Raw genomic sequence first — 107,916 nt, forward strand, 5'->3', positions numbered from 1 at the left:
ATTAAAAATAAATATTAATATTTCAGTATAATTACAAATAAGATTTTGTATTAAAAATTCAAAAATTCACGACTCATTTTTGATCACTTATTATATGAATAATCATTTTATGATTATTTTTTAATCGATTTATAAGTAATTTTTTGCCATTTTAAATTTTTAAATTCTAGAAAAATGAAGAAAAGTTACATAAATCCATACAAATAATAAAATAAAACAATATTTTCCAATAACTTAATTCACAGTCTTTTGTCTATCCCTGAAAGTTGGCATTTGCCTTGCACTCCCTCAGCACAGCAATACCGCTAAATATAGAAAAAGAAGGGTTGAATTTACGATGCAAAAAAACAAACTTGTTCGATCTATGGGGACCCCAACCATCAGCAAATCACTACTTAAACTAAGTACCCTGACTTTAAGTATGATGTGTTTGTCTTTAGCTCATGCAGAAGAAACAGAAAGCTCAGTCTCAGCAGAACCAACTAAAAAAGTTGCTAAAGTGACTGTCACAGGCTCCTCTATCAAAGGAGTTGCAGCTCAAAGTTCTTCACCCATTACCGTCATTAAAGTTGAAGAGCTTGCGCAACAAGGCGTCACAACTGCCGAAGAAGCTTTAACCAAAATCAGTGCCAACCAAGCGGGTTACACAACCGCGCAAAACGTGGGGGCAAGTAATACCTCTGGTTCAACAGCTAACTTGCGTGGCCTAGGCCCAGACAAAACCTTAGTATTATTAAACGGTCGCCGTTTGGCTTATAGCCCTTTTAGTACCTCTGAAACCAACCTCAATACGATTCCTCTAGCAATGGTTGAACGAATTGAAGTCCTTCGAGATGGTGCATCCGCGATATATGGTGCGGATGCCATTGCTGGGGTGATCAACTTCATCACAAAAAAACAATATGAAGGTTTCGGTATCAGCAGTGGTGTACTTAAACCCGAAGAAAAAGGGGGGGAAGAATACGATGTCTCTATCTTTGGTGGCTATGGCGACTTAGACGAACAAGGTTTTAACGTATATGGCGCAATCAGCTACCAAAAGTCTAAAGAAATTATGGCCAAAGACCGCAAAGTTAGCCGTCGTGGTGGGCTTTTACCTGAATTAGGGATCAATGCTGGCTCTACGAATGGTTTTCCTGCTAACTTCTATGACCCAACCAGTGGTGTATTAGCCAATCCTTACGGTAATGCCAACTGTAATAACACTCCTAATGTCGTTGCGGAAGATGGTCTGTGTTTTTTAAACACTCAAGCCTTGATTGGTATTCAACCCGAAACAGAAGACTTATCGGCACTAGGGCGTGCAACTTTCAAACTCAGTGACCAATTCAACGCCATTGCTGAATATGTATATGCAAAAAATGAAGTCACTACCTCAATCGCACCCGATGTCTATAGCCGATCTGTGACAATTCCCAAAGGAAGCCAATATTATCCTGGGGAAGGTATTACTCCTGCTGTTCCCGGTTTAAGTGGTGATCCTTTACAACTCTACCTACGCTCACAAGCGGGTAACCGTGTTTCTAAGACAACCAATGAATCACATCGTATTTTTGCAGGGATTGAAGGTGAAGCATATGGCTGGAACATCGACAGCGGCGTGACCTATGCAAAAGGTAAAGCAAAGGACAGTTTCGTTAGTGGCTATTTAAATCGTAGTCAACTGCAAGAAGGGCTAGATAACGGTACCATTAACCCCTTTGGTCCTTCAGCGGATTCAAGTGTTTGGAATTCATTAGAAGTCAGCGGTACGACCAATGATGCGACCTTAGACTCCACCACCTTTGACTTTACGATCAGCCGTCCAATTTTCACCCTTCCTGCGGGTGACGTGGGTTTTGCCTTCGGCGGTAGCTTTACCACGCAAGACTGGGAAGCAAAAGTAAACTCAGACCTTGTTCGACTTGTCCCAGGCAGTGGCATTGACCCTGACAAACCCATCAGTAAGGGTGACCGTGACATTACAGCCGTTTTCTCAGAGCTACAAATTCCTATTACCTCCACTTTAGAAGCGCAACTTGCAGCACGTTATGATGACTACAGTGACTTTGGCGACACCTTCAACCCGAAAGTGGGTTTACGCTGGGAACCTTTAAAACAACTAATGTTCCGAAGTACTTACAGTACAGGTTTCCGTGCACCAAGCTTATATGAAATTAATGCGCCGCAAAGCCAAACTTACACGGGGGCAAAATACGATGACCCTGTGCTCTGTCCAGGTGGCGTAGCAACTTCACCGCAATATCAAACAGAATGTAATACTCAGTTTAAGCGTATGCAAGGTGGTAACTCTGAGCTTCAGCCCGAAGAATCAACAACATTTACAGCAGGCTTTGTTTTTGAGCCCCTTAAGAACCTGGTCTTAGCAGTCGATTACTACAATATCGAAATCGAAAATCTTATTGGCTTAACGGGTGAAACCTCCATTTTCGAAGATCCAACCAAATATGCAGATCGCTTTGTGCGAGATGCAGACGGCCGTATCCAATACATCAATACCACTTTAATGAATACAGGTGGCATCAAAACCGAAGGGATCGACATTAGCTTAGATTACCTCACTCCTATGACATCAACAGGTCGGTTTGGCTTTGGAATTAATGGAACTTATGTCATCAAAAATGACTACCAAGAAGAAAAAGATGGAGACTGGGAGGGCTTAGTGGGCGTTTATGATGACCCTGCTGTACTGCGCTGGAAACATACCGCAAACATCAACTGGAGCTATGAAGACTGGAAACTGGTCTTTGAACAGCAATTTTTCCGAGGTTATCACGACCAAAATGCAACAGGTGAAGAAGGCTTTGATAACCACAAAGTCCCCGACTATACCATCTACAACATTGCAGGCACCTATAAAGGTTTCAAAAACTTAACCCTAACGGGTGGTATCAAAAACCTATTTGATGAAGAACCTGCTGCATCGAATGTTCTCGATAACTTCCAATACGGCTATGACCCACGTTACAGCGACCCAACAGGACGTACTTTCTACGTAAGAGGTACATATACGTTCTAAGCGGATCTGAGCCACAGATTGAAGTATTCAATCTGCGGTGATGTTTATACATGCTCAACTTTAACCAGATATATATGGATTTTCCCAAGTGCAATCCAATGCTTTTAAAAAGTAGATTTGGCTTAAATTTTAGGAGTAATTATGGGCACTACATTTGAAGATTTAGAAAAAAACTCCGCCAAAAAACTCACAGGTATTGGCGTTGTGATTTTCTTACATGTTCTTGTTGGCTTGGTGCTAATGGCAGGCTTGGCAAAAGATATTGTCAAACCCTCAACCGAACCTGTGGAATTGGTCATTCTGCAAGATATCAAGCCACCTGAGCCTGAACCACCTAAAGAAGTTCCACCAGAGCCACCAAAAATGGTGGAAAAAGTAGCGCAGCAACCTGACCCCAAACCTGTAGAAAAAGTAGTCCCAGTGCAAAAAACAGTTGCTACACCCGTCACTAAACCGACGATAAGCACGCCGACGCCAGTTGCATCATCGCCTTCTCCAAGCCCATCTCCAACCCCAACACCGACTGCCGCTGCTCCATCACCTGCACCCAAACCCACAGGTGTTACACGAGGAGTATCGGAAGGTGAAGCTGGATGTAAAGCACCAAGCTATCCACGCGAAGCAGAGATGAGTGGTATTTCAGGCACCGTACTGATTTCGGTCTTTGTAGATACCAATGGTAAGGCGCAAGAAGTCAAAGTGAAGCGTTCAACAGGTGACCGTACTTTAGACCGTGCTGCAACGAAAGCGTATAGCTTGTGCACATTTAAACCTGCAATGAAAGATGGCGTAGCTCAAAGCGCTTGGTTCGACATCCCATACGAATTTGTTCTCGAATAATTGAAAAAGATCAGCCGACATTAGGAATTACACAATGCAAAAATTAAAAAACTTTACCGCAGCAAGCCTAGTAGGAATCAGCACATTACTTCCTCTACAAGCTGTTTTCGCAGAGGAAACAGCTGCGCCCACTACAGCACTGACTACACCAGTCACTACGACTGAGAAAGCAGCAACACCTGTTCCCCCACCCTTAGCTGAGAAAGCACCTACTGCTTCAGAAAAAGTACATAACCCTTATGGCTTAGAAGCAATGTGGAAAGAAGGTGATCTGGTGTCTAAAGTGACGCTGTTTATTTTGGTGATTATGTCGATTGGGACATGGTACATCATCATCACCAAGTGCTTACAGCAAGGCAAAATTCGCAAACAAGGCCAACATGCCGATAAAAACTTTTGGGAAGCAACCTCTCTCGATACCGCAACTGAAGGTTTAGACGATGCAAGTGTGTATCGCTTTATTGCAGAGAAAGGTATTAAGTCGACAAAAAACCATGGTGGAACATTATTAGAGCGTATCGACTTTAATACTTGGGTCACTATCTCGATTCAACGCGCTATTGACAAAATTCACAGCCATTTAAGTGGTGGGCTAGCTTTTCTAGCAACTGTAGGTTCAACCGCACCTTTCGTGGGTTTATTCGGTACCGTTTGGGGGATTTACCATGCGTTAACGGCAATTGGAGTATCGGGTCAAGCATCTATTGATAAAGTCGCAGGCCCTGTCGGTGAAGCCTTAATTATGACTGCAATTGGTTTAGCCGTGGCTGTTCCAGCAGTGCTTGGTTACAACTGGTTAACCCGTCGGAATAAAGCCGTGATGGAAGAGGTTCGTACCTTCGGTTCAGACCTGCATGCTGTGCTGTTAAGTGGTGAAATCAGCACCAATAATCCTGTTAACCGTGACATGAAATAAGAACATGAGGAATCAGCCATGGGAATGACGGTAAATTCAAATGACAGCGATGATGATGTAATCGGAACCATTAATACCACACCATTGGTTGATATTATGTTGGTTTTACTGATTATTTTTCTCATTACAGTGCCTGTTGCGATTCATACCGTGCCAGTCAATTTGCCTGAAGAAAGGAATGTGCCTTATGAAACCAAACCTAAAAATATTCAACTTGCAGTCAATAAAAATGGCGATATTTTTTGGAATGAAAGTTACATTGCCGATAAAGCAACATTACTCTCTCGGTTACAGACAGAGGCACAAAAGAGACCTCAGCCCGATGTCCACATTCGTGGTGACCAACTTACGCCATACGATGCGATTGACCAAGTCATTACCACCACGCAGCAAGCGGGGATTGGCAAAATTGCCTTTGTCACCACACCGCCCTCTTCACCTTAATCAAAGAAGGATTCAGCTATGGGTATGAATGTTGGTTCCAACCAAGATGATGAAGATGTGATGCTTGATGTCAACATGACGCCTTTGATTGATGTCATGTTGGTATTACTGATTATGTTCATTATCACGATTCCATTGCCAAACAACGCCATTAATATCAGCCTCCCGAATGGCACACCACCACCAGTTCAGGAAAAACCACCTGAAATCGTGGAACTACGCTTAGATGCTCAAGGCAAAATGTTTTGGAATGAACAAGCTGTGGAGTCCAAACAAGCGCTCGAAGCCTTGTTTCAAACCGTTGCTCAAAAAGCAGATCAAGACCAAATTAAACTCAAAGCTGACCGCGCAACGGAATATAAATACATTGCGATGGTCATGGCCGCAGCGCAACGCCTTGATGTGAAAAAAATTGGAGTCGTGAGTAATCAGTAAATAAAACCGTCAAAAAAACCGCTGACAACTTTTGCTGTTAGCGGTTTTTTTTATGACTCTACAAATTACTTCAACACGGGAATATCGATCCACAATGCTTGCGGAAAATGTGCCGCCAAATAAGCTTTTAAATAGTTCGCAGTATCTTTAGAAATGAGTTCATCTTGTGACTCATCATTTAAGTTATAGGCTAAAGCATAAAGCTCTAAACCACGACTTTTCAGTGCTTCTAAACTTAAAATGGTATGGTTAATACTGCCCAAACGCCCCGAACTCACCAAAATTACAGGCAGTTGCTTGGTTGCAATATAGTCAATACTGAGCAAATCTGTGGTTAAAGGCACCATCAAACCACCTGCACCTTCTAACAACACCACCTCATATTTTTCAGCCAGCTGCTGAGTAGCATGTTCGATTTTTGCAAAATCAATCTCACGACCATCAATTTTAGTCGCTAAATGTGGCGATGCAGGATAACTAAAAATTTCAGGCATGGTCAGCTTACTGTCATCTTCTGGAAACCAGCCCATACCCATAATTTTACGATGCTGTTCAATGTCTTCAGAAACATCAACATTGCCCGTTTGCACTAACTTTTGGGTAATGGTTTTTTGGCCTTGTTCATTCCAAAGCTTGGCTAAGTAACCCGTGGTATAGGTTTTCCCAATGCCTGTATCGATTCCACTGATAAAGTAAACTGATCCAGTCATGGCATTCTCCGTGCAATACAATAAATAGGGTGATAACTTAGGCGATAATAAATCTGCCCAGAGGTATCGAGTTGTGAAAACTGTTGATAATCTTGATAAAAGCGTTCGAGCGAGTGCTTGGTCCAACGGAAGCTTGATGCAGTTGCCGTAACCCCTGTAGCTTTTAAGTGTTGCAGTACCTGTTTCGGTGTCGCAAAGTCTAAGTACTCAATCTGTTCAGACAAATGCAGAACTTCAAAACCTTGGTTTTGCAATTTTTCCCGTAGTTGATCGAGGTTTATATAATCTAAACCTTGCCCCGTTAAGGTCTTTATCTCTTGTAAATTCCGCTCACCAAAGGTGGAAAAACAAAACAGCCCTTGTGGAAGCAGACTGTCATTCGCTTTCTGAAAAACAGCATCAAGATTCGTCATCCACTGCAGTGCAGAGCTCGACACAATCAACTCTAAATCACTAGGAAAATTGAGCTGTTCAATGTCGCCCAATAACCAGTCTATATTTGAATAACCCTGAAAGTGCTGCTGCACCTCAGCATATAAGTCATTCAGTAAATAGTGCTGAATTTGGAAAATATTCAGCAATAGATGGCTTAAATTGCCCGAACCACAACCAATTTCAAACACCCGATCAAATTGCGTTTTAGTAGCATGACGTTGGATTAAATTAAAAAGCTGGCGTGCAATTTGCTTTTGCACAACCGCATGCTCACTATAGCTTTGCCCTGCCTGAGCAAAGCGCAATGCGACTTGTGCTTTATCAATCTATAAATTCTTCACGACTCACTCACAACAACTGAATCAACTGATCTAAATCAGTATGGCGAACTTGAGCGGTCAAGGAAATACGTAGTCTAGAACTATGCTGCGGCACAGTCGGTGGTCGCACAGGCATAATATAAAAACCTGCTTGTTGCAAAGCTTTCGCCTTCTCTACCGTTTTGCTCGAATCACCGATGATCACAGGGACAATTTGAGACGTTGATGGACAATCAAAACCTTTGGCCTGAACCGCTTGCTGCAAGGTCTGACTGATACTGTGTAAATGCTGTCTTGAGGTCTTTAACTGCAAGACTTTTTGCAAGATAAAGTTGCTCCACGCCATGCAGATCGGCGGTTGTGCCGTACTAAAAATCAATGGGCGCATAGTATTGATGAGATAGTCTCGAATCACAGGATGACAAATCAGATAGCCGCCGATTGAAGCCATAGCCTTACCCAAAGCACCAACCAAAAAGTCGATCTCATCAATCACTTGATATTGCTCGGCACAGCCCAAACCTTGCTCACCACGTACACCTATGCCATGAGCTTCGTCGACATAGAGCATGACTTTTTCAAACTGTTTTTTGATGCGGACCAATTCAGCCAAATCGGTTTCGTCACCATCCATACTAAAAATGGACTCCGTCACCACAATGATTCGCTCAAAAGTATCATCGGTATGATACTTCTGTAAAAGTTGAGTCAAATGTGCCAAGTCATTATGGCGATAACGTACCAACTTTGCAGTCGATAAACGAATACCATCAATCATGCTGGCATGGATTAATTTATCAGCCAGAATTAGAGTTTTACTGTCCGCTAGCGCAGGTAAAATACCAATATTCATGTGATAGCCGCTGTTGAATACCAAAGCCGCTCGACCATGAAAAGCCTGACTTAGGCTGGCCTCGAACTGTTCATATTCAGGAAAATTACCCGTCAATAAACGTGAAGAAGCTGAACTCATCCAGCGCTTCGCATTCGGTGTTTCATCGAAAAACTGTTCACGTAATTCAATATTTGCAGCCAATCCTAGGTAATCATTAGATGCCAAATTCAACATCTCATGATCATGGATTCGAATCATCCGCCCTTGCTGCACATTGGACGTAAACTGGCGCAAATTGCCTTGCTGTTTAAGCACATCCAACTGCGCAGCAAAATGCTCTACATGCTTCATACAGCAGGCTCCTGCATCTGTACGACCACTTCAACCAATTGCTCAAGCAAGGTCTTCAGTTCCTGTGTGGTAATCACATAAGGGGGCATCACATAGACCAGTTTTCCAAAGGGTCGCACCCAAATACCACGGCGGACAAACTCCTGTTGTAAGGTCTTCATATCCACATTAAACGTCAGCTCAACCACACCGATGGCCCCCAATACACGAACTTCATGGACATATTCAAGTGACTGCAACGGGGTCAAGGCGGTACGAAGTTGTGTTTCAATGCGTTGAATATTGCTTTGCCAATCTTGTGAAATGAGGAGTTCTGTACTTTTCGCCGCTACTGCACACGCCAAGGGATTGGCCATAAAAGTTGGGCCGTGCATAAATACGCCCGCTTCGCCTCGACTGATGGTTTCAGCAATATGCTTTGTGGTTAAGGTTGCTGACAAAGTCATATAGCCGCCTGTTAAACCTTTACCCATACACATAATGTCAGGTTCGACCTGTGCATGCTCCCAAGCAAAAAGTTTCCCCGTACGCCCAAAACCTGTCGCAATTTCATCAAAAATCAGTAAAACACCGTATTTTTCACAGAGCAATTTGGCCTGTCGTAAGTACTCAGGATGATAAAAATGCATCCCTCCTGCACCTTGAACAATCGGCTCAATAATCAGCGCGGCGATACTTTCATGCTGTGCAGCTAAGGTGTTTTCAAGCTCACGAATGTCCTTCTGATCCCATGCTGCATCAAAGGCAACTTGCGGTGCAGGAACAAAAATACGATTGGGTAAACTTGAGCCAAAAATTTGATGCATGCCTGTGACAGGGTCACAGACCGACATCGCATTCCATGTATCACCATGGTAGCCCGAACGCGGGGTGACAAAATTGGTTTTGTCTTGTTTCCCAAGCGAAGTCCAATACTGAACTGCCATCTTTAACGCCACTTCAACTGCAACAGAACCTGAGTCTGCATAGAAAATTTTATCTAAACTTGGCGGGGTGATTTGCAACAGTAATTTGCCCAATTGAATGGCGGGATCATGGCTAAAGCCACCAAACATAATATGTGACATGTTTTGCAGTTGGTCTGTCACGGCCTGATTCAGTTCAGGATGGTTATAGCCGTGTATGGTGCACCACCACGAAGACATTCCATCAATCAGCTGACGACCATCATCTAACTCAATGGTTGAGCCAAAGGCTTTTTTAACTTTAAAGGTGGGGAGCGGATTAGTCATCGAGGTATAAGGATGCCAAATATGTTCTCGATCAAATGCTAAGTCATCCAACTCACCATCCAATTTGGCATTGATCTCAGTCATCCTTAACTCCATATCGACTACAGTTACAGCAAAATTTCAATTTGACTGATCTTAAACCTGCGCGCATCAAAAAGAAATTGCGATATTCACCACTCAGCGAATTGTTTAATCCATTTTTTGTAAATATTGGCAGATTTTGTCAGTTACTTCATCGACATGAAAAACTGGAAGTCCATGTGAACCACTTAAAAGCATCGCATCTAAAAAATTTGCACCTAAAGCTTTTAAATTATCCAAGACTTTGTAGCTAACTAAAAAATCTTGTTTAGCCAGCAGATGGAGTTGATGCCCCGTATAATTGTGTAAGATCTCAACCGTATTTAAATACTCTAAGCAATTGAGTCCCTGTTTTAACAGATCTAAAGATTGAGGCTGAAGCAAACTTTGCAACTGCAAAAAATCTTGCTTGGTGGTTGCCGTCCCTTGGCATACCATAAATCCAAATTTCTTTAAGGTTGCAATCGCATCTTCTTCGAAGGATTGTTTAAAGTTTTGAAATGTCGCTGGACTCATCGCGGTTGGCCAGTTTTCATGCGCCACAAAGCACGGATTTGAAGCCAGAGTAATTAATACTTTTTGCTGTTGATACTGCTGTTCAACAGCATCGACCAATAAAGTCGCCAGTTGCCCCCCCAAAGACCAACCGATAATGACATCAAAATCTTTGGCTTGTTCAGCATGTTGCTGCAACGCCTGTGTATCCAATCCATTAAAAATATTGATCAGCTCAACCGAATGGCCTTTATGCTGCAAAGCATGAGCCAAAGGTTGCAGTAACTTGGTCCCACCACCCCAGCCCGTGATGAGTAAAATACGTTGATTCAATGCAGACTCTAAAACTGTAAATTTCAAACAGTATAAAACCTCAGACTCCGTTGCAAAGCAAGCCCTTTGAATGAACAGTAAATTTAAATAAATAATTCAGATTTAGACACCAGAATCTCAGCACTTTAGTGCCTTAAAATTTGCTAAGATCAATGAAATACATTTCTGGACAGCCTACACAATGAAAATAATGCAAATGGCAACGATTAGCTTAATTTCGCTAGGTAGTTTCTGTGCCATCAGCAGCGCCACTTATGCCGCACCGGCTTTTTCAAGCGCTTCATCAGACCAAAAACAATGGGTCGGCAAGCCCGCACCGAGTTTTAAGTTAAAAGATCAAAATGCCAAATGGCATGAGCTCAAACAATATCAAGGCAAATGGGTCGTTCTCTATTTTTATCCGAAAGATGACTCACCGGGCTGCATCCAAGAAGCCAATCAGTTCAAATCACTCTACCCACAATTTAGCAAAAATAATGCAGTGGTCTTAGGCGTGAGTTTGGACGATGTACAGTCACATCAAAAATTTTCTAAAAAGTTAGGACTGAATTTCCCTATTTTGGCTGATAACAATCATCAACTGGCAAATCAACTCGGCATCGTGCGCAACTTAGGCATCGCGAAAATTGCGAAACGTGAAACCTTTCTGATTGACCCACAAGGTACGGTGGTCTATCACTACAGCAGTGTAAATACCCAAACCCATGCGGGACAAGTATTGGCAGATATTCAAAAATTCTCTAAAAAATAACCCATACAAAAAAGCCTTCGGACATTGATTCGAAGGCTTTTTGATTACTCAGTATGTAAATACACATGCCACCTTTACATAAAACTGGTAGCTGACATCTCTTACATTTGAGACTGAATGTAGTTTTGCAGACCAATCAACTCAATTAAACGTAATTGTTTTTCTAACCAATAAGTATGGTCTTCTTCGGTATCTGACATTTGCTGACGTAACATGTCACGGGTAATGTAATCACCCTTTTCTTCACACAATTTTACGCCTTGCGCTAATTTTTCACGTACATGATATTCAAGCTTTAAATCAGCTTTTAAGCATGAAACCACATCTTCACCAATTTCAACGTCATCACGTTGCATATTCGGTGTGCCTTCCAAAAACAAAACACGGCGAATAATCGCATCTGCATGTTGTGCTTCTTCTTGCATTTCATGATCAATACGTTCAAAGATTTTGCTCAAACCCCAATCTTCATACATACGTGAATGAATGAGATATTGATCGCGTGCAGCCAATTCTCCACCGATCAACATATTTAAGTAGTCTACGACTTCAGGATTGCCACGCATTTCAAAATCTCCATTCTCTAATGCAACTATTATGGACACATTTAATTCACTTTGCAAAAGATAAATTATGTAAGTTTATGATTTTTATAAAATTAAAATGAGAAACATACGCATTTGCAGTATGAATCATCAAAATAATAGTTATAAAATAAGCCTTTGCAAAACTTCATCGCTTTTACAAATGCTTTTTAGGCTTGAACAGCCCTGTGCTTCATTTTGTAACCATTAAAAATGCTTCTTATTTCAGCCTTAGAACGGTATTCCTTCTTTCACTTGTTCTGAGCAACGGACCAAAGAGAACCCACTTCTGCAGACTGGACTCGAGCCTGAGCTTGGCGATAAAAACGGAAAAATAATCCAGCAAAAAGAATAGCAAAGACGTCAACCCACCATAAAGAGGAAGAAGATGACCATAGTCCAATCTCAGGTAAGAGCAGTGCTATAGCAAAAGTCAAAGGCATAAGCAGTAAAACAATCACAATCGACAGCAATAACGTTGGTAATGCTCGCGCCGCGCCCAATACAAAGCTAAGCATTAAACTGAAGATAAAAATCGCATAATAGATATACATAAACCATGTGTTGATGCTGTGTAGTTCAGGACTAAGGACATAGGCACAGCGCCCGATCAACATACTCATAACAATGCCAAAGACCGTTCCCAAACATGCGCCTATGGTTAAGTTTGCGATGAATTGCACATCTTTACGCTGTGCAAGTGGTGCTAAATTTGGATTTTTTTGTCGCTTTACACGCGATTCAATCCATAGAATATTGCCTGAGTAAAATAAAAATGCTCCGCCCAGACCCAAGGCCAAATACAACCAACGGGTAAAATCTCCGCCATAGTTACCAAAGTGCAAACTGAACATCGATCGAATCAGTTGATCTAGACCAGAACTTTGGGTATTTAAATTGGCTGTACTATAAGGTGCGGGCTGATAAGGATTGAAAAACATCACGTCGAAGTTATCACCACGTAACATCTGATCTGGGCTGTATAAACTGACGCGTGCCGATGCCTTGGCAGGTTGGTCTAGATTGTTAAAGCTTACAGACGAGACCTCATAGCCCTGTGCTTGTTGCTGTACCTGTAAGAGTATTTTTTCAACATCCAGTTGAGGAACTGGATCTGCAATCTGCACCTTAGCGGGACGTTCAAACAATGGTTTGCCTTTGGACACCAACTGCCCCAAGCCATCATAAAAGAGATCATGAAATGCAAAAACAATCACCGTCACACTAATCAAAATATGAAACGGTAAACTGGTAATGCCAATCACATTATGCGCATCGAGCCAAAAACGTTTTTTGTTCTTACCTTGCCGTATCGCAAAATAGTCTTTGACCAACGTCGGCAAGAGGATGATCAAACCTGTCATTAGCGCCAAAAAATATAAGACCGATACCACACCCATCACATAAACACCGAGTGTATGATGCCCAAGCATCCCTGGAATGCCTGCCGTTTCGTGCAGTTGTTCAATCAACCAACCCAGTTTAGATAAGTTTTCTTGTTCAACCTGTAAAGTCCCATCTGGTTTCAGTGTTGCTAACATCGCGCTTTGATCGGTATCAAAGGCATGATCATCATGTGCTTGACTTTGCGCAGGTTGCCACTGAATCGGGGCATAATGAAACTCTTTGGAGTTTAAATTGATCTGAAAGCTTTTTTGCGCTGCAGGATAGTGCTGCTGTACCTGTGACACCAAATCGTTGTACTGATGGAATTCAACCGTATTTAAACTTTGTTGCGGTGGCGTTGCCCACTTACTCAAATCATGCTGAAACATACTCAGCCCACCTGCAAAAAAGCAAATGAACAAGAGAATGCCTGCACAAATCCCCACCCACGTATGTAACTCTTTGGCCAGTCGGAGAATATCTGTACGTACCTTCATGCCCTATTCCCCTCTGAGCCAAAATATGAGTGTGTAAGCCACAACATTGAAAAACAGATAAATCACAATGGACTGCCATCCGCGTGGAATAAAATAGGCCACAAAAAATAACGGTAGCCAAATCCAAGGAATCGACCACATCCCTAACTGTGGAGCAAGACTACGATACTCAGATTGCAGTCCCCACATCGTGATTAATGCAGCTAAAGCGAAAGCGAAAGCGAAAGCGAAAGCGAAAGCGAAAGCGAAAGCGAAAGCTAGACTAAGTCCAAGAACTGCACCCGCAAAGCTTTTCGTCCACCAGTCAGGTTGTATCTTTTGATCGCGTAGCAACGTCATGCGTCAAAGCCCCATGTAATAAAGGAAGAAATGGTAGTGCTGACCACAACACCAATGGCATCAGTAACCACATCAACACCGCTACCAGTTTTGGTAATACCGTCAGTAAAAGGACCAATGCCAAAACAAAACCAATCCACCCGACCCAACGATACTTTTTCGCCACAGTCTGTTTAAGAACCGTTTGGTTAGGATGGGTCAAATACAGCAGCACACAACTACCACAGCACAGGAGTAAACCGAGAAATTTCATCATTGCGTTCAACTTAAATGAGGCAGCATTCAGACATAAAAAAAGCCCACTGCATCGCAATGGGCTGTTCAGTAAAATTAGAAATCGAAAGTGACGCCGAATTTATAGGTACGTGCACCACCAACCGTTGCATAGTAAGAGTTGAACACACCTTCCCAATATTTTTTATTTGTCACGTTATCGACATTGGCTAAGAAAGTCGTGTTTACACCACCCAGTTTTGTTTTATAGCGCGCACCAACATCAAGAATAGTATAGTCAGGAAGTTTATAGGTATTCAAACTATCTAAATATTGTTCACTAACATAGTTAGCCCGAGCATTAACATTTAAACCATCTACCACAGGTACGGCATAATCCAAACCTAATGAGGCAGTAAAGTCTGGTACACCATAAATCGTATTGCCTGAAATATCAGTGGTGCTTGTAGAACCTTTTGTATATTCAGCATCAATATAAGCCATGCTTCCCAGTAGACTTAAGTCCTTAGTCAAATTCCCTGAGAAGGACCATTCAATACCACGTGATCGACTTTCTCCACCATCTTCAGTGATCTGTGTATTACCATTAACCGCTGTCGCCAAAGCTGTTGTGATCAGAGTCGGTTTTTGAATTTGATAAAGTGCCAAGCTATTTAACCAAGAACCAGCTTGATACTTCGTCCCCACTTCATATTGCTTCGTTTCGTAAGGCTTAAACAGTTTTCCTTCATTCACATCCGCGGTAGAAGTTACTGAGTCTGCTTTTGATAAACCTTCAACATAACTTGCATAAAAAGATAAATTTTCTCCAAATGGTTTGATTACGATGCCTAAACTTGGTGAAAGCTTATTTTCATCGTATTTCACATCTGTAGTGAGACTTTCTAACTGCATATCTTGATAACGAGCACCCAAAATCAACTGCAATTTGTCATCCAACATTGAAATTTGATCCGTCAAGGTATAACTCATGAATTTATCATCCTCATAAGGTACAACTGTTGGATAGGTCGTTGGCATTGTCCCGTTCGAGTTCGGATTATAAAGATTCGTTGTAAATGATGAACTGGTCGCACGAGAGTGTTGATCGTATTCGCGATGTACATAATCTGCACGTAACCCAAGGGTATGTTTAATGGCGCCTGTATTGAATTTAGTTTCAATACCCGTATTACCACTTAGGTTATTTTCTTTAGATGCGACTCGATAGTACTGCGAAGTTGCATCACCTGCACTGTTCTGCAAGATCATACGCGTACCAAAAATATGCCCCGAATAACCTTTTTCAACATAACCCACACCTGCAAAAACCTTGGTATAAGGAGTGAATTTATATTCACCATTTAAGCCCGCATAACGGCTATAGGTTTCCCCATGAATTTGATCAAAGTAATTATTATCACCCTTTGGTGCAGCAACTACGCCTGTTTTTTGCATAGAGACCATTGCAGGTGAACCATTATCACGGTTTTCACGAATGGCATAAGCATCAAAGTTTAGTTTTAATTTATCGGTCGTATAGCCCGCTGCAATCGAACCAAGCGCTAAACGGTCATCCATACCTTCAATAAGATGCTCACCGTCTCCATATGTGCCGTTTACACGAACTCCGAATTGTTTTTGGTCACCAAAACGACGAGAAACATCTACATTGGTTTTATAATAACTCTCATCTTCTAATGACGTCGAAATACGTGTTAGATCTTGGTCGGCACGTTTAGAATTCGCAATCACTACTCCGCCAACGCTTCCTGCTGGTGCCATACCTGCAACCAAAGCATTCGGTCCTTTCAATACTGTTACCGATTCTAGTAAATCTGTTGGTATACGTCCCATAGGAGCTACAGCGTATAACCCGTTATAAGCCATATCGTCATAGCCGACACTAAAACCACGAATTTGGAAGTTTTCGTTTAAATGACCTTGATTGGTCGTCGCACGAATACTGGCATCATTTTCTAAAACTTCCCCCACTGTAGATGCTTGTTGATCACGAATCAGTTGCTCTGTATAAGTAGAAACCGTAAATGGTGTATCAATCGCTGACTTATTCCCTAAAGCACCCAAGTTAGCCGCCTTCGCCAATTTACCATCGGCATAGCCTTGTTGTGATTGCGCTTCTGATTTTAAGGCAGGTAAAACTGAAACCTCCTCTGCAAAAGCAAGCTGTAAACAGCCTCCACCCATCATCAAAAGCCCAACAGAGCTTGCAAGAATTTTCTTAGAGAAGGATTTCATTTTAAACAACACTTATTTTTAATGAGAATCATTATTATATGTAAAATAATTATCATTATTTATTGTATTTTATCATTTGACTTATCTATATGATCTAAAATACAAATTTAAGCTTACTGCGAAAAAATACGTTTTACTCGCTCATTTTCAATACAGTGTGGTGCAATATTATAAAATGACGCATAAGTCAGGCACCTACTCACCCCATAGGCAAAGACTTTCATGGCTTTCACGTTTACACTAAGCCAATACTTAAAACAACAATGGGTAATCTATGACAAACTTAGCAACACAAGCACCGGTACTGGTTACAGGTGCATCAGGTTATATTGCCAGTTGGGTGATTCAAAAATTATTAACCCAAGGGTATACCGTTCATGCCACTGTCCGTGACTTGAACAAAACCCAAAGCTTCGCGCATTTATCTAAAATTGCAGACAGCAGTGCTGGAACACTGAAACTCTTTAAAGCCAATTTGCTCGAGCCCAATTCCTTTAAAGAAGCGATGCAGGGCTGTGAAATTGTGTTTCATATGGCTTCTCCTTTCGTCGTTACTAACTATAAAGATGCAGTGAAAGACATCATTGAACCTGCTGTTTTGGGTACAGAAAATGTCTTAAACACCGTGAATGAAACCGAATCCGTTAAACGCGTCATTGTCACTTCGAGTATTGCATCGACCTATGGCGATGCCATTGATATTTTAAAAACAGATCATAATACTTTTGATGAAAGTCACTGGAACACCAGCAGTTCTGAGACCCATCAGCCTTATCCATATTCTAAAGTGATGGCTGAGCGTAAAGCTTGGGAAATGGCTGAGGCACAAGATCGTTGGCAGTTGGTATGCATTAACCCTGCATTGGTCTTTGGGCGTTCATTGACACCAAATACACAGTCAGGCTCAATTGAGGTCTTACAACAGTTTACCAATGGTTTGACTTTAGCGGGTGTCCCACCCATGTGGAATGGTGTGGTCGATGTTCAAGATGTTGCTGAAGCGCACTTACAAGCAGCATTCACCCCAGAAGCAACAGGTCGTTACATTGTAAGTGGTGGAACTTTAAGTCTGCTTGAAATCGGTCAATTGCTTAAAGCACATTTTGGTTGGAAGTTTCCATTTCCACGAAATGAACTTCCCAAAGCAGCTTTTAAGGTGATTGGCCCATTCATTGGTTTTAGCCGCGAGTTTGTTGAATTGAATATGGGTTATCCGATTTATTTTGATGCGAACAAGAGCCAAAAAGAATTGGGTTTAGAGTATCGAGATGTCAAAGAAAGCCTCGTTGAGCACTTCCAACAATTGCTCGATGACGGTGTCATCAAGCAATATATTCCTTAAAAATAAATAAAAAGCATAGTACAAGTCAATTTCATAACTGACGAGCATTATGCTTTTTCTAAATTTATGAAGGTATGGGATACACGAAATGTCATCAGCAACTGTTCGAAACAACACTACATTAGAAAAAAATTGTTTCTGCGACAATTTTATTCATTGATGGCAATGAACGAGTTTTGCTGATGACTAATGCCTTTGGTTACTTTGGGCTAATCCAAAGTAACATACGAACTTCAAGCATTTGATGCGAATACGTAAGACTCCGCTGTAACCCTCATCATTAAAATTCGTTTTAGTCATGTGCTTTAACTGAACGCTATTATCTGAACAGTATATTTTTGATCCAAATCAAAAATCTAAGCCTCTAACTGACCATAATCTTGCATCAGTTGAATAAACTCAGCTTCATTGATCACAGCAATCCCAAGTTTCTCCGCTTTATCCAGCTTTGAACCTGCTTTTTCACCTGCAACAACACACTTAGTTTTACTCGACACACTACCACTGACACGTGCGCCCAGTGCTTGCAAGAGTTGTGTTGCTTCATCACGCCCCATCGTACTGAGTGTACCCGTCACGACCCAACTTTCGCCATTTAGAGGTTGACGACTTGGTGCCACAGGCGCATCCCAATGAATACCTGCCGCCAATAATCGGTCTAAAACTTCAAGGTTATGCGGCGCTTGGAAAAAGTCGACAATCCACTCTGCCGTGATATCCCCCACATCTGGGGTTTTCTTTAAAGCTTCAATGTCTGCGAAACGTAGCGCATCTAAAGTTTGGAAGGTATTGGCCAACATACGCGCTGTGGTTTCACCCACCCCACGAATCCCCAATGCATAAATAAATGCAGCCAAAGTAGTTTTCTTGCTATTTTCAATCGAATCAATCAAGTTCTGAACGGACTTCTCACCCATTTTTTCAATGGTTAATAGCTTTTCTCGGTGCTCATGTAGGTGATAAATATCAGCCACATCTTTAAGCAGATCAAGATGTAACAATGATTCGACCCAACGATCCCCCAAACCTTCAATATCAAGCGCTTTACGTGATACGAAGTGGCGAATTGCCTCAATACGCTGTGCAGCACAATACAAACCACCAGAGCAACGTGCTAAAGCTTCACCTTCGGGCATCACCACAGGCGATTCACACACGGGGCATTGGCTCGGGAGTTCAACTTCAGTGGCATCGACAGGACGGAACTCAGGCCATACTTTTTCCACTTTGGGAATCACATCACCACTACGGTAAACACTGACAGTATCGCCAATTCGCACATCTAAACGGTGAATTTCTCCAATATTATGCAAGGTCACATTTGAAACGGTCACGCCGCCCACAGCGACAGGATTCAACCGCGCCACAGGTGTGAGTGTACCTGTACGTCCCACTTGCCAGTCAATATTTTCAACCGTGGTAAGCGCAGCCACTGCAGGGAATTTATAAGCCGTTGCCCAACGTGGTTCTCGGCTTAAAAAGCCGAGCTGTTGCTGTTGTTTGAGGCTGTTGACCTTAATCACCATGCCGTCAATTTCCACACTCAATTGTGGTCGTTCCGCATTGATTTGCTCATAAACCGCTTGAACTTCTTGAATACTATCGCAGACAAAATGACGCTCGCCAACCGCAAAACCAAACTGTTGCAACCACTCTAGACTTTCCGACATGGTACTTTGACCATGGTTCGGTTCACACTGCGCAATACCATAAGCATAAAATGCGAGTGGACGTGAAGCCGCAATATTCGGGTCTAACTGACGTAGACTTCCCGCTGCGGCGTTACGTGGGTTAGCAAAAGTCTTCTCACCTTTGGCTTCATTTTCGGCATTGAGCTTTTCAAAACCTGCTTTAGGCATCAAAACTTCGCCACGAACTTCCAGTAGCGTAGGTACTTCGCCCTGATTTGTGGTCAACACCTTCGGCAAGTTACGAATGGTTTTGACGTTTTGAGTAATGTCTTCCCCTGTTTCACCATCACCACGCGTCACCCCACGCACCAGCACACCCTGTTCATACCACAGTGAAATGGCAAGACCATCAAACTTCAGTTCGACATCATATTGAATCGTTTGATTCGGCAACCGTTCTTCTGCACGGCGTGCAAAAGCAAAGAGTTCTTCTTGATTAAACACATTGCCTAAAGACAGCATCGGTACCACATGGGTCACGCTCGTAAACTTCGCCAAAGGTTTAGCACCGACTTTATTGATCGGGCTATCTGGCTGAATACACTCAGGGTATTGTTCTTCTAAAACTTTCAACTGATGAAAAAGCTGATCATATTCACTGTCTAAAATAGTCGGCTGATCCATCACATAATAAGCATGATTATGCTGTGCCAAAATTTGGATCAGTTGACGCATTTGCGCAACGACAGTCGAAGGTTGAGTCATAATTTCACCATAAAAAAGGGCGGTCTTTGTTCCGCCCTAAAAATTGTATTTCTACTGTCTATTATAGAAATCGTTACCACTGCTTTCAATCAGATTAAGCATCGATTGCTTGTCCAGCACGGTAATCAATCGCCAAATGGCGCCAATGCTCACGCAGTTGTGGCGTGAACTCTTGGTTGTTTTGGTCATAAACCGTGCCATCGATTTCACGAGCAATCAAACGTGAAATACTGTCCATGGTGTCAAAGGCATTTTGGACATCGCGGTGTGGTAAAGCCAAGAAAAATGCCAAGCCTTTAATTGGATCAGTCGACAGATTTTCCAAGTCAAAACCATCCATGCCTGTATCAGTAATTTGCAACACAGAGAACAGTAACTTCGTTCCATCTTCGTTATAGCGATGGAAACAAGACATTTCGCCAAAACGTAAACCATACTTCATTAAAACTTTTAAGGTTTTCTCACCAGACAACGCACGACGTTCAGGATAAACATTCAGGGCAATAAACGACTCTGCTGTGGCTAAGGCACTTTCATCATCGACAATTTTTTGCTCATACAGATGTGCATCTAAAATGCTGCTTTCATCGTCAAACTCTGAAATTTCAGCTTTTTCGACGTTGGCATTTAAACTAAATTCAGCTTTATCCGCTTTTGCTTGGTCATCAACAAGCGAGGAGCTTGCGCTTTCAGTCGTTAATTCCGTTGCATCTGCTACAGCATTTTCAGGAGCGACTGAGTCTACTGCTTTATTTTCTACCTCAGCTGATGCATCCAAACTTGGTTCAGTACTGCTGCTTTCGAGCACACTGTCTGCATCCAAAGCTTTCGGTTCGGCTTTTTCAGATAGTGTCTCTTCTACAGAGCTTTCGTTTAAAGTCGGCTCTTGACGCTCAGCCTCTTCAACTGATGCCGTTTGCAGTTGATCACGTACGTGACGCGGGATAATCGGTTTTTGACTGTCAGCATCGATATGCAATGCGGACTCAAGTGAAGGCGCTGCATCTGCCGGCTTTCGAAAAATCATTCGAACCCCAAACAGCATAATGATCACTGCTATGACGATACCAATAATTGTTGTGTATTCCATCTTATTAGGCCTCCGCGACTAAACCGTATTCTTTTGCCTGTTCTAAATTTACAGTCACTAACTTTGATGTTCCCGGTTCAGGCATCGTAATACCTAACAAGTCGGTCGCCATCGTCATTGCGAGTTTATTATGGGTAATGTAAATGAATTGCACCTGTTCAGAAAGCTCTTTTACAAGATTACAAAATCTTCCCACGTTCGCATCATCCAAAGGCGCATCAACTTCATCCAAAACACAAAATGGTGATGGATTGAGACGGAAAATCGCAAACACTAAAGCCAATGCCGTCAGGGCTTTTTCTCCCCCTGAAAGTAGCGCCAATGAACTATTGCGCTTGCCTGGCGGACGAGCCATGAGTTTAACCCCAGATTGCCAGTCATCTTCCAAAGTCAGACTCGCTTCTCCACCATTGAAAACTTTCGGGAACAGATCTTGTAGTTCTGTATTGACCCGATCAAAAGTGCTCATGAACAGTTTACGCGTTTCTTGGTCAATACTTTTCATTGCAGCACGCAACTGCTCAACGGTATTTTCCAAATCTTGAATTTGATGACTCAACTCTTCAAAACGTTTTGATACTTCTTCATATTCTTCTGAAGCCGCCAAATTGACGGCGCCCAATTTCTCAAACTGCTGCTGCGCTTTTTCCAGAGTCTGTTGATGACTGCTGATCTCAATGCTCAAACCCTCAACAGGTTCAACATTCATTTCTTTCAGCTGTTCAGAATAATGTTGTAAGTCTGACTTTGCGGCTTGCCACGCCAAACGTTTCTCTTCTAACTGGGTTCTCAGCTTTTCATCTTGTTGTTGCTGTTGATGACGGTGTTCGGTCAAACTTTGCTGACGCTCTTGCACCGCATTCAGTTCAACTTGCCATTCAGACCATGTTTTTTGCAGCTTTTCAGTGATCTGTGCTTGTTCGCTGAACTGGCTTTCTAAGGCAGGCAGCTCAAGTTGTACAGGGTCAATAAACTTTTTGGCCTGCTCCATCTGCGACAAAATTTGCTGATACTGCGCTTTTAAGAAAGTACTGTCTTTTTCTAACAGTTCAATCTGCTGTGTGGTTTGCACCGCCTGACTACGCACCATTTCAAGCGCCTGCCAAACCTGCTGTGCCTGCTGCTGGCTATCATCCAGTTGCTCAGTCAATGACTCCACTTGGAACTGCATGGTTTTGTAGTTTGGCAAATTTTGCTCTAGCTTAATATTCAATGCATGCAGATCAATCTCTAGATCATCTTTTTGCATGGCATCTTCTTCAAGCTGACTGTTTAGCTGCGCCAGTTGATTGGCCAATTGTTGCTTTTGCACTTCAAAGGCTTGGTTGGTACTTTGCACTTTGGCAATATTTAAATCAATCTGCTGCGTCGCTTGAACTTCTTTTTTCAACAGTTGTTGATCGGCTTTTAACTGTTCATCCACCGCTTGGACTTGAGTACGAAGCTCGGTAGTTTTCGTTTCAAGCTGAGTCAGAAGTCCCGTCTTTTCAGCAAGACTCTGTTCAATTTCATCTAAACGAATCCGATGACTTAACGCACCCTGTCCAGCTTGGCTTGCTTCGTCATAATCCAAACCAATCACCCAGTCCACGCCGACATGGTAACCGTCTAAACTCAGAAGAGACTGACCATCTTTCAATTGCTTTTGCAGCGCTAGGGCTTGTTTTAAGTTGGTGGTCACCCCCACCTGCTGCCACAAAGAGGATTGTGGCGATTCAATCCAACTGGCTAGGCTATCGCAACCTGCAATTTCGATCAGTTCAACATGCGGCTGAGGCGTTAACTGACGTGCAACGGCATCGGTGAATGCATCGCTGTTGTCCAAACAATGCGCTGAAAGCCATTTGGCTAAGAATTTTTCGACCAGCGCGGCATGGGTTTTAGCCGCATCTTTAAGCTGCAGCACATGCATCAACTGAGGATGATCACTATTTTTTAAGGCACTCACTTTGACCAAAAGCTGCTTGAGATGCTTCTGCTCGGCACTTAAGACCTGTATATCTGCTTTATGTTGATTCAGCTCAGTTTGAGCAGCTTGAAGTTGGATACGCAAATCATCCAGCTGCAACTGCACCTCAATGATACTTTGCTCACGTTGTAACTGCTGTGCCTCGGCGTCTTGCTTGGCATGTAACAACTGATCAATTGCATCCAACTGGCTTTGGTTTTGAATTTGCGCCGCTTGCTGCTCTAAAATCTGCTTTTGCTGTTCAAAGCGTAAAATGTTTTTGGCCAACTGTTCACTTTGCGCCAACATTTGCGTTTTTTGTTGCTGCTGTTTTTCAACCAAACTTTTGACTTGTTCAAACTGTTGAAGCAACTGTTGCTGCTGTGCTTTTAAGTCCGTTAAACCTTGGCTTTGCTGTTGGTTTTGACTTTCTTGCTGTTGTAACTGTTCAGTATGAAGCTCATTTTGTTCGTGCAAACTTTCCAGTTGTAACTCGATCAGCTGCATACGTTCTTTGGTTTGCGCCTTCTGCTGTTCAAGCTGTGCCAAAGTGGTGGTGTTTTGCTGGAACAGACTCTGCTTTTGTTCCAAAGTCATTTTCAGCTCAGCCAGCTTTTTCTCTGCCTGTTGCCACTCACTCTGTAGTGGCGTGGACTGCTGAATCAGACGTTGAAATAGCTCACTGGTTGACGTCAAATCATGCTCTAAAGTGGTTAACTCTGAACGCACCAGCTTGAACTGCTCACCCAAATCATTCATGTGCAGCGTATATTCTTGCTGTAAACGGCTGCTTTGTTCGCACTGAAAAGATAAAACTTCGACTTTAATGGTACGAATTTGGCTTTCCAGTGTTTTGTACTGAATCGCGGTTTCAGCCTGACGTTTTAAAGTTTTTAACTGTGATCTTAATTCAGAGGCAATATCTTCTAAACGCGATAAATTTTGCGTGGTGTGATCCAAATGCAATAAAGTTTCACGGCGACGTGCTTGATAACGCGAAACCCCTGCAGCTTCCTCAATAAAAACTCGCATTTCTTCAGGTTTTGCATCGACCAAACGGTTGATCATGCCCTGTTCAATAATCGAATAAGAACGTGGCCCTAAACCTGTGCCCAAGAATATATCGGTAATATCCCGACGACGACATTTGGTGCCATTTAAAAAGTATTCAGACTTACCATCTCGGTTGACCTGACGTTTGACCGCCAGTTCGGTATAGGCATTATAGCTACCGCCTAACTTGCCATAAGTGTTGTCAAAACGCAGTTCTACACTGGCGACACTGACAGGTTTACGCTTTGCCGTGCCTGTAAAAATGACATCCTGCATGCTACCGCCGCGCAGTTGGCGAGCACTGGATTCGCCCATGACCCAGCGAATAGCATCAATCACATTGGATTTGCCACAACCGTTCGGCCCAACCACTGCGGTGCGGTTATCTTTAAAGTGTAGTGTGGTACTGTCGGCAAAAGATTTGAAGCCGGAAAGTTTTAAACTGCTTAAACGCATAATGTCCTGACTAACGTCGTGAGCGTCTCGCCCACGCAAGTTCAATTTGTTTCATTCGGGTCAGAGATTCCAACACCAAGTTACGTAAGTGTCGACAAAAATCTTCCATAAATAAAGTAGCTTGTTGTGATTTTCTGATTAAAACAGCATCAGTCACCAGTTTAAATAAATCATAAGATTCTTGTAACTCTCTACGCGAAGTATTTAAGGTTAAAAAATAGCTCCGACGTATCGAGGGTAACAGTTCTTGGTAAAACTTCATCAAATAGGCATTGCCCACCATTTCATGCTGCCGCGCCAATCCTTCAAAAATCAAATCATAAAATTTTTCGATACTGCCCTGTTTCAGTTGATTCCCCAATTCATCCAATAACAGCTGTAAACGTTCCGCTTCATAGCTGCGCCACGTCTCCGCTATGCGTTGCACAATTTGCCCCAACAGCAGACTACTGGTGTCAAACAAGGCGCGCACTTGCTGAGCGGACATTTCAGAGACTATAGCGCCGCGACGCGGGTAGATTTCAATCAGATGTGTACGTTCAAGTAGTAACAAGGCCTCACGCACCGAGCCGCGACTCACATCCAGTTCAGCGGCAATACGTAATTCTTGTATGCGCTCACCTTCGACCAACTCACCGCGAATGATTTGCTCACTGATGTGCTTGGCAATTTGTTCGGACAAACTCTCTGTATCATGTGCTTGCATACTGTTCCTAACTTGTTTTTATAAGATGCAATCCATGGTCTTTAGTGACCTATTTTTAGGTTTTACCCGATCTTAAACGCTAAACACTATGTCATTGTCTAACAATTTTACCGTCTATAATGCCAATCAACAGCAACGCACACAACATTGTCAAAGAAATTAAGAACTAAAACCTTGATAAATAAAATATAAACCAACTACCACCAACAAACCAGCAAAACACTTTTTCAACATCGCAGGCGATAAAAGATGCGCCACTTTTGCCCCAAACTTGGCAGTGATAAAACTCATGACCGCAATCCCCAAAAAAGCATAGACATGAATATAACCAATGGTATTCGGTACATTCACTTCAGCCCGATGCCCGAACCACATAAAACCTATAGCGCCAGCCACTGCAATTGGTAAGCCACAAGCCGCAGACGTCGCCACTGCTTTTTGCATAACCACACCATGACGGTTTAAGTACGGCACCGTCAAACTTCCCCCACCAATGCCAAAGATCGCAGAAGCTACACCTATGCCTGCACCGACAAATAACTGTTTGCCTGTAGAAGGTAACTGACGCGATGGATCGACCTCAACATGTGCGCCACTAAACATTTTGTACGCCACCCATACCGCAAAAAAACCGATCAGCAGTTGTAAGCCATGTCCTGACATATAGTCTGCAATGCCTGCGCCTAAAAAAGCGCCCATAACTAAACCTGGGGCCAAATTGCGAAACACAGACCATAGCACGGCTCCACGTTTATGATGCGCACTCACGGAACTCATTGACGTGACAATAATGGTCGCCAGTGATGTGCCAACCGCCATGTGCATAATGACACTCGGTTCATAGTTCAGATGAGTAAACACCACATATAAAATCGGGATGATAATGAGTCCACCACCGACCCCAAATAGCCCCGCAGCAAAACCAGCGATTGCGCCAATCAGTAAATATATGATTAACTCCATGATCATTTTTCACTTTTCTCAGATTCATATGGATTTAGAGACACGCCAATTACAACAGCTTCTCGCTGAAGCACAGCAACTTCCTGAAGTTTTATTGCTTAAGCCAGTTACCACATCCACCAATGATGATGTGCGTGAAATTGCGCAAAAAGGGATTCAGAGCGTTTTGGTCTGCAGTACACGACAAACTCAAGGTCGTGGACAGCGCCAACGACAATGGGTTTCTCCTGAAGGAAACATCTATTTAAGCACATTGCTACAAACCAAAACACCTATAGATGGGCGCTTGGCTTTAGAAATTGCGTTAAATATCTTGCAAATGCCGAGTTTGCAAGGCCTTGCTCTGCAAGTGAAATGGCCAAATGACCTTTACAGTGCTCAAGGTAAATGGGGCGGAATTTTAGTTGAACCGCTATCGAGCCACCAAGCTATTATTGGGGTGGGCATCAATATCAACCAAGTCGAAGATACCCAGCTTGATCAAGCCACCAGCTCACTTGAACAGCTGGGTTTAGCCCAAGCAGATCGAATTCGCTTAATGGCAGAACTGTATCTGGCGATTCAACAGGCAGGCCTATGGTTCACCCATAACAGTGCAAATTTGGCTTCTCGTTTCAATCATTACGCAGCATTTATGCAGCAACAGGTCGAATTTGAACATATGAAAGGTCTGTCTCAAGGCATCTTTTTGGGCATTCAAGATGATGGTGCAGTACAAATTCAGACCGCCAATGGTGTTGAAAGCTTTTATCAAGGCCGTTTACGCCCAATGATCCCTGTTTAAATGATTGAGCATCATCATGAAAAATTTATGGTTAGATATTGGTAATACTCGTCTGAAGTATTGGATTACGCAGGAAGATCAAATTTTGGAACAAGGGGCTGAGTTACATTTACAGTCCCCTGCCGATTTGCTTTTAGGTCTGATTCAGCATTTTAAAAATTTAAACATCCAACAGATTGGTGTTTCTTCGGTTCAGGACAAAAAAAATAATGACCGAATCCGTAGACTTTTAAAAAGTTTAAATGTGCCGATCACCTTTGCTCAAGTACAGGCCAACTATGCTGGCTTACAATGTGGCTATGAACAGCCTGAACAACTCGGGATTGACCGTTGGTTGCAAGTGTTGGCCGTCGCACGTAATCCAGAGCAGAACTATTGTGTGATTAGCTGTGGCACGGCGCTGACCATCGACTTGGCGGATGGTTTGCAGCATTTGGGCGGCTATATTTTACCAAATCTCTACTTACAACGAGACTCGCTGATCCAAAACACCAAAGGCATTAAAATTCCAGATGCGGCTTTTGATGAACTCGGTCCCGGTCGTAATACCATCGACGCAGTGCATCATGGGATTTTGCTCGGCTTGGTCAGTACCATTGAAAAAGTCTTGCAACAATCTCCACGCCAACTGATTTTAACTGGCGGTGATGCGCCTGTATTTGCGCGCTATTTGGCAGAGTATGCACCATGCATTGAAAATGATTTATTACTTAAAGGGCTACAATATTATATTCAGCATCAACCCTGAGCCACCGCCTGCTGTTGTAAAAGGGGTTTTAAGGTATTGAGCAGTAGCTCAAATTCAGCATAGCCATTTTCACGCATAAAATGCCCTGCACGTTTCACCTCCAGTACCTCTGCACTCAAGAAGTGCCCAAAGGTAAGGGCCAAAGGCGGTGGAACATAAGGGTCATTATTGGAAAACATCACCACACGTGAAGCGATGTGAGAGTGGAGTATACCGCTGTCCAACTTCGCTTGCGCAATAAAGCCACTTAACTCAGGTAAGCTTTTTAAAGCCGCTTTAAAGCCCGCAATACAGAAGATCGCTTTGATTCGACGTTCACGCAGTTTACTACTGAGATAATGTAAAGTCGCCAGACACCCCAAACTATGCGCAATGATGATGGTATGTTCATCCAAAGTGGTCATTTGCAGGGCTAAAGCCTGCTGCCACTCTTCGAAATGTGGTGCATCACTATGCGGGAGTACTAAGCGTTTTACTTCAGCATGCAGATCCATTTGACTGAGTTTTTGACTTAGCCACGGAAACCAATGGTCATTGGGCGATGCTTGATAGCCATGCACAATATAGATATGTTGTTTTGATCCATTCATTTTCAACTTCTTATTATAATGTTTGAAAAGAATAAATTTTACGCAACTTTCAAGCCATAAACAGTGCGTTTTTGTTATTGATCGAGGGTATTGAAAATACACATAATATTTTCCATGACTCACAAAACAACATAAAAAAAGACGCTCAACGCGCCTTTTTCTGAAATGGTAAGAAGCAGATTACTTCTTATCGTTGCCACCAAATAATGGTCCCATTCCGCCGCCACCACCAAACTGTTTTTGCATACCGCTTAATGATTTCATCATTTTTGCCATACCTGACGGATTGGCAAACTTTTTCATCATTTTCGCCATTTGCGCATGTTGTTTAATCAATTTATTGACTTCAACGACATCCATACCACAGCCTGCTGCAATACGTTTTTTACGGCTTGGGTTCATCAGGTCTGGATTACGACGCTCTTTGATGGTCATCGATTGGATAATCGCTTCCATCTTTTTCACTTGCTTTTCAGGGTTCGCTTGCGCCAACGCATCTTGAATCCCTGCATTGCTCATGCCAGGCAACTTATCCAAGAAGCCCATCATACCGCCCATTTTATTCATTTGCTCAAACTGCATTAGCATATCTTCAAAGTTGAAGCTGCCGCCTTTTTGCAGTTTTTTCGCCATTTTTTCAGCTTTTTCTTTGTCGACTTTACGTTCAAGCTCTTCGACCAAAGAAAGTACGTCACCCATACCCAAAATACGCTGTGCAACACGTTCAGGATGGAATGGCTCTAAGGCATCGAGCTTTTCACCCATACCTAAGAATTTGATTGGCTTACCTGTGATTGCACGTACTGAAAGCGCTGCACCGCCGCGCGCATCACCATCAGTTTTGGTTAGAATCACACCAGTTAATGGCAGTGCATCATTGAAGGCTTTGGCTGTATTTGCCGCATCCTGACCGGTCATGGCATCGACCACGAACAAAGTTTCTGTTGGCTTAATGGCCGCATGAAGTTCTTTGATCTCGTCCATCATTTCATCGTCTACGTGTAGACGACCTGCTGTATCGACGATCAAGACATCCGCAAACTGAATTTTGGCTTGTTCAATTGCACGTGTTGCAATGGTAATCGGTTTTTCGTCTGCACTCGATTCAAAGAAAATCGCGCCAACTTCACCTGCAACGGTTTGTAGCTGTTTAATTGCTGCTGGACGGTAAACGTCGGCAGATACCATCGCTACTTTTTTCTTTTGGCGTTCTTGTAAGAAGCGAGCAAGTTTTGCAGCCGTTGTTGTTTTACCTGCACCTTGTAAGCCCGCGAGTAGGACTACAACAGGAGGTTTTGCTGCAAGATCAAGGCTTTCATTTGCCTCACCCATCATTTTTGTCAATTCGTCATGCACGATTTTAACAAATGCTTGGCCTGGCGATAATTGAGTCATGACTTCTTGACCCAACGCCTCTTCCTTAACTTTCGCGATAAATTCACGAGTTACAGGAAGTGCAACATCGGCTTCAAGAAGTGCCATACGTACTTCACGTAGGGTATCTTTAATATTGTCTTCGGTTAGCTGCCCAGAGCCAGTAACATTTCTTAAACTCTGCGTGAGTCGTTCCGTTAAGGTATCAAACATTGCAAAATCCGCTTAAAATTGCTAGTTGCAAAAAAATCTTTCTTAAAATAGAAAATTTATGCATAGAATGCTATAGGATACTGTAGTTCGCACCGAATTTATATAAATGAATATTCATCATCCTGAAAAAGGTTTGACATGATTAGCCTGCCCTTGGTTTACACCATCTTAGCATTAGTCGCTTATACCACCTCTTTTTGGTATTTGTTTCTCAAGTTAATGGCTAAACGTGATCCAAACCATTGGTTTATTGGCATTATTTTAGGCTTAGGCTTATTACTACATGCAACTGTTTTGTACCATGACATGCTCACGCCAATGGGAGTGAATTATGACGTTTTTGTCTTAATGTCATTTACATCTGGGCTCATGTTGTTACTCAGTCTACTCTATAGCACTTATCGTCCAATTCTAGCTTTGAACCTGATTGGAATTCCTGTGGCTGCTACAGGACTCATTTTAGGTTTTGCCTTTAGTCAGTCCACTCAATTTATTGAACAGCGCTCATTGGGTTTAGATATTCATATCATTTTATCGCTGTCGGCCTATGCGGTGCTACTCATGGCGACCATACAAGCCGTGATTTTATGGTTCCAAGATCGTGAGTTAAAGAACAAACAGAAGAAACGCTTTTGGGTTAACTTACTGCCCTCTTTTCAAGCGATGGAGTCTTTACTGTTTGACTTAATTAAAACGGGTTTTCTTTTACTGACCGTAGCGTTGGTTTTTGGTTTCTTTACCATCGATAACTTTTTTGCCCAACATCTGGCACATAAAACCGCTTTTAGTATTATTTCTTGGTTTGTGTATGGGGCTTTGCTCATCGGACATTACCGTTTTGGTTGGCGCGGTCAAAAAGCGATTCGTTTTACCTTAATTGGATTCTTCTTGTTGGCTGTCGGTTTTATCGGATCTAAGTTTGTATTGGAAATGATTTTGGGAAGATAAAGTCTTTTTTAGTTTTACTAATTAAAAACGTAGAACATTGCTCGATAAGTAGACCTAGAGCGTGATAATTCAGTAGAAAAGCCCAGCTTGAATAAACTGGGCTTTTTAGTAGACCTCAATTTTTTGATTTAGAAAAAATTATTGAGTGCATTTCGTATTATGTAAATTTTAGAAAAACTTAAATACTTTTTACTGTGTTGAATACGTTGTATGTCGCTTTTATCCGTTCTTCATTTGGGATTCTTTTATTCATTAACATGACTAGCCCAAAGCCTTTTTCAGGAATAAAAAGAACGTAAGTTCCAAAACCATTAGTAGAACCAGTTTTATGAAAAACTTTGGATTTTGACTGACTAATATCCTTTATAACTGGATTTGATTGCATAACAACGCTTTCAGAATTGCTCTCTTGCAAAATTTCTAAGGTAGTCGGATAAGAGAATGTCTCCCACCCAAGCGCCTGCGTCATATTTCCAAGCTTGAAATAGCCTTTGTGCGTTTCTAAAATGGCTGTCTTTATCTTTGAACTATTTTTTTCTACATTCAAATTTGAGTTTAAAAAATTCAGCATATCTGGAAGTGTAGATTTAAACCCATATGCTTGAGCATCTAATTCACCAGGATTAACTCGAATAAGATTATTCTTTTGATCATGCCCAAAAGCGTAATGTTCTATCTGTTCCTCTGGAACGTTCACATAAGTGTGTTTTAAATGAAGACTTGGAAAAATCACCTGTTCTAGTAATGATGGGAAAGGGACTTTCATTGATCTTGCTGTTAACTCGCCAAACAATCCAATACTTGGGTTTGAATATTGACGATATTTACCAGAAGGTTTTTTTATATGCCAATTTTGAAAATAGTCTAAAATTTGCTCATCTGTTTTGACATAATCAGGAAATTGTAAAGGTAAATTACCACTAGTATAGGTCGCTAATTCCAGCAAACTCACCTTATCAATTTCTGAATTCTTTAAAGCTGGCCAATATTGACTTGGATGATCTTTAAAAGATAATTTTCCTTGAGTCTTAGCATAAGCACCCGCGGTTGCAGTAAAAAGCTTGCTGACAGAACCCAACTCAAAGATAGTCCGACTATCTACTTTTTTATTATCATTATTAGATTGAAGACCATAATAGTGTTCGTAGTTTTCTCCCTTATAGATGACGCCTATCGCCATTCCTGCCACACCATACTGTTCCATAAGTGGTTTAAATGACTGGTTAACAGCAGTTTCAATATCTTTTTGCTTTTCCTCTATTTCATATGCATTTGAATGAACACTACATCCCACAGCTAAGGTAAAGAGACTAGTTTTAAATAGTTTTTGGGTTTTAGATAACATTCCTGCTATTAGCCTCAATAATACAAATAACAATGTTCTCACTTATCTAATATATTTTCTGTAATAAATCCTTACCCCTTCTATTTAATGAAGTGGGCGTTATGCGGAATAAGTTTAAAACTCATCTAGGCACTCACAAAAGCCTCACTAAACCAATCATGCAGGTTGTACTTACATCTACAGAAAGCTTCGACTAGTGTATGACAATATTCCCTAACCAATAGCACTGATCGATAAACCTTAAGTACATAAGAAAGACAATGAGATGGATCATTTTTTTATCCACCTGTTATACTGGCTAAATATCCCTCCTTCTTCTATTTTAGAGTAACGCCAATGAAGTAAGTCTTATTTTCCGTCAAATCTAATTTATTTGTTTTCTGACGTGCAAAATAAACTTATTTACTGCTCTATATCTCTATAAAAATTTATTTTGTATGTCCTGTATAAAGGAGTCTTCAATGACCCAACAGGCCTGTACTGTAAAAAATCTCAGTGTTCAATTTGCTCATGAACCACTTTTTCAACATTTAAACTTTGAATTGCCCGATGCCCAATGTTCAGCTCTGATTGGACGAAATGGTCAAGGCAAATCAATATTAATGTCCTTACTCACTCAGACGCACATGCCCAATTATGCGAGTGGCGAAGTGATTTGGCATATGCCATTTTCCTACTTAAGCCAGCTTGAGCGTTTAAGCAACTGTACGCTTGCGGAGGCGCTTGGCGTTTCAGACCTCTATGCCAGTTTTCAGCGTATTGAACAATCGACTGCGAGCTTTGAAGACTATGATCGCGTCGAACATGCATGGCATCAACCCACTGAATGGTTGAAATTACTGGAAAGTGCCAACTTACCTACAGATCTATCTAGCTCGGTTTCTCAACTCAGTGAAGGTCAGAAAACTAAACTGGCACTGTGTCGCCTTTTTTTACAAACTGGGCATTATTTACTTCTTGATGAACCCAGTAATCACTTAGACCATGCAAGTCGTGCGTGGTTAAGTCAAAAAATCCTTCAACATCCTGCTGGCTGTTTAGTCATTAGCCACGACCGCACATTGTTAAATCAAATCTCCAATACCTATGTTTTAAATGATTTTGGCTTGCAACACTTTCGTTGCAACTATGCCGAGTATCAGTCACACACAGAGCAACACCAGCAGGCGCTACAACACAATATCTCGCAAGAGAAACGCGAACTCAAACAATTACAAATCCAACAGCATGAGCAGCGCATGAAAGCTCAGAAAAGGCAAAAGTCTGGGCAGAAATTACGAAGCTCTGGTTCTCAAGCCAAAATCCTGCTCGACTTTAAAAAAGAACGTGCGAGTCAAACCTTATCGGGAGTCGCGCAGCAACAACTTCGCCAAAAAGAACAAGCACAAGATGAGCTCAAAAACAAACAGCAGCAACTAGAACAGATTAAGTCACAAAAGTTTGATTTCCATTTTCAACCTAAACAAACAGGTGAAATTCTTCGTTTAAAAGCAGTGGGTTTAGCAGCACTTTCTATCTCGCCTATTTCTTTCGCCTTACACAACGGAGAAAAAGTCCAATTGCGGGGCCAAAATGGTTCAGGTAAGTCGACTCTACTTCGTGCCATTCAAAATCATAGTCATGTTCAATCGGGAGACATTTTTAAGCGTGGAGCATCGTTATATTTAGATCAAAACTTTAGCCTACTGAATCCAGAACTGAATGCGGTACACAATTTACAATTATTGAATCCGTCTTTGTCCGATGAGGCGTGTCGAAATCAATTGGGGCAACTTCGAATTCGACGAGATAAAGCTCTGCTTCCCATCTCACTACTCAGTGGCGGTGAACAACTCAAAGTCGCTTTACTGTGTATCAGTCTCGCAGCACAGCCTGTGGATTTACTGTTACTGGATGAACCCGAAAATCATCTCGACATCGACTCAAGACAACTGTTGGCACAGGCTATTCGCGACTTTACAGGGGCGGTTATTTTAGTTTCACATGATGACGCCTTTGTCGAGGAGACACAGATTCAAAACTATTTCGATTTAACCCAAACGCATTAGACTAGACAGCGTGATCGGATTTGCGTATAACACCGTTTTTCTATTTGACTGGTGACACCGCTGTGAAACTCATTCTTGCACCAATGGAAGGCTTAACCGACCCAATCATGCGTGATGTGCTCACGTCTGTAGGTAGCTTCGACTGGTGTGTGACCGAGTTTATCCGTGTGACCAATTCGGTGTTACCCGATCATATTTACCACCAGTATTGCCCTGAATTACTCAATGGCGGAAAAACAGCGGCGGGAACACCCGTGCATGTGCAGTTTTTGGGTAATGACCCTGAAATGTTGGCTGCCAATGCCATCCGTGCAGTGAAACTCGGTGCGCCCGCCATTGATATGAATTTTGGCTGTCCAGCCAAAACCGTGAACCGTCACCGTGGTGGCTCGGTGCTTTTAGATGAGCCAGAAGTAGTACATGAACTGGTCAAAGCAGTACGTGATGCGGTTCCTGCACATATTCCTGTTTCTGCGAAAATGCGCTTAGGCTATATGGACCGACATTTTATGTTGGACAATGCTCATGCCATTGAAGATGCAGGTGCGGCGTGGGTTACCGTGCATGCACGTACCAAAGCCGATGGTTATACCCCACCCGCTTTTTGGGATCAGCTCCGCCCGATTCGTGAAGCTTTAAAGATCAATGTGATTGCCAATGGCGAAATTTGGAACAATACAGACGCGAAACAGTGTCGCTTAGAGTCTGGCTGTGAAGATTTGATGATTGGACGTGGTGCCGTGACCACACCCGATTTGACCCAATGTATTCGTCAAAATATCGATACACCTTTGCTGACATGGAATGAGCTACTGACCTTACAAATCCGTTTTTTAAACGGCGGCTATAAAAAAGAAATGAATATGGTCGGACGTTATAAGCAATGGCTTGGCATGATGTCTAAACACTATCCTGAAGCCAAAGCCCTCTGGGATGAAGTCAAACGTATCAAGCCGCTGGATGACATTATTCTTAAACTAAATGCAAGCGCGACTTAATCCGTTCGCGCAACGATCGCGACATAAGTGGGTAAGTTCCACGCACCACCTGCAAAGCCTTTACATTGCTGCGATTGTGCCTGATAACTGAGGACAAAAGCCTTTCCATTCCAAGCCCACTCGGAACGAATACCACAGTCAGCGATACCCCGCCCTTTTTGTTCTGAGAAAATTTGCGCCTCACTAAAACTTGAGCCTGATGTGGTGACTTGCTGCTGAATCTTTTGCAATGCTTTGTCCATAACCCAATAACCTAGACCTTCATTGTACGCCCCACGCCAACATGGCACTTGAACCACCACTTGTTCCGCATTCAGCGGATAGACTGAAACCCGATCTTCCTCAAAAAAACGTGCCTCATAGAGATTTGGACAGTCTTGTTCATCTGTTGTTGCTTTTAACTTTTTAAAGAGTTGATGCGCATTTTTACTGTCCACGGCAAAATGGTTGGCAACCGCAGGTCGATATCCCGTAATACCAATTTTAGGGATGGCTTTGGGCTGTAGAACATTTTGCTCAGACTGATTGCCTTTTTGATATACCGCGTTCGGTGTATTTACGCGTTTTTGTATATCATCCATTTTGAGCAAAACTGCATTTGCCCCAGCAGTTGAAATTTGCCACTGCTGTGCTTGGGTCGTAAGACGAATATCTTCTGCGCCCACCAAAGCCTTTAGCAACTGCGCACTTTGAGCACTGGACAGTTTCGCAGTACTTTTCTTGGCATCGATGGTTAGGTTCCCCAGAGATGTCCCTCCTACATTTAAACTGGCTTCAGTATCCTGCGTAAACTCCTCAGCCACTTGAATTTGGCTGAGCACCGCACTGCCTGCACCTGCGGGACGAGAAATCAGCAATGAAACTGGATGACCAAACTGAGCATCACTTTGATACCCCACCGCGCGGCACATACCCGTATTATCACAGGCAAGCTCCCAGTCTTTATGCATAAAATAGTTGCCCGTTTCAGCATAAGCCCACTGGCTCAAGGCACTCATCAACAACACACCAATAATGGGACTATTTCTTTTTATGATCTTATTATTCAACATATGCACTCACTCCACTTCAGAGGAATCTTAATCTTGCACTCAAAAACTTCGGCTCTGCACTACACCTGTGTAATTTAAACAATCTTCAACGCGAATCCGTTGTACTTTCGACAGTTGATCTAGATCAAACCAAGCATAGGCCGTATGTTCATCACTGAGCCTGATTTCAGCAGATGCAGCCAAATGGCATCTAAAAATAAAGGCATGCGAGGTCACTGCCGAATGAAAGTACACCCCCGATAAATAATCGATCTGAACCTGACAACCGAGTTCTTCTTGGCACTCACGCAGTAAAGCCTGATGAATGGTTTCTCCCATATCCAAGGCTCCACCGGGTAGCCCCCAAGCCTGATCAGCATAATTGGCTTTCAGTAATAAAACCTGTCCTGCGTCATTGGTCAACACCGCATGAGAGCTTAGCCGGTAAAAGTCTTGAAATGCCATAGATACCTTCTTCTTAAGTTATTCATGTTGTCATTCAAAGATAGCCCAGCAAAACAGAGGTGGCTCAACCTGTACCCAAGCTAAAGCTTTAGTCGAGCTCAGTCTGGAAAATGAATCGGCTTTGACATTTTAGTTTCAAAGTCCACAGGCACCGAAATATGCTGATGGGCAACCAACCACTCACCTGCCGTTTTTTGAAAACATAGCGTGGTTCTGCACCAAGGAATCTCAGGGGTTGCAACACCACTGGCATGATCCAATTTAGAATAACAATGTAAAAAAGCTAAACCATCACGACTAAAAATATTGATGTTACGCCTAAACACTTTGATTTCCCCCCGAAAAAATGGGGCATATCGTCTCCACAATTCTTGATAGGCTTGCACGCCTTGCAGCTCAAACCCAATATCAAACAAGCTGACATCACTCTGACAAAGACGAATGATATTTTGTACATCCATTTTACAAATGGCATCATCCCATTGTTTGAGTTTGAAGATAATTTCATGCCCTGCATGCTCATCTCCAACTAATCGAAAATCCACATCGCACTCCTACACTACAAATCAAACCGCATAAAAAAACGCGTGCGCCATCCATAGCAAACACGCGGTTTTCTTTAACTCTTAAAACAAGCAAAATATGTAATCTGATCTTAAGTCGTCAAATCCTTAATCGTGGTGCTTGAACCATTGTTTTTCACCGACTCAATGCCTTTATCTCTGGATTGCTCACTGGCATAAAACTGACTGGTACCAATAATCTGATGATTGGCAGCCTTTAAGTTAAAATAAGGTTTGCCATTTTTAGCTTCTAAGCGTTCATAACGCGTATCATCAGGACTATTTTTTTGCACCGACTCAATTCCATTATGTGCTGACGCTTTTGCTTTATACAGTTCACTGGTCAAAATGACCTCGCCATTTCCCGCTTTTAAAACAAAACGATATTGGCCATCATTTGCCTGACTTACTTCGTACCATCCTGACATAAGCTCACCTATTGTTATTTTAAAGTGATTGTAGATCCACCAAAACCGAATAAAAAATCATCCAATTTCATAAAATATAAATGACTTCTTTTATAAAAAAAAGTGCATTTACTACCAGCCCAGATTTTATTTTTTTAAAATAACAGCGCTATATGAATAACGCATGACAGCCTCAAACCGTTTAAATGACATGCAATATCGGCCCAATAAGCGGTTTGGCACTCTTCCTAATTTTATGCTTTTAATACCAATTTGCTATAACTGCTTTTTGGCATTTCAATAATTTCTACACAAATTTGTACCGTTAAATCCTGAGGCGCTATAAAGTTTTGCTGCAATGTTTTAAGTAACTGGCTCGAAATGGCACACTTGGTGGCTTCATCTCGTCCGCTTAATAAGGACACTTTGGCATGCAAATAAGCCTGTGCATCGCCATCTACCCCAATAACAAAATCGGACTGTCGAATAGCACGACTTTTGATGTCATTGCCCGATTGTACAAACTGACCATCTAGCAAAGCTTGGTTTAACGCAAATAACATCGGCTTAACTTCAAGGGTGTCGATATTGTCTGAATATTCAAGGTGGATATGTGGCATAGCGTATTCTTCAACAGGTTTTTATCTTTATAGCATGCTGTGCGGGTGTTTCAACGCTTAATATCTTTTCAAAATGGCTAAAAAACAAAAACGGAGTCTAATTGACTCCGTTTTAATCTCGAACTGCAAACTCAGCGGATTAGGCTTTTTTCACATACTCAGATTTCAGTTTCATCGCACCGACACCGTCAATCTTACAGTCAATGTCATGACCATCTGCGGCATCTGGCAGTAAACGAATATTTTTCACTTTGGTTCCGACTTTCACCACCGATGACGAACCTTTAATTTTTAAATCTTTAATCACCGTTACCGTGTCACCGTCAGCAAGTAAGTTGCCGTTGGCATCTTTAATTGCCACTACTTCTTCAGTTGCTTCTCCCTCTTTCCATTCGTTTGAACATTCAGGGCAGATCAGCAAGTCACCATCTTCATAGGTATATTCGGACTGGCATTTTGGGCAGTTGGGTAAAGACATAAAAACCTCAAAAATAAAAAAATAAGCAATTCACATTGCTCAAAACGCCAATATAGCATTTTTCAGACAAAAACGATGCGAATCACCTATTTATTTTAAGGCTTTAGCCTTGTCACGGAATGAATAAAATAAACCCTAGGAAAATATAAATTTTCCCTGTAATAGCATCAGCTCAATACTTACTTTTGTTCCAAACACTGCTTCAAAATCACCACATGGTTATGCTGTTCTTCTTTGGCTGCGGTGAGTAAAGTAATTTGCTCACGCACTGCCAGTTGGCGAAATCATTCAACTCGGCGGGATGTGCTTCCAGTTCTTTCATATAACGGACTTTAAACGCATCCCAGTGTGCCACCATGTCTTGGTGATACCATTTCCGTAGTTCATTGGATAGCGTGAGAATTTTTGGCCATTCATCTATTTTAGCCTCAAGTTTTGAGACCCCTCGTGGCCACAACCGATCGACCAAAATCCGTTTGCCATCCTCTGCTTCGACAGGCGCATAAATCCGCTTCATGCGTATTGGCATGCAAAACTCCTTTTAAATCTATGGTGCAACTTATTCTATTGTTCAACGATGACAATGCACTATTCATCAGGAATGTCTGGATTCACTAAAAAAGCCAAGAGTTGCAATGACTCTTGCCAACCCAAATAACAACCATCGACAGGAATCACATCGGGTAAACCAGACTGCGTAATATGAACCTCTGTACCGACAGATACTTCTTTAAACTCAACACGCACTTCAATTTTTCCTGCTAGTTCAGGTACATCGAACTCATCGGTATAGCGTAATAAACTGTTTTCAACGATTTCATGATAAGTGCCATGAAATGAATGCTGCATGCCTGTACTGAAGTTGGTAAAGAACATGCGATATTGACCACCTTCTCGCAAATCAAACTGATCTACATGTGCGGTAAAGCCATGTGGTGCCATCCACTTCACTAAAGCATCTGCAGTGGTAAAAGCACGATAGACGCGCTCGACGGGTGCACTAAATACGCGGTGTAATTGAACACTATTTGACATGATTTTTCTCGTTCTTTTCAAATATTCAGATTTAGTTTAGAACGCTCAAACCTACATACTGTATTTTTTTTGTGCATATTTTTAGACAAGCCAAACGCGGCCTGCTGCCTTTTTCTACCCATCAACAAAAAAGCATGTTTTTCAACATGCTTTAAATTTGACCATTTTTTAGGCCTGACCTTGCTCATAGTCCTCATCATCTTCGTCGTCATAGACATAGGCCATACAGCCCCAGCCGTCATATTCACCACCAAACTGTTCTGCAATTTTAGTAAACCATTGTTCTAAGTCAACAATGTCTGAATACTCAGGTTCCATATACACATAGATGGTAATAATCCACTCAGATACGTCGCTTTCTTCATCGACAAACAAAGTGATTTTTTGCTCTTCTTGTAATAAATACAACGCACACTTTTCTGCTTGTGACTGCTCTTGAAAGGCAATCGAATATTCTATTTCATGCGGTTCAGATAGGTCGTCGCCATCCTCAGCCATTTGCCAAAGTACATTTCCGTTATCATCATCTGGATATAATTCATAATCACGTGTCATGCGTATGTCCTTGTTATCTTTTTAGCCAATATATCGTTGGCAAGTGACAAAATAGTGACTTCAACATAGCATATTTTGCTCATTTTTATAGCAGTTACATCTGATTTTTCGAAGGTTGTTTAGACTTTATTTCACGCTGGTTTTGCCGTGTTAATGTAAAACCCGATCTTCAACTAAAATGTCCGCTTGAAACTGTAAATCACTGCTTTTTAAGTTTTCTAATAAGGCTGAAAATTTAAGTTCTTCTAAGCGTAAAGCCAAATAACTCTCTTGTATCTGAGTATGACCGAAAGCCACACCATAGTAATTGATCAGGGTAAAGTCATCCTGCAAAGCTTGAATCAAAAGGCCAATATTGTCTTTGCTCACACGTTGTAAATATAAGTCTGCTTTCGTATTAAATAACTGTGAAACCAATACCATCATCGATAATCGCCGATTCTCATCCATAAAGGCGCAGTTCACAACGTCGTTTTGCTCAACCGCACGAATCACCTGTTGCCGAACTTTCAGTAGATGACAGGCCGCATCTGTTTTCCCATAGCCTTCGATGAGTTCATCTAATAACTGCTCCGAAGGCAGTTGATAACTCTGGCTGTAGGTTTCAATTTTATGATGTAAGGCCTTTGATATTTCAGCTAGATGTTGTCGTTCTTCAGCCATGTGAAAAAAAGCACCCAGTTTTTCTCTGGCGCGCAGCATGCTCATTTCTTTGGCCTTACGCTCATACTCTGTTAAGAAGTGATGTACTTTTTCGATGCGCTGCCGACATTGTTTGAGCATCTGTTCAGCATCAAATTTGACCGTTTCAGCAAACAATTCCACTTGGTTGTGCCGTTCAATGACATAGTGTTCGACATCAATAATTTCTTGGTAAGGACTCAAAGTTTCGTTACGTTGTCTGAGTGTTCCAAGCTCAATTCTTAAACTGGTCAGCCGGTGTTGTAATTCACTTTGCTGCTGTTCATAAACTTCTAAACTGTTTCGACTGCGCTCTAAATTGCTTTCTAAGGATTCAATCTTCTTTTTTTGGGCAAGGCTGTGTATTTTTTGCCAGCATATAACCGCACACAGCAGGACAAGAATGACAGCAAATACATAAAGCATGGCCTATCTCCCTAAGGGAACGTCATTTTTCTTTTAAAGACTCCGCTCTAAGAACACATCAAACTCGAACAGTAAGCCTTGGAACAGACAAACCTATTTTCATTCAATTTCAATTAGTCGTGATCATGGCTAAAAAGCCAAACTCAAATGTTAATTTCAACAAAGATAAGCACACTGGATAAAACTGCACTTACACAACTTACGCTAACGGTTTTTTAAACGACCTGATATCCCAAATTTTAAGTATTTCTCAAAATATAGTTAAAGTGTGACACAGTTAAAATGGCACACTTCCATGAATCGCAACCGCTTTTCCACTTAAAGGCTGCTGAAAGGCGAGAAAACTGGCATGTAAAGCCATACGTTTTAATGGACTTCGTGTCGGCTCAGGGTGATATAACTTATCCCCTGTAATTGGATGCCCAATATATTGCATATGCACACGGAGCTGATGTGAACGCCCCGTAATCGGGGTCAGTAAAACTCGCGTAATATCGGTCTCCATGTCATAGCTAAGTGCTTGATAAAGTGTTTTTGCAGGTTTGCCCAACTCAAAGTGCACGATCTGCCGTGGGCGATTTTCCCAGTCAGTAATCAGTGGTACTTCAACACTGCCTGCGGCATCCAACTGGCCTTGAACTAAAGCAATATAGTGTTTGTCCACCGTGCGGGCTTGGAACATTTTGCTGACGGCGACTTCGGCATCGCGGTGCTTGGCAAACATTAGAATTCCCGAGGTCGCCATATCTAAACGATGGGTAATTTTGGCATGTGGGTACTGAGCTAAAACCCGTAAATAGGCACTGTCTTGGTGTTCTGGTAAACGCCCTGGCACAGACAACAAACCCGCAGGCTTTTCAATCACCACCAAATCATCGTCTTCATAAACGATCACCAAGTCTTCTTGGGGCGGTGTATAAATAAAGTTGTCATTTAGAGCCATGAGAATAACAGCATACAAAAGCGAGCGCGAAAAATAGCAAGCTGTGTTTCAGCTGTCAATCATTCAATAAATATAGAAAACAGCATTAATCTTAGGCGTCCATCACCCTATATAAAGCCAGCTTTTTAGCAGCGCTGATTAGATTGGAAGCTTAAAATAAAATGATGTAAGTGAAACTACAACAGCAGGATTTTTCGATTTTCGCGGGAAATATTAAAATTTATTTTTTTGATTTATATTTTATTCGAGTTCAAATTTTTTAGGGTGTCTGGGAAAACATAATGTTTACTTCAACTATCATAACTTTGTAAGTGATGATCTTATAGCCTATAAACTTTTGATTTATAGCGTCCTAAGCCGAATCAAGACCTTTTGGGTAAGTACTACTCACGCGTTTTGCGCCACTGGTAGCATGCTACTCTTTTCGATCCCGTCACACCCTTGAGATATAATTTAACAATCCAAGGGCGGGATTGTTTCCCGAAGATAAAGTCTTTTCGGCTATTTTTGGAAAAAAATCTTGGCTTTCAGGTTATCTAAAAAATATTTTCCCAAATGCAGCGTATTTATGATTTTTTTCTCACATAAAAGCACTTTTCTCAGGATTTTATTTCTTTGCTGCATCACAGATGAGAAATTCAACTTCCTGCACAGACCTGCATCAGCTGAATGAGATTCCCGCAGGTATCATCAAAGACTGCAACTTTAACTTTTCCTGCCCGCATCGGTTCACTGGTAAAGCGTACCCCTAAGTTTTTGAGTCGCTCATATTCCGCATCGAGGTCATCCACTTGAAAAGAAGTATAGGGAATCAGGTCTGCTTTAATTGCAGCTTTAAATGGCTGTGCCGCAGGATGTGCATCAGGTTCAAGTAGCAGTTCAACACCTTCAGGACTTTCGGGGGAAACCAAAGTCAGCCAACGATAATCCCCCACAGGTACATCATGTTTGACTTTAAAACCGAGTTTTTCTGTATAAAACTGACAGGCTTTTTCTTGGCTATCGACCATGATGCTGGTGACATATATTTTCATTGTTGTTCCATATTTTTTATCAGACTTTTAATGGTTATAGCAGAACTCTAAGCGTTCCAATGTTATCAAATCGCAATTTTTTTAAAGCCGTTTTCGCAAACCAAAGCGCCAATTTGTTTTGGCACAGTTAGTGCAAATATTTGGATAAATTCGGGGCAATATAGACGCTTAAAATGGAAGAAAATATTTGAATGGACGTGTCTTTTATCGTGTTGTTTTTATCATGTAGTTTCTAGGGATCAGGAGATAACTTCAACGATTAAAACTGGGTAAGTTCTAAACTTTTGCCTATAAATGGATAATCTATAACGTCCTAAGCCGAATCGAGACCTTGTGGGTAAGTACGACGCTGATCTGATAGATAACAAGTCGCAAACTACTCTTTTCGATTCCTGTGCCCTTAAACGCTATATTAAGCAAATTGGTACGGGATGAATTTCCGAAGATCGGCTAATTTCAAGCGATGATGAAAAATATTTCCATAAATTAGATTGGATAAAAACATTCATAATGACACTTGAATCATCTATTTCATCGCATAAAAATGAACTTCTATCATTTTTTACACCATCATTTCAGAACACTTAAGTCGCCATATAGCCTTGCAACCATGTTGCAATAAACCACCATAAACTGATCGCAGACATACCGCAGAGTAAATTGGCAAGCACCTTTTGCATATTGCTGAGCTGAGACAGATAGATTTTTCGGTTAATTACATACGCAACCACAGCTAAGGCTCCACCGATTGCACCACCAATCATCACTAAAAACAAAGGCCAGCCTGCCATCAAATGGGCATCTGTACTCAGCTTAGGTTTCTCTTCAACACTCAAAGCCAGTTCTTTACTTTCCATCACTTTCCCCTATACATGATCAAGCAGTCATGTGACTGATGCCTCAGACTCACGTCACTCATAAAAGTGCATTTTTGAAATATAAGTTAGCAAAAACTAAGCCAAGACTATTCAAAACTCAGAGCGTCGATGTCCTGAATTTTGCTCAAATACATTGGAGCAACATTCACTTTGCTCCATGTTTCTTTAAATTTAGGGTCGCTATCCGGGTCTTTGTTGAGATTTTCTCTGACCAGCTTCTTTGCGGTGAGAAAATTGACACTGGTTTCGCTGTTCACATAAGGGCCGAAATTATCGGAGCTGTCATAGCCAATCAGACGCATATCACGTCCCTCTAAACGAAACTGGTAGGCCCAATATCCATAACGGCCATGGGCATAATGTAGTTTTAACAGGCCTTTTTCGATAGAGGGCACCAACTCAGGCGCAAAGTACACACCGCCATCTTCATTTTCTGAAGAAAACAGTGACAGGTTCTGAACGACTTTTTGGTAGCGCCCTTTTGTATTCAACAGCACAATCACACCACGGCGGTTGCGATCTAGTTTTCCGCGGTATTCATCGGTGACCCACTGTTTCGGATCAGTAGCTTTGACGATTAAAACTACATCTTTTAAGCCATCTTTGTTTAAGTCCCCTTGCACGACCTCAAACACCGTATATTTTGCAGGAAGGTAAGCTTGGTATTTGCTGGTGGCTTTTTGTCGCTGAATGTTCTCAGTACTTAAGTTTTCAGCACAGAGATTGGTGGATATACCCAACATTGCAGCGAGCATTAGAGAAGTGAGAATGAACTGATTTTTCATAGTTTTGTTAATTTTTTAAATAAAGTAGGTAAATAGCACGCTAATGAATGCTTCATTTTGGCATCTATGCTGAAGCTTAGCATTTAACAGAAGCCTATTTATAGGATGCTCTAGAATTAAAACAGCTGACCGTATCAGTGTCATATTTTGATTGCTGCCGTTGAAAACTTTCGGCTAAAGTGACGAAAGACCATTCAAATACGCTTCATCATGAAAACCAAAACTGCCCTACTGATGCTATGCCTTGCGATTTCCCTCAGTGCATGCAAAGTGTTAAAAACACATATCGTCAAAGTCACCAGCTCAACTGAAGCACAGCCACATGAAGTGTTGTTAAAAACCACCAAAGGCTATGTGTACTTATCGACACAGAACATGACTGATAAACAAAAGCACATCCTAAAAAATCTGCGTCCTTTTCAGTGCTTAGAAATTAAAACACCTGAACAGTTTGCTATGCAAAACCGAGTGGTTCGATTTTCTGACTTTAAAATTCGTGCTTTAGTCGAAGCTGACCGAGAGTGTCGAAAAATTAAGGTCACGCCCCGAATTGAAATTCATTAATCTTGTAGTACCTAAAAAATAGAGCATCCATATCCAATAATGAAAAACTCTGCATAATTTGCAGAGCTTTTTTGTTTTTGATTATTTGAAACAACACTTGTCACAACCTTCGACTTTTTCTCTGGGCCAGTTCATTCTTGCCCGTTTATAAGCCAGCTCATAATTGGCAAAATAACCAATCAGAATTTGATCCTCCGAGCTGGGTAAGTCTGCACAGCCTAAGGATGCATTATGAATATGATGGATGCCTTTTTCACTAGGCTGTTCATTTACAATAAATTTTATCATTTACAGCTCCCCGAATAATTTTTATAAAGTTCAACCACAAATAAAACCATAAAAAAAGTATGTATTTATAAAATTAAACGGATAGCGTATGAAAATCAATCATTATTTTAAAAGTGAAACTGACCTCTAAGTCATATCAAGCTAAAAGGATTGATGTCCACATAAGGTAAAAATAAGCCACTCTATCTTTAAATTTAGAGATCCAGCAACGCCATAATAAAACGACTGAAACTATAAAGGTGTGCTGATACTTTCTTGTTTTTTGCGTTTAAACCAACGCATGGCCCAAATCGCTAAAATAATGCCCACAATCACCACTAAGACAGGAACCAGTAGTGAAAGCACGGACAATAAAACGGCACCCACCCATTCCACTGTAGACACCAGCGGGTTAGCTACACCGCCCGTCGTTGCAGTTGAAACCCCTCGAACAGCAACGGTACTCATTTGCACGGCGCCTGCTGTACCTCCCCCCACAATAATTGCCGCAGCCCAACTGGCAAACTGCGACATTTCCCCACTGCTGACTGCCATAGTGGTGAGTGTTCCTGCGACCATTGCGGCTGGCGTTGCAATGGTGTCTAAAGCGTTGTCGACCCATGGTATGTAATAGGCTGCTATTTCACAGACAGTTGCAATAGCTAAGGCGATGCATACCGATGGCATGCTTAACCATTCAAAACCTTGCATGGGTTCGAACCAACCCAGAATAGATGCAAGGCTCATGACCAAGAGTGGGACAAAGACACGAAAGCCACAGGCCGCACTTAAGCCAATACCGATACAAAGTCCTAATATGGTTTCCATGCGCTTTACCTGTGTTGCCTAAGTTGGGATGTTTTTATCTTTTTTATAACTTAGCAAAAAGCCCTATCGGGTGATAGGGCTTTTCTTTAAAACAGTGGGTAACTGTTAATTCTTTAGCTTAGGCATTCTTATTGTTAAATTGATTGCCTTGGCATTTGGTACACGGGGGTAAACGATCTGTACCAATTTCTAAGTAGACGCGGTGTCCGCATTGAACACAAAAATAGAAGCCTGTTCCAGGTTTTTCGCCAGCAGTAACCATTTTTGTTCTCCATATGTTTAGAAAATGGTCTTACTAGTATATGCATTTTATGATGGATGTCTATTGATCATTTTGACAAATGATGACGTCATAAATGTAAGAAATGATGTATTTCAAAAATAGCTAAGCTAAATAAAATTTAGTCATGAAAGTGCTGTCAGTAGCTTATATTGTTGTCTCTAGAGCGTTGAACCATAAGTGCATTCGTTTAAGCTGAGATACATTTGAGTCATGGTATCAGTGCTAACCGCTTCCAAAACCTTTCTTCCAGCAAATAAAAAGCCCTATCAAATGATAGGGCTTCCGATTAAACTTAAACATTATCTAGAAAAAATTGAAACAAACATACTTTCAATCTCTTCAAAAACTCTCATGCCTGGTTTTATTACAGGTGCTAATGTATCTTTCAGAAAAGCATCTGATCTATTCCCCACTCGTATTAATCCTAATTCTTGCTTAAGCTTAGTAAAAAAATCTCCTGAAGCCGACTTGAAATCATCATTAGGATTCCCCCTATCCACACTTGCTCGTAGCGCGTCAGCTTTAATTCGTAAAGCATCCGTCAGTTTGTCATTTTTTTCAATCGACTTTAGATACTCCTCAATTACTTCATCATCTAGAAGATAACTTTCCAAATTACGTCTTGTCGTTACATGAATATTATTTTGAAGAAGTTCTTCAACTTCTTGATCGGAACGATCATCTCTATCTAATAGTTTTATGATTTTTGTTTCTGGCATTAAATTTTTTAGGACTAATGTAGGTGCATGATCTTCTTTTTCAATATCATTACAACTTCCACCACTTATAAAAGTAATATTTTTAGAGCTTTTAGATAAAATCATTCCATAAATTGAAGCATCAAAACTCTTTCGTGCTGTACCAAGCAAGTTACCTTCACATACAACAATATTGGAAGGTAAAAATACATTTTGCATTTCTCCTAAAGCTATTGAAAGAAACTTTTCCCAAACAATCTTATCAATTGGGGCTGGATACAAAATAGTATCTTCATCAAAATCATTTATGTGAAAATCAATAAAATTAACTGTATTTGGATTTTGTATAGATATTTCTTTTGCTTTTTGCATAACCCCCAATGAATGGGTATTAACCCAAAGTTGAGAACTTTCAGGAATAATTTTATATAATTCTTCTAAAAGCTTTGCTTGAAGTGAAGTATGAATATGCAACTCAGGTTCATCAATCATAAAAATTGTATTGTTATATGCACCTATCTTTACATGTAAATCCAATATTAAATCAAAAACAGCTTTTTCACCTGCAGATAGATTTTTATAAGGATAATTCTCAACATTACCTTTTTGAAACGTAAAACAGTTATCTGCAAGAGGATCAACAATATTTCTTAATGTTAAATCAGGAAAAATATTACTAAAAGAATTACGAATATTACCTATCAACTCATCTCTCAAATCTTCTACAGTTCTTCTATTGTTAATTTCACTATACAAGGATTGAACTGTCTGTTGAACTAGTCTTTGATAATTTTCAGATACAGTTTGATCAGCATCGATAGATCTCCCAAACCTCAAATTTTCAAACGGTTGATTCATTCTAGAAAAATGATTAATTTGAAAGTCTGGCTCATGTCTATACGCTGATCGAAAATAAAGAGAATTTTTAGGTAAATAATGAATATCAGAATAGTCATGAAAATCAATTTTAACCGCATTATGATTATCAAAACCTAATAATGGATTCTTAGAAAAGTAGCTATAATCCCCTTGCCACCCCCATCCAGCTCTTTCTCTATAATAATGATATAAAGCATCAAAAAGTGAGGATTTTCCACTACCATTTGGCCCTACTATGACAACCAGCTTGTTTTGTTCAGGAATACCAGTAATCGTTAAATTGGAAAATCTTTTAAAATTATTCAGACGAATTTCTTTAACTTTCATATTTATGTTCAAATTAAAAACCCCATCAAAAGATAGGGCTTTTTTTAAACAATTTCAAATACTTTAAATTAAGCTCTTAATTGCTCTTTATCTGACTGACTTTCTAAAAAATCCTGCGCAAAGCGTTGTAATACACCACCCGCTTCATATACAGACACTTCTTCTTCGGTATCTAAACGACAAGTTACAGGCACTTCAACGATTTCACTCTTACCTTCATCTGTCGCACGTTCAATCACTAAAGTTAAAGTCGAACGCGGTGCGATATTACCAATCACGCTATACAGCTCAGTACCATCTAAACCTAAAGTTTTACGGTCAGTTCCTGCTTTAAACTCAAGCGGTAACACGCCCATACCCACCAAGTTAGTACGGTGAATACGCTCAAAACCTTCCGCCACAATCGCTTCAACACCAGCAAGACGCACACCTTTTGCAGCCCAGTCACGGCTAGAACCCTGACCATAGTCTTTACCTGCAATGATGATGAGCGGTTGCTTACGATTCATATACGTTTCAATCGCTTCCCACATACGCATCACTTCGCCTTCAGGCTCAACACGTGCTTTCGAACCTTGCTTGATCGTACCGTCCGCACGAACCACCATTTCATTAAACAATTTCGGATTCGCAAAAGTCGCACGTTGTGCCGTCAAGTGGTCACCACGGTGCGTTGCATAGGAGTTAAAGTCTTCCTCAGGTACGCCCATTTTATGTAGGTACTCACCCGCTGCCGAATCCATCATAATTGCATTCGATGGTGACAAATGATCTGTGGTGATGTTATCAGGCAAGATTGCTAGCGGACGCATATTTGCCAGTGTACGTGGTGCAGCTAACGCCCCTTCCCAGTACGGCGGACGGCGAATATAAGTACTTTGTGGACGCCAGTCATATAACGGACTTGCCGCTTTTTCCGTTACACCCAAGTCAAACATTGGAATGTACACTTTACGGAACTGTTCAGGTTTTACCGCTTCTTTGACCAAAGCATCAATTTCTTCATCTGAAGGCCAGATGTCTTTGAGGTAAATTGGGTTACCGTCTTTGTCGTTTCCTAATGCATCTTTTTCGATGTCAAAACGAATTGTTCCTGCAATCGCATACGCTACAACGAGCGGAGGAGATGCCAAGAACGCTTGTTTTGCATAAGGATGGATACGACCATCGAAGTTACGGTTACCTGAAAGTACCGCAGTTGCATACAAGTCACGATCAATAATTTCTTGTTGTAGCTTCGGATCTAAAGCACCCGACATACCGTTACAGGTGGTACATGCATACGCCACGATGCCAAAACCGAGTTTTTCTAAGTCATCCAATACGCCTGCTTCTTCAAGATATAAAGCAGCAGCTTTAGAACCCGGTGCAAAAGAAGATTTCACCCAAGGTTTACGGGTTAAGCCCAATTCATTGGCTTTACGTGCCAATAAACCTGCTGCAACCGTGTTACGTGGGTTTGATGTATTGGTACACGAAGTAATGGCAGCAATAATCACAGCACCATCAGGCATTAAGCCATCGGTACGGTTTTCAACCACACCTGCAATGCCTTTTTCTTTTAAGTCGCTGGTAGATACACGCGCATGTGGGTTTGATGGGCCTGCAATATTACGTGTTACTGTTGAAAGATCGAAGCGAAGTACACGTGGATATTCCGCTTGTTTCATATCCGATGCCCAAAGACCAATTTCTTTGGCATAGTTTTCAACAAGTGCAACTTGATCAGCTTCACGACCTGTCAGGGTTAAATAATCAATGGTATTTTGGTCGATATAGAACATTGCCGCAGTTGCGCCATATTCAGGTGTCATATTGGAAATCGTGGCACGATCACCCACAGACATGCTGTCTGCGCCTTCGCCGAAGAATTCAAGGTACGCACCAACGACACGTTCTTTACGCAAGAATTCAGTCAATGCTAAAACGATATCTGTTGCAGTGATTCCCGCTTGACGTTGTCCAACAAATTCAACACCGATAATATCTGGAAGACGCATCCAAGAAGCACGACCTAACATTACATTTTCAGCTTCTAAACCACCGACACCAATCGAAATCACACCAAGTGCATCGGTATGTGGCGTGTGTGAGTCTGTACCGACACAAGTATCTGGGAATGCCACACCTTCACGGCTTTGCACCACAGGAGACATTTTCTCCAAGTTGATTTGGTGCATGATGCCATTACCCGCAGGAATCACATCAACATTTTCAAAAGCGGTCTTGGTCCATTCGATGAAGTGAAAACGGTCTTCGTTACGACGGTCTTCAATAGCACGGTTTTTCTCAAAGGCGTCTGGGTCAAAACCACCGAATTCCACAGCAAGAGAGTGATCGACAATCAACTGAGTCGGCACAACGGGATTCACTTTAGATGGGTCACCGCCTTGGTCTGCAATCGCATCACGTAAACCAGCAAGGTCAACCAATGCCGTTTGTCCAAGAATGTCATGGCAGACGACACGTGCAGGATACCAAGGGAAATCGTGATCTTGTTTTGAAAAAATCAGTTCTTTTAGTGACTGCTCCAAAATGGCAGGATCACAACGACGCACTAACTGTTCAGCCAATACTTTTGAGGTGTATGGAAGTTTTGCATAAGCGCCTGGCTGAATCTGTTCAACGGCTTCTCGCACATCAAAGTATTCTAGCTGGGTGCCTTGCAGTGGTTTGCGGTGATTATTGTTCATAGCGTTCCTGCCTTTGGTGTTTCATTTTTCTTCACTGTCTTTACTAGACAATTCATCTTTGTCTGCTAGGCATACTACACTGTCGAAAACCCATTTCCCAAATCGTTTATATTTCATAAGCTTAGATATAAAAACAGGGGTTTTCGAAATATTTAGTTACATTAACTTTTAAATATTTACTCTAAATATGATTTTTTCTGAAAAATAGCGGAAAATAGCCCTAATTCTTTAGTATTAGATTTTAAGGTAGGCGAGCAATTCATGAGCGATCTAGCTTTCTCCTCTTTCACTTTAATTGGTGTAGATGCACTCAAATTTTTACAAGGTCAAGTGACGGTCAACGTTGAAGCTTTGGCTGAAAATACAACGCAATACACCGCCATTTGTGACTTGAAAGGTCGTATCCACTTTGGTTTGTGGCTGACAAAACGTAACCCTGAGCATTTTGAAATTGTCACCACTCAAGACCAGTCGGAAGAATTTGCTAAGCACATTAAAAAGTTTGGCGCTTTCTCTAAAATGAAACTTGAACCTACGGGTTCAGTTTTTCCAACCTTCACGCAAGACCGTACCACCTTCTCTGCTGAGCCTACCGATATTGCAGCATGGCAAGTACAAGCCATTACTCATGGTGAAGCGTATATCGACCAAGCCATTGAGCATGTGTTTCAACCTCAAGAGCTACGTTTACACCAACGTGAAGGCGTGCACTATGACAAAGGATGTTACTTGGGTCAGGAAGTAATTGCGCGTTTATGGTTTAAAGCCAAACCCAAAGCATGGTTGCATTTAATTCAGGGTACAGGCAGTGCGCCTGCGCAAGCTGAACAGTTAAACAAAGGTATTCAAGTGGTGAATAGTGCTGCGATTGATATCGGTTATGTCGCGTTGGTGGTGGCACGTCCTGAGTCTTTGACCGAACTGGATGTAACAGTTTTAGACTTACCAGAACGCTTAAATGGTGATGTGGCAAGACCACAGTAAATCTTTAAATTTTATGCTGTTATGATAAATGAGCCTCTAAAACTTATTCTTGGTTTTAGGGGCTTTTTTTAAACTTAAAGAGATGAGGACTCTTTCTTCCTCACATAATAAACCACTCCACCCTTATCATCTGAAAAATAAAATGAATTTGCATCTATACGGTAAATATCCGCAGGTCGACCATTCACCTTATTCCCCACTAAAAAACCATCCATAAAGGTTTCAAGTTTTTGCCCTTTACGCATAATCACAATTTTATAGCCATGACCAATTGTGGCATCCGTAGAACCATGAAGAGCCACTAAAAAAGAGTTTTTAATGAGGTCATCCGTATTTGGATCATCAAAATAGTCAAAGCCTAGTGCTGATGAATGTGATGGGAAATAGACATAAGGAGATGGTACATTTTTACATCCTGTTGGACGTTTAAATTTTGGGTCTGCTAAAATTTTACCATTCGACGAATAGCAAGATGGCCAACCATAATCTGCATCACGCTTGAGTGCATAAAACGTTTCATCAGGTTTATTTTTACCCAGATGATCTGCACCTTGATTGGTGGCAAATAAAAATTTACCCACCCATTTCAAACCGACTGCATTGCGTAAGCCTGAGGCATAAATCTTTTGTTCCGAACCATCGGGATTCATTTCTAAAACTGTCGCTCGAACTTTCTCTATCTCGGTACAAGCATTACAACTTGAGCCGACTGAAACATAAATTTTCCCGTTTCCACCCACTGCAATGGTTCGTGTTAGATGCCAGCCACCATATTTATAACTTAAACCATAATCAGGAAAAGTCGCTAAAACTTCAGCTTTAGCCGTGGGTTTAATTTCTCCTTGGGTAAATTTCCGTCGGGTGAGCTGATGCGTTTCAGCCAAATATAACCAATCTTGCCCGGAAGTGTCGGTATAAAACTGGACTGAATTTGGATTTTTCAAACCTGTCATATAAGGAATTATTTTGCCGAATTTTCCCGTTTCAGCATTCCATTCATCCAAAATATAAACGATGCCTTTATTATTGTCGGTCAAATCGTGCATATCTGTGACAAACATTCTCCCGTCAGGTGCTTTGCTAAAAAAACGAACACGTTTTAAGCCCTCAGCCGCAGGAATGATGTCGTAATTTTCTGGCAGATTGATAGAAAAACGCTTCCCATCTTTCAAGTTGATTTGATGAGGAACAAGATTTGGCTGCCCAGCTAAAACTGCCATTGAGCCAACTAAACATATGAATAAGATTGACAGTATTTTCTTCTTCATATTGTGATACCTCACAATTCATCTTATGAAAAGTAACTTTCTTTTTTATATGATATAACTTGAGTAGGAGTACAGAATCAAATGCTTTTGGTATAAAAGCGTATAGGCTCTTCATATACAAACTATTATTTTATATTATCTTTTAGCCTGACCACTGCAAGTATCTTTGCAGTGGGTAAAGACATTCACACTCGTTCTTCGGGTATAAACAAAACATAAAAAATTGTTGCTTTAGAACTCTATAGCAACCATCAGTACTTTGATAAAAGGTTCATCCAATGACTTAAATCCTTTTAGAGCCTTAATTTAACAGTTCACTCATTTTCAATGAATATTAAACATCAAAAATCATGAAACAGCTTATTCATGTCTTTGCAGAGATAGTCTTTAAATGAAAAATCTCGTGCATGTTTAGCATCAAATTTTGCGGTCACACCATCTTTTTCAAAGATATATACACGGTCATCTTTGCTCACTAAAAACTCACCACCCAATTTCATCAATAAGGCATCAATTTTTTCACCATCTGGAATCGACTCATCGGCCAAAACTTTTAAATAATTTCGCTTAATTGACTTAATAAACATGCTGAACTCACTACTCATTTTCAGCGCTATTTAAACAGAATCTAAGCCAGAATCCTAATAAAACCCGAAGCCATCAACTGCAAATACCAATAACCTCTTTCAGTCCTTTCCACTGTAAAGTATGCAGTTTGTATTGGAAAAATATATACCGATCAACACAATCAACGGAAATTTGTAAGACCAAGACACAATTCAGATATTTACATTCACACAATTCAACTTATGATGTGAAATGACTAAAAACAAATACACACATAGATGGACTTATGTGTATGAAAAAGGTTTATAAAACATGAAGAAACTCGTACTTGCAAGCTTAATTGCACTCTCTAGCCAGCTTGCACTTGCAGCCTCCACTCAAGATACCATCAACCCCGAATTTGCCAAGATTGAAGAAATGGTCAAAGCCAACAATATGACGGGGGCATATCAGGCTCTAGAAAAACTGGCAAAGTCTGGCAACCCACAAGCCATGTACAACTTGGCTTATTTGACTCAGACTGGCCAAGGCACAGCGAAGAATGAGAAGAAAGCCATTCAGCTCTATCAAGATGCTGCAAACAAAGGCTACCCTGTTGCGCATTATGTGCTTGCGAAAAACTATGTCACTGGTACTTTAGGCTTGCCTCAAGACATCAACAAAGCCAAACAACACTTTGAAGCCGCATCTAAATTAGGCTTTGATGATGCAACCGTTGAATATGCCGTACTGTTATTTTCCGAAAATAAACCAGAGTCTGAAAAGTTAGCCCTTAAGAAACTTGAGCCTTTGGTGAAAAAAGGTAACTATCAAGCCATTCATGCACAAGCCTTGTACGACATCAGCACAGGCTTTAAAAACAAACAGGAAGCACCCATTCAAAAAGGCCTCAACAGCATTCAAGACTTAGCCAAAAAAGGCTATATTCCTGCACTGATGGCCGTAGGCAATATGTTTGCTAATGGCAATATCATTCCGCAGAACTTGCCTGAAGCGAAGAAAATTTTCACCGCTTTAGCCAAGGAAAATGTGCCACAGGCCAAAGAGTCTTTGGCGATGGTTGATAAAATGATTGCCGATCAAGCCAAAGCCCCTGCTGCAACAGCTGCGGTCAAAAAATAAATCTCTTCTTCAAAAAATACTCTCAATTGAGAGTATTTTTTTCACCACCAAAGACCAATCAAGACACTGACCACCACAAAACTCAATAGCGTGCTGATCATCAATGGGGTGAGTGCTTTTTCATTTAAGCCATACACTTGCCCAAAAATTCCAAACAAAGACGGCATTGGTAAAGCTGCAATCAAGGTTCCTGCATAAATCATCTTTGGGTCCAATGCAGTCAAATAGGTCAGTCCTAAATAAACCAATAGTGGCATACAAATATTTTTAGATACCACCAGATAAACCGTTTGCAGGTTAAAAGACTGAATAGTGAGACCCACCATTCCCCCACCAATAATAAAGAGCGCTAAAGGTGCAGCGGTCTGGCCTAACATCGCAAACACTTGGTCGATTAAATGTGGAATTTGAATTTCAAAAATCGCACAGCTCATACCAATCATCACCGACAAAAACAGTGGATTTTTAAGTAGAGTGAGAAATGTGGTTTTTAAAATGGAGGCTAAATTGGCTTGTCTTTGTCGCCCTATTTCTGCCAGAGTGAGCATCAGCGGTACAAGAAATACACTTTCAATGATCACCACCAATGAAATATAAATCATCGCTTCGCTTCCCATCAGCAGCGTCAGAATTGCTGCTCCCAATAACCCCGTATTGGACATAGATGCACCCAGTGAAAAGACTGCAGCGTGGGTAAAGTGATTCTTAAACAACTTTTGACCTAAAATAAAAGCCGTAATAAATAAGCCAAAGGTCACAGCTGCATAAACATAAAAATATGACGGATACCAAATTTCATGCAAATCTTTTGAAGCTAAGGCATGCAACAATAAAGTAGGTAACGCAATTTTGATGACAAAAGCACTGATTGCAGTCATTTGCTCTTTAGTGAGCAACTGGATTTTGACAGAGGCAAAACCGAGAAAGAGCAGGAAAAAAACTGGAAAAATTACCGAAAAAATCATTCAAGTTGTTCCTTTTCCAGATGATGTAAGTAAAGACCTATCCTAGGATACACCTTTACTCAGTTGAAATATTTTAAAAGCCCAATGGCGAAGCAAAATGCTTATGCGATTAGAATGCAGAAAACAAATCTTTGATCCCATGTGGCTGACACCGTAAATACTGCGGTGCGATAGAGACTTTCCCACCCAGTTCTGCGGCTGCATGCCACGGCCATCGTGGGTCATACAACATGGCGCGCGCCAGACCAATTGCATCGGCTTCTTGCGCCTCCAAAATATGTTCAGCCTGCTTGGCTTCTGTAATCAAGCCCACCGCAATGACTGGAATTTTCACCGCTTGTTTCACTGCATGGGCAAAAGGCACTTGATACTTGGCCTTAATCTGAATGTCTTGTTCCACATGCAAGCCACCACTTGAAACATGAATATAAGCCGCACCGAGTTGCTCCAACGCTTTCGATAGCCCCACTGTTGAATCAATATCCCAACTTTCTGTTGCAGTCGACTCCATCCAGTCGGTCGCAGATAAACGTATACCTACGGGATAGTTTTCAGGAACAGCTTGTTTAATGGCTTGGAACACTTCTAATGTAAATCGAATGCGGTTTTCAAAACTACCGCCATATTCATCAGTCCGTCGGTTCGACAGCGGTGACATGAACTGATGCAACAAATAACCATGGGCTGCATGTAGTTCGATCAGCTCAAAACCTGCATCTACGGCGCGTACTGCAGCACTGGCAAAGTCATCGATGATGTTTTGCATCTCCGCCACACTCAAAGCATGGGGTGCATGCTCTTCGGGCTTAAAGGGCACATCACTGGCAGACACTGTTTGCCAACCATGGGGTTCATTCGGTTTGATTTGACCTTTTCCCGACCAAGGACGGTCGGTCGATGCTTTACGTCCCGCATGTGCCAGTTGGATAGCAAAAGGCATTGGAGAGAGTGTTTTGACTTTTCTGAGCAAGGCTTTCATTTGTGCACGTTGCAAATCATTCCACAGTCCTAAATCCGCAAAACTGATCCGTCCTACCGCTTGTACGGCTGTCGCTTCAACAATACACAAGCCCGCACCTGACAATGCATAATTGGCCCATTGTTGCTCATGCCAATAGCTCAACTCACCCGTATCATTGGCTGAATATTGGCACATCGGCGCAATCACGATTTTATTTGTTAAGTTTAGATCCCCAAATTGAATGGGTTGAAATAATAATGGCATCACAGCTCTCCCTGTACTCACTATGATCTATAACAAATAAAGTGCCTTGCATTCAACGCTAAAAGTGCAAATCTACTGTCAGACTTTTGCACTTTTATGGCTATCTATTTAGAAAATAATGCGGCTTCCAAGCCCCAAAACCAATGCATTATCCGCTACATGGCTTGAACCTGAGTTGATCACATATTGGATGTTGGGACGTAACATTAACCACGGCGTAACGTTATAGCTATAGTTCAGTTCAATATTGTATTCTGCGCTCGCATCATACTGTACTTTACCCGCAGCGAATCGCTCATTTAGGTGTACTCGATTCACCCCCAAACCTAAAATATCCGTTGGATGCTGCTTAAATACCCCAATATATTTCAGCCCCACTTGTTGTGAGTTGTCTACTTTATTGGTGATGCGGTCATGCCATGTAAAGTTGGCAAAACTATGCAAACCTTGGCGCCCTGCACCCGTTGAAGTCAGTTGCTGTTCGATGGCAATCCATCCTGCAAATGTCCGGTCTTCGCCAACCACACCTTTGCCATAAGCCACGTCATATTGGTTATTCGGATCATCTGCGGTGTTATAAATCCCACCAACCCGATAACTCCCCGCCAAACCATTGAACAGTGCTTTTGGTGTCCAAATCACTTCCACGGGAATAGTCACACCGTCGGCATGTTCTGTGTCTAGGCTCCAACCTTGTCCCTCGGCTTTGCCATTGCCATTATCTGGATTGAATTCATAAACACCCACTTGAGTTGTCACTTCAGGGGTCAGTTGGTACTTAATACGACCGCCCCATTGTGAAACCGGCGTATTCATCCAGATATTACCCTGCCATTTCCCCATTTGTGCGGCACAAAAGGCATTACTGACAAAATCACACGCCATCACATCAAAATCAGAACCCAAACCCAGTCGCCCAACTTTGACACTGAGTCCTTGTTCTTTAAATCGCTTTTCAATCGAAAGCTCAGATAAACGGCTGTCTTGGTTTCCACGGCCATAGGTGGCTTGCACATTGGCTAATTGCGGTGCAGAAGGATCTTGCAAATCTCGAATTGAGGTACTTTGTCCTTGACGCGCAGTCGCAACAAAACGAACAGTGACCCCTTCCCAGCCCGCTAGCTTTTCTAAATCAAACTGTGTTCCTAACCAAAACTGCGAAGCAGTACTTGGGCTTGCACCTGCATTGCGACCGCCATCCGCCAAATAGTTGGTATCTGTTAAAGCATTGGCTTCAAACTTAATGCCTTTTTGCGCCAATTCAGTTCGTTTTCCCTGCCAGTCACCAAACAAATACTGACCATGTACATCCAACATCTGCTCCGCATGACACACTGTCACCCAAGCACACATTGCTGTTGCAAATAAAGAGAAAGAAAACTGTCGCATAAAACCTAAGTCCCAAACTAAAATGAAGAACAATTCATTTCATTTAAATGAAAAATTTAATGAAAAGTACATAATTTTTAAACAAAGATCTCAGCAAAATTTTTATCATTAAGTCAAAAAAAAGTTATCAATATCACCCACAGTTATAAATAGAAGATTTGATTTGGGTGATTCATAGCAGTTTTCACTCAATTCAAGAATGCTATTTAAAGAGGATGATTCCTGATCGCAGCACACAATCCCGCACTTTTGCTTTGTACAAATGCGCTAAAAGCAAGCCTCTGACTGAAATCACTTGCAATCTCGCGTGTACACCGCAATATTAGCCTCAAGTTTTATCAGCTCATGTTGCCATGCCAGAATTACCCGAAGTTGAAACCACCAAAGCCAGTTTAGCGCCGTTATTAGATCAACAAGTACTCAGTGTTGAAGTTCGCCAGTCGAGCCTGCGCTGGCCGATTCCCGCCGATCTCGACAAACTGGTGGGACAGCGTTTAATTCAACTCAAACGCCGTTCTAAATACATTTTGGCCGTTTTTGAACAAGACACGATGCTTTGGCATTTGGGCATGTCAGGGAGTTTCCGTATTTGTGAGGTCGGTGAAACGCTGCGTAAACACGATCATTTGATTATTCGTTTTGAAGATGTCGAGCTACGCTATCATGACCCGCGCCGCTTCGGCTGTATTTTATGGCTGGATGAATATTCGCAAACCAAGTTAATCGATACCCTTGGGCCTGAACCGCTGAGTGCTGATTTTAACGCTGAATATTTAAGTCAAAAGTTGAAAAACAAACAGGTCGGCATAAAAGTTGCAGTCATGGATAATCATGTGGTGGTTGGTGTCGGAAATATCTATGCCACAGAGAGTTTGTTTAATTTGGGCATACACCCTGCGCAAGTGGCGTCTAGTTTAACGCCCAGCCAAATTGAAAAATTGGTGGTCGAGATTAAACGTATTTTGCAGCAGGCCATCAATTTAGGTGGTTCTACCCTGCGGGACTATTCCAATGCGATGGGTGAAAATGGTTACTTTCAACAAACCTTATTGGCTTATGGCCGAGCAGGTGAAATGTGTGTGAACTGCGAAACCACGCTTGAAAACATCAAACTGGGACAGCGTGCTTCTGTATTTTGTCCCGAATGCCAACCGCTGAAAAAAGTGCAACCTAAGCCCAAAGCCACAGCTCGAGGAAAAACCAAATGAAAACTGCCATTGTTCGTCATATTTTGGTCAAAGACAAAGACCTCGCTGAACAACTGAAAAAGAAAATCCACGATGGAGCCGATTTCGCCAAAATTGCCAAGCAATACTCCACCTGTAACTCTGCTAAACGCGGTGGTGAACTGGGTGAAGTCAAAAAAGGCCAACTGGTGCCTGTGATTGATAAATTGGTCTTTAGTGCAGCTGAAAAAGTACTACATGGTCCCATCAAGAGCCAATTTGGTTTTCATTTACTAGAAATTAAATTCCGTATGGATTTTTAAAAGGATGCGCGTTGTGTGATGTGTTTAAGTCTAAACACATCACGAACACTGTATTTGATTAAGCCTCTTTCATCTCATATGTCCAAGCATCAACGCGTTCGCCAGACTCCAACATCCCTTGTACCCTCACCCGTTGATACTGTATCCCTTCAAACTCATCCAACGCATCCCAATGTTCGGTTAATTTTTCACTGCTAAAAAAATATCCTTCAACTGCTGCTGCTTGCGGATCTAAAACAATGGCGAATAAGCCTTTGTCGGGTCCCCAATCCAAAATATGTACCACGCCATGCACATAGCCTTTTTGCCATGTTCCACCTATACGCTCTAAAAGATGGGCATTTTCATGATTGGGACGAAGTGTCCCATAGACAAATAATTGGTTCATTCGGCATCACCACAGCTATTCAATCAGCGCGCATCATAAAGTCAAAATTGTACAAAAACCAGTCTTTCGATAAGTCTCAGACATAAAAAACGGCACTTGATGTGCCGTTTTATTTTAACCGTTCGATTACTGACGTTTTTTCAATTCATCACGAATTTCACGTAGCAACTCGATATCTTCTGGCGTTGCTGCTGGTTCTGGCGCTGCTTCTTCTTGTTTACGGCGCATACGATTAATCATTTTCACCATTAAGAACACCACCCATGCCAAAATGATGAAGTTAATTAAAATCGTAAGGAAGTTACCATAAGTCAGGACGTTCACCCCAGCTTTGGTCAACTCATCTAAAGACTGTAAATTATTTGGGTTGTCCCCTAAAACAAAGAATTTCTGTGTAAAATCTACACCACCACCAGTCACCACCGTTATCAATGGCATGATGATGTCTTTCACCAATGAATCGACAATTTTACCAAATGCACCACCGATGATTACACCGACAGCCAAATCAATCATGTTGCCTTTTACCGCAAATTCGCGGAATTCTTGAACAATACTCATCTAAATCTCCAGTTATTTTTTGACTTTAATTTATGTGACGAAGTATACATTAATTTTATAGCTTCATTTCCACGTAATTTACTCGGAAATCATCTGCTTTTATATATTGGTTTGCTAATTTTAAACAAAAAAATGCCATCAATAAATTGATGGCATTTTTAAATGTTGCGGCCCCGCATGGGGGCAACATCATTTTTAAAACTTATTTACCAGAACGGTTACGTTTACGTTCGTTTTCAGTCAAGTAACGCTTACGGATACGGATTGACTTAGGTGTTACTTCAACCAATTCATCATCTTCAATGAATTCAAGCGCTTGCTCAAGCGTATATTCAACAGCAGGAACAAGAGTCAACGCATCATCAGTACCAGAAGCACGTACGTTTGTTAACTGTTTTGCTTTAGTTGGGTTAACTGTCATGTCATCTGAACGAGAGTTAATACCAATGATCATACCTTCGTAAACTTCTAACTGAGGTTTAGCAAATAGACGACCACGGTCTTGCAATGTGAACAATGCATAGCCAAGGCAAGTACCTTGAACCATAGAAATCAACACACCGTTTTGACGTTTCGCAACAGTACCTTGTTTCATTGGACCGTAGTGCGAGAAGCTTGAAGTCATGATTCCTGTACCAGAAGTCATGGTCAAGAATTCAGAACGGAAACCAATTAAGCCACGTGAAGGAACAGTTGCTTCAATACGGATACGGCCTTTACCGTCAACTTCCATATTCGTCATTTCACCTTTACGGTGACCCATTTGTTCCATTACAGAACCTTGGTGCTGTTCTTCAACGTCAAATGTTACATTTTCGTATGGCTCTTGTTTTTCGCCATCAACTTCTTTCAAGATTACTTGTGGACGAGATACGCCCATCTCGAAGCCTTCACGACGCATGTTTTCAATAAGAACTGAAAGGTGAAGTTCACCACGACCAGATACTTTGAAACGGTCTGGACTGTCAGTATCTTCAACACGTAACGCTACGTTATGAATCAATTCGCGGTCTAAACGCTCACGAATGTTACGTGAAGTTACGAATTTACCTTCTTTACCCGCAAACGGTGAGTTGTTTACTTGGAAAGTCATCGTTACTGTAGGTTCATCTACAGACAATGGTGGTAAAGCTTCAACATTTTTCGGATCACAAATTGTGTCAGAGATATGAAGCTCATCAATACCTGTGATACATACGATATCGCCTGCTTGAGCAGAATCAACATCAACACGTTCTAAACCGTGGTAACCCATGATTTTTAAGATACGACCGTTACGAGTCTTACCTTCTTTATCAATTACAGTAACTTGAGTGTTCAGACCAACTGAACCACGTTGAATACGACCAACACCGATAACACCTACGAAGCTGTTATAGTCAAGTGAAGAAATCTGCATTTGGAATGGACCATCAACATCAACTGCTGGTGGCTCAACAATGTCTACGATGGTTTGGAACAATGGAGTCATATCTTCAGCAAGTTCTTCTGGAGATGGACCAGCAACACCACGAAGACCTGAAGCGTAAACAACTGGGAAGTCTAACTGTTCGTCAGAACCACCAAGGTTATCAAACAAATCAAATACTTGGTCAATAACCCAATCTGGACGCGCACTTGGCTTGTCGACTTTGTTGATAATTACGATTGGCTTCAAACCACGTGCGAACGCTTTTTGCGTTACGAAACGAGTTTGTGGCATTGGGCCTTCTTGAGAGTCAACAAGAAGAAGTACACAGTCAACCATCGACATTACACGTTCAACTTCACCACCGAAGTCCGCGTGTCCTGGGGTGTCGACGATGTTAATACGGTATTCTGTATTGGTACGTGCATCTAACCATTTGATTGCAGTGTTTTTTGCAAGAATGGTAATACCACGTTCACTTTCAATCGCGCCTGAATCCATGACACGCTCAATCTCGCCTGCACGATCGCCAAGTGCACCTGATTGCTGTAAAAGTTTGTCTACTAGAGTGGTTTTACCGTGGTCAACGTGCGCAATGATGGCAATGTTGCGGAGAGTTTTGATATCTGACATGTAAATTCGATACGCCTAAAGTTTGAGGGCAAATTATACAGAAAAATAATAGAATTTAGTAGTGACAGTTTATTGACAGACTCATTTTTTTTGATAAGTGGTGTGTAATTAATTTTGTAAAGCTGTGTAAAGCGATTAGAATAGCGCCACCTTGCTAACACCCTTTGACATATGTCTGATCAAAATCTCTCTTCCAATCAAACAGATCAACTCGATTTGGTCTATGGTTTAAACGACCGCCCTCGCCCAATCATTGCTTTTCTTGCTGCCTTTCAACATCTCCTTGCAATTATTGTCCCAATTGTTACTCCGGGCTTACTTATCTGCCTAGCGCTTGGTGTGTCGAAAGAAGACACCAACATGATTTTATCCATGTCTTTGGTCATCTCAGGGATTGCAACCTTCTTACAATGTAAAAAAGTTGGACCTTTTGGTGCAGGCTTATTGATTGTTCAGGGCACCAGTTTTAACTTTATCGGGCCGATTATTGGAATTGGCTCTGCCATGGTTGCTGCAGGTACTCCTGTAGAGTCTGTCATGGCTGCAATTTTTGGTGTGGTAATCGCAGGTTCATTTATTGAAATGGGCGTGTCACGTATTCTGCCGTGGGTAAAAATGCTCATTACCCCATTGGTAACAGGCATTGTGGTGTTATTGATTGGTTTGACTCTCATTAAAGAAGGTCTGATCAGCATGGGTGGTGGCTATCAAGCCATGTCAAACAATACCTTTGCCAATGCAGACAACCTAATCATGTCGTGTACGGTTTTAGGCTTAATTATCTTGCTGAATCGCATCCGTATTACATGGGTAAAAAGTTCAGCTATCTTAATTGCCTTAATTGCAGGCTACACTCTTGCAGGCTTTATGGGGCATCTGGATTTTTCAGGTTTAAAAGATGCGCCTTTAGTACAAGTTCCGACGCCTATGCATTTTGGACTCAGCTTCTCTTGGAGCTTGTTTATTCCAATGGCCTTCATCTATTTAGTGACGTCTTTAGAAGCAATTGGTGATATTACAGCAACCTCTAAACTCTCGAACCAACCTGTCGATGATGCTACATGGATGGAGCGTATTAAAGGTGGTGTCTTGGTGAATGGTGCAAACTCTTTCCTTGCGGGTATTTTCAACACCTTCCCTAGCTCGGTCTTTGCACAAAACAATGGCGTAATTCAACTCACTGGCGTTGCGAGCCGTTATGTCGGCATCTGGATTGCCGCATTATTGGTGATTCTAGGTTTACTCCCTGCTGTTGCAGGTGTGATTCAGGCAGTGCCTCAAGCTGTTTTAGGCGGCGCTGTAATGGTGATGTTTGGAGCTGTAGCAGCTTCTGGAATTAACATTCTGTCAGGTATTCATCTTGACCGCCGCGCACTACTGATTATTGCCATTTCATTGGCACTCGGCTTAGGTGTTGCACAAGTTCCACAAATTTTGGAACACTTACCTGAATTATTCCGTAACATCTTCAGTTCAGGTGTTGCGACAGGTGGTATTGCAGCCTTGTTATTAAATATTATTCTTCCTGAAACGAAGAAATAATTGTTCATTTCAGTATGCACTTTGCCCAGCACTGTCTGGGCATCGTTTTTACAATGGAGTATATAAAATGGATCCACGAAGTGAAGTTGTTCTTCGCCAGCAAGAATTTCTCTCTGGTTCAGTTTTACTGGTCAATGCACCGTGTGACGAATTAAACACACAGTTAATTGGTACTGTAGAACCACATTTTTGGACATGGAATTTTAACGAATTACAATATTTCCAAAACCAACAAAGTGATGTGCATTTTGGTACAGATTTGCCTGATGTCGCTTTTGATCAAGCCATCGTGTTTGTTCCAAAGTCAAAAGAACTACTCAATTATGTGCTACACCAACTGGTGAGTCGTTTGGCCGTAGGCGCATCGATCTTTTTAGTTGGTGAAAAGAAAGGCGGTGTAGAACGCGCCTCTAAACAGCTGCAACCTTTTGGTAAAACCCTCAAATTAGACAGCGCTCGACATTGTCAAATGTGGCAGTTAATCACCGAAAAAACCGTAACCGCAAAACCTTTGGCCGATTGGGCTCAACTCTATACAGTGCCAACCCCGAAAGGTGAATTACAGATTTGTGCATTACCGGGTGTATTTAGTCAAAATCGTCTAGACGTGGGCACAGCAGTGTTATTGCCTCACCTTTCACAGGTCACTTCTGGAAAAATTGCAGACTTTGGCTGTGGTGCAGGCGTGATCAGTGCTTATTTGGCCAAGTTAAATCCGAAAAATCGCATTTTTGCACTGGATGTCGATGCCTTTGCACTCGCTTCAACAAAAATGACTTTTGAGAAAAATAACCTTTTACCAGAACAACTTGAGATTAAAGCGGTACACGGAATTGAGGATGCTCCTCTGTTTTTACACGCAATCGTCAGCAATCCCCCATTCCATCAAGGCATTCATACAGATTACAATGCCAGCGAAAATTTATGCAAAACATCCCGTCGCCATCTTAAATCGGATGGCGAGTTGTGGATTGTTGCCAACCGCTTTCTGAATTACCCATTACTCATTGAGCAAAGTTTTGGCCAATGTACAACCAAAGCCGATCAACAAGGCTTTATAGTGCTGTTTGCTAGCACACAAAAGAAATCTTAAGGAACAATGATGAGCGAAACGACTCAACCAGCTCAACTCAAGCGGAAGCTTGGAGCTCGCCATCTGAATATGATCGCCATTGGTGGTTCAATTGGTACAGGTTTATTCCTTGCCTCAGGTGCAACCATTGCAAATGCTGGCCCTGGCGGGGCGTTATTGGCCTACTGCTTAATTGGTGTGATGATTTACTTTCTCATGACCAGTCTGGGTGAGTTGGCAACACACAACCCAACATCGGGTGCCTTTTTCACCTATGGCACCAAGTATGTTGAGGGCGGTTTTGGTTTCGCCCTTGGCTGGAACTATTGGTATAACTGGGCCATTACGGTTGCATTTGAATTGGTTGCAGTCCAATTCATCATGAAATTCTGGTTTCCCGACCTGCCCGGTTTCTACTGGAGTGCTCTCTTCTTAGCTGTCGTCTTTGGGATCAATGCACTGACAGTCAAAGGCTTTGGTGAAAGTGAATTCTTCTTCTCCTTGGTAAAAGTCCTTGCCATCATTGTGTTTATCATCATTGGTATTTTCATGATTGCTAAAATAATGATGACGCCTGGTGTCGCAACTTTTGCCAACTGGACCAAAGGTGAAGCGCCCTTCGTTGGTGGCTTATCTGCACTGATTGGTGTAGCGATGATTGCAGGGTTCTCGTTTCAAGGTACCGAAATGGTCGGTGTTGCTGCAGGTGAATCGAAAGATCCGCAAAAGACGATTCCGATTGCCATCAAACAGATTTTTTGGCGTATTCTACTGTTTTATGTGGTGTGTATTTTCATTATCGGCACGCTCATTTCATATGATGATCCACTTCTGCTACAAGCAGCTTCATCAGAGAATATTGCACTCTCTCCATTTACCTTACTCTATGAAAAAGCTGGGTTTGCCTTTGCTGCCAGCGTGATGAATGCTGTGATTTTAACCGCTATTCTATCGGCAGGTAACTCAGGGATGTATTCATCGACGCGCATGCTGTTCAATATGGCTCAAAATGGCAGTGCACCTAAAGTTTTTGCCAAATTAGACCCTCGCGGCGTACCCATGAATGCGCTTTATGCGACAACAGCTATTGCTGCACTTTGTTTTTTAACTACTTTCATTGGTGAAGAACAAGTCTTCAACTGGCTGCTCAACATGTCAGGTATGTGTGGCTTTATTGTTTGGTTAGGGATTGCTGTTTCACACTATCGTTTCCGTAAAGGCTATGTTGCCCAAGGTCATAAGGTTGAAGACTTAGCTTATCGTGCGAAATTCTTTCCCTTTGCCCCATGGTTTGCTTTTATTCTGTGTGCGATTGTTGTTTTAGGTCAAAACTACCAAGCAGTACTTGATGGCGAATGGCTCTCGGTTTTATCGACCTATATTGGTATTTTCTTATTCTTAGCGATTTGGCTAGGCTATAAATGGAAATACAAAACCAAACTGGTTTCTTACCAAGAAATGGATGTCAGTCCAATGAATCCAGATCGCGAATAAAATCCATTCATAATAAAAGACAGCCTTCGGGCTGTTTTTTATTTTCTTCATTTCATCGCTTACTCATTCACTAAAAATATAATACATTAATTAATAAAGAAATTTTTAATAAGACAGTCCAATTATTGAAATCACATAAAATCGATACCTATAATTCGGATCTAGCCTAAAATTAGTTAATACTCTTCCATCAATATCGGCTCACTTGTTCGATGAACAATTGACATACTTAGAAAGTAAAAAGTGACATACTTAGAAAGTAAAAAGGACATACTTGATTTAGCTCCCTATTCGGACAGCCATAACTAAATGTTACGGTTCATTAAGTACTGAGCTTGATCTAATTCCTAGACCCTAAATATCAAGCCAGAAATATTATCTCGCTGACAAACAAATCTTTATAAAACTAAATAATTAGAAATATCCATTCATTCAAAAGGCAAAATTATTATCGATGTCGTGAAGCATGAGCAATGGAAATCCCCTGTTCATTCTTCTTATATTCATCCTCTAAAATTAAATATTTCTAACAGTGTCTTATATCCTATACGTAAATGACCATGACCACCGTAAGTCTTAAAGACTCTTGCATTGAGCTCGAGCTTATTTTCATCCACACGCGTTAACATATATTCCATTGTTTTAGACATAAAAAAACGACTCCGAAGAGTCGTGTTTTTTTTTTATAATCAGATTATTTAGCTTGAACTGTACGGCTGCCATAAATTGTCGCGAATACACGACGGTTCATAGCACGGCCTTCTTTAGTGTTGTTGTCAGCAATCGGTTGGTCCCAAGCGAAACCTTGAGTAGACAAACGAGCTGGGTCAACGTTGTATTCGTTTACTAGAGACGATTTAACAGAGTTAGCACGAGCTAAAGATAAACGTTCGTTCAATGCACGTGGACCAGTGTTGTCTGTGTGACCTTCGATGCGAGCAGTAGCGTTTGGATATTCAACTAACTTCTCAGCAACTTTAGCGATTTCTGGCTTGTATTGGTCTTTGATGTTTGATTTGTTTGTATCAAAGAACACACGAAGTTCCATGTTAAGGTCTTCAGTTAACTCTTGTGGTTCAACTGGAGCAACTGGCTCAACTGGAGCAACTTCTACTACTGGAGCAGCAGGTTTCAAGTGACCACCAAGAACTACGTTAAGACCAGCAAGCGCTGTGTAGTTCCAGAAATCTTCATCGATGTTGTAAGTAGCACGAGCTTCAGTACGTAGAGACAAAGCATCGTTCAAGCGCCAGAAAGCACCGAAACCAGCATTACCTAAAGTACCTTCTTCATTTTTCGCAATACCATCGATGTCATACTTGTAGTGACCAGCACCTAAAAGTACGTATGGCTTGATTTTGCTGTCGTAGTTTTTAGTGATCAAATCAGAAGTAGCATAGAAGTTACCGTTGATTTGAGTTTGCTTGTATTCAGCGCCAGCAGCAAGACCGTCTACATCACCTTTAACTTGGTTGTATTCAGCTTCGAAACCTAACCAAGGAGTCAATTCAACACCAAGTGCAGCGCCAACAAATAAATCGTCTTGAATTTCAGGACCAGAAGTTAAATGGTCAACACCGTTGTTGTGTTGACTGTCTTGCCAAGTGTAACCAAGCATTAATGGAGTAACAGTTACGCCCGCGTTTGCAGCAGCTAAAGGAGCAGCTACGAGCATTGCTAATGCAATACGACTCATTTTCATGGATTTATCCTCCAGAGATAACAATTGTTTTTCAAGCTTAAGCTTAAAATTATTTAACCATTCTGAGATAGGCTTTTTTATACCCCAGTTTTATTTTTAAGCTATTCGCAATGAATCATACAAACACTTTATTTTTTTTCCAAGTGCTTGATAACTTTAATCAAGTAAATTATTGACAAAATTACTTACAATTTCCGTTGTAATTCGGTAATTTTTTACTCAATTTTTACTTGCGAATAGCTTATTTTCACTTGTCTTACATTTTAACAGCTTTTTAAACAAGTTGAGTACTACTAATTATGTATAAAATTTGTTTGATAAACAAAGCTTTAATAAATAAAAAATAGCCCATAACAATAAAACTGGATAACCATATGTTTTTTATCAATAAAAAAGGGTTCACCTTATTTGAACTCATGATCACTATTAGCATTATTATGATCATTTGTACAATCGCGCTTCCTCACTTTCATCAGTATATGGCCTCGCAAGAGCGAATCAAAACATTGAATACATTAAGGAATAGTATTCAGGCAGCCAAAAATATGGCCAATTTACAACGTAAAAATATCACCATTTGTCCAAGTCAAGACCTCGTTCAATGTCAAAATCATCAATGGAACACAGGCTTTATTGTATTTATCGATAATAATAAAAACCGACGAGTAGATACCAGTGAAACGATTATTCAGACAGAACAACAGCAGCTCAAATATGGCAATCTTGATTGGCGCGGCACACTCAATCTTCCATCCTTAAGCTTTAAAGCTGAAAATGGCTTGCCCCTTGGCTCAAATGGAACCTTCTTTTACTGCTCTTTACAAAGTCAGGATCACTTTAAATTGGTCATGAGCAAAATGGGACAGGTCCGCCCCGAACCACTCAATACCTGTAACTAGACCCATGAGTCCATAATCACGTTTTCAGCTTTTCTCTCTAGCAAATTTGCATATACTGCTTAAGTTTCCAACAAAACGTATAAGTGATTCGGAGAAGAAAATGACAGACATCGTAATTGTGAATGGTGCTCGTACGGCAATGGGCGGTTTTCAAGGTAGTTTAGCCAGTGTAACCGCTCCTGAACTCGGTGCTGTGACGATTAAAGAAGCTATTGCTCGTGCTGGCCTACACGCAAACGATGTAGAAGAAGTAATCATGGGGTGTGTTCTACCTGCGGGATTAAAGCAAGGTCCAGCACGCCAAGCAATGCGCCAAGCAGGTTTACCTGATTCAACAGGTGCCGTGACCATTAATAAGTTATGTGGCTCTGGCATGAAAGCGGTAATGCAAGCTGCGGATATGATCAAAGCAGGTTCGGCAAATATCGTGGTTGCAGGTGGCATGGAGTCGATGACCAATGCACCTTATATTTTAACCAAAGCACGCGCCGGCTACCGTATGGGGCATGGCGATGTTAAAGACCACATGTTCCTTGACGGTTTAGAAGATGCTGAAACAGGTCGTTTGATGGGTTCTTTTGCACAAGATATGGCCAATACCCGTGGCTATACGCGTGAGCAAATGGATGCTTTCGCAATTCGCTCTTTGGAACGTGCACAAACAGCGGTCAACGAAGGTTACTTTGCCGATGAAATCGTGCCTGTGACAGTATCAACCCGTAAAGGTGATGTTGTCGTTGATAAAGATGAACAACCGTTTAACGCCAACATTGCAAAAATTCCAAGCCTCCGTCCTGCTTTTGCTAAAGACGGCACCATCACTGCGGCAAATGCAAGCTCAATCTCGGATGGTGCATCCGCACTGGTTTTAACTTCAGCAGAAAATGCATCGAACAAAGGTTTAGCACCATTAGCCAAAATTGTGGCTTATGCATCGAACTCACAACATCCATCAGAGTTCACTATTGCACCAGTCGGTGCAATTGAAAAAGTGCTTAAGAAAACAGGTTGGAATGCGCAAGACGTAGACCTTTGGGAAATCAATGAAGCTTTTGCGATGGTGACTATGTGTCCAATCGATGACTTCAAACTTGATCCTGCAAAAGTAAACATCAATGGTGGGGCTTGCGCACTAGGTCACCCTGTCGGCTCAACAGGTTCGCGTATTATCCTCACTTTAATTCATGCGCTTAAACGCACAGGTGGTAAAAAAGGGATTGCGGCACTATGCATCGGCGGTGGTGAAGCGACTGCTGTAGCGATTGAATTACTTTAAGATGCAAGTTGCCCTCTTTTATTGACATATTTTATACAATAAAAGATTGGATGATTAGCTGATATAAAAGCGACATTTATGAAAATCCCTCGACTGCGAGGGATTTTTTATTACAAGATTGTATTAGGGGCGATCTCAACGACTTGTTAAAATAACGACGAAAAAAACAACAAGGATAAAACAATGCAACTGAATCACTACCTCAACTTTGATGGTCAAACTGAAGCCGCTTTTAATTTTTACAAATCTATCTTTGGTGGAGAGTTTGCAACTTTCATGCGTTATGGAGATTTACCTTCAGATGAAAGTTCAGTCGCCCTTTCCGAAGCTGACCAACAAAAAATCATGCATGTTTCACTTCCCATCAATGCCAGCACGATTTTGATGGCTTCGGATACCAACGATCAGTTTTGTGCTCAAAGCAATACCGTCTTTACTGTAGGCAACAACCACTATATTTCGATTAACTTAGATGCCCATGAACAAGCCGATGCTAAACGCTTATTTGATGCACTTTCAGTCAATGGAAAAATAGAAATGCCTCTAGAGAAAACGTTTTGGGGTGCACTCTATGGTGCATTTACCGATCAGTTTGGAATTAAATGGATGGTGAATTGCCAATTAGAAGAGGGATAAAAGCGTCTTCTTTTAAACATCAATATTTGAAAATTGCGCAATAATGGTAAGCCCCACGGTAATAAAACCGATACCGAGCCATCCAGCCAAATCAATATTCTGTCCTAAGAATGTTTTAGCAAGGAGTGCTGTGGCAATGACACCAATGCCAGACCACAGCACATATAAAATTCCCGCTTGCATAAATTTTAAGGCATAGGCTGCACACGCAAAAGAAATCATATAAAGCACCAGTGCAATGCCTTGATCCAATTTATTGACCAAGCCATTACCTTTTGCGGAATAAAAAGTCGAAAGCACATCTGTAGCAATAGCAATAAGTAGCCAAATGACACCAGGATTATTTTTTGCAAAAAGTGCCATCATGTCCAATCTACCTGCTTCTTTTTCTTCAATTTGTTCATCAAAAATGCTGCGTATAAATACAAACAAGCTGAACCGAAGTCCAGCTTTTTATTCACTTGAAAATTTAAGCGCCCGTTTGATAACTGGCTTGTGCAACGGCTGTTGATGCTTGATAAGGATTTCTAAAATCATTTAAACCCGCAGCAGCTTCAAGAATGTCTTTACCTTCTTTAATAACAAAGGTATCAAAGCCTGAACGTTTCATGTAATTCAAGACATCTTTAAACACATCACCTGTTGCACGTAGTTCACCTTGAAAACCTTGGCGACGTAATAGCGCTGCAAATGAATAGCCACGACCATCGTTAAAGCCCGCAAAATCAATAAAGATGGCATCTAACTGATCTAAAGGGAACTCATGCGTTTCAGGAGAAGCATCGACTGTAACAAGGAGTGCTTTTTTACCTGAAACTTCAGCCAATTGATCTAAATGCTCAACCGTTAAAACCACATCACCTTGCGGTAAAACACCATCTTCACCAATCACTTGATAAGTATTGTCTGCAATCGAGCCATCTTTAGAGAGGACTTGTAGTGCTAGATTAAGCATATGCACGCTCCTTAAAGGGTTGAATGCCCACACGGCGATAAGTGTCGATGAATTCTTCACCCTCAGCACGAAGGTCAAGATAGGTATTTAAAATTTCTTCAACGATATCTGGCACAACTTCAGCTGCAAATGATGGGCCTAAGATGTCACCAATTGAAGCATCATGATCGGCATTACCACCCAAAGTGATTTGGTAGAATTCAGCGCCTTTTTTGTCCACACCTAAAATACCAATGTTGCCCACATGGTGATGACCACAGGCATTCATACAACCTGAAATATTCAGATCCAGTTTGCCAAGGTTATAAATGGTATCTAAATCATCAAAACGGCGTGAAATCGCTTCTGAAATAGGAATCGATTTCGCATTTGCCAGTGAACAGAAGTCACCGCCTGGGCAGCAAATAATGTCGGTTAAGAAACCGATGTGCGCACGTGCTAGATTGTTTTTCTCAAGAATAGTCCACAGTTCAAACAAATCTTTTTGCGGAACATCCACCAAAGAAATATTTTGCTCATGCGTGGTCCGCAGTTCACCAAAGGTGTATTTGTCTGCAAGGTCTGCAATCAAATTCATCTCTTCCGTGGTCACGTCACCTGGTGCAATACCCGTACGCTTCAACGAAATCGTTACAATACGATAGCCCTTCACTTTATGCGCATTGGTATTGATATTGAACCACTGTTTGAATTTGGGATGCGCAGAAAACTGTTCAGAAAAATCTTCATCTGCATAATCTTGATAATCAAACGGTATAAATTCTTCGTCTAATTTCTGCAAAATTTCAGGCTGAATTTTTAAAGTTTTAATGGTGTGCGCAAACTCAGCTTCAACTTTTTCAGCAAAGACTTGAGGCGTCAACGCTTTCACCAAAATCTTAATACGTGCTTTGTATTTGTTATCACGACGACCGTGTAAGTTATAAACACGTAGTACTGCTTCTAAATAGGCAATCAGGTCTTCACGTGGCAAGAAGTCACGAATGAAACTACCAATCACAGGGGTACGACCTAAGCCACCACCGACTTTAATTTTATAGCCGATCTCACCCGCTTCATTTTTAACGATATACACCCCAATATCATGGAATGAGGTCGCTGCACGATCAGTTTCTTCAAGTGCGGATACAGCAATCTTGAACTTACGTGGCAAGAAAGCAAATTCTGGGTGGAAGGTTGACCATTGACGGATCAATTCACACGTTGGACGTGGGTCAGCCACCTCACCAGCAACCACACCTGCATATTGATCTGTGGTGGTGTTACGAATACAGTTACCCGAAGTTTGGATTGCATGCATTTGTACAGAAGCTAGCTCTTGAAGCATGTCTGGAACATTTTCTAGCGCAGGCCAGTTAAACTGAATATTCTGACGGGTCGAAACGTGTGCATAACCACGGTCAAACTCAGTTGCAAGTTCTGCAACTTTGCGCAATTGCGTTGAATTCATTAAGCCATAAGGCACAGCAATACGTAACATTGGCGCATAGCGTTGTACATAGAGACCGTTTTGAAGACGTAATGGGCGGTACTCATCTTCAGTGAGTTTTCCAGCTAAATAACGTTCCGTTTGGTCACGGAACTGTGCAACACGTTCATTGATCAGTTGCTGATCGAAATCAGTATATAAATACATGGCGTACAGCTAGTAGTTTCATTATAACGGCTGACAGCATAACGAGATTTAAACTATCAACAAAATGCGTTTTTTACATATTTCATAGCTGTTTTATTGATAAGGATAAGTAGATGTACTGTTTGTCCCTAATCCTAAAGGTTTTTTCTGATTAAAGTATTTTTTATTAGATACTTATACATTATTCAGCTAACTCCGTTCAGCCGATCACATACACACTAACCCATCCATTGCTACCGCATAAATTTTAAACTCTGCTTATCTGGGCAGATCTCAATTTTTCTATTGCTTCCTCGTTCTCACTTTACCCTTTTAAACCGACTGCACATAAAAATAGCCTGACGAATCAGGCTATTTGAAAGTTTAAATGACTACAAAAGATTATTTTGCATCGGGTAAGGCATATGCCACCAAAGCATCTCCCATCTTGGTGCCAAATGAACCATGACCACCCGCCATAATGACCACATACTGTTTGCCATTGGCTTCATAGGTCATTGGTGTTGCTTGACCACCCGCAGGTAGACGACCTTTCCAAAGCTCATCACCATTGGTCACGTTGATGGCACGGATATAATTATCCTGCGTACCACCGACAAACATCACATTACCCGCAGTTGAGATTGAACCACCAAGCATAGGAACCCCCATTTTAAATGGTGGTAATTGAATCCCCGGTAAGCTATCACGGATCGTACCAATACGACGTTTCCATGCAATTTCGTGAGTATTTAAATCTACACCTGCCACAAAGCCCCAAGCTGGCTGTTTACATGGCAAACCAAATGGAGACAAGAACGCACTGATTTCTACACCGTAAGGCACACCATACATCGGTTGTACACCCGCTTCGGTGCCTGCACCTTTGGCTGTTTTCGGACGGTTTGGATCGGCTGGAATAAGCTTAGACACAAACGGCAAACCGATTGGGTTCATCACCGCAATTTGACGATCAGGGTTAACGGACATACCGCCCCATTCAAATACTCCCAAGTTGCCAGGGAAAACCAAAGTTCCATTTTCTGAAGGTGGGGTATAAATACCGTCATAATTCAGTTTGTGGAAAGACACCCGACACATCAACTGGTCAAACATGGTTGCACCCCACATTTGCTTATCTGTCAGTTTCTCTTTTGGCGCAAGGTCAAAGTCAGAGAAAGGTTGTGTCGCAGAATAACGCTCACCTTTGGTTTGCGGCCCACGTTTCACTGTTTGTGGTACAGGTTTTTCCGTAATTGGAACAATGGCTGCACCAGTACGACGGTCTAGAACAAAGGCATTGCCTGTTTTCGTTAACACGTAAATGGCAGGAACCATTTTGCCCGACTTGTCTTTAATGTCCGTCAATGTCGGTTGTGATGGTACATCCATATCCCACAAATCATGATGCGTGGTTTGGAAATTCCACACCAACTTACCTGTTGAGGCATTCAGTGCCAGCATTGAATTGGCATAACGCTCATGCAACTCAGTACGGTTACCGCCCCAAATATCTGGCGTGCCCACACCCGTTGGAATGTAAACGATATCCAAAGCTGCATCATAGGCTAATGGTGCCCATGCATTCGGTGAGTTTTGAACATACTTTTGACCCGGAGCTGGAATCGCGTTCGGATCTTCGGCACCTGTGTCAAAGACCCACAACAATGCGCCTGTATTTACATCATAACCACGAATCACACCTGAAGGTTCTTCAGTTGAATAGTTATCTGTGGTTGAACCCGCAATAATAATAGTCGTGCCTGTGACTACAGGTGGCGACGTTGGGATATAACCGCCCGGATAAGGGAATGGCATATCTTTTTGCAAATCGACTTCACCATTTTTACCAAAGTCAGTACAACGCTCACCAGTATCAGCGTTGATGGCAACCAAACGGCCATCATTCACAGGTAAAATTACTTTACGTGGACATAGCGCAGACGATGACTTCTTATTCTGCAAGCTGGCTTCAAAACCAGCCGTATTGTTCGCATCATAATAAGACACGCCACGACAGGTTAAATGCTGAAAAGTATTGTCCGCTTTGAGTTTCGGATCAAAAGTCCATTTCGCCTTACCTGTCGCTGGGTCAAGTGCAACCAATTTTTGGTGTGTGGTACAAATATACATATTGTCCCCAACTTTAATTGGGGTGACCTGATTGGTGGTTTCACCAGAGTCATTTTCTGTTTTAAAGTCGCCTGTGTTATAGGTCCAAGCGACTTTTAGATCCTTAACATTCTCAGAATTAATTTGCGTTAAAGGAGAATAGCGCAAGCCAGATTGAGTACGGCCATATGCAGGCCAGTCGCCATCAGCAACACCCGGTATGGACTGCGCGGTTGCAGGCTGCTTGCTGCTCAGCTCACCTCGAATTTCTTGAGGGTCATTAAACACAGCAAAAATCATCACGGCAATAGTCACCGCCAGTGAACCTGTTAAAACCAGTTTTGCACTTTTGACGTTGTCAAAACCACGTGTGACCGCTGGAATGAGTAGCCATAAGCCAAATAAACCAAGGATATCTAAACGTGGCGCCAAGGCAAAGAAGTCTGAACCCACTTCCCATAAGCCCCAAACCACTGTACCCAAGACCAACAACGCATAAACGATTAATGCCGTACTTTTTAATTTTTGCAGTAGAACTGCAGTCGCGATGAAGAGTAAACCTGCAATAATGTAGTACCAAGACCCACCAAGTACTGCAAGATAAACCCCTCCTATCAGCAGGACTAAACCAAAGATCACAGCAATCACAGCTGTAAAAGTTTTAAGTCCTGAACCTGAAGACGGAGTACTCATATTGACCACCTTTTTCTTAGATTCTGTTAAAAGCCCATATCGTTTCAATATCGATATGAGCACCTAGACAGTTTTTAGATTTTAAGTATCTGTCCAAACGACTTATTTCGAACAGTTTTATGCTTTGAACAACCGTAAAAAGTATTTATCAACCTTGTTGGACAAATACTTATCGATCTAGAAACTAAAATGCGGTCTGGAATTTAATTCCGCCGACCCATGCATTTTCACCATTTTTATACGCGCCTACATGGCGAATATATTGGATATTGGGACGAATGGTCAGCCAGTTAGCTGCATGTATACCGTAGTAAATCTCGGCATCATATTCTTCACTTTGTAAGCCACGAGTATCAACGCTGTTATTGGCAATATTCGCGTCATTGACATCATCATTGATATTAATACGGGCTAGGCCAATCGCGATTTCATCTTGAGGGCGAGCATCAAAAGCGCCTTTATAGACCACACCAATATTCTGCATATCGCGAACCGTATTGGTATCTGAGTCATGTAGCGTGAGATTCACAAAACCTGTTAAACCACGTGTAGCATCACCGCGATGTGCTGTGAGTTGCTGCTTGGCAACAATCCAGCCGCCTTGTTTATGTGAGGTTTGCTGTGGGTTTTGAATGTCTGTGGCATCTGCCGAACTGTAGTAATAACCCGCACGATATTCGCCGAGTAATTTTTCAGCCCCTAACTGAGGAGACCACACCACTTCAGCAGGAATAATGGCCCCATGCGAACCATCGGTACTTAAGTTCCAGCCTTTGCCACGTTCTAAGTTTTCAGGGTTATATTCATACACCCCGACTTGAGCATACAGATCTGGCAGAAGGTTATATTTGACTCGCGCAGCCCATTGGCTGACAGGCCAGTTGTACCACTGGTCACCGACCCAGTTACCAACTTGAGAGCCACAGAGCGCAAGGTTTTGGAAATCACAGTCGAAACTGTTGAAGTCTTCACCTTCACCAAAACGACCGACTTTGATGTCTAACTTTTGATCCATGAACTTTTTCTTAATCCACAAATCCGTTAAACGCCACGTCTGTCCACGCCCCCACACTTCTTGAGTGGAGCTTAAATGTCCATCTAAAGCATTGGATGTTTGAGAAAGTGAACGCCCATTGCGTTCGGTAATGGTGATTTGAGCCTCAGTATCCTGCCAACCCAAAATCTTGTCTAAATCGAAATGCGTACCAAATGCAAACTGGTCTGCATATTCGGTACCATGACTTGAAGAATGTGAGGCATCGAGCAACGTTGCCATTTCACCCGTATAGCCAAAGCTAAAGTCGTAGCCTTTTTGCTGCAATGCACTGCGCTGACCATTCCAGTCACCCAGTATCCAAGGGCTTTCTGCCTCAAAGACATTTGCAGCATACACACTTTGAAAGCAGCAACTGAGCGCTAAGAGACTGAGGTTAAAACACCAACTTATTTTACATTTATTCATAATTGGTGACCTTTCTTACAAAATTACAACTAATCGATATGATACGCTTTATTTGTATAAAAACCCATTTTATGACGTTTTGTTGTTTTAAATCTATCCAAATTATCGCTATATGATATTTACAAAGAATCAAAACCAAGTGATTTGCCTATAAATTCATATCTTATTTTTGAACGTGAAAACTTAATTGGACAAGCTAATTGTTGTTCGCTTTTTGTACTCCCCTCTTGTAAAGGTACAGAAACCACCCATGCACGATCTTTGGCCAACTGCGAATCGAGTGCTTCATCCAACTTTAATACAGGCTCAACGCAGACATCTTGCTGCTGAAAAATTGCGTTCCACGTGGCAAAATCTTGGGTTTTAATTTTGTCTTTTATTGCTTGTTTCACCACTTGGCGGTCTTCGGTTGCCAATGAGGCTCCTTTTTCAGCCACAATTGGCAATTCTAAAATTTGTGCCAGCCCATGTAAAAACTGTGGCTCTAAACTACCAATCGATAAATAACGCCCATCTTGGGTTTCATAATAGTCATAAAAAGTCGCACCATTGAGATAGCTTTGCTCAGGCCCTTGTTTTTCCTGTCCTGCTAAACTCGCAGCTGCGGCCATGCTGCTGAGCCCTACCACACAGTCGGTCATAGAAATATCAATATACTGTCCCAAACCACTACGCTGCCTTTCAATTACTGCGGCTAAAATTCCAATCACGCTATGTAAAGAGCCTCCTGCAATATCCGCAATTTGAATCCCCATTGGCGGTGGTCCACTGTGCTGTCGGCCGCTATGTCCCGCGATCCCTGACAAAGCCACATAGTTGATATCGTGTCCTGCTTTATTTTGATACCCCCCTGTTTGCCCATAACCCGTAATGGAACAATAGATCAAGCACGGATTAATTTCAGATAAGGTCTGATAGTCGAGTCCTAATCTTTGCATCACACCTGGACGGAATTGTTCAATCACAATGTCATAGTCTGAAATTTTCGATTTGATCAGTTCAATATTGGCAGGATCTTTCAAATCCAATGCCACTGCACGCTTATTTCGGTTGAGATAACTATGTGCTGTGGCCTGTCCATTGGCATAAGGTGGCATTAAACGGATCAGATCGGGGCGGGTTGGAGACTCGATGTGGATCACTTCTGCACCTAAGTCTGCTAAGTACATTGTTGCAAAAGGTCCGGGCAAAAGTGTAGAAAAATCGAGAACTTTCAATCCTTTCAATGCCATATCCATGTTTATTTTCTCTTTTTATGTTGATTTTTTAGCTATTTTAGAAATATAAAAGCAACAAAACAATGTCATGTTCAGCCATTTACCTTGATCATTTCGGCAATTTAACATGTAAAAAGGCAAAAAACTTTAGTGTAAATTGCCTAAAATACTTTTTTTAGCGTCATTTAGGTCAAACGCAAGTGAATATAAAAGAGACTGAAGGATTAAATATGAGCCGCGATACCATTAGTATCCATTTCGTCAATGCGGCTTTAACTGGCGTAAAACGTCTCGGCATGGATGTCGAAACATTACTTTCTCACGTAGGGATTGAGGCAGAACTTCTGCGTCAACCTAAAGCCCGTATTTCTCCAGAACAATATACTCGCTTCGTTAAAATGTTATGGATGGTGACTCAAGACGAACATGTTGGCTTCGATAAGCAACCACGTCGTTTAGGTACGTTTGCCATCATGTGTCAGCTGATTATTCATGCCAAAACCTTAGGTGATGCTTTAGAACTGTCTTCACAGTTTTATAAATTGTTTGGCGATGAGTGGTCGGTGACATTAGAGCGCGACAAGCATGAAGCTCGTCTTGTTCCTCAGATTCCGAAATCAATGGACCCAGATCACTTCATTACCGAAAGTATGCTGATGATTTGGCATGGTCTCGCGTCGTGGTTGATTGAACGTCGTTTACCACTGGAACGTGTGCACTTTGGTTATGAACGTCCGACCCATGCAGATGAGTACGATGCCCTGTTCTTCGCACCTGTGATGCAGTTCGACATGCCGCGTACCGAAATCACTTTTGCCGCAGATTATTTGGACTTACCAATTCGTCAGAATGAAGAAACGTTAGAAGAGTTCTTAAAAGCCGCTCCTGCACAGTTGCTGGTGAAATTTAAAAACACCAACTCACTCACGTCACGTATTCGTGATGTATTGAAGAGCCAAATTGGTGAGGAAATGCCAACCCTGAATGATGTGGCTTCTATGCTGTATTTATCTCCACAAACACTACGTCGCCGCTTAGCTGCTGAAGGTAAAAGTTACCAAGGCGTGAAAGATGCATTACGTCGTGATGCTGCGATCCACCTACTATTGAACCCAGGTTTGACTTTAGAAGATGTGGCACAACAAGTGGGCTTTAGTGAAACCAGTACCTTCCACCGTGCCTTTAAAAAATGGACTGGAGTTACACCCGGTTTATATCGCCAACTACACGGCTATCACTAATTTTCTAGTTTAACGACGGTTCGGCACATTGCTAAACCCAAGATTTCGATCTTGGGTTTTTTTATGCTCAAATCTTCAGTTTATTGGCAAAAAGATTCATCTGACCTGACCCGTTCTAGTCATTGCATCACGGCCATTAATTTGTACACTCAAATGCATAACAACTTAAAAGTCATAAAAAGGAACAGCTATGAGCGAGGCTTATATCATTGACGCCATTCGCACACCACGCGGAAAAGGAAAGAAAGATGGTTCACTGCATGAAGTGAAACCGATTACGCTATTGACCACATTGTTGAATGAGTTGAAAGATCGTCATCATTTAGATACTTCTAAAGTAGATGATATTGTATTGGGTTGTGTCACGCCTATTGCAGACCAAGGTGGTGATATTGCTAAAACTGCGGCAATCGCAGCGGGTTGGGATAATGATGTTGCAGGTGTGCAAATTAACCGTTTTTGTGCATCAGGTTTAGAAGCCGTAAACATGGCTGCGCAAAAAGTACGTTCAGGTTGGGAAGATGTGGTTGTTGCAGGTGGCGTCGAGTCGATGTCACGTATTGCAATGGGTTCGGATGGCGGGCCGTGGGCATTAGACCCTGAAACCAATTTAAAATCACACTTTGTTCCGCAAGGGATTGGTGCAGATTTAATTGCAACCTTGGATGGTTATACGCGTTCAGATGTCGATGCCTTTGCAGCCAATTCACAGCGCAAAGCTGCTGCTGCGCAAGCGGCGGGTTATTTCAATCAATCAGTGGTTGCCATCAAAGATAAAGCAGGCGTGACCATTTTAGATCAAGATGAATTTATTAAACCAACCACAACAGCAGAAGGTTTAGCAAAACTCAATCCAAGTTTTGAAATGATGGGTGCAATGGGTTTTGATGCAATTGCATTACAACAATATCCAGAAGCGCAAAAAATTAACCATGTACATCATGCCGGAAACTCATCAGGTATTGTCGATGGTGCAGCGCTTGTATTACTTGCTTCTGAAAAAGCAGTCAAAGAACAAGGTTTAAAACCACGTGCCAAAGTATTGGCGACCGCATTGGTGGGTTCTGATCCAACCATTATGCTGACTGGGCCCGCACCTGCTGCGCGTAAAGCGTTGGCAAAAGCAGGTTTAACCATTGACGATATTGATCTATTTGAAGTCAATGAAGCCTTTGCATCTGTGGTGATGCGTTTTATGACAGAATTAAAAGTGCCTGCTGAAAAAGTCAATGTGAATGGTGGTGCAATTGCGATGGGACATCCATTGGGGGCGACGGGCGCAATGATTCTCGGAACATTACTTGATGAATTAGAGCGTCAGGGCAAAAAGCGTGGCTTGGCAACATTATGTGTGGGTGGTGGCATGGGTATTGCGACCATTATTGAGTTGGTATAAGGAGAATAATAATGAGCGCAATTCAATATTTAAAAAATGACGATGGCATTATTATTCTAACTTTGGATTCTCCAAACCAATCTGCAAATACCATGAATGGTGATTTCCGTGTGGCTTTGGAAAATATTGTTTCTAAACTGAAATCTGAAACTTCTATTACGGGAATTATTTTCCGTTCAGCGAAAAAAACTTTTTTTGCAGGCGGCGATTTGGATGAGTTGATTCAAGCTCGTTTGGAAGAAGCCACTCCATTTTTTGAAATGATTCAGAAAATGAAAGCAGAGTTTCGCTATATCGAAACTCTAGGTGTTCCTGTCGTTGCAGCATTGAATGGTACAGCTTTAGGTGGTGGTTGGGAAATCGCTTTAGGTTGTCATGCACGTATTGCATTGAATGATCCTAAAACGAAGTTTGGTTTGCCTGAAGTGACTTTAGGTCTGCTGCCGGGTGGTGGTGGTATCGTGCGTATGGTACGCCTTTTAGGCTTACAAAATGCTTTTCCATTCTTAATGGAAGGTAAGCAGTTTGGTGTGGATAAAGCAAAATCTCTAGGTTTAATTCAAGACATTGCGGAAACACCTGAAGAGTTGATGGATAAAGCCATCGCTTGGGTAAAAGAACATCCAAAGTCGCAACAACCGTTTGATGTAAAAGGTTATAAAATTCCGGGTGGTGATCCTAAAACACCTGCGGTTGCGCAAATGCTGGCGATTGCTCCAGCGATGCTCCGTGATAAAACTAAAGGTTGCTATCCTGCACCTGAAGCAATCATGGCGGCTGCCGTTGAAGGTGCGCAAGTGGATGTAGATACAGCGCTGACTATTGAATCACGTTATTTTACTTATCTTGCAACAGGTCAAGTTTCAAAAAACATGATCGGTACTTTTTGGCATGGAATGAATGCAATTAAGGCAGGTGCGAGTCGTCCTAAAGACATTGCAAAATGGCAAGCAAGCAAAGTCGGTGTACTTGGTGCAGGTATGATGGGAGCAGGTATTGCTTACTCTACAGCAATCAAAGGGGTTCCCGTTGTACTGAAAGATGTTTCTGTAGAAAATGCAGAAAAAGGTAAAGCCTATAGCCAAAAATTACTGGATAAAAAGGTCTCCCAAGGTCGTATGACGGCTGAAAAGCGTGATCAGGTTTTAAGTTTAATTACAGCTACAGCATCTGCGGAAGATTTAAAAGGCTGTGATTTAATTATCGAAGCTGTATTTGAAAATCAAGAACTCAAAGCGAAAGTCACTCAAGAAGCTGAAGCATTCCTTGTAGAAGGTGGTGTGATGGCTTCAAATACTTCGACATTACCAATTACTGGTTTGGCAAATGCATCGAAAGATCAAGCAAACTTCATTGGTCTGCATTTCTTTAGTCCAGTCGATAAAATGCAATTGGTTGAAATCATTAAAGGTAAAAACACCTCTGCTGAAACTCTGACAAAAGCATATGATTATGTACAGCAAATTGGCAAAATTCCGATTGTTGTCAATGACAGCCGTGGCTTCTTCACCAGTCGTGTATTTGGTACTTTTGTTCAAGAAGGTTTACGTTTACTGCATGAAGGTGTACATCCAGCTCGTATTGAAATGGCAGCACTCAAAGCAGGTATGCCCGTTGGCCCATTAGCCATTCAAGATGAAGTTGCGTTGACGCTTTCTGAACATGTTGCCAATGAAACACGTAAAGCATTGCAGGCTGAGGGTAAAGATTTACCACGTTCAGGTGCGGATGATGTGATTCAAACCATGATCCACACTTTTGACCGTAAAGGTAAAGCTGCAGGTGCAGGTTTTTATGATTATCCAGAAGGTGGTAAAAAATATCTTTGGGAAGGTTTGAGCCATTGGAAGAAGGACGTAGATATTTCTGAACAAGAAATGATTGACCGCTTCCTATTTGTACAATCGTTAGATACCTTACGTTGTTATGAAGAAAATGTCCTTGAGTCTGTAATTGACGCCAATATCGGTTCGATCTTTGGGATTGGTTTTGCGCCGTGGACAGGGGGTGCAATTCAGTTTTTAAATCAATATGGTTTAGACCAAGCTGTACAACGTGCCAATGAACTTGAAGCGAAATATGGTGCACGATTTAAAGCACCGCAACGTCTGGTTGAGTCGGTATCATCGGGTCAGATTCGCTAAAACTTTAATCTTAAAAAAGGGATCAGCAGATCCCTTTTTTGCGCTCGCAGCACACAACAAAATTAACCTGCTGATTCAGCATCTAATTTTGACTTATTTTAGTGCATTCTTTTCAAGCCCGACGCAGTTTTTTGTGTTATAAAGTTACATAGTTTTAGATTTATTTTTATTCAATTGGGCTGTTGCACATGACTGACAATACTTCTCCTGAAAAATCACCATGGGGTTGGAAAGCACTGATTATTGCTTTCATTTTAAGTGGAATTTTCTTAGGTATCTTCTACCTTGCGATCACCAATGAGCCTGACTATATGCCAAGTCAGCAAACGCAGCAAAACTCTCAGCAACATGCTTTTAAAAATGCGCCTGCAATGTCTGAAGAAGCGATGGCCAAAGCACAAGCGGATAAAGATGCGCGCGAAGTAAGAGCTCAAGCAGCTTCTGAAGATACCACAGAACATGCAACCGCTGATGAGCACGACATGAGTGCCGATGAACATGCGAAAATGTCATCTGAACATGGTCACTAATATGCTGTGACTAATAAAAAAGCCCTGAAAGATCAGGGCTTTTTTATGGATGATAAACGCATATGGATATGCGGAATACCACAATCCAAATACTCCTCACCCTCTTGCATAAAGCCCAAAGCCTGATAAAACGCTTGCGCATGCACTTGAGAGGACAAGACTAAAAATGGACGTTGTTGCTGTTGGGCATATGCTATCACCGCCTGCATCAGGACTTTGCCCACGCCCAAACCACGATGGGACTTCAAAACTGCAACACGACCAATACTATGATTTTGCAAAAGTCGTCCAGTTGCAATGGCTTGATCTTGCTCATAGACCACAAAATGAACTGCGATTTCATCTTGCTCATCCCATTCATCTTCAGCAGCAATGTTTTGCTCTTGAATAAAGACCTGCTCACGAATCATTTTCGCAGCCTGTTGCGACTCTTCCCATGTTCCGTGCGTAATTCTCAAGCTTGGCATTTTCATTTTCCTATAAATTATCTTTGTATTGGTCATTGCACTAAAAAGTGATGTTCAGATCAGCATTTACACCCTACATCTTGCTGATCCCATTGATTATTCAACAGCAATTCCAGTGAATGCTTTTGAATACCATACATCTCTTTCAAGGCTTGAATTTGTGCCAAGACAGCAACATCTGGCGCTTGATAATCCCTACGCTTGGTTGCCAAAATCATTTTATTCTTACTGGTATGCTCAAGTGCTACAAACTCAAACACTTTGGTTTCATAGCCATAGGCTTTGAGTAATAAGGCACGAATAGTATCCGTCAGCATTTCAGCTTGCTGTCCTGCATGAATGCCAAACTGCAACATCGGTTGCAACACGAGTGGAGCTTTCAGCTGTGGACGTAATTCTTTATGACAACACGGCGCACACATGATCATTTCAGCATTTAAACGAATGCCGGTATGAATCGCAAAGTCCGTCGCGACATCACATGCATGCAGCGCAATCATCACATCGAGACGTTCAGGTTGGTACGTCCGAACATCACCCTGAAAAAAATCAAGTTGCTGAAAATCCGACTTGTTCGCAACCTCCTGACAGAATTCTACCATTTTGCTGTTTAGCTCCACCCCAGTCACAAAAGGGTTCAGATCTTGCTTCAGCAAATAATCATACAAAGCAAAAGTTAAATAGCCTTTTCCTGAGCCAAAATCGACCGCGCGCAGTTGTTCAGGCAACTGAATATGACTTAATGCCCCTGAGAAAATTTCGACAAACTTATTAATTTGCTTCCACTTACGCGCCATACTGGGAATGATGTGTGCTTTTGCATCGGTAATACCAAGCGGCTGTAAGAAATAACTGTCTTGATCGACAAAACGCTGTTTGACACGGTCATGACCTTGCTGCTCAACAGCTTTGGTTACCGTTTTATTTTTACTTTGCGTCAGCATGGCTTTCTTCTTGTTCTTCTTCAGTTGCAACTCTTGTTCAGTTGTCATCAAATTGGCTTGTTTACACTGCGCCAAAAGTGCAGTTACCGTATCAAGTGCTGTGTCTAATGAATAGTTTTTGGTGACGTCTTGGGTTTTATAACGATATAAACAGCTCAATACAGGCTGTCCTTGCAACATCACCACCCGAAAAGTCATCTTCTCGAGTTTCTCTAGTTCACCCTGATATTGACTCAGAATCATCCGATCAAAACTTTGAGATTCAAGCGCTTGCTGGAAGGCTTGAAGGAATTGCTGCTCTTGCGCAGAGGACGATACCGAAACGGTCATAATAGAAACCAAAAAAAGAATTGCGATTAAATTTTAAAGCGTCTTACGCTAAATGCAAATTTGAATTACGATACAGTTGTATATTTTATGAAAATGCACACGACTTATGAGCACTCACCCTGTTGTCAACTACGATCCTGCTGAAGAAAGAATCAATTTCATTAGCCATGCTATTGGTGCAGCTCTTGCACTCATAGCAGGTATTTTATTGATTATCAAAGGGTCTTACTTAGAAACAGCGCAGTGGATCGGGCTATGGGTCTATGCTTTGAGCCTATTTTTATTATTTGCCGCATCAAGCTTGTATCATTTTGCGGAATCTCCAGAGCGTCGCGGCTGGTATAAAAAATTAGATCACACTGCCATTTATTATCTGATTGCGGGAACCTACACTCCATTTTTGTCTATCGCACTGCCCACGCAAAAAGCCCATTACCTACTCATTGCACTTTGGGTGATTGCACTCATTGGTACACTATTCAAGTTAGTTTTCATTCATCGCTTTGAAAAAATTTCACTGATTGCTTATCTGCTTATGGGTTGGCTGGCTGTACTGGTAATGGATGATATGCAACGCTTTTTATCTAAACCTGCTTTGACTTTTTTAATCATTGGTGGACTTTCCTATACCATCGGTGCATTGTTTTATGCGCTAAAAAAGGTAAGATATACGCACGCTATCTGGCATATTTTTGTATTGATTGGTGCAGGATCACATTTCCTGTCCATCTATCTTTACGTGATATAACCCGCGCACACTACATTTTTTAGTAACCCTAATTCCGTAGTCTGCCCGAGGAACATTCGTATTTTTTTAAAAAATTACGCCTTTTTTAAAAAGATGACGCTTTTAAAACTCAGTTCGACTATTTTTTAAGTGTAAGGTCTACCATGGCGTCATTAAATACTGCTGTTGCTGAACAGCAGCCTGTAAACTCAAAATTCCGCGTACTTACAGCCAGTCTGGTAGGTACAACTATCGAATTCTTCGATTTTTATATTTATGCCACTGCGGCTGTCATTATTTTTCCGTACCTGTTCTTTCCAGCAAGTACCGATCCAATGACTGCAACCATTCAGTCTTTGGCGACCTTCGCAATTGCCTTTATTGCACGCCCGATTGGCGCTGCACTCTTTGGACATTTAGGTGATCGTATCGGCCGAAAGGCGACCTTGGTTGCAGCTTTGCTGACCATGGGACTTTCAACCGTGTGTATCGGCTTATTACCCACCTATGCACAAATTGGAATTGCCGCGCCATTACTGCTTGCGCTGTGTCGTTTAGGTCAAGGACTCGGCTTAGGTGGTGAATGGTCGGGTGCTGTATTGCTTGCCACGGAAAATGCACCTGAAGGTAAACGTGCTTGGTATGGCATGTTTCCCCAACTGGGCGCGCCGATTGGCTTTATCTTAGCAACTGGTTCATTCTTAACGCTGGGTCATTTTATGACTGAAGAAGCATTCATGACTTGGGGCTGGCGTATTCCCTTTATCTCAAGTGCTTTACTGGTGATTGTAGGTCTGTGGATTCGTTTACAACTCCATGAAACCCCCGCGTTCCAGAAAGTTTTAGACAAGCAAAAAGAAGTTAACATTCCATTTAAAGAAGTGATCACCAAGCACTGGGGCATGTTGATTTTAGGTACCATTGCAGCCATCTGCACTTTTGTGGTGTTCTACCTCACAACCGTATTCGCTTTACAATGGGGTACCAAACAGCTCGGTTACACCCGTGAACAGTTCTTACAACTTCAACTGGTCGCAACCCTCTGCTTTGCTGCATTCATCCCCTTGTCGGCGGTTTTTGCGGAAAAATTTGGTCGTAAAACCACCTCTATTGCAGTCTGTATTGCTGCGGCATTATTTGGTTTAGTATTCTCAAGCATGTTGGAATCAGGCAGTACCCTTATTGTGTTCTTGTTCCTGTGTATTGGTTTATCCATCATGGGTTTAACCTATGGACCGATTGGTACCGTGCTCTCTGAGATTTTTCCAATATCCGTTCGTTATACAGGTTCAGCGCTGACTTTTAACCTTGCGGGGATCTTTGGGGCATCATTTGCACCTCTCATTGCCACCAAGCTTGCAACCACCTATGGTTTACATGCAGTGGGTTATTACCTCACGGCGGCATCGCTTCTGTCTTTATGTGCGTTCTTAATGATCCGTGAAACCAAAAATGATGATGTAAATAATCAAATTTAAACCTGAATTTGATGTCTAAAAACCAGCACAGTGATGCTGGTTTTTTTATACCAATGCTTTAACAAACGCTACAAAAACCATATTTAAAATCTGTCGTTTTACTTCAAAAATAGAGAGAGATACAGATGAATAGGACCGAAAAATGGATGAAAAAATACAACAACTCACCAATGAACAACTCCTTGATGTCATCGTATTAGTTGAAGAAAATAAAATTATTCAAGCCATTCAATACATCGCCACACATACCGCTTTTCAATACGATGATGCACAAGAGATCGTGACTGAACTCACGAAGCGGCATGATGCTGCACTAAAAAGCATGTATCGCCATAAACGACACCAACAACAACGCATATCAACCGCTGAATTAAGACACCACAGCTCCCTTGTGTCTGAAGGACGGAGCTTTACACAACAACAGCCACAAAGCCCGCATAGCCCAGCAGTGAATAACCTCGATGCAATACAAGACCTACAAGAGCTCCATACAAAAAATCACAACCTTTGGATCGTCTTGGCTGTGGTCATTTTGGTTTTAAGCTTTATTTTTTATTGGTTCTAAACCCAACTTAAATCAGTTCAATAATATCGATCGTCGGTGGTACACGAAAACGAAACGGCACACCCACCATGCCTGTTCCAACCGTAACAAACACATCCGCATGTTCATGTCGGTACAAGCCTTTTTTGTGTCCTAATATAGACACTTTTTTCATTACATAGTCTGTGAGCCATGGCAGTTCAACTTGACCACCATGCGTATGACCTGAAAGCATTAAAGGACGGCTAGGTAAAGCGGGTACCATATCGATCGTGTCTGGATTGTGCGATAGGATGACCCACGGTTTGTCCTGCGGTAAATGCGGCATAAAACGCATATCCGCCTTGCCTGCCCACAAATCCCCGACTCCAATCAGACGAAACTCTTCAAATTCAACAATCTGACCTTCAATATCAATCACATTATTCACCTTCAAAGCATGTCTTAACAAATTTTGAATCGGCGGGCCTGGATATTGTTCATCATGATTACCATTGACCGAATAGACTGGGGCATTAATTTCTTGTAACACCTCTAATTCTTCTGCCAGTGTATTTTCAGGTTCATAAGTCCAGTCCCCTGCAACCACCACCAAATCAGGTTTTTGTTCATTTAGTCGTTTGACGATGGTTTTCAGTTGTCGCTCATGCCCTGAAAATAGACCAATATGTAAATCCGCAATTAACGCAATACGAACGGGTTTGAGTAATTTATAATCTTCTTGGATTTGATATTGAGTAGTTTTGACATGTACAAAATGCGGTTCAATGAAACGTGCATAACACAGCACACCACTGACCAAAAACACAAAAATAGCTTCATGCCATGAATAATAACCCTGAAAACCTGCATATAAGCTAAAGAAAAACAAAGGAATGAGTAAATAAGAGAGATAAAAAGCCAACAAATGCACAAAGGCCTTAAACGGATGGATGGTCTCCGTATTGGTTTGACTGATCCATGCCTGATACACCGCCCACCCCGCAAGCAAGGCCATCGCAATATAAAAATACAACACGACGGAGTGTATATTCATCATAGACTTTTACTCACAAATTGTTCATCAAGAACACATAATCTTCTGTTTATCTTTTCACAGCTCAGAATTATACTCAAACCAAATTTATAGACTTTATGACGATGGAAAAACCTCACGGCTTAGCGAAACAAACTTTATTCCGCTCATCTTCGACTCAGCAAGGTGCCAAACTGTTGTTGTTAAGCTGTATGGTTTTGACTGTCCCAGCGTGTAACACCTTACCCAAACAGATCCCACAGACGCCCGTCTATGCCTTTGATTTGCCAACAGATCAAACCAGTTTAGGCAAAATCGTTCTGCCTTTACGTGAACAAAATCCAGGCCTTACAGGTTTCCATGTTCTCTATAATCCACTCGAAGCGTTGGCCGCGCGTATCCATCTCATTGATAAGGCAGAAAAGACCTTAGATCTACAATACTATATTTGGGACAACGATCGTATTGGTTCTTTAGCGCTTTATTCTATTTTGAAAGCCGCTGATCGCGGGGTGAAGGTTCGATTACTAATCGATGATAACAATGCCAAGAAAATGGAAGGCATTTATTTGGCGCTCGATCAGCACGCCAATATTGACATCAAACTGTATAACCCCTACCGCTTCCGTCACTATCGTGCGATGGATATGGTCTTAAATCTAAAACGCATCAACCGCCGGATGCACAACAAAAGCTTCATTGCCGATAATCAAATTTCGTTGATTGGTGGGCGCAACATGAGCAATCAATATTATAACGTCAGCGACAGTTATCAATTTTCCGATGTTGATGTGATGTTGGTCGGCTCTGCCTCAGATGAAATTGTGCATTCCTTCGATGAATACTGGAATGACGACTATGCCTTTCCAGTGCGTCAAATTGTCAACGCTAACCATTACAGCTTGCGTTATGAAGGTTTAAAAACCCAGTTAGAGCAACACTATCAGGAAGTGACCGTACAAAATTATTTGGATCTGGCCAATCGTTCGCAAGCCTTTGAACACTGGTTAAATGATAGTATCCAGTTCGATTGGGTCAAAGCCGAAGTGGTGAAAGACTCACCGAGTAAAATCAAATCACGGGCAAAAAAAGAAGAACATTTAAACTTCCAGTTGCAAACCCATTTAGAAAAGCCAATGGAAAGCATCGACATTATTTCAGCCTATTTTGTACCTGAGCGTAAAGGCAAAAAACATCTGGCCAACCTAGCACAGAGTGACATTCAAGTTCGCGTACTGACCAACTCATTTAAAGCCAATGATGTACCGTTGGTGCATGCTTTCTATGGAAAATATCGTGAAGACTTGCTGGAAAGTGGTGTCCAACTCTATGAGTTTTTAGCCACGCCTGCGGCCGAAGCCTTAAATGAAAACAATGAAGAAATCTCGAAAAAAGCCAAAGTCAGTATCAAAGGATTAAGCCGCTCGAGTCTACATGCCAAACTCATGGCCATTGATGAGAAACAGGTTTTTATTGGTTCATTTAATTTTGATCCTCGCTCTGCCAACTTAAATACAGAAATTGGGGTTTTACTGAACAGTCCGCCGCTGGCCAAAGCGGTACACTACACCATGGACCAAAACCTCAGTAAATATGCCTATAAGCTGGTCCTAGATGCAAATAAAAACATTAACTGGCAAATCAAACAAGCTGATGGTTCTACCAAAACCTATACCACTGAACCAAAAATGAATTGGTTCAAACGTGCTGGTCTCAAAGTCGTCTCTTGGCTACCGATTGAAGGCTTTATGTAAGCCTTCAAGCTTGTTGCATGTTGGGTTGGGACTTCAAAACTTTGTGATGTAAATCAGCCAAACCTTGCACCATTTTTTGTTGGACCAGTGCCGTTAAACTCTCAACCGTATGTCCTGCGGTACAAATGGCTGGGAGCGCAACTAAATGTGCCGTGACTTGTGGCATTTCTAGTACTTTTTTAACATGCTCGGCAAAACTAATGTTACCGATAAACGGAGAGACTTGGTCAAGTCCGCCCTGTTGATTCACATAGCAAATTAAACAAATTTGCACATCACGCTGGGCCTCAATCGCAGCACCTAAAATACGTCCATGAACCTTTTTCACTTTAGAACCATCAGTCGTGGTCGCTTCCGGGAAAAATAACACAGGAATATCTTGTTTTAAAAACGCCGTAATTTGCTCTCGAATTTTGATGGAATCGCCTGAACCACGTTGAATAAACAAGGTTCCACCACTTTTTGCCAGCTTGCCAAACACGGGCCATTTTTCAATTTCAGCCTTAGCCAAAAAGAAAACTCGTGCGCCGGAGCCTAAAACCGCGACATCTAACCATGAAATATGATTGCTGACCCAAAGTGCAGGCTTACGTGGAATATCCCCGTGGACATGCACATCAATGTTAAAAACTTTGCACAGTCGACGGCAAAAATACTGCACGTAACGGGTATTTTGTGGATTGTTAATGTCTTTATACAAGCCATGTCGATAGACCAAATAAAACCCTTCGGACACGGCGCCAAGCCCTGAAGCCAGCTTTTTGCCATACAGAAAAAGCTTAGAGACACCTTTTATTGGTGTTGTTTTTATTTCAGTATTCGATTGCATAGACGGTTCACTTGGCACAGCTTCATTCAACATTTAATCATTGATTTCGGCTCATTCTATACTGATCTTGAGTAACTTGCATTGATCATAAAAACCGAAGGACCAGATGATTATTTTCAATTTTAATCGTTTAAACAAATTAATTAAAATAAATCAATCGAAATACCAAAACATAGTGTGTATATGAACGATCAAATGAATCCTCCAGCTCCACCGTTAAATCCTGTTCAGGCACTGAAATTTATTATAGGGCTCAGTATTTTATACTTTGGTACCTTACTGCTTTTGGTTCACTTATTTCGCTCAATGTAAGGCAACGGCATAACTATTTCGCTCAATCTCAGCAAATTCATCTACACTAGAGTTTTCAATGTGAGATCGAATTTAGTGGAATATTTTGAGCAGAAGCAAGGTGGCGAAAAAACCATTTTAGTCAGTGTTGCCATCCATATTCTGGAAGACCTTGATGCAGAAGAATTTCGTTTGCTTGCTAAGTCGGCAGGTGCAGAAATTCTGGAGCATATTCACGCTCAAAGATTCAAACCCGATGCTAAATATTTCATTGGTTCAGGCAAAGCAGAAGAAATTGCTGCTCGTGTTGAGGAACTTGAAGCCACACTGGTGATTATTGACCATGCCCTAACCCCTAGTCAGGAACGTAATCTGAGTCGTATTATCAAGTGCCGTGTTATTGACCGTACACGCCTTATTCTAGATATCTTTGCACAACGTGCCCGTACCCATGAGGGGAAACTTCAAGTCGAATTGGCTCAATTGGATCACTTGTCTTCTCGACTGGTCGGTACAGGCATTAGCCTCGATAGCCAAAAAGGCGGGATTGGACTCCGTGGTCCAGGTGAAACGCAACTCGAAACTGACCGTCGTTTACTTCGTGTCCGTGTTGGACAACTTAAAGATAAATTAGAAAAAGTCCGTCAGACCCGTATCCAAGGGCGTGCTGCACGTCAAAAAGCTGCAATTCCAACCGTTTCTTTGGTTGGTTATACCAATGCGGGCAAATCGACCCTGTTTAACACCCTAGCCAAATCTGATGTTTATGCCGCAGATCAGCTATTTGCAACCTTAGATCCAACCTTAAGACGCTTGGAATGGGATGGTATTGGCCCGTTGGTCCTAGCCGACACGGTTGGTTTTGTGCGTAATCTTGCGCATGCTTTAGTGGAATCGTTTAAAGCGACGCTAGAGGAAACATTAGAGGCCAGCTTGCTGTTGCATGTGATTGACTCGAGCAGTCCAGGCCATATGGAACAAATTGAAGCCGTTGAAAAAGTGCTCAAAGAAATTGGCGCAGATATTCCTATCCTACGGGTGTATAACAAGATCGATCAAAGTGGTGAACAAGCCAAAATCATTTACGCTGAACCAAATGTACCTGAACGTGTCTATGTCTCAGCACATACAGGCGAAGGATTTGATCTACTACGCCAAGCGGTACAAGAGTGCTTGATGGGTCAAATTCAAAACTTTGACGTCCTACTCAAACCAGCCTATGGCAAATTGCGTAATCAACTATACGCCCTAAATGTGATTCAATCTGAAAATTATGATGATGAGGGCAACCTACACCTACAAGTGTATATTGCGCCGCATAAACTTGAACAACTGATTAAAAAAGCACATTTACCGATTGATGAAATTTTAGGTTTGAAAGCAAAACAATTTCATCGTGAACTCGAAGAATTTGAAATCAAAAACTAAATCGGTTAAAACGTGATAAGTAAAATGTTAATGACAGAACAAAATGGAATGGATAAAAACTGTTGATTGGAAAGCATGGATCGGCACGGTTGCCCTGATCATCATCTTTCGTGAAGCGGCTGTGTGGATCACGGGACGTTTTGGACATCCTGAACTGGGCAATTTAATTGGACTGATTAGTTTATTAATCGTCCTTTTGGGTTGGAGAAAATTTCATAAAATTCCAGCACGTTTGGTCGATACCAACAATAAAATCATGAAAGAAAGTGCCTTTGCTTTTCTACCTATCAGTGCAGGCTCCCTGCTGATGATGACGCATTTAGGCAGTGAAATCCCAATGTTTTTGGTGGTGCTGTTTGTCAGCACACTAATTCCACTGTGGGTTTACGCAAAAATGTCTAAGAAATGGCTTTAGGAGTGTGCACATGATTCCCATTATTTTCGGTTTTTTCCTAACCCTCGTTGCCTACTTACTGGCAAAGCCACTCAACAAAAAACTACCACAAATTCCCGTGATTGTTTTTGGCATGTGCTTTGTGATTGCCCTGCTGTTGTTGTTAAACATTCCGTATGAGCAATATATGGCACAGGTAAATCCAGTGTTTAACCATCTACTCGGTTATGTGACGGTCGCATTAGCTATTCCATTGGCTGCTATGCGCTATGACGACCTCCCCCTCAAAGCTGTGGTGGGTATCTTGGTCTTTGCCAGTATCAGTGCGGTCGGACTGCCGATGGGACTGGCTTATCTACTACATTTGTCTGACCCTACCATTATGGCATTTGCCACGCGCGCAGTCACAACGCCTATCGCAATTAACATTGCAACACTGCTGCAAGCCCCTGTGAGTCTGGCTATTTTAATCGTGATTTTATCTGGTGTGATTGGTGCTGCATTTTCGCCACTGATTCTCAAACACATTAATGATGAACGTGCATCGGGCTTAGCGCTAGGTCTTGCAGCTCATGCCATCGGTACAGCTCAAGCATGGCAACGGGGAAGTATTGCTGGACGTTACGCAGCCTTTGGAATGGCTGTCAATGCGGTATTTACAGCAATCTGGTTACCGTTGTTTATTCTATACTTGCAAAAAATGTGATATGTTCCTCACATAAACAATTGTATTGTTTAAAAAATCGACTTAAGATGAGTTTGTCGTTGATTAAATGATAAAAGGATTTTGTTCATGAGCAAATTGACACTTGCAATCGCATTCGCTACAACCGTTATGGGTAGTACAGCTTTCGCTGAAGATATTAGCGGCACTTGGAAAAATATTGATGACAAAACTGGGTCGTCAAAAGCCATCCTTGATATTCGCCAAGAATCAAATGGGACATATACCGCTAAGATCGTTAAAGTAACGCCTCGTCCGGGTTATACACCAAAAGAAACTTGTATTAATTGCCCTGCGCCGTATACCAATAAGCCTATTTTAGGCATGGATGTGATGAAAGGTTTGAAACACAGCGGTGATACCAATTACACGGGTGGAAAAATCATTGATCCCCTGTCTGGTAATATTTATAGCTGTAAAGCAAAACTCAGTTCGAATGGCAAACGCTTAACCTTGCGAGGATACGTGGGCATATCGGCTCTAGGTCGTAGTCAAACGTGGATTCGAGAATAATCTAGGTTCTTATTACTGAACAGGCTTGGTCTACGCAATCACTTGATCAATTCATTTTAGATTTTGTAGACCACCACTGAGTCACTCATACATTGCATCAAACTTAGTCTGATTGTTTCAAATTCAATGAATAAAAGAGTTTCAGCTAAGCATGTATGATTTTTCAATTTTTAAAGGCAACTGCCTAACTCATATCTAAACACAAAACAGTTTGCCTTGTGCAAACTGTTTATTTTTCTGTGTCTTGGATATCTTTTTGTGAAACTATAGAGAACCTTATATGAAAAGTAAGTTTTTTATCGCGGGATTAACATTGTCCATGCTTTGCGGGGGAGCATTTGCACAGGACTTAACAGGGACATGGCAACAAATTGATGATAAGTCAGGCTCACCAAAAGCCATTATCGAAATTCGTAAAGAATCGAATAACACTTACACTGGAAAAATTGTAAAAATTACCCCACGCCCAGGTTATACACCAAAAGAAACTTGCGTGAATTGCCCTACGCCATATACCAACAAACCAATTTTGGGTATGGACATTATTAAAGGCTTAAAGCATGTCGACGGCACCAATAACTATGAAAAAGGTCGTGTGATTGATCCGCTGTCTGGCAAACTTTATGATGCGAAAATGAAACTGAATGCCACAGGAAAGCGTCTTTCGCTACGTGCATACATCGGTGTTTCTGCTTTAGGTCGTAACCAAACTTGGTTAAGAATCGACTAAGAATAAAAAAGCCACGAACTTCGTGGCTTTTTTAATGCATGTGCTATTGAACTGGATTATCAACTGCAAATAAGGTCTCATCTTCTAGACGGTAAGCCATTAATTGATGCCCCCAAACACAACCGCCATCTACATTTTGAATCGAGTCTGAAATGGTTTTGCCTTGTAAAGCGGCCCAGTGACCAAACACAACTTTATGGGTTTGCGCTGCTTGTGAAGCAAATTCAAACCATGGTTTGAAGCCTTCAGGCATCGGGTCGCTGAGTGAGTCTTTAAAACTAAACTCCAAACGCCCAGCACTATCGGTTAAACGCATACGAGTCAAATAATTTACGATACAACGTAAACGCGCATGCCCCGTCAGTTCATCCGACCATAAGGTGGGCTCTTTGCCATACATTTCTTTTAAAAAGGCATCGACAACATCAAAATCATCTGCTGCAATGACCGCCTCAACTTCTGCGGCTAAAGCAGCAGTTTGTTCTGCTGTCCAATTGGTTGGAATGCCTGCATGCGTCAGAACCGTGGTTGCATTTGGAAATACACACAAGGGTTGTTTACGTAGCCAATCAATCAAATCATCACTATCAATCGCATCAATCACATCACGAATGTTATCTTTGTCTTTAATTGCTTTAATGCCACGTGCAGCCGCCAGCAAAGTTAAATCATGATTGCCTAAAACTGCTGCAGCCGCATTACGCTCTACTAATTTTTTAATAAAGCGTAAAGCACCCAATGAGTTTTCACCACGGGCAACCAAATCCCCTGCAAACCAAATAAAATCTTGGTCAGGATCAAACTGAATGGTCTTTAGCAAGGCTTTTAGTGCTTCAAAACAACCCTGCACATCACCAATGACATAATTGTATCGAATCTCTGCACCTGCCACCTTAAGCCACCATTTGATCTGCTAATGCCACAAATTGAGCCAGTGTTAAAGTCTCTGGACGTGCCATCGGATCAACACCCGCTTGTTCAAAACCATCTTCAACCAACATGCCTTTTAAGCTATTACGCAAAGTTTTACGACGCTGAGTAAAGACGTGCGAGACCAAACGTGCCAAGGCTTTTTCATTTTTTGCCACAATAGGCTTAACCGCATATGGCTCTAAACGGAACACCGCAGAAGTCACTTTGGGTGGCGGGTTAAATGAACCCGGTGGTACTTCAAACAAGAACGTAGGTTTACAGAAATACTGAATCATCACCGACAAACGACCATACTCTTTGCTATTTGGAGAAGCCGTAATACGGTCAACCACTTCTTTTTGTAGCATAAAGTGCATGTCTTTAACTTTGTCACCAAACTCCAAGAGGTGAAACAAAAGTGGCGTCGAAATGTTATACGGCAAATTACCCACAACCCGTAAAGGACGACCATCTTCAAATAAATTAGTGAAGTCGTACTTCAGTGCATCAGTTTCAATAATGGTTAAACGTTCAGGATGTGGCACACGCCCTGGCAAACCTGCCGCCAAATCACGGTCTAATTCGACAACCGTAAGTGCGTCACACTCACCAATCAACGGAGAGGTTAAGGCTGCCAAACCTGGGCCAATTTCCACAATGTTATCACCTGAACGGGGTGCAACTGAACGTACAATCTTGGCAATCACACGTTGGTCATGTAAGAAGTTTTGTCCAAAACGCTTCCGCGTATGGTGCCCTTCATCTTTAGGGTTTAAGGCATTAATTTGATACATAAAATTTTCCAACGTGAGTTAATCACTGAACATTAGTGACGAGCTAATTCTAACGCTAAATCAACAGCGACCTGTAAGCTTGAGCTTTTCGCAAGACCTGTGCCTGCGAGGGAGAGAGCTGTGCCATGATCGACTGAGGTACGAATAAACGGTAAGCCCAAAGTAATATTAATGGCTTCACCAAACCCTTGCGATTTTAACACAGGTAAGCCCTGATCGTGATACATCGCCAAAACAGCATCGGCATCTTTTAAGTTTTCTGGGGTGAATAAGGTATCGGCAGGTAGGCTCAGGCTCATATTTATGCCTTGAGCACGGTAGCTTTCCAGCACGGGGTTAATCACCTCAATTTCTTCCATGCCCAAATAGCCATCTTCCCCTGCATGTGGGTTTAAGCCACATACTAAAATATGGGGATGCTCTTTTTTAAATTTGCTTTTTAAGTCCTGAATTAAAATATCAATAACTTGATGCAGCCGTTCTTTGGTAATCGCATCGGGTACAGCTCTCAAAGGTAAATGTGTAGTAGCCAGCGCAACACGCAACGTCTTGGTTGCGAGCATCATCACCACACGTTCAACTCCAGCAAACTCTTGGTAGTATTCGGTATGTCCACTAAAGTGAATCCCAGCATCATTGATGACTGACTTTTGTACAGGTGCAGTTGCAACACCTACGCTTTTACCGGACATGGCATAATCGGCCGAACGTCGTAGCTGCTCTAAGACATAAGGCGCATTTTCAGGATTGAGCTCACCCATTACAACAGCTTCGCTTAAAGGCACATGCTCAACATAAAGTTGCCCCTGAGTTGATGATGCTTCTTGCCCTGAATATTCAATCAGTTCAATGTTCAATCCCAAACATACTGCACGTGTACGTAGCAAGTTCATATCACCAAGGACCACGATCGGACGCTCATCTATACGAGTAGCAAGGCTTAAACAAATATCTGGACCAATCCCAGCAGGTTCACCACTGGTGACATATAAAGGCAGCATGATCAACTCAAATAAAATGCGTTTTGACTATTATACAACGTCTCACCCAGTATCTCCGCATTCACCGCACTCAACTTGAACCTATTCTTTTATATTTAAATCCTCACTTATCCTGTTTTCACATTCCATCGACTTTCAAAGATAAAATAAAGCCTCAAACATATAAAACATGAGCAAAGAAATTGCGAGTCGTAACTCCTGTACTATCCGTTATTTTAAAATGGTTCTATGGTGATGATCCCGCATTTCATTCAGTGAAGTCATAAAGTTCAATATCGCTGTTTCCTCATTTTTTAAAGTTTGAACTCTTTTGTCGTTTTTTAAAAAGAATAAACTTTGATCTCTTCCTTTATGTAGGGAAATACCTTAAAATAAGGCTCTTGAAATTTTATATTTTCATTTGTGATTCTGAGCAACTTCGTTTAGAATCGCGTCTCCTTTTGTTTGGACAGATTCCATAGTCCAAACCAACTATAATAGGTAGTGGTTTAATGAAAACTCTCAGCGCTAAGCCTGCTGAAGTTCAACACGACTGGTACGTTGTTGATGCTTCTGGCAAAACTTTAGGTCGCCTTGCGACTGAAATCGCTCGTCGTCTACGTGGTAAGCACAAGACTTCTTATACTCCTCACGTTGACACTGGCGATTATATCGTTGTAATCAATGCTGAAGAAATTCAAGTGACTGGTAAAAAAGCACTTGATAAAAAATACTATCGCCACACTGGCTTCCCTGGTGGTATCCGTGAGACTAACTTTGAAAAGTTAATCGCTCACAAACCTGAAGCAGTTTTAGAAAAAGCTGTTAAAGGTATGTTACCAAAAGGTCCTCTTGGTTATGCAATGATCAAGAAAATGAAAGTGTATGCAGGTACAGAGCATCCACACGCTGCTCAACAGCCACAAGTTTTGGACATCTAAGGGATACAGCACATGGCTACTAATTATGGTACAGGTCGCCGTAAGACCGCAACTGCACGTGTTTTCTTGTCAGCTGGTACAGGCAAGCTCGTAATTAACAACCGTACTCTTGAGCAATACTTCGGTCGTGAAACTGCTCGTATGGTTGTTCGTCAACCTTTAGAGCTTCTTGAAGTTACTGAAAAGTATGACCTTTACATCACTGTTGCTGGTGGTGGTATCGGTGGTCAAGCTGGCGCTATCCGTCACGGTATTACTCGTGCATTGATCGCTTCTGACGAAACACTTAAACCTGCTCTTCGTCAAGCTGGTTTCGTTACTCGTGATGCTCGTGAAGTTGAACGTAAGAAACTTGGTTTACGTAAAGCTCGTAAACGTCCTCAATTCTCTAAACGTTAATTCGTTTACCAAATTGGACAAAAAAGCCTTGGTTTATCCAAGGCTTTTTTTATGCGTCATTTTTAAGTTTTAAGTCTATGTTTCCTGCTTTATTCGTACTACATGCCTCTAGTTGTATATTCCAGCTTATTTTGAAAATTGATGATCGTTGGGAAGTGGTGCATTACACGGCTCGTCGCTTTTCTCATCAACCATTTTAACAGGCCCATCATTATAAACAGTGACTTTACAGCCTTTTACTGTATATTCTTGCTGAATGCCGCCATACATCTCATCCTCAGATACAGAAGTAGTGACATCACAGGCTTCATCGGCAATACAAGCTGCATATTCAGCAGTCTGCTGCGCTACATCTACGTGTTCGGCTGCATCTCGAATTTGAGCATAACTACTTGAGATAGAAGTCATTAATATAATAACTGCGATCGATTGGGTGATTCTAAGCCTAAGCTGCATGGTTCTATCCTTATTTTTGATTTATTCCAAGTTGTTCGATTGTATAAGCATATTAAAGTTAAGATGATTTTATTGGCTATTTTTAGTATTCTAACCGATTCACTTCACCTAGTTTCTTGAAATATGTCTGTCGAAACTACTCCGCTTCAAGGAATTACGCTGTATAGCCATGCAGATGATTTTCGCTCCCATTGGATTCGTTATGTACTTGCAGAGAAGCAAATCAAATACCATTTGGTTTTAAGTGATGCAGATGATGAAGATCTCGCCAGCTTAAACCCTTATAACCAGCTGCCGATGTTGATTGAAAATGATTTAAAACTATTTAATGCCAATATCATCTCTGAGTATTTAGACGATCGTTATCGTCAAAACAAGCTCTATGCCGACGCACCTATGCCTCGTGCGGAACAGCGTCAGTATATTTGGCGCTTTGAACAAGATTGGTTAAGGCTTGCTGATATGATGCTGCGCCATCCAGATACACTCGATGAACAAGCAAAACTGAAAGCACAAAAAAAACTGAAAGACACACTCATTTCCCTAACACCATTGTTCCAGCATTTCCCCTATTTCATGTCGGAAAGCTTTAGTATTTTAGATTGCATGCTTGCGCCTATCTTTCTACGCTTAAACAGCATGGGCGTGCATTTACCAAAACAGCAATGCCGCCCAATCTATTTATATTGTCAACGTATTTTTAGTCGTCCTGCATTTTTAAAGTCTTTAACTTTGCAGGAGAAAAACCATTATCAATCTGAATTTAAACAGCCGTAGAGAACATTATGTCTGATCAAGAATTAAACCTTACGCCGACTCGTCCATATTTAGCTCGCGCCATTTATGAATGGATTTGTGATAACCAACTGACACCGCATTTATTGGTCGATGCAACCCAACCCAATACCCTCGTTCCTGAACAGTTTATTCAAGATGGACAGATTGTCTTAAACATCGTCCCTCATGCCGTACATGCGCTACATATGAGCAACGATGCGATTACCTTCTCTGCACGTTTTGGTGGGGTATCTCGTGATATTTATGTCCCACTTAATGCTGTGATAGGCATTTATGCCCGTGAGAATGGACAAGGCTTGTTCTTCGATCCAAGTGAGTATGACAATCATACCCAAAGTGAGCAAAATGCTTTAAAATCAGACAATGAAGAAAAAACTGAACCCGCTAAGAAAAAACCAAGTTTAAGGTTATTAGATTAATAAAATGGAGTAATTATATGGCTTTTGATTTAGTACAATATTTTGCAGAGCAGATTAAAATTCAAAAGCCTGAGCTTCTGAGTCAATATTCAGATGAGGAGCGACTTCAATATCTTTCTGAGGCCAACACTCTCTCGCTTGGAAAACTCATCACTTTGATGCGTCAAGATGGCACCAAGCTCTATCAAGAGATTCAAACTCAAGATCATCTCTATATTCAAGAACTTGCAAGGCATCTCACCACGTCTCCGCAAAATGAATCACAGTTAGCAAAGGCAGACGTAGAGCACAGCCTAACTACCATGTTGAGTCTGCAGTTTGCTGAACTCAAACAACTTGATGTCACAGGGAACTTTGGCGAACATGGAATTCGTGAGCTGCTTGTCGGTCAAATTGAGCACCTCTCAGGTCTAGCGGATGACTGGGTTTGGACAACAAGTGAGCTAACAGAACTGATTGGCTCTAAACCAAAGCCTGAAGAAGAGCTATCATTAGAAGAGACGATGAAGGAGTTTAATCAAATGGTAAATCAACACGCAACAGACCACTCAGATCAGCTACACACACAGGTAGCAGAGCAAAATCCAACGCCAACATGGGCAAAACTGATTGAGCCTGCTGTGGCTATCGTGATTTTATGGGGACTTTATTGCGCAGCAAGTCAAATGTTTCTCTAATCTCCAAGGGATGCACTCATTTTGCGCATCCCTTTATTTTTTAATGAAAAATAATTATATATTTCATCTTTAAAAATCAAAAAAATCGATTTCTTTTTGCTTTTATTTGTCCAAATGGTAAAAGTTACATTTTGTTACAATAGCAAATAAATTAAACACTTTTCCAAATAACAATAAACTTTCTCACACTCCTTTTTAAAATACGCAAACTTAATCACAGAATCTGTAGCAAAAACTGACTAAAAGCCTCGGGTTTAATCGTACATTTATTCATCTTTTTTTTGTTACATTTATTTATATTGATAATTTTTTCACGCCGTCCATATAATTAAATCGACTTGTGAAACAACAAGTTAAAAGGATTTCAAAACTCATAAAATTAAAGAGAAAAACTATGGCTAAAGTGTCATTGGAAGCATTAGCAAATATCGATGGATTCTATGCAGCAGCATTGGTCGATGGGGAAAGTGGTTTGGCCCTAGCAACTCAAGGCGGTGGAAACATCGATTTAGAACTCGCGGCTGCAGGTAATACTGAAGTCGTTCGCTCAAAACGACGTGTTGCACAAGCATTGAACTTGAATGATACCATCGAAGATATTTTAATTACGCTGGGTAAGCAGTATCACCTTATTCGTCCTTTAGAAGGCAATGACAAAATTTTCTTATATCTTGTCCTTGAACGCTCTAAAGCAAATCTTGCCATGGCTCGCCATGAACTCAAAGGATATGAAAAAGGCCTAGATTTTTCTTAATTTGAATTGCCCCTTTCTCATCCTTTTGGGAAAGGGGTTGTATGCGTTGTCCTCTTCAACCTAATTAAATTAAAGAAACACTATGAATAAGCAATATATTAATATTGCGATTACCGGCCTGAGTTCAAACCATTCTGACGAACTTAAAACACAGCTACGTAATCTCATTCCTCAAGAGTATCAAATTAACTGGAGCTCCGCTGCTGACCCAACTATTGATTGTTTATTTATCCATGAAAGTTTTTATGAAACCGAAGGCATCCAAAAGATCATTCGAAGTCGTCAGTTCCCATGGCTAAAAATTTCTAAGCAACCCCATAACCAAAACCGACTCCACGAAAACATACTTTCTTTACCAATTACAGATCTTGAAAGCTTCTCGAATTGGATTATTCAACATCTACTACATCCCTCTTTTGAGAATCAACAAATCATTCCTATCGAAACTCAGAATAAAAAAACACCCTATAAATTAGAATATTTCAGCAAAATGCTGGATACCGAACGCAACTCAAAGCTACATCTTTTTGATACTTTGGGCACCATTGCCATTATTGATATTCAGAAAAATATCGCTTGGCTCAATACAGAACGAGAACAAGCCTTTACAGATTCTGGTTTTGATTATGACATTGCCAGCACCAGTAACTTCATGAAAGTCTCACGTAAGCAACCCCATATACTTAGCGACTGGCTATGGCAGTTTTTTTGGGATTCACCCATATTTTTGAAAGAAATTGCACCTGAAGATGGGCATTTTAAGATCCATATGTGGCCTAAGCCAGCAAGCAATGTGGACAGGAAAACCATTTTTCAACTTTCCAGCTGCTTTATTCAAGGTGGTAAAGTTTCAAAAATTGCAACGCAGTTGAACCTCCCCATTGAAACTGTGCAGCGCTTTATTGCAGCCAATATCGCGACCCATAATCTCTCAAAAATCAATATTTGGGATAAGCACTTCAACCCACCAGAAATGCCTCAAGCTACTGAAGAAGCAGGATTAATTAAAAGCTTTTTTGGAAAACTAAGAAAAAAACTAGGCATATAGGATAATAATATGATTTTACAACGCTTTAAAATTGTTTTTGCTGGTGGTATGGGCGCGGGTAAAACGGAGGCGATTCGATCACTCTCAGAGATTCCCGTACTGCAAACGGAGGCTTTCAATACAGACGCACAGCGCCATACTAAACTAGAAACCACCGTTGGTATTGATTATGGTGAAATCACGCTTGATGAAAACCTGACCATTGGGCTATATGGTACACCTGGGCAAAGCCGCTTCGACTTTATTTGGTCTGCCATTACTAAAGGTGCTATTGGTGCTGTGATTTTGATTGACCATCATTCAGACAACCCTATTCAAGAATTAGAAAGCTATCTGGAAACCTTTCAAAACTTTACCGACAATATTGCGATCGGTATTACACATACCGATCTTCCTTCTGAGTCAACCAAATCAACCACTATCTATAAAGACTGGTTATTACAAAATGACCTCTTTTCTCCCCTCTTCTTTATCGATGCAAGGAAGAAAGATGACGTTTTGTTATTATTAGAAGCGCTCATTACCTCCATTGAGATCAATTCAAATATTGCCAATTAACCCTTAACGAGGTTCTATATGTTTACTTTAGCGCAAAGCCGCACAGCACCAAAAGAGTTAATTGATTTTGCAAAGAGTGAGATTCAAGATGTTCTCATGAATGTCCGCAGTGTCAATTATGTCATGCTGTGTAGCACAGATGGCTTCGAGTTAGCCCATGTTTATAAGAGAGATGGTTATAACAGTACTAAACTTGCAGCAGTTAGCAGCTCGATTTTAGCTATGGTTGCAGCCTTTATGAATGAAATTCATCTCGAAGGTTGCCAATCCATTACTTTGGATGCAGACAATGGTAAAGCCATTTTAACCTCGATACCCTCTTCAAATCATCCAATGATTATCGTAACCTTGACTGAAAAAGATGTACTCTTAGGACAGCTACTCTATACCCTAAAAAATGCCAGCAGTCGAATCATGCAATACTGATCCATCTGATAAAAATATAAACAAATTTAGTTTTTAAAAGCAACTAAACCTATTAAATTTTAGAGGCTATTTTTTAGCCAATCTTCTTTCCCACTTAATATTTCTCTTTTTCTTTATTATTTAATATTTTCAGCATAAAAAAAATCCCCCTCAGCGATTAGCGGAGGGGGATTTTGAATTAATGAGCTGGCGATGACTTACTCTCACATGGATAACTCCACACTACCATCAGCGCTAAGAGGTTTCACTTCTGAGTTCGGGAAGGGATCAGGTGGTTCACTCTTGCTATTGTCGCCAGCACAACTGTTTATGACTATTCGTTGGGTCTTATTTACACATTGTGTATGCCTAACTTTCATCAAATGAGTTATTAACAGAACATCTGAGTTAATTTAATTTGCACATTGTACTTAGCTTTATAACTAAATCAAGTTGTTTGCAGTGATTTGAACCACAACACCAACTGTTTGGGTGTTGTATAGTCAAGCCTCACGAGCAATTAGTATTGGTCAGCTTCACATATCACTATGCTTCCACATCCAACCTATCAACGTCGTAGTCTTCAACGGCTCTTTAGAGGACATATAGTCCTAGGGAAATCTTATCTTGAGGTAGGCTTCCCGCTTAGATGCTTTCAGCGGTTATCCCTTCCGAACATAGCTACCCGGCGATGCGACTGGCGTC

General features: G+C 41.5%; 104 protein-coding genes, 2 rRNA genes and 1 pseudogene. 45 read left to right on the forward strand and 62 right to left on the reverse strand.

Annotated elements, in window-relative coordinates:
- Positions 1–337 precede the first annotated feature (337 nt).
- The 5 genes from WH214_RS06120 to WH214_RS06140 all read left to right on the forward strand — a co-directional run bounded on the left by WH214_RS06120 (position 338) and on the right by WH214_RS06140 (position 5,654).
- A complete protein-coding gene (locus WH214_RS06120) occupies positions 338–3,019 on the forward strand; it encodes a TonB-dependent receptor (protein WP_339422269.1) in 2,682 nt (893 codons plus the stop codon).
- Between the two features lie 141 nt (positions 3,020–3,160).
- Complete coding sequence (locus WH214_RS06125; RefSeq protein ID WP_004695319.1) at positions 3,161–3,859, forward strand: energy transducer TonB; 699 nt, start codon at positions 3,161–3,163, stop codon at positions 3,857–3,859.
- Between the two features lie 34 nt (positions 3,860–3,893).
- Positions 3,894–4,775 (forward strand): MotA/TolQ/ExbB proton channel family protein, encoded by an 882-nt coding sequence (locus WH214_RS06130; RefSeq protein ID WP_339422268.1) that lies wholly within the window; start codon positions 3,894–3,896, stop codon positions 4,773–4,775.
- Positions 4,776–4,793: 18 nt separating this feature from the next.
- Positions 4,794–5,219, forward strand: a complete 426-nt coding sequence (locus WH214_RS06135; RefSeq protein WP_339422267.1) for an ExbD/TolR family protein — start codon at positions 4,794–4,796, stop codon at positions 5,217–5,219.
- Positions 5,220–5,237: 18 nt separating this feature from the next.
- On the forward strand, positions 5,238–5,654 hold the full coding sequence (locus WH214_RS06140) for an ExbD/TolR family protein (RefSeq protein ID WP_339422266.1): 417 nt from the start codon (positions 5,238–5,240) through the stop codon (positions 5,652–5,654).
- Between the two features lie 65 nt (positions 5,655–5,719).
- On the opposite strand, the gene bioD is transcribed toward WH214_RS06140, so the two are convergent.
- From bioD to WH214_RS06165, 5 genes are all read right to left on the reverse strand, one after another.
- Positions 5,720–6,364 carry a dethiobiotin synthase gene (gene bioD / locus WH214_RS06145; RefSeq protein WP_339422265.1) on the reverse strand — a complete coding sequence of 215 codons (645 nt, stop codon included), beginning with the start codon at positions 6,362–6,364 and terminating at the stop codon, positions 5,720–5,722.
- On the reverse strand, positions 6,361–7,125 hold the full coding sequence (gene bioC / locus WH214_RS06150) for a malonyl-ACP O-methyltransferase BioC (protein WP_339993073.1): 765 nt from the start codon (positions 7,123–7,125) through the stop codon (positions 6,361–6,363). Before bioC ends, bioD begins: the two co-directional genes overlap by 4 nt.
- 22 nt (positions 7,126–7,147) lie before the next feature.
- Positions 7,148–8,305: an 8-amino-7-oxononanoate synthase gene (locus WH214_RS06155; protein WP_339422263.1), complete on the reverse strand. Its 1,158-nt coding sequence runs from the start codon at positions 8,303–8,305 to the stop codon at positions 7,148–7,150.
- Entirely contained in the window at positions 8,302–9,621 is a 1,320-nt protein-coding gene (bioA, locus tag WH214_RS06160; RefSeq protein WP_339422262.1) for an adenosylmethionine--8-amino-7-oxononanoate transaminase, read from the reverse strand. Before bioA ends, WH214_RS06155 begins: the two co-directional genes overlap by 4 nt.
- Before the next feature lie 105 nt (positions 9,622–9,726).
- A complete protein-coding gene (locus WH214_RS06165) occupies positions 9,727–10,473 on the reverse strand; it encodes a hydrolase (protein WP_339422261.1) in 747 nt (248 codons plus the stop codon).
- A 154-nt stretch (positions 10,474–10,627) separates the two neighbouring features.
- Between WH214_RS06165 and WH214_RS06170 the strand changes: the two genes are divergently transcribed.
- Positions 10,628–11,197, forward strand: coding sequence for a peroxiredoxin (locus WH214_RS06170; RefSeq protein WP_339422260.1), 570 nt, complete (start codon positions 10,628–10,630; stop codon positions 11,195–11,197).
- A gap of 101 nt (positions 11,198–11,298) precedes the next feature.
- Here the strand turns inward: WH214_RS06170 and ftn are convergent, their stop codons facing one another.
- The 5 genes from ftn to WH214_RS06195 all read right to left on the reverse strand — a co-directional run bounded on the left by ftn (position 11,299) and on the right by WH214_RS06195 (position 16,475).
- The gene (gene ftn / locus WH214_RS06175; protein WP_004695301.1) at positions 11,299–11,763 is read right to left on the reverse strand and encodes a heteropolymeric bacterioferritin subunit Ftn; all 465 of its coding nucleotides are present in this window, start codon (positions 11,761–11,763) and stop codon (positions 11,299–11,301) included.
- A 269-nt stretch (positions 11,764–12,032) separates the two neighbouring features.
- Positions 12,033–13,664: a PepSY-associated TM helix domain-containing protein gene (locus WH214_RS06180; protein ID WP_339422259.1), complete on the reverse strand. Its 1,632-nt coding sequence runs from the start codon at positions 13,662–13,664 to the stop codon at positions 12,033–12,035.
- A gap of 3 nt (positions 13,665–13,667) precedes the next feature.
- The gene (locus WH214_RS06185; protein ID WP_339422258.1) at positions 13,668–14,003 is read right to left on the reverse strand and encodes a hypothetical protein; all 336 of its coding nucleotides are present in this window, start codon (positions 14,001–14,003) and stop codon (positions 13,668–13,670) included.
- A complete protein-coding gene (locus WH214_RS06190; protein WP_171304196.1) occupies positions 13,969–14,259 on the reverse strand; it encodes a hypothetical protein in 291 nt (96 codons plus the stop codon). The genes WH214_RS06185 and WH214_RS06190 overlap by 35 nt, the downstream gene beginning before the upstream one ends.
- Before the next feature lie 74 nt (positions 14,260–14,333).
- The gene (locus tag WH214_RS06195) at positions 14,334–16,475 is read right to left on the reverse strand and encodes a TonB-dependent receptor (RefSeq protein ID WP_339993042.1); all 2,142 of its coding nucleotides are present in this window, start codon (positions 16,473–16,475) and stop codon (positions 14,334–14,336) included.
- A 274-nt stretch (positions 16,476–16,749) separates the two neighbouring features.
- Between WH214_RS06195 and WH214_RS06200 the strand changes: the two genes are divergently transcribed.
- Complete coding sequence (locus WH214_RS06200; RefSeq protein ID WP_184118448.1) at positions 16,750–17,817, forward strand: SDR family oxidoreductase; 1,068 nt, start codon at positions 16,750–16,752, stop codon at positions 17,815–17,817.
- Positions 17,818–18,173: 356 nt separating this feature from the next.
- On the opposite strand, the gene ligA is transcribed toward WH214_RS06200, so the two are convergent.
- From ligA to WH214_RS06225, 5 genes are all read right to left on the reverse strand, one after another.
- Positions 18,174–20,213 (reverse strand): NAD-dependent DNA ligase LigA, encoded by a 2,040-nt coding sequence (gene ligA / locus WH214_RS06205; RefSeq protein WP_339422256.1) that lies wholly within the window; start codon positions 20,211–20,213, stop codon positions 18,174–18,176.
- 94 nt (positions 20,214–20,307) lie between these two features.
- Positions 20,308–21,303, reverse strand: coding sequence for a cell division protein ZipA C-terminal FtsZ-binding domain-containing protein (locus tag WH214_RS06210; protein ID WP_339422255.1), 996 nt, complete (start codon positions 21,301–21,303; stop codon positions 20,308–20,310).
- 4 nt (positions 21,304–21,307) lie between these two features.
- The gene (gene smc, locus WH214_RS06215; RefSeq protein ID WP_339422254.1) at positions 21,308–24,760 is read right to left on the reverse strand and encodes a chromosome segregation protein SMC; all 3,453 of its coding nucleotides are present in this window, start codon (positions 24,758–24,760) and stop codon (positions 21,308–21,310) included.
- A 10-nt stretch (positions 24,761–24,770) separates the two neighbouring features.
- A complete protein-coding gene (locus WH214_RS06220; RefSeq protein ID WP_004983028.1) occupies positions 24,771–25,466 on the reverse strand; it encodes a GntR family transcriptional regulator in 696 nt (231 codons plus the stop codon).
- A gap of 159 nt (positions 25,467–25,625) precedes the next feature.
- The gene (locus tag WH214_RS06225) at positions 25,626–26,429 is read right to left on the reverse strand and encodes a sulfite exporter TauE/SafE family protein (protein WP_339422253.1); all 804 of its coding nucleotides are present in this window, start codon (positions 26,427–26,429) and stop codon (positions 25,626–25,628) included.
- Positions 26,430–26,457: 28 nt separating this feature from the next.
- On the opposite strand from WH214_RS06225, the gene WH214_RS06230 reads away from it, so the two are divergent.
- A complete protein-coding gene (locus WH214_RS06230) occupies positions 26,458–27,213 on the forward strand; it encodes a biotin--[acetyl-CoA-carboxylase] ligase (RefSeq protein WP_238893675.1) in 756 nt (251 codons plus the stop codon).
- A 16-nt stretch (positions 27,214–27,229) separates the two neighbouring features.
- Positions 27,230–27,961, forward strand: a complete 732-nt coding sequence (locus WH214_RS06235) for a type III pantothenate kinase (RefSeq protein WP_151835768.1) — start codon at positions 27,230–27,232, stop codon at positions 27,959–27,961.
- On the opposite strand, the gene WH214_RS06240 is transcribed toward WH214_RS06235, so the two are convergent.
- Together WH214_RS06240 and ffh are read right to left on the reverse strand one after the other, a co-directional pair.
- Entirely contained in the window at positions 27,952–28,551 is a 600-nt protein-coding gene (locus WH214_RS06240) for an RBBP9/YdeN family alpha/beta hydrolase (protein WP_339422252.1), read from the reverse strand. The two genes, WH214_RS06235 and WH214_RS06240, sit on opposite strands and share 10 nt — an antisense overlap.
- Before the next feature lie 180 nt (positions 28,552–28,731).
- Complete coding sequence (gene ffh, locus WH214_RS06245; protein WP_010327404.1) at positions 28,732–30,138, reverse strand: signal recognition particle protein; 1,407 nt, start codon at positions 30,136–30,138, stop codon at positions 28,732–28,734.
- Positions 30,139–30,276: 138 nt separating this feature from the next.
- Here ffh and WH214_RS06250 point away from each other — a divergent pair, with 138 nt between their 5' ends.
- On the forward strand, positions 30,277–31,086 hold the full coding sequence (locus tag WH214_RS06250; RefSeq protein ID WP_010327405.1) for a cytochrome C assembly family protein: 810 nt from the start codon (positions 30,277–30,279) through the stop codon (positions 31,084–31,086).
- Positions 31,087–31,264: 178 nt separating this feature from the next.
- Here the strand turns inward: WH214_RS06250 and ampC are convergent, their stop codons facing one another.
- Positions 31,265–32,431 (reverse strand): class C beta-lactamase, encoded by a 1,167-nt coding sequence (ampC, locus tag WH214_RS06255; RefSeq protein WP_339993046.1) that lies wholly within the window; start codon positions 32,429–32,431, stop codon positions 31,265–31,267.
- 461 nt (positions 32,432–32,892) lie between these two features.
- Here ampC and WH214_RS06260 point away from each other — a divergent pair, with 461 nt between their 5' ends.
- Both WH214_RS06260 and WH214_RS06265 read left to right on the forward strand, forming a co-directional pair.
- Positions 32,893–34,479, forward strand: a complete 1,587-nt coding sequence (locus WH214_RS06260; RefSeq protein ID WP_339422250.1) for an ATP-binding cassette domain-containing protein — start codon at positions 32,893–32,895, stop codon at positions 34,477–34,479.
- Between the two features lie 62 nt (positions 34,480–34,541).
- Positions 34,542–35,477: a tRNA dihydrouridine synthase gene (locus tag WH214_RS06265; protein ID WP_339422249.1), complete on the forward strand. Its 936-nt coding sequence runs from the start codon at positions 34,542–34,544 to the stop codon at positions 35,475–35,477.
- Here the strand turns inward: WH214_RS06265 and WH214_RS06270 are convergent.
- From WH214_RS06270 to WH214_RS06335, 14 genes and pseudogenes are all read right to left on the reverse strand, one after another.
- Positions 35,474–36,529, reverse strand: coding sequence for a DUF1176 domain-containing protein (locus WH214_RS06270; RefSeq protein ID WP_339422248.1), 1,056 nt, complete (start codon positions 36,527–36,529; stop codon positions 35,474–35,476). The two genes, WH214_RS06265 and WH214_RS06270, sit on opposite strands and share 4 nt — an antisense overlap.
- Before the next feature lie 39 nt (positions 36,530–36,568).
- Positions 36,569–36,973: an NUDIX hydrolase gene (locus tag WH214_RS06275; RefSeq protein WP_339422247.1), complete on the reverse strand. Its 405-nt coding sequence runs from the start codon at positions 36,971–36,973 to the stop codon at positions 36,569–36,571.
- A 98-nt stretch (positions 36,974–37,071) separates the two neighbouring features.
- Positions 37,072–37,518, reverse strand: coding sequence for a YybH family protein (locus WH214_RS06280; protein ID WP_339422246.1), 447 nt, complete (start codon positions 37,516–37,518; stop codon positions 37,072–37,074).
- Positions 37,519–37,628: 110 nt separating this feature from the next.
- Positions 37,629–37,964, reverse strand: coding sequence for a YegP family protein (locus WH214_RS06285; RefSeq protein WP_004695228.1), 336 nt, complete (start codon positions 37,962–37,964; stop codon positions 37,629–37,631).
- Between the two features lie 233 nt (positions 37,965–38,197).
- Positions 38,198–38,563 carry a 5-carboxymethyl-2-hydroxymuconate Delta-isomerase gene (locus WH214_RS06290; protein ID WP_339422245.1) on the reverse strand — a complete coding sequence of 122 codons (366 nt, stop codon included), beginning with the start codon at positions 38,561–38,563 and terminating at the stop codon, positions 38,198–38,200.
- 139 nt (positions 38,564–38,702) lie between these two features.
- On the reverse strand, positions 38,703–39,041 hold the full coding sequence (locus WH214_RS06295) for a zinc ribbon domain-containing protein YjdM (RefSeq protein ID WP_004695225.1): 339 nt from the start codon (positions 39,039–39,041) through the stop codon (positions 38,703–38,705).
- Positions 39,042–39,220: 179 nt separating this feature from the next.
- Positions 39,221–39,570, reverse strand: a pseudogene (locus tag WH214_RS06300) (DUF488 domain-containing protein).
- A gap of 59 nt (positions 39,571–39,629) precedes the next feature.
- Positions 39,630–40,076 (reverse strand): SRPBCC family protein, encoded by a 447-nt coding sequence (locus WH214_RS06305; protein ID WP_010327413.1) that lies wholly within the window; start codon positions 40,074–40,076, stop codon positions 39,630–39,632.
- 168 nt (positions 40,077–40,244) lie between these two features.
- A complete protein-coding gene (locus WH214_RS06310) occupies positions 40,245–40,631 on the reverse strand; it encodes a ribonuclease E inhibitor RraB (RefSeq protein ID WP_004695219.1) in 387 nt (128 codons plus the stop codon).
- A gap of 150 nt (positions 40,632–40,781) precedes the next feature.
- On the reverse strand, positions 40,782–41,738 hold the full coding sequence (locus WH214_RS06315) for a DUF4041 domain-containing protein (protein WP_339422244.1): 957 nt from the start codon (positions 41,736–41,738) through the stop codon (positions 40,782–40,784).
- Between the two features lie 277 nt (positions 41,739–42,015).
- Positions 42,016–42,681, reverse strand: coding sequence for an RluA family pseudouridine synthase (locus WH214_RS06320; protein ID WP_339422243.1), 666 nt, complete (start codon positions 42,679–42,681; stop codon positions 42,016–42,018).
- A 638-nt stretch (positions 42,682–43,319) separates the two neighbouring features.
- Positions 43,320–43,715: a VOC family protein gene (locus tag WH214_RS06325; RefSeq protein ID WP_010327416.1), complete on the reverse strand. Its 396-nt coding sequence runs from the start codon at positions 43,713–43,715 to the stop codon at positions 43,320–43,322.
- A gap of 584 nt (positions 43,716–44,299) precedes the next feature.
- Complete coding sequence (locus WH214_RS06330; protein ID WP_339422242.1) at positions 44,300–44,572, reverse strand: hypothetical protein; 273 nt, start codon at positions 44,570–44,572, stop codon at positions 44,300–44,302.
- 107 nt (positions 44,573–44,679) lie between these two features.
- Entirely contained in the window at positions 44,680–45,378 is a 699-nt protein-coding gene (locus WH214_RS06335) for a hypothetical protein (protein WP_195728237.1), read from the reverse strand.
- 210 nt (positions 45,379–45,588) lie between these two features.
- On the opposite strand from WH214_RS06335, the gene WH214_RS06340 reads away from it, so the two are divergent.
- Positions 45,589–45,942, forward strand: a complete 354-nt coding sequence (locus WH214_RS06340) for a hypothetical protein (RefSeq protein ID WP_195728238.1) — start codon at positions 45,589–45,591, stop codon at positions 45,940–45,942.
- Positions 45,943–46,023: 81 nt separating this feature from the next.
- On the opposite strand, the gene WH214_RS06345 is transcribed toward WH214_RS06340, so the two are convergent.
- The 5 genes from WH214_RS06345 to acnD all read right to left on the reverse strand — a co-directional run bounded on the left by WH214_RS06345 (position 46,024) and on the right by acnD (position 51,917).
- On the reverse strand, positions 46,024–46,230 hold the full coding sequence (locus WH214_RS06345; RefSeq protein ID WP_004695205.1) for a hypothetical protein: 207 nt from the start codon (positions 46,228–46,230) through the stop codon (positions 46,024–46,026).
- Between the two features lie 231 nt (positions 46,231–46,461).
- Positions 46,462–47,037: a DUF4126 domain-containing protein gene (locus WH214_RS06350; protein ID WP_339422241.1), complete on the reverse strand. Its 576-nt coding sequence runs from the start codon at positions 47,035–47,037 to the stop codon at positions 46,462–46,464.
- A gap of 118 nt (positions 47,038–47,155) precedes the next feature.
- Entirely contained in the window at positions 47,156–47,299 is a 144-nt protein-coding gene (locus tag WH214_RS06355; RefSeq protein ID WP_004695201.1) for a zinc ribbon-containing protein, read from the reverse strand.
- A 320-nt stretch (positions 47,300–47,619) separates the two neighbouring features.
- Positions 47,620–49,224 (reverse strand): AAA family ATPase, encoded by a 1,605-nt coding sequence (locus WH214_RS06360; protein ID WP_339422240.1) that lies wholly within the window; start codon positions 49,222–49,224, stop codon positions 47,620–47,622.
- Between the two features lie 68 nt (positions 49,225–49,292).
- On the reverse strand, positions 49,293–51,917 hold the full coding sequence (gene acnD, locus WH214_RS06365) for a Fe/S-dependent 2-methylisocitrate dehydratase AcnD (protein ID WP_339422239.1): 2,625 nt from the start codon (positions 51,915–51,917) through the stop codon (positions 49,293–49,295).
- 261 nt (positions 51,918–52,178) lie between these two features.
- Here acnD and ygfZ point away from each other — a divergent pair, with 261 nt between their 5' ends.
- Complete coding sequence (gene ygfZ, locus WH214_RS06370; protein ID WP_339422238.1) at positions 52,179–52,901, forward strand: CAF17-like 4Fe-4S cluster assembly/insertion protein YgfZ; 723 nt, start codon at positions 52,179–52,181, stop codon at positions 52,899–52,901.
- Between the two features lie 74 nt (positions 52,902–52,975).
- Here the strand turns inward: ygfZ and WH214_RS06375 are convergent, their stop codons facing one another.
- Together WH214_RS06375 and WH214_RS06380 are read right to left on the reverse strand one after the other, a co-directional pair.
- Complete coding sequence (locus WH214_RS06375; RefSeq protein WP_339422237.1) at positions 52,976–54,121, reverse strand: PQQ-dependent sugar dehydrogenase; 1,146 nt, start codon at positions 54,119–54,121, stop codon at positions 52,976–52,978.
- A 389-nt stretch (positions 54,122–54,510) separates the two neighbouring features.
- Positions 54,511–54,756 (reverse strand): hypothetical protein, encoded by a 246-nt coding sequence (locus tag WH214_RS06380; RefSeq protein ID WP_004695190.1) that lies wholly within the window; start codon positions 54,754–54,756, stop codon positions 54,511–54,513.
- A 292-nt stretch (positions 54,757–55,048) separates the two neighbouring features.
- Here WH214_RS06380 and WH214_RS06385 point away from each other — a divergent pair, with 292 nt between their 5' ends.
- A complete protein-coding gene (locus WH214_RS06385; RefSeq protein WP_201952358.1) occupies positions 55,049–55,858 on the forward strand; it encodes a tetratricopeptide repeat protein in 810 nt (269 codons plus the stop codon).
- 41 nt (positions 55,859–55,899) lie between these two features.
- On the opposite strand, the gene WH214_RS06390 is transcribed toward WH214_RS06385, so the two are convergent.
- From WH214_RS06390 to WH214_RS06400, 3 genes are all read right to left on the reverse strand, one after another.
- Positions 55,900–56,823: an AEC family transporter gene (locus WH214_RS06390; protein WP_339422236.1), complete on the reverse strand. Its 924-nt coding sequence runs from the start codon at positions 56,821–56,823 to the stop codon at positions 55,900–55,902.
- A 109-nt stretch (positions 56,824–56,932) separates the two neighbouring features.
- Positions 56,933–58,048 carry an NADH:flavin oxidoreductase/NADH oxidase gene (locus tag WH214_RS06395; RefSeq protein WP_339422235.1) on the reverse strand — a complete coding sequence of 372 codons (1,116 nt, stop codon included), beginning with the start codon at positions 58,046–58,048 and terminating at the stop codon, positions 56,933–56,935.
- A 108-nt stretch (positions 58,049–58,156) separates the two neighbouring features.
- The gene (locus WH214_RS06400; protein WP_445206354.1) at positions 58,157–59,437 is read right to left on the reverse strand and encodes a carbohydrate porin; all 1,281 of its coding nucleotides are present in this window, start codon (positions 59,435–59,437) and stop codon (positions 58,157–58,159) included.
- Between the two features lie 353 nt (positions 59,438–59,790).
- Here WH214_RS06400 and mutM point away from each other — a divergent pair, with 353 nt between their 5' ends.
- Positions 59,791–60,645: a bifunctional DNA-formamidopyrimidine glycosylase/DNA-(apurinic or apyrimidinic site) lyase gene (mutM, locus tag WH214_RS06405; protein ID WP_339422234.1), complete on the forward strand. Its 855-nt coding sequence runs from the start codon at positions 59,791–59,793 to the stop codon at positions 60,643–60,645.
- Positions 60,642–60,926: a peptidylprolyl isomerase gene (locus WH214_RS06410; protein ID WP_004695176.1), complete on the forward strand. Its 285-nt coding sequence runs from the start codon at positions 60,642–60,644 to the stop codon at positions 60,924–60,926. Before mutM ends, WH214_RS06410 begins: the two co-directional genes overlap by 4 nt.
- 58 nt (positions 60,927–60,984) lie before the next feature.
- Here WH214_RS06410 and WH214_RS06415 read toward each other — a convergent pair whose 3' ends face one another.
- From WH214_RS06415 to typA, 3 genes are all read right to left on the reverse strand, one after another.
- Positions 60,985–61,314, reverse strand: coding sequence for a gamma-glutamylcyclotransferase (locus WH214_RS06415; RefSeq protein WP_183174362.1), 330 nt, complete (start codon positions 61,312–61,314; stop codon positions 60,985–60,987).
- A gap of 126 nt (positions 61,315–61,440) precedes the next feature.
- Complete coding sequence (mscL, locus tag WH214_RS06420; protein ID WP_004695171.1) at positions 61,441–61,875, reverse strand: large conductance mechanosensitive channel protein MscL; 435 nt, start codon at positions 61,873–61,875, stop codon at positions 61,441–61,443.
- Between the two features lie 202 nt (positions 61,876–62,077).
- Positions 62,078–63,916, reverse strand: a complete 1,839-nt coding sequence (gene typA, locus WH214_RS06425) for a translational GTPase TypA (protein WP_004695169.1) — start codon at positions 63,914–63,916, stop codon at positions 62,078–62,080.
- Between the two features lie 171 nt (positions 63,917–64,087).
- On the opposite strand from typA, the gene WH214_RS06430 reads away from it, so the two are divergent.
- From WH214_RS06430 to WH214_RS06440, 3 genes are all read left to right on the forward strand, one after another.
- On the forward strand, positions 64,088–65,458 hold the full coding sequence (locus WH214_RS06430; RefSeq protein ID WP_339422233.1) for a uracil-xanthine permease family protein: 1,371 nt from the start codon (positions 64,088–64,090) through the stop codon (positions 65,456–65,458).
- 67 nt (positions 65,459–65,525) lie between these two features.
- On the forward strand, positions 65,526–66,551 hold the full coding sequence (locus WH214_RS06435) for a class I SAM-dependent methyltransferase (RefSeq protein WP_339422232.1): 1,026 nt from the start codon (positions 65,526–65,528) through the stop codon (positions 66,549–66,551).
- Positions 66,552–66,560: 9 nt separating this feature from the next.
- Entirely contained in the window at positions 66,561–68,024 is a 1,464-nt protein-coding gene (locus tag WH214_RS06440; RefSeq protein WP_005400253.1) for an amino acid permease, read from the forward strand.
- 694 nt (positions 68,025–68,718) lie between these two features.
- On the opposite strand, the gene omp38 is transcribed toward WH214_RS06440, so the two are convergent.
- The gene (gene omp38 / locus WH214_RS06445; RefSeq protein WP_339993057.1) at positions 68,719–69,726 is read right to left on the reverse strand and encodes an outer membrane protein Omp38; all 1,008 of its coding nucleotides are present in this window, start codon (positions 69,724–69,726) and stop codon (positions 68,719–68,721) included.
- Positions 69,727–70,100: 374 nt separating this feature from the next.
- On the opposite strand from omp38, the gene WH214_RS06450 reads away from it, so the two are divergent.
- The 3 genes from WH214_RS06450 to WH214_RS06460 all read left to right on the forward strand — a co-directional run bounded on the left by WH214_RS06450 (position 70,101) and on the right by WH214_RS06460 (position 72,537).
- Positions 70,101–70,625: a GspH/FimT family pseudopilin gene (locus WH214_RS06450; RefSeq protein ID WP_339422231.1), complete on the forward strand. Its 525-nt coding sequence runs from the start codon at positions 70,101–70,103 to the stop codon at positions 70,623–70,625.
- A 100-nt stretch (positions 70,626–70,725) separates the two neighbouring features.
- The gene (locus WH214_RS06455) at positions 70,726–71,901 is read left to right on the forward strand and encodes a thiolase family protein (protein ID WP_279688370.1); all 1,176 of its coding nucleotides are present in this window, start codon (positions 70,726–70,728) and stop codon (positions 71,899–71,901) included.
- 183 nt (positions 71,902–72,084) lie between these two features.
- The gene (locus WH214_RS06460) at positions 72,085–72,537 is read left to right on the forward strand and encodes a VOC family protein (protein ID WP_339422230.1); all 453 of its coding nucleotides are present in this window, start codon (positions 72,085–72,087) and stop codon (positions 72,535–72,537) included.
- 12 nt (positions 72,538–72,549) lie between these two features.
- On the opposite strand, the gene WH214_RS06465 is transcribed toward WH214_RS06460, so the two are convergent.
- From WH214_RS06465 to WH214_RS06490, 6 genes are all read right to left on the reverse strand, one after another.
- Positions 72,550–72,903 carry a DMT family transporter gene (locus WH214_RS06465; protein ID WP_339422229.1) on the reverse strand — a complete coding sequence of 118 codons (354 nt, stop codon included), beginning with the start codon at positions 72,901–72,903 and terminating at the stop codon, positions 72,550–72,552.
- A 103-nt stretch (positions 72,904–73,006) separates the two neighbouring features.
- Entirely contained in the window at positions 73,007–73,492 is a 486-nt protein-coding gene (locus tag WH214_RS06470; RefSeq protein ID WP_339422228.1) for a DUF934 domain-containing protein, read from the reverse strand.
- Entirely contained in the window at positions 73,485–75,128 is a 1,644-nt protein-coding gene (locus tag WH214_RS06475) for a nitrite/sulfite reductase (RefSeq protein ID WP_339422227.1), read from the reverse strand. Before WH214_RS06475 ends, WH214_RS06470 begins: the two co-directional genes overlap by 8 nt.
- A gap of 381 nt (positions 75,129–75,509) precedes the next feature.
- Positions 75,510–77,912 carry a glucose/quinate/shikimate family membrane-bound PQQ-dependent dehydrogenase gene (locus tag WH214_RS06480; protein ID WP_339422226.1) on the reverse strand — a complete coding sequence of 801 codons (2,403 nt, stop codon included), beginning with the start codon at positions 77,910–77,912 and terminating at the stop codon, positions 75,510–75,512.
- Positions 77,913–78,096: 184 nt separating this feature from the next.
- Positions 78,097–79,374 carry a carbohydrate porin gene (locus tag WH214_RS06485; protein WP_339422225.1) on the reverse strand — a complete coding sequence of 426 codons (1,278 nt, stop codon included), beginning with the start codon at positions 79,372–79,374 and terminating at the stop codon, positions 78,097–78,099.
- A gap of 119 nt (positions 79,375–79,493) precedes the next feature.
- Positions 79,494–80,612: a CaiB/BaiF CoA transferase family protein gene (locus WH214_RS06490; RefSeq protein ID WP_339422224.1), complete on the reverse strand. Its 1,119-nt coding sequence runs from the start codon at positions 80,610–80,612 to the stop codon at positions 79,494–79,496.
- Positions 80,613–80,821: 209 nt separating this feature from the next.
- Here WH214_RS06490 and WH214_RS06495 point away from each other — a divergent pair, with 209 nt between their 5' ends.
- The 4 genes from WH214_RS06495 to WH214_RS06510 all read left to right on the forward strand — a co-directional run bounded on the left by WH214_RS06495 (position 80,822) and on the right by WH214_RS06510 (position 85,902).
- Positions 80,822–81,832, forward strand: a complete 1,011-nt coding sequence (locus WH214_RS06495) for an AraC family transcriptional regulator (RefSeq protein ID WP_004695134.1) — start codon at positions 80,822–80,824, stop codon at positions 81,830–81,832.
- 190 nt (positions 81,833–82,022) lie between these two features.
- The gene (locus tag WH214_RS06500; protein ID WP_234964804.1) at positions 82,023–83,228 is read left to right on the forward strand and encodes an acetyl-CoA C-acetyltransferase; all 1,206 of its coding nucleotides are present in this window, start codon (positions 82,023–82,025) and stop codon (positions 83,226–83,228) included.
- An 11-nt stretch (positions 83,229–83,239) separates the two neighbouring features.
- Positions 83,240–85,372, forward strand: a complete 2,133-nt coding sequence (locus WH214_RS06505; protein WP_339993062.1) for a 3-hydroxyacyl-CoA dehydrogenase NAD-binding domain-containing protein — start codon at positions 83,240–83,242, stop codon at positions 85,370–85,372.
- Between the two features lie 188 nt (positions 85,373–85,560).
- Complete coding sequence (locus WH214_RS06510) at positions 85,561–85,902, forward strand: hypothetical protein (RefSeq protein WP_279739167.1); 342 nt, start codon at positions 85,561–85,563, stop codon at positions 85,900–85,902.
- A gap of 32 nt (positions 85,903–85,934) precedes the next feature.
- Here the strand turns inward: WH214_RS06510 and WH214_RS06515 are convergent, their stop codons facing one another.
- Both WH214_RS06515 and WH214_RS06520 read right to left on the reverse strand, forming a co-directional pair.
- Positions 85,935–86,369 (reverse strand): GNAT family N-acetyltransferase, encoded by a 435-nt coding sequence (locus WH214_RS06515; protein ID WP_279739166.1) that lies wholly within the window; start codon positions 86,367–86,369, stop codon positions 85,935–85,937.
- A gap of 59 nt (positions 86,370–86,428) precedes the next feature.
- Positions 86,429–87,643, reverse strand: a complete 1,215-nt coding sequence (locus WH214_RS06520; RefSeq protein ID WP_339422222.1) for a class I SAM-dependent methyltransferase — start codon at positions 87,641–87,643, stop codon at positions 86,429–86,431.
- A 106-nt stretch (positions 87,644–87,749) separates the two neighbouring features.
- On the opposite strand from WH214_RS06520, the gene trhA reads away from it, so the two are divergent.
- From trhA to WH214_RS06535, 3 genes are all read left to right on the forward strand, one after another.
- Complete coding sequence (trhA, locus tag WH214_RS06525) at positions 87,750–88,391, forward strand: PAQR family membrane homeostasis protein TrhA (RefSeq protein ID WP_005400236.1); 642 nt, start codon at positions 87,750–87,752, stop codon at positions 88,389–88,391.
- Between the two features lie 143 nt (positions 88,392–88,534).
- Positions 88,535–89,848, forward strand: a complete 1,314-nt coding sequence (locus WH214_RS06530; RefSeq protein WP_005400235.1) for an MFS transporter — start codon at positions 88,535–88,537, stop codon at positions 89,846–89,848.
- Positions 89,849–89,990: 142 nt separating this feature from the next.
- Positions 89,991–90,413 carry a hypothetical protein gene (locus WH214_RS06535; protein WP_159127217.1) on the forward strand — a complete coding sequence of 141 codons (423 nt, stop codon included), beginning with the start codon at positions 89,991–89,993 and terminating at the stop codon, positions 90,411–90,413.
- Between the two features lie 7 nt (positions 90,414–90,420).
- Here the strand turns inward: WH214_RS06535 and WH214_RS06540 are convergent, their stop codons facing one another.
- Positions 90,421–91,431, reverse strand: a complete 1,011-nt coding sequence (locus tag WH214_RS06540) for a metallophosphoesterase (protein WP_339993066.1) — start codon at positions 91,429–91,431, stop codon at positions 90,421–90,423.
- Between the two features lie 188 nt (positions 91,432–91,619).
- Here WH214_RS06540 and WH214_RS06545 point away from each other — a divergent pair, with 188 nt between their 5' ends.
- Positions 91,620–93,161: a phospholipase D family protein gene (locus WH214_RS06545; protein ID WP_445206356.1), complete on the forward strand. Its 1,542-nt coding sequence runs from the start codon at positions 91,620–91,622 to the stop codon at positions 93,159–93,161.
- Positions 93,162–93,165: 4 nt separating this feature from the next.
- Here the strand turns inward: WH214_RS06545 and WH214_RS06550 are convergent, their stop codons facing one another.
- Positions 93,166–93,990, reverse strand: a complete 825-nt coding sequence (locus WH214_RS06550) for a lysophospholipid acyltransferase family protein (RefSeq protein ID WP_171304200.1) — start codon at positions 93,988–93,990, stop codon at positions 93,166–93,168.
- 387 nt (positions 93,991–94,377) lie between these two features.
- Here WH214_RS06550 and hflX point away from each other — a divergent pair, with 387 nt between their 5' ends.
- The 5 genes from hflX to WH214_RS06575 all read left to right on the forward strand — a co-directional run bounded on the left by hflX (position 94,378) and on the right by WH214_RS06575 (position 98,070).
- On the forward strand, positions 94,378–95,709 hold the full coding sequence (gene hflX / locus WH214_RS06555) for a ribosome rescue GTPase HflX (protein WP_339422969.1): 1,332 nt from the start codon (positions 94,378–94,380) through the stop codon (positions 95,707–95,709).
- 43 nt (positions 95,710–95,752) lie between these two features.
- The gene (locus WH214_RS06560) at positions 95,753–96,124 is read left to right on the forward strand and encodes a hypothetical protein (protein ID WP_004695106.1); all 372 of its coding nucleotides are present in this window, start codon (positions 95,753–95,755) and stop codon (positions 96,122–96,124) included.
- A gap of 10 nt (positions 96,125–96,134) precedes the next feature.
- Positions 96,135–96,809 (forward strand): LrgB family protein, encoded by a 675-nt coding sequence (locus WH214_RS06565; RefSeq protein ID WP_004695104.1) that lies wholly within the window; start codon positions 96,135–96,137, stop codon positions 96,807–96,809.
- Positions 96,810–96,896: 87 nt separating this feature from the next.
- Positions 96,897–97,340, forward strand: coding sequence for a DUF2147 domain-containing protein (locus WH214_RS06570; RefSeq protein WP_010327459.1), 444 nt, complete (start codon positions 96,897–96,899; stop codon positions 97,338–97,340).
- A gap of 280 nt (positions 97,341–97,620) precedes the next feature.
- Entirely contained in the window at positions 97,621–98,070 is a 450-nt protein-coding gene (locus tag WH214_RS06575; RefSeq protein ID WP_004695101.1) for a DUF2147 domain-containing protein, read from the forward strand.
- A 43-nt stretch (positions 98,071–98,113) separates the two neighbouring features.
- On the opposite strand, the gene WH214_RS06580 is transcribed toward WH214_RS06575, so the two are convergent.
- Genes WH214_RS06580 through pdxA form a run of 3 tightly spaced genes read right to left on the reverse strand, consistent with a single transcriptional unit; the run spans position 98,114 to position 100,777 of the window.
- The gene (locus tag WH214_RS06580) at positions 98,114–98,962 is read right to left on the reverse strand and encodes a symmetrical bis(5'-nucleosyl)-tetraphosphatase (RefSeq protein WP_339422220.1); all 849 of its coding nucleotides are present in this window, start codon (positions 98,960–98,962) and stop codon (positions 98,114–98,116) included.
- Between the two features lies 1 nt (position 98,963).
- Positions 98,964–99,776 (reverse strand): 16S rRNA (adenine(1518)-N(6)/adenine(1519)-N(6))-dimethyltransferase RsmA, encoded by an 813-nt coding sequence (gene rsmA / locus WH214_RS06585; RefSeq protein ID WP_004695098.1) that lies wholly within the window; start codon positions 99,774–99,776, stop codon positions 98,964–98,966.
- A 32-nt stretch (positions 99,777–99,808) separates the two neighbouring features.
- Positions 99,809–100,777 (reverse strand): 4-hydroxythreonine-4-phosphate dehydrogenase PdxA, encoded by a 969-nt coding sequence (gene pdxA, locus WH214_RS06590; protein WP_339422219.1) that lies wholly within the window; start codon positions 100,775–100,777, stop codon positions 99,809–99,811.
- A gap of 491 nt (positions 100,778–101,268) precedes the next feature.
- Between pdxA and rplM the strand changes: the two genes are divergently transcribed.
- Both rplM and rpsI read left to right on the forward strand, forming a co-directional pair.
- Positions 101,269–101,697, forward strand: coding sequence for a 50S ribosomal protein L13 (rplM, locus tag WH214_RS06595; RefSeq protein ID WP_004695096.1), 429 nt, complete (start codon positions 101,269–101,271; stop codon positions 101,695–101,697).
- A 12-nt stretch (positions 101,698–101,709) separates the two neighbouring features.
- Positions 101,710–102,096, forward strand: a complete 387-nt coding sequence (gene rpsI, locus WH214_RS06600) for a 30S ribosomal protein S9 (RefSeq protein WP_004695095.1) — start codon at positions 101,710–101,712, stop codon at positions 102,094–102,096.
- Positions 102,097–102,222: 126 nt separating this feature from the next.
- Here rpsI and WH214_RS06605 read toward each other — a convergent pair whose 3' ends face one another.
- Positions 102,223–102,552, reverse strand: a complete 330-nt coding sequence (locus WH214_RS06605; RefSeq protein WP_445206355.1) for a hypothetical protein — start codon at positions 102,550–102,552, stop codon at positions 102,223–102,225.
- A gap of 123 nt (positions 102,553–102,675) precedes the next feature.
- Here WH214_RS06605 and WH214_RS06610 point away from each other — a divergent pair, with 123 nt between their 5' ends.
- The 7 genes from WH214_RS06610 to WH214_RS06640 all read left to right on the forward strand — a co-directional run bounded on the left by WH214_RS06610 (position 102,676) and on the right by WH214_RS06640 (position 107,232).
- Entirely contained in the window at positions 102,676–103,329 is a 654-nt protein-coding gene (locus WH214_RS06610) for a glutathione S-transferase N-terminal domain-containing protein (RefSeq protein WP_339422217.1), read from the forward strand.
- A gap of 8 nt (positions 103,330–103,337) precedes the next feature.
- Complete coding sequence (locus tag WH214_RS06615) at positions 103,338–103,769, forward strand: ClpXP protease specificity-enhancing factor (protein WP_005400226.1); 432 nt, start codon at positions 103,338–103,340, stop codon at positions 103,767–103,769.
- 17 nt (positions 103,770–103,786) lie between these two features.
- Positions 103,787–104,446, forward strand: a complete 660-nt coding sequence (locus WH214_RS06620; RefSeq protein ID WP_339422216.1) for a hypothetical protein — start codon at positions 103,787–103,789, stop codon at positions 104,444–104,446.
- A 394-nt stretch (positions 104,447–104,840) separates the two neighbouring features.
- Positions 104,841–105,200, forward strand: coding sequence for a roadblock/LC7 domain-containing protein (locus WH214_RS06625; protein WP_339422215.1), 360 nt, complete (start codon positions 104,841–104,843; stop codon positions 105,198–105,200).
- Positions 105,201–105,282: 82 nt separating this feature from the next.
- Entirely contained in the window at positions 105,283–106,248 is a 966-nt protein-coding gene (locus tag WH214_RS06630; protein ID WP_339993071.1) for a hypothetical protein, read from the forward strand.
- A 9-nt stretch (positions 106,249–106,257) separates the two neighbouring features.
- Positions 106,258–106,806 (forward strand): GTP-binding protein, encoded by a 549-nt coding sequence (locus WH214_RS06635; protein WP_339422213.1) that lies wholly within the window; start codon positions 106,258–106,260, stop codon positions 106,804–106,806.
- Between the two features lie 18 nt (positions 106,807–106,824).
- Complete coding sequence (locus WH214_RS06640) at positions 106,825–107,232, forward strand: roadblock/LC7 domain-containing protein (RefSeq protein ID WP_339399441.1); 408 nt, start codon at positions 106,825–106,827, stop codon at positions 107,230–107,232.
- A gap of 184 nt (positions 107,233–107,416) precedes the next feature.
- Here the strand turns inward: WH214_RS06640 and rrf are convergent.
- Positions 107,417–107,531, reverse strand: a 5S ribosomal RNA gene (gene rrf, locus WH214_RS06645).
- 179 nt (positions 107,532–107,710) lie between these two features.
- Positions 107,711–107,916, reverse strand: a 23S ribosomal RNA gene (locus WH214_RS06650); the annotation flags it as partial.

The sequence above is a fragment of the Acinetobacter sp. MYb191 genome, from assembly GCF_037572605.1.
Classification (GTDB): domain Bacteria; phylum Pseudomonadota; class Gammaproteobacteria; order Pseudomonadales; family Moraxellaceae; genus Acinetobacter; species Acinetobacter johnsonii.

Coding starts and splice junctions, on each gene's coding strand:
- WH214_RS06120 (WP_339422269.1), top strand. CDS start 338: ATGCAAAAAAACAAACTTGTTCGATCTATGGGGACCCCAACCATCAGC.
- WH214_RS06125 (WP_004695319.1), top strand. CDS start 3,161: ATGGGCACTACATTTGAAGATTTAGAAAAAAACTCCGCCAAAAAACTC.
- WH214_RS06130 (WP_339422268.1), top strand. CDS start 3,894: ATGCAAAAATTAAAAAACTTTACCGCAGCAAGCCTAGTAGGAATCAGC.
- WH214_RS06135 (WP_339422267.1), top strand. CDS start 4,794: ATGGGAATGACGGTAAATTCAAATGACAGCGATGATGATGTAATCGGA.
- WH214_RS06140 (WP_339422266.1), top strand. CDS start 5,238: ATGGGTATGAATGTTGGTTCCAACCAAGATGATGAAGATGTGATGCTT.
- bioD (WP_339422265.1), bottom strand. CDS start 6,364: ATGACTGGATCAGTTTACTTTATCAGTGGAATCGATACAGGCATTGGG.
- WH214_RS06155 (WP_339422263.1), bottom strand. CDS start 8,305: ATGAAGCATGTAGAGCATTTTGCTGCGCAGTTGGATGTGCTTAAACAG.
- bioA (WP_339422262.1), bottom strand. CDS start 9,621: ATGACTGAGATCAATGCCAAATTGGATGGTGAGTTGGATGACTTAGCA.
- WH214_RS06170 (WP_339422260.1), top strand. CDS start 10,628: ATGAAAATAATGCAAATGGCAACGATTAGCTTAATTTCGCTAGGTAGT.
- ftn (WP_004695301.1), bottom strand. CDS start 11,763: ATGCGTGGCAATCCTGAAGTCGTAGACTACTTAAATATGTTGATCGGT.
- WH214_RS06180 (WP_339422259.1), bottom strand. CDS start 13,664: ATGAAGGTACGTACAGATATTCTCCGACTGGCCAAAGAGTTACATACG.
- WH214_RS06185 (WP_339422258.1), bottom strand. CDS start 14,003: ATGACGTTGCTACGCGATCAAAAGATACAACCTGACTGGTGGACGAAA.
- WH214_RS06190 (WP_171304196.1), bottom strand. CDS start 14,259: ATGATGAAATTTCTCGGTTTACTCCTGTGCTGTGGTAGTTGTGTGCTG.
- WH214_RS06195 (WP_339993042.1), bottom strand. CDS start 16,475: ATGAAATCCTTCTCTAAGAAAATTCTTGCAAGCTCTGTTGGGCTTTTG.
- WH214_RS06200 (WP_184118448.1), top strand. CDS start 16,750: ATGACAAACTTAGCAACACAAGCACCGGTACTGGTTACAGGTGCATCA.
- ligA (WP_339422256.1), bottom strand. CDS start 20,213: ATGACTCAACCTTCGACTGTCGTTGCGCAAATGCGTCAACTGATCCAA.
- WH214_RS06210 (WP_339422255.1), bottom strand. CDS start 21,303: ATGGAATACACAACAATTATTGGTATCGTCATAGCAGTGATCATTATG.
- smc (WP_339422254.1), bottom strand. CDS start 24,760: ATGCGTTTAAGCAGTTTAAAACTTTCCGGCTTCAAATCTTTTGCCGAC.
- WH214_RS06220 (WP_004983028.1), bottom strand. CDS start 25,466: ATGCAAGCACATGATACAGAGAGTTTGTCCGAACAAATTGCCAAGCAC.
- WH214_RS06225 (WP_339422253.1), bottom strand. CDS start 26,429: ATGGAGTTAATCATATATTTACTGATTGGCGCAATCGCTGGTTTTGCT.
- WH214_RS06230 (WP_238893675.1), top strand. CDS start 26,458: ATGGATTTAGAGACACGCCAATTACAACAGCTTCTCGCTGAAGCACAG.
- WH214_RS06235 (WP_151835768.1), top strand. CDS start 27,230: ATGAAAAATTTATGGTTAGATATTGGTAATACTCGTCTGAAGTATTGG.
- WH214_RS06240 (WP_339422252.1), bottom strand. CDS start 28,551: ATGAATGGATCAAAACAACATATCTATATTGTGCATGGCTATCAAGCA.
- ffh (WP_010327404.1), bottom strand. CDS start 30,138: ATGTTTGATACCTTAACGGAACGACTCACGCAGAGTTTAAGAAATGTT.
- WH214_RS06250 (WP_010327405.1), top strand. CDS start 30,277: ATGATTAGCCTGCCCTTGGTTTACACCATCTTAGCATTAGTCGCTTAT.
- ampC (WP_339993046.1), bottom strand. CDS start 32,431: ATGTTATCTAAAACCCAAAAACTATTTAAAACTAGTCTCTTTACCTTA.
- WH214_RS06260 (WP_339422250.1), top strand. CDS start 32,893: ATGACCCAACAGGCCTGTACTGTAAAAAATCTCAGTGTTCAATTTGCT.
- WH214_RS06270 (WP_339422248.1), bottom strand. CDS start 36,529: ATGTTGAATAATAAGATCATAAAAAGAAATAGTCCCATTATTGGTGTG.
- WH214_RS06275 (WP_339422247.1), bottom strand. CDS start 36,973: ATGGCATTTCAAGACTTTTACCGGCTAAGCTCTCATGCGGTGTTGACC.
- WH214_RS06285 (WP_004695228.1), bottom strand. CDS start 37,964: ATGTCAGGATGGTACGAAGTAAGTCAGGCAAATGATGGCCAATATCGT.
- WH214_RS06290 (WP_339422245.1), bottom strand. CDS start 38,563: ATGCCACATATCCACCTTGAATATTCAGACAATATCGACACCCTTGAA.
- WH214_RS06295 (WP_004695225.1), bottom strand. CDS start 39,041: ATGTCTTTACCCAACTGCCCAAAATGCCAGTCCGAATATACCTATGAA.
- WH214_RS06305 (WP_010327413.1), bottom strand. CDS start 40,076: ATGTCAAATAGTGTTCAATTACACCGCGTATTTAGTGCACCCGTCGAG.
- WH214_RS06310 (WP_004695219.1), bottom strand. CDS start 40,631: ATGACACGTGATTATGAATTATATCCAGATGATGATAACGGAAATGTA.
- WH214_RS06315 (WP_339422244.1), bottom strand. CDS start 41,738: ATGCTTTATGTATTTGCTGTCATTCTTGTCCTGCTGTGTGCGGTTATA.
- WH214_RS06320 (WP_339422243.1), bottom strand. CDS start 42,681: ATGGCTCTAAATGACAACTTTATTTATACACCGCCCCAAGAAGACTTG.
- WH214_RS06325 (WP_010327416.1), bottom strand. CDS start 43,715: ATGAAAATATATGTCACCAGCATCATGGTCGATAGCCAAGAAAAAGCC.
- WH214_RS06330 (WP_339422242.1), bottom strand. CDS start 44,572: ATGGAAAGTAAAGAACTGGCTTTGAGTGTTGAAGAGAAACCTAAGCTG.
- WH214_RS06335 (WP_195728237.1), bottom strand. CDS start 45,378: ATGAAAAATCAGTTCATTCTCACTTCTCTAATGCTCGCTGCAATGTTG.
- WH214_RS06340 (WP_195728238.1), top strand. CDS start 45,589: ATGAAAACCAAAACTGCCCTACTGATGCTATGCCTTGCGATTTCCCTC.
- WH214_RS06345 (WP_004695205.1), bottom strand. CDS start 46,230: ATGATAAAATTTATTGTAAATGAACAGCCTAGTGAAAAAGGCATCCAT.
- WH214_RS06350 (WP_339422241.1), bottom strand. CDS start 47,037: ATGGAAACCATATTAGGACTTTGTATCGGTATTGGCTTAAGTGCGGCC.
- WH214_RS06355 (WP_004695201.1), bottom strand. CDS start 47,299: ATGGTTACTGCTGGCGAAAAACCTGGAACAGGCTTCTATTTTTGTGTT.
- WH214_RS06360 (WP_339422240.1), bottom strand. CDS start 49,224: ATGAAAGTTAAAGAAATTCGTCTGAATAATTTTAAAAGATTTTCCAAT.
- acnD (WP_339422239.1), bottom strand. CDS start 51,917: ATGAACAATAATCACCGCAAACCACTGCAAGGCACCCAGCTAGAATAC.
- ygfZ (WP_339422238.1), top strand. CDS start 52,179: ATGAGCGATCTAGCTTTCTCCTCTTTCACTTTAATTGGTGTAGATGCA.
- WH214_RS06375 (WP_339422237.1), bottom strand. CDS start 54,121: ATGGCAGTTTTAGCTGGGCAGCCAAATCTTGTTCCTCATCAAATCAAC.
- WH214_RS06380 (WP_004695190.1), bottom strand. CDS start 54,756: ATGTTTATTAAGTCAATTAAGCGAAATTATTTAAAAGTTTTGGCCGAT.
- WH214_RS06385 (WP_201952358.1), top strand. CDS start 55,049: ATGAAGAAACTCGTACTTGCAAGCTTAATTGCACTCTCTAGCCAGCTT.
- WH214_RS06390 (WP_339422236.1), bottom strand. CDS start 56,823: ATGATTTTTTCGGTAATTTTTCCAGTTTTTTTCCTGCTCTTTCTCGGT.
- WH214_RS06395 (WP_339422235.1), bottom strand. CDS start 58,048: ATGCCATTATTATTTCAACCCATTCAATTTGGGGATCTAAACTTAACA.
- WH214_RS06400 (WP_445206354.1), bottom strand. CDS start 59,437: ATGCGACAGTTTTCTTTCTCTTTATTTGCAACAGCAATGTGTGCTTGG.
- mutM (WP_339422234.1), top strand. CDS start 59,791: ATGCCAGAATTACCCGAAGTTGAAACCACCAAAGCCAGTTTAGCGCCG.
- WH214_RS06410 (WP_004695176.1), top strand. CDS start 60,642: ATGAAAACTGCCATTGTTCGTCATATTTTGGTCAAAGACAAAGACCTC.
- WH214_RS06415 (WP_183174362.1), bottom strand. CDS start 61,314: ATGAACCAATTATTTGTCTATGGGACACTTCGTCCCAATCATGAAAAT.
- mscL (WP_004695171.1), bottom strand. CDS start 61,875: ATGAGTATTGTTCAAGAATTCCGCGAATTTGCGGTAAAAGGCAACATG.
- typA (WP_004695169.1), bottom strand. CDS start 63,916: ATGTCAGATATCAAAACTCTCCGCAACATTGCCATCATTGCGCACGTT.
- WH214_RS06430 (WP_339422233.1), top strand. CDS start 64,088: ATGTCTGATCAAAATCTCTCTTCCAATCAAACAGATCAACTCGATTTG.
- WH214_RS06435 (WP_339422232.1), top strand. CDS start 65,526: ATGGATCCACGAAGTGAAGTTGTTCTTCGCCAGCAAGAATTTCTCTCT.
- WH214_RS06440 (WP_005400253.1), top strand. CDS start 66,561: ATGAGCGAAACGACTCAACCAGCTCAACTCAAGCGGAAGCTTGGAGCT.
- omp38 (WP_339993057.1), bottom strand. CDS start 69,726: ATGAAAATGAGTCGTATTGCATTAGCAATGCTCGTAGCTGCTCCTTTA.
- WH214_RS06450 (WP_339422231.1), top strand. CDS start 70,101: ATGTTTTTTATCAATAAAAAAGGGTTCACCTTATTTGAACTCATGATC.
- WH214_RS06455 (WP_279688370.1), top strand. CDS start 70,726: ATGACAGACATCGTAATTGTGAATGGTGCTCGTACGGCAATGGGCGGT.
- WH214_RS06460 (WP_339422230.1), top strand. CDS start 72,085: ATGCAACTGAATCACTACCTCAACTTTGATGGTCAAACTGAAGCCGCT.
- WH214_RS06465 (WP_339422229.1), bottom strand. CDS start 72,903: ATGATGGCACTTTTTGCAAAAAATAATCCTGGTGTCATTTGGCTACTT.
- WH214_RS06470 (WP_339422228.1), bottom strand. CDS start 73,492: ATGCTTAATCTAGCACTACAAGTCCTCTCTAAAGATGGCTCGATTGCA.
- WH214_RS06475 (WP_339422227.1), bottom strand. CDS start 75,128: ATGTATTTATATACTGATTTCGATCAGCAACTGATCAATGAACGTGTT.
- WH214_RS06480 (WP_339422226.1), bottom strand. CDS start 77,912: ATGAGTACTCCGTCTTCAGGTTCAGGACTTAAAACTTTTACAGCTGTG.
- WH214_RS06485 (WP_339422225.1), bottom strand. CDS start 79,374: ATGAATAAATGTAAAATAAGTTGGTGTTTTAACCTCAGTCTCTTAGCG.
- WH214_RS06490 (WP_339422224.1), bottom strand. CDS start 80,612: ATGGATATGGCATTGAAAGGATTGAAAGTTCTCGATTTTTCTACACTT.
- WH214_RS06495 (WP_004695134.1), top strand. CDS start 80,822: ATGAGCCGCGATACCATTAGTATCCATTTCGTCAATGCGGCTTTAACT.
- WH214_RS06500 (WP_234964804.1), top strand. CDS start 82,023: ATGAGCGAGGCTTATATCATTGACGCCATTCGCACACCACGCGGAAAA.
- WH214_RS06505 (WP_339993062.1), top strand. CDS start 83,240: ATGAGCGCAATTCAATATTTAAAAAATGACGATGGCATTATTATTCTA.
- WH214_RS06510 (WP_279739167.1), top strand. CDS start 85,561: ATGACTGACAATACTTCTCCTGAAAAATCACCATGGGGTTGGAAAGCA.
- WH214_RS06515 (WP_279739166.1), bottom strand. CDS start 86,369: ATGCCAAGCTTGAGAATTACGCACGGAACATGGGAAGAGTCGCAACAG.
- WH214_RS06520 (WP_339422222.1), bottom strand. CDS start 87,643: ATGACCGTTTCGGTATCGTCCTCTGCGCAAGAGCAGCAATTCCTTCAA.
- trhA (WP_005400236.1), top strand. CDS start 87,750: ATGAGCACTCACCCTGTTGTCAACTACGATCCTGCTGAAGAAAGAATC.
- WH214_RS06530 (WP_005400235.1), top strand. CDS start 88,535: ATGGCGTCATTAAATACTGCTGTTGCTGAACAGCAGCCTGTAAACTCA.
- WH214_RS06535 (WP_159127217.1), top strand. CDS start 89,991: ATGGATGAAAAAATACAACAACTCACCAATGAACAACTCCTTGATGTC.
- WH214_RS06540 (WP_339993066.1), bottom strand. CDS start 91,431: ATGATGAATATACACTCCGTCGTGTTGTATTTTTATATTGCGATGGCC.
- WH214_RS06545 (WP_445206356.1), top strand. CDS start 91,620: ATGGTTTTGACTGTCCCAGCGTGTAACACCTTACCCAAACAGATCCCA.
- WH214_RS06550 (WP_171304200.1), bottom strand. CDS start 93,990: ATGCAATCGAATACTGAAATAAAAACAACACCAATAAAAGGTGTCTCT.
- WH214_RS06560 (WP_004695106.1), top strand. CDS start 95,753: ATGGAATGGATAAAAACTGTTGATTGGAAAGCATGGATCGGCACGGTT.
- WH214_RS06565 (WP_004695104.1), top strand. CDS start 96,135: ATGATTCCCATTATTTTCGGTTTTTTCCTAACCCTCGTTGCCTACTTA.
- WH214_RS06570 (WP_010327459.1), top strand. CDS start 96,897: ATGAGCAAATTGACACTTGCAATCGCATTCGCTACAACCGTTATGGGT.
- WH214_RS06575 (WP_004695101.1), top strand. CDS start 97,621: ATGAAAAGTAAGTTTTTTATCGCGGGATTAACATTGTCCATGCTTTGC.
- rsmA (WP_004695098.1), bottom strand. CDS start 99,776: ATGTATCAAATTAATGCCTTAAACCCTAAAGATGAAGGGCACCATACG.
- pdxA (WP_339422219.1), bottom strand. CDS start 100,777: ATGCTGCCTTTATATGTCACCAGTGGTGAACCTGCTGGGATTGGTCCA.
- rplM (WP_004695096.1), top strand. CDS start 101,269: ATGAAAACTCTCAGCGCTAAGCCTGCTGAAGTTCAACACGACTGGTAC.
- rpsI (WP_004695095.1), top strand. CDS start 101,710: ATGGCTACTAATTATGGTACAGGTCGCCGTAAGACCGCAACTGCACGT.
- WH214_RS06605 (WP_445206355.1), bottom strand. CDS start 102,552: ATGCAGCTTAGGCTTAGAATCACCCAATCGATCGCAGTTATTATATTA.
- WH214_RS06610 (WP_339422217.1), top strand. CDS start 102,676: ATGTCTGTCGAAACTACTCCGCTTCAAGGAATTACGCTGTATAGCCAT.
- WH214_RS06615 (WP_005400226.1), top strand. CDS start 103,338: ATGTCTGATCAAGAATTAAACCTTACGCCGACTCGTCCATATTTAGCT.
- WH214_RS06620 (WP_339422216.1), top strand. CDS start 103,787: ATGGCTTTTGATTTAGTACAATATTTTGCAGAGCAGATTAAAATTCAA.
- WH214_RS06625 (WP_339422215.1), top strand. CDS start 104,841: ATGGCTAAAGTGTCATTGGAAGCATTAGCAAATATCGATGGATTCTAT.
- WH214_RS06630 (WP_339993071.1), top strand. CDS start 105,283: ATGAATAAGCAATATATTAATATTGCGATTACCGGCCTGAGTTCAAAC.
- WH214_RS06635 (WP_339422213.1), top strand. CDS start 106,258: ATGATTTTACAACGCTTTAAAATTGTTTTTGCTGGTGGTATGGGCGCG.
- WH214_RS06640 (WP_339399441.1), top strand. CDS start 106,825: ATGTTTACTTTAGCGCAAAGCCGCACAGCACCAAAAGAGTTAATTGAT.